The sequence below is a fragment of the Nocardia paucivorans NBRC 100373 genome (assembly GCF_000308675.1).
Lineage (GTDB): Bacteria > Actinomycetota > Actinomycetes > Mycobacteriales > Mycobacteriaceae > Nocardia > Nocardia paucivorans.
The window spans coordinates 1-115343 of sequence record NZ_BAGE01000018.1 but is presented as its reverse complement, the minus strand read 5'-3'; the positions used below and the strand labels follow the sequence as shown (position 1 = coordinate 115343).

The window sequence follows — 115343 nt, the reverse complement described above, 5'->3', positions numbered from 1 at the left end:
CCTCGATCGCCCGGTACGCCAACTCGAGCGCGATCCGCTGTTGCGGATCCATCAGGGACGCCTCCCGTTTGGACAACTCGAAGAAGGCGTAGTCGAAGGTGTGGATATCGGCCAGGTGCCCCATGGGCAGATAGTCGACGCTCCGGTCCAGCGAGGTCGCCTCCGCGCGATCGGCGGGCATCGGCCCGATCGAATCCAGCCCGGCGGCGAGGTTGGCGCGGAATTCGTCGAGGTCGGACGCATCGGGGAATCGGGCACCGATGCCGATGATCGCAATATCTTCTGTCGTATTCACGGTCACGATTCCCTTCACACCTCGAAAGCCAACGGCGCGTCATCTGCCGACGCGGATTCGGATCCGGCCGATGGCTCGGACAAGAGTGCGGCGGCCTGCGCGGATACGGTGTCGAGGTCGAACAAGGCCCCTACCGATATCGCCCCCGGCCATTTCTCTTGCAGACGCATATGCAGTGCCACCACCCGATGCGAGTTGCCGCCGACGTCCAGGAATCGATCCGTACGGTCGAATTCGTCGTGCATGAGCACCTGCGACCAGATTTCGCCGACCGCCCGCTCGGTCTCGGTCCACCGGTCCCGCGACGGGGCCGTGTGCCCTTCCGGATATGAGCTCAGTAGTTCGCGCAGCGCCGCCTCGTCGAGTTTGCTGCTGCCCATCGCAATGGGCAGGGTGTCGATGGCCACGAACCGGCTCGGAACCGATTCGGGCGCGAGTCGTTCGGCGCAGTGGGTGATCAGGGCGCCGGCGGTGGGCTTCGGCGCGGCGGGGTCCGCCGGTATCCAGAACGCCGCCAGGTATGCCGAGCCGTCGGCATCGGTCGCGTTCAGTACCACTGCCTCGCGGATGGCCGGATGCCCTTCCAGCACCATCTCGACCGCCCCGCGTTCGATGCGCACACCACGGATCTTGAGCTGGTTGTCGGTCCGGCCGTGGAATTCGATATCACCGTGCGCGTCGACGCGGGCGAGGTCGCCGGTCAGGTACATGCGGGCACCCGGCTCGGGCGAGAACGGGTCGGCCACGAACCGGGTCGCGGTCAATCCGGGTCGGGCCGCATAGCCATCCGCGACCTGCCCGCCACCGAGGTACAGATCGCCGCGGGTGCCGGGACGGACCGGCCGCAGCCGGGAGTCGAGGACATGGGCCATCGTTCCGTCGGTCGGGGTGCCGATCGGCACGATACTCAGGGGCGTCTCGGGTACGACGTAGTAGATACAGGTGACGGTCGCCTCGGTCGGACCGTACTCGTTGTGCAATCGGGTGGTGGGCAGGATCTCGCGGTGCTCGGCGACGAGACGAGGGGATACCGCTTCCCCGGCGAGCGTCACGAGCTGCAGCGTCGATGTGAGTTCGGCCAGCCGCGGCAACAGCAGTCGGTAGTACGAGGGGGTCGCGACGAGATGTGATGTCTTCCAGCGAACGGCGAGTTCGGCGACCGCCGTGGCATCGGGCAACGAGGCCGCGTCCGGGAGCACGCCGGTGCCGCCGACGGCGAGCGCCCAGGCCAACCCCATCAGCGATCCGTCCCAGATCAGGCGCATGGCCGAGAAGGTCACGAGCTCACCGTCGGTGTACGGGTAGTCGCGTGATCCGATGAGGGTGGCGAGATTCGCTCGCGAGACCACGACGGCCTTCGGTTCTCCGGTGGAGCCGGAGGTGGTGATGACATAGGCGGGGGCCTGCTCGGGCGGTTGCGCCGGCAATGCCACCTCCGGTGGTTCGACATCCTCGCCGATATCGAGTACCACCGGTTCGTGGGCGACTCCCACCGTCGATTCGGCCACATCCTCGGGGAGAGTCAGGGGGTCGCGCCCGTTCACGAGCACCGCGCCGCAGGTCACCGCCTCCGCCACCGACCGCAGGGTGCCCTCGGCACGACCGGGTTCGATAACGCACCAGGCCGCGGCCGCACGCAGTGCGGCGATCATTCCGACCACGGTATCCAGGCTCTGACGCTGGAATATCACTACGGTCTGTCCGGGGCGCACCCCGGCGGAGACCAGGCGGCGGGCCAGACGCGCGGTCGTGATATCGAGTTCACGGTAGGTGAGCGATCGATCGCCCACCACGAGCGCGATACGTTCGGGTACCCGTTCGGCCTGGTGGAGAATGCCTTCCAGAAGGTCGGATTTCATGAGATCACCTCGATATGGCCGGTACCGCCGATACGTTCGGGTGGAACATTGCAGGCCAACAGGATTCGTTCCCCATCGGATTCGATCACCTCGAAACCGGCGAATCTCAGGGTCACGAGCATGACCCGATTGAGCGGTGTGGACACGAATTCCGCGGTCGGCCGTCGACCCGCCGCACGGGCCCGCCGCACGACTTCCCGAATGAGCGATGTCCCGGCACCGCGCGACATCACCCGACAGGACATGAGCAGCAACAACAACACCGAGTCGCCGCCACGGATCTCCGAGACCGCCAACCCGATCGTGCCGTAACCGCCGAATCGATCACTCAGCGAGGCGACAAGCACCTCGTGGTCGGGCGATGCGCATAGTTTCCGCAGTTCATCGGCGTCGAAGGTGATTCCGGTGGTGTTCAGCTGATGGGTGCGCACGGTCAGCTCGTGCGCCCGGGCAAGGTCTTCCTCGGAGGCCTCTCGCACGGTCATGACCAGATTCAGCGAGGCGAGGAACTCCGCATTCGAGCCGGTGAACTCGGCCTCGCACTCCCGACGGGCCTGCTCGGCGCGGTAGTAGGACCGACGATGCCGGGCTTCGGGGGTGGTCGTCTCGGGGGTGAATTCCGGAAGATCGGCCAGGTCGGGTATCCGGTCCACCGAATAGCACCGTATCTCCGGGTAGGCGGCCGTCACCTCGGCCAATTCGACCGGGTCGTTGTCGACGAAGGCCAGGGTGTCGCGACCGATGTTCAGCGATTCGGCGATTCGCCGCAAGGCATCCGATTTGGGACCCCAACCCACCTCGACCGCGGAGAACATGTCCTCGATCCCGTGTCGACGCAGATGTTCGACGGCGGCCGAACGCTCACCACGGCTTGCGACGGCATGCAGGATACCGCGTTCGTCGAGAGCCCGAAGTGTCCGCAGTACTTCTGGTTTCGGAGCGCCGCCGTCGGACTCCAGCACGACGCCGGGCCATACGGTGTCGTCGAGATCCCAGACCAGACACTTCACCGTCGTCGATTGCGCCGTCATACCCGCATATCCGTTCTCCGTAACACCGCCGTGCTCCACGCGGCCACCGGACTGCTGTTGAGCAGCAGGGCTGCGGCGCCGGGCGCGAGGGTCGCTGCGGCATCGTCCAGATTGATCAGTACGTCCACCGGGCCGAGATGCCCATAGCGGGCGAGGTTCTCGGCGCAGGCGGGATGAATTCGCCGTTCGAGGGCTTCGGCCCAGAAGGCCAAGGACCCCACGGACAGGTTTTGCATGAGCACCGCCGAGATGTCCGCGGCGGACAAACCGTTGCGCGCCAGTACTTCAGCGTTGAGCGCGGTGAAACGTTTACTGCTCTCCACCGCGAGCCGGAAGGAGTAGGTCGGCTCGTCGGCGCACTCCTCGATCCAGTGCTCGCTGGGGACATCCCGGTAGTCGATGCGGAACAGGTCGGAGTATCGACCGTCGCTGCGCACGGCGATATCGACGAGTTCGTAACGGCAGTCCGCGCTGTCGGTGGTCAACAGCACGGCCGCGGCGCCGTCGCCGAGGATGGTCATGGGACTGCGGTAGCGGGCGCGGGTCGGGGTGCGCGCCGCGGCGACCACCAGCACGGTCCGACAGTGCGTATCACCACGCAACAGCGCAGCCGCGAGCCGCAATGCCGCCGAGACCGAGACACAACCCAGCTCGCCGATTCCGCTGACGAATGCGCGTTCGGCGCCCAGCACGTGCTGTAGTCGGGTTGCCTCGGAGGCAAGCAGATACTGCGGCGCTCGCCCCTGCACCAGCAGTAGCGCGTCCAGGTCGGCGGCGTCGAGCCCGGATCGGCGCAAGGCCTCGCGAGCGGCGCGCTCGGCGAGGTCGGTCTCCGTCGCTCCCTGGGCGCAGCGCACGGTATCGATCCCGAGAGACAGCGCGTGTTCGCGTCGCGCGGCCGGCAACTCACCGAGTTCCGGCAGATCCGACACCTCGAGCGTGCGCTCCGGAAACCACGTTGCCACAGGCCCGACCCCGATCACGACTCTCCGCCCTTCTCCTGTGTCACCTCGGTGAGCAGCTGATCGCCGAGGTGCAACTCGGCGACATCGCGGGAGCCTTCGATGATCTGCATGATCTTCGCGTCCCGGAAGAAACGTCCCACCCTGCTGTCCGGTGCACAGCCGGCTGCGCCGAGTACTTGCACCGCGTAGGCGCCGAGCTCGGAAGCGGTCTCGGCCGCCGCGTATTTCGCGGCCACGGTGGCCATGATGGCCGCCGGATCCGCGGCCGCCCGATAGCGCGCTGCGCGTTCGCACAGCGCCTGCGCCGCATCCACCGCGACTCGGTGGCGACCCAGGCCCGCGCGGATCTTCTCGTGCTCGGACAACCGGATACCGCCCTGGGTTCGTCGCACCGCGTGCCGGGCCGCGTCGTGTAGGCAGGCCCGCGCCATCCCCACACATCCCCAGGCGATGGTGTACCGACCGTGGTCCAGTGCGGTTCCCACCACGTGACTGAGACCGAAACCGGCCGGGGCGATGAGTTGTTCGCGGGGCACCTGTGCCCCATCGAAGGTGATGTGCGCGATTCGCGCCCCGCGCATGCCCAGTTGATCGGTTACCGGCTCGACGATCACCCCGGGTTGATCGGTGCTCACCAGCGCCGCCTGAAGGCCCCCCTCGGCCCGGCCGAGGACCAGCAGCACATCGGCCACCGCACCGAAACTCACCCAGAGTTTGCGCCCGTTCACCCGAATCGCGGTACCGGTGTCCTCGAAGACCGTCTCGACGCCGGCGAGGTCGGTGCCGGCACCCGCCTCCGTGGCGGCCAGTCCGGCGATCAATTCTCCCGTGGCCAGCCGCGGCACCCAGTGCGCTCGTTGCGCGCGGGTGGCCCACCGGTCCACGGCCGCGCTCACCATGCCACCGACGGTGAGCAGGCTGCGTAAGGAGGTGCACACCGCCCCGAGTCGGGCTGCGCTTTCCCCGAGTTCGTATGGGTCGAGACCGCGACCACCCCGCTCCCGTGGACGATCCAGACCGAGCAGCCCGGCTCGGGCGGCCGCACCGACGATATCGTCGGGCAACCCGATCCGATCCCACTCGGCCGCGGCGATACCCGCCGCCTCGATGAGATCCTCGATATCGGTCAACGATCCGCAGCTTCCCGTTTCTTCGTCACGAATGCGGCGACTCGCGCGGCGGTGCGGAAGTTGTCCAGTTCCAGATCCTCGACATCGACCTCGAGGCCGAACGTCCGCTCGACATGGGCCACGATCTCCAGCGCGCGAAGGGAATTCACCAATCCGAGTTCGAATATGTCGTCGTCCGGACGCAGTGTGGTCGCTGTTATCGAGCTGAAGTAGTCGAGCAACTGTGTCACAAGTTCGGCTGGAGCATCGGTTCGTTTGGGGTCGAGCGGAGATTGCACCGAACGATCGGATCACGACCGAACATCACGGTTCAAGACCACGGTCGTAGGGGCATCGCGATGAACTCGGCCTCGATACCGCCGGGTCGACAGGCTCTCGACCGTGGTTATCGCGGTGGTACGGCACTGGATTTCTCATGTCGGTCCCGTACCCACGGGGCGAGCAGTAAGGCGCAGGCGTGGCGAATATCGGCCGCGGCTTCGGTGGGGTCGAGTTGGCCGGCCGTGGCCCAGGTGAGGATGCCGTAAACGCACTGTTCCACCAGGCGGGCGAGCCGATGGTCCTCAACCGTGGGTTCGGCGATGCCCGCGACGGCGATGATGTGGTCGCGCATCGTGGGGTCCACCGTGACCGTGCCGGACGAACGCACCGCATTGGCCGATACCAGCATGGCCCTGGCCAACCGCGGCCGGCGCAGCAGGCCGGTCATGGCGTCCGCGAGGAAATCGGCGACCGCGGCGACCGGATCGTCGGGTTTCTCGGCCGGCACCGGCAGATCCCGGACCGCGGCTTCCAGTACCCCGGAGAACAAATGGTGCTTGGACGGGTAGTAGCGGTACAGCGTCCCCAATGCCACTTCGGCAGCCGCCGCGACATCGGACATCTGGACCCGCTCCAGGCCGTGCTCTTCGCCGAGTCGGGCGGCCGAGCGCAGGATGGCGCGGCGTCGCGCCTGCTGTCTCGTGGTGGACGCCCTACCCGGTTCCCGTGATTCCGCTATGCGCGGCACCGCATCACCTCCGCGAAAAACTAGAATTCAATCTAGTATTTTGCCGGTTCGGGTTGTACAACTGGACCATGTCGACTCTTCCTCGCCCGGTTGTCCCAGGTCCGCCCGGCACCGCCGGCGCCCGAGGGCGGCGCGACCTCACAGCGAACCGCCGACCTCGAACGGAGTACACGCGATGACCGGGATCGATCCACGCCGCTACGGCCCCTGGGCGGTGATCACCGGCGGCTCCGAAGGTGTGGGGCGCGCATTCGCCTTGCGATTGGCCGCCGCGGGCATCCATCTGCTGCTGGTGGCGCGGCGATCCGCCCCACTCGACAGCACCGCCGAGCAGTGTCGGACCCTCGGCGTCGAGGTGCGCACCCTGGCCACCGACCTGTCCCGGCCGGCGTCGGCAGCGGAGGTTACGGCCGCGGCCGGCGAGGTCGAGGTCGGCCTGCTGATCCACAATGCGGGCGCCAATACCCACAGCGCCCCCTACCTGGATGGCGATCCGGCCGCGTTCCAACAGGTGATCGACCTCAATATCACCACCCCCCTGGCGCTCATCACCCATTTCGGCGCGGCAATGCGGCGCCGACGGCGGGGCGGAATTCTGCTGGTCGGCTCGCTGGCCGGTTATCTGGGTTCCCGGAATCACACGGTCTACGGCGGGGTCAAGGCCTTCGGCCGAATTTTCGCGGAAAGCCTTTGGCTCGAACTGCGCGAATACGGGGTGGACGTGCTCGAACTGGTCCTCGGGGTAACGCGGACACCGGCGATGGAACGGGTCGGTCTCGACTTCGACATTCCCGGTATGCCGGTGTCCGAACCCGACGAGGTCGCCGCGGAAGGACTGGCCATGCTGGGCCACGGCCCGGTGCATATCATCGCGGCACATCGCCATCTGGCCGAACAGCGCAACAACCCCGACCGGGCGGCGACGATACTGCGCGCCGACCGGATGATGAGTCGGCTGATCGGCCTGTCCCCAGGGGAAAACCGGTGAGAATCGGCCTGTCCACACCGATCGTGGTGCAGATTCCCGGCGTCGCCTCCCCCTGGGAATCCACGGCCGGGGTCGCAGAACTCGTGCGGGTGGCCGAGACCGCCGATGCGCTCGGATTCGATCATCTGACCTGCGCCGAGCACATCGGCGTACCGGTCGAGGTGGCCGCGACCCGCGGTGTCACCTACTGGGATCCGCTTGCCACCCTGTCCTTCCTGGCGGCCCACACCTCGCGGATTCGACTGGCGACCACGGTCGTCGTACTCGGCTATCACCACCCTCTCGCTCTGGCCAAGCGCTACGGCACGCTCGACCGACTCAGTGGCGGTCGCCTCGTACTCGGCGTCGGGGTCGGCTCCCTGGCCGAGGAATTCGCCCTGCTCGGGGCGGAATGGGACAAGCGCGGCGCCGTCGCCGACCGGACGCTGGCGGCTCTTCGCGCCGCATGGGGGCGAAGAGAGGTCGACGGATTCGTCGTCGAACCGCATGCCGGTTCCACTACCGCGACCATCTGGGTGGGCGGTCGCAGCCGCCGATCTCTGCATCGTGCGGTGGAATCGGGCAGCGGCTGGGTCCCGTTCGGGCTGTCCACCAGGGCGCTCGCCGAGCACCTGGGCACGGTGGATCTGCCGGATGGCTTCGAGATCGTGTTGAACTCCGGGCACGCCCTCGACCCGATCGGCGATCCCACCGGCGCGCGAGATCGATTGAGCCGGCTGCGCGATATCGGCGCCACCGTCGCCACCTGCACCGTCCGGGCATCCGATATCGAGCACTACTGCGATCAACTCGCCGCACTCCACGCCCTGGCCGAGCCGCTCTGAGACCCACGCCCCGATCACCACGAAGGAAACCACCATGGACGACGACCGACTGACCCGGCTGGAAGAACGGGTGCGCCGACTCGAGGACGAATTGGCGATAACCCGACTGATCGCCTCCTACGGCCCCTTCGCCGATGCCGGGGCCGCCGCGGCGGTGGCGGATCTGTGGGTGGAGGACGGTGAATACGATGTCGAGGGATGGCATATGCGCAGCCGCGCCGATATCCACGCGATGATCGAATCGGATGCCCATCGGTCCCTGATCGCCGCGGGCTGCTCGCATTTCCTCGGCCCGGCGCATGTGGTGGTCGACGGTGACCATGCCGTGGCCGTCTGCGAATCACTGCTGATCCGGCACCGGGACGGCGACTTCCGAATATGGCGCGCCGGGGCGAACCGTTTCGAACTCGATCGAACGCCACGAGGGTGGCGGATCGTCCACCGCACCACCCGTGCCCTCGACGGCAACCCGGAGGGCCGCCGCCTACTGGAGGCGAACGTCGCAGACGTCGACGCCACCTGAGACGGAATATCCGGACCGGCGGTGACACCCCTCGCACGGGTGCGACGAGGTCGATAACAATGCGAATGGCTGTTAACTTATTATCGTACGGTCAGCAACGCGACGCAGCGTCCGAGAGTCAGGAGAGACTATGCCGTCCGCAGTCATCGTCGACGTGGTCCGCACCCCGTCCGGTAAAGGAAAGACAGGCGGCGGGCTGTCCCGGGTCCACCCCGCCACGCTGCTCGCCGGCGTGCTGAGCGAGTTGTGCAAACGCAACGACCTCGACCCGGCCCTGGTCGACGATGTGGTCGGCGGCTGCGTCACCCAGAGCGGCGAACAGGCGATGAACATCACCCGCACCGCGGTGCTGGCGGCCGGGTTCCCGGAATCGGTCCCGGCCACCACCGTGGACCGGCAGTGCGGATCCAGCCAGCAGGCAGCGCATTTCGCGGCGCAGGGCGTGATGGCGGGCGCCTACGATATCGCCATCGCCTGCGGGGTGGAGTCCATGAGCCGGGCGCCCATGTTCTCCAATGCCCAAGGCCAGGATCCCAATCGAGGTCCCCTCGCACATCGTTATCCGGAAGGTCTGGTGCAGCAGGGAATTTCGGCCGAGGTCATCGCGGCTCGCTGGAAATTCGACCGCGTCGCCCTCGACGAATTCTCCGCCCGGTCCCATCGACTGGCCGCGGAAACCGCGGAAAAGGGTGGTTTTTCGAACGAAATCGTCGCCGCGGGTGAATTGACCGCGGACGAGACAATTCGTCCCGGCACTACCGTCGAGAAATTGGCCGGACTGAAACCGGCTTTCGCCGACGAGAAGTACAAGGAGCGTTTTCCGGAAATCGAATGGTCCATCACCCCAGGGAATTCGTCACCGCTCACCGACGGCGCCTCGGCCGCACTCATCATGAGCGAGGAGTCGGCCAACAGGCTCGGTCTGCGGCCGAGGGCCCGGTTCCATTCCTTCGCCGTTGTCGGTGACGATCCACTGCTCATGCTCACCGCGGTGGTACCCGCCACTCGCAAGGTGTTGCAGCGGGCCGGTCTGCGTATCGATGACATCGATACCTTCGAGGTCAACGAGGCGTTCGCCCCGGTGCCGCTGGTGTGGCGAACCGAACTCGACGCCGACCCGGAAAAGCTCAACCCGCGTGGCGGTGCGATCGCCCTCGGCCACCCGCTCGGCGCCTCGGGCACCCGCATTCTGGCCACCATGGTCAACCATCTGGAACAAACCGGCGGCCGCTACGGTCTACAGACCATGTGCGAGGCGGGTGGCCTGGCGAACGCCACCATTATCGAACGGCTCTGAGCCGCGGTGATTTCCGTGGTGTGACGACGGTCAGTAGCGTCGGGCTCCCAGTACCGGCATCGATTCCATCGGCGCCATCTCGACGCCCTGACCGTAGGTCGCGGCATGAATGACCATGCCGTCGCCGGCGTACAGCCCCGAATGGCTGCCGTCGTAGAAGGTGAGCACATCGCCGGGCCGGAGTTGATCCAGTGGCACCGGGGTGCCCGAGGAGAGTTGCTGATAGCTGGTCCGCGGGACCTGCCGTCCCGCTTGACCGTAGGACCACTGCACCAGACCGGAGCAGTCGAAGGTGTCGGGCCCGACACCGCCGTAACGGTATCCGGAACCCAGTTTGGTGCGGGCGGCGGCCACGGCACGCTCACCCAGGGTCTGCTGTGGAGCGACGAACACACCGGGTTGGGGGACGCTCCAGGTGCCGGGAAGTTCGGCCGGCAAAGGGATTTCATCGGGGATTTCGATCGTTCCCACACCGATCACATTGATCGGCCGGGCCTCGGCCGCCGGTGCGGCGGCGAACAATGCGACTCCCACTGTCGCGGCCACGATGGCCAGGGCGGTACGGGGGTGGAGATTTAGCGGTACAGAATCCATATCTTGCGGTCCTCCGTCCTCAGGTCGAGTGCCGGTGAGCCGCAGGGAGTTTCAGTGCGGATTTCACCGACTTCTCGAACAGCGTTGGGGAAACACCACAGCATCTGTCTGTCCTGCAAAATCCGCAGCAATACTTCGCCTTATCGCGATCGTTGCCGGAATACGACACGGCAAATATTGATAACGAAACGATAACTATCGCAAAAGTGCTGGATATACGCGCGGCGCGCGGCCGACGAATCGGGTCACGGACGGTAACTCGCACGAATATGGAAGCGCTCTCCCTGAGGTCCGTAGATGCTCAGATACTCGACGGGATGTTCGTCGGCATTGCCGAACCAGTGCGGAAGGTGCGTGTCGAATTCGGCCACCTCTCCCGGTGTGAGCACCATGTCCCGATCACCGAGGATCAACCGCAGCCTGCCGTTGAGCACGTACAACCAGTGGTAGCCCTCGTGTGTGCGCAGCTCGGGCTCTCGGTCGGCACGCCGCCCGGACAGGATCTGCTTGTACGCCTGGAGGCCGCCCGGCTTACGAGTGAGCGGGATATAGGTCTGCCCGTGCCGAGTGATCGGTCGCGGACGCACCCGGGGATCGCCGGTTTCCGGCGCGTCCACCAACTCGTCCAGCGGCACGTGATGCGCCTTGGCCAGCGGTAGCAACAGTTCGAGCGTGGGTTTGCGCTGCCCGGACTCCAAGCGGGAAAGCGTGCTCACCGGGATGCCGGTGAGTTCGGAGAGCGCGGACAGGGTCATCCCACCACGTCGCCGCAGCTCACGCAGCCGAGGACCAACCGCGTCGATGACCTCGCCGAAATCCTGGATCATACCCATATTGCAGTTTTGGCAAATTTATTTGTCAAGTTCGCGTGCTCGGAATCATCCTGGCCCTGGCCCGAGACAAGGAGCACGCAATGAACCAGGAATTCTGGGACGAGCTGTACGGACGCAGCGAACAGCTGTTCAGCGGACTGCCCAACGACGTACTGATCGCCGAAGTGGCCGATCTACCGGCGGGTCGCGCGCTGGATGTGGGCTGCGGCGAGGGCGCCGACGCCCGCTGGTTGGCCGAGCGCGGTTGGCAGGTGACCGCGGTGGATGTCTCGCGCGTCGCACTGGAACGCGCCCGCGCCACCCACCCGGACGTCCGATGGACCCATACCGACCTCACCGCCACCCCACCCGCGCCCCGATCCTTCGACCTGGTGTCGGCACACTACTTCCCCATCGAACACGAACCGGACCACGCCACCGTGCGCGGACTGCTCGATGCCGTCGCACCGGGCGGCACCCTGCTGTTCGTGGCGCACGATCCCGCCGACTTCCCGCCCGACCATCACCACGAACACCATTTCGACCCCCACGCCTACTACCTACCCGCCGATATCGTCGAACTCTTCGACAACTCGTGGACCGTCCGGGTGCACGAGACCCGCGATCGCACCCGCCCCGGCCCGCCCGGCACCCACCATGTCAGGGACATGGTGCTGCGCGCATACCGCACCGACCGCCCCATCTCCGACCGGTCCCCCGGCGCGTCGATACCGGAGCGATAAAGAGCTGATTGCTATTGTCGACGCCGTCTGTGCCCAGCATGCGGATCCACGACGCGGAGGAAGTCCATGCGGCGGAGTCGGGCGGTTCCCGGGGCGAAGGCCGCGATCGTTCTCACCGTCGCGGCCATGGCCACAGCACTCACCGGAGTGGCCACGATCACCCATCAGCGCGGCGGCGGGGCAACCGAACCCGCGGTATCCGCGGCCGAACTCGCACAGCAGTGGACCCGAACCCATGACGGCCCCCAGCCGTATGCCGGGGAACATGTCGAGTCGAACGTGCAGATCGCCATGAGCGACGGTGTGTTGCTCAAGGCCGATGTGTACCGGCCCGTGACGGCCGATGGACAGGTGGAGACCCGCCCACTGCCCACCATCGTGACCATGACGCCGTACTCGAAAATGCTCGCCGGTCTGATCGAGGCGGCCGTGAACCGGCCCGAACTGCAACCGCCGGCCCTGGATTTGGTGGGCCGAATCAACCTCTCCGGCACCCCGCTCAGCGGATTCGGCGACCTGATCCACGCGCTGGACGGCGGCACCGTTCCCACGGTGCTCGGGCTGGACCGCAAACTGGTGCGCGCCGGCTACACCCTGGTCGCGGTGGACGTCCGGGGCACCGGCTGGTCCCAGGGCACCTGGGACACCCTCGGCGCCCGGGAACAGCAGGACACCCGTGAGGTCATCGAATGGGCGGCCGAACAACCCTGGTCGAACGGCAAGATCGCCATGAGCGGCGGCTCCTACGCCGGAATCAACCAGCTACGCGCCGCGGAGAACGCGCCCGCGCCGCTGAAGGCCATCTTCCCGGTCGTACCGGGCAGCGATCTGATGCGCGATATCGTCGCGCCGGGCGGAGGTGTGGGGATCACTTTCCTCCCGCTGTGGCTGACCTCGGTGAACCGGGCCAAGCTGATTCCCGATATCGCGTCCATGCTCGACGGCACCTTCGACTGGCAATGGCTCGGCGACCGGCTCGCCTCCCCGGCGACGAACTTCGACCTGCTCGCCCAGGCGCTGCTCACCCCCTCGATCGCGGAGATGCCCGACACCCTGCGGGAGGCATTGGACGCGGACAGCGCCTTCCGCCAAGGCATCATGGGCCGACCGGAGCGGGTAACCGTACCGACCTTCGTCTACGGCGGCTGGCACGATATCTTCGCCAACAGCGCGACCACCCTGTACAACGCCATCCCTCTGCCGCCGGGACACAAACAGCTCATGGTCGGCGACACCTACCACGCCAACCCCGGCTCCGGCACCGGCCGACCGGGAGCACCGCCCCGACTGGATGTGCTCCAGCGGGCATGGTTCGACCACTGGCTTTCCGACATCCCCAACGGAATAACCGATTACGGGCCGGTGACCGTCTGGGAGCAGGGCGGCGACTGGGTCACCCTGGACCGGTTCCCGCAGCCCGGCGCGACCCACCGCCGGGTGTACCTGTCCGACGCGCCGAGCGGTACCACCGCCGGCAGTGTGCACGACGGGTCACTGATCGGGGAGAACCCCGCGAGCCACGCCCGACTCACCGTCGCCCCCGGCCTGAGCACCCTGTGCTCCCGCGATGCCGCCCAGGGATCGGCGGGCCTGTCCGCGCTGATCGACGCCTGCGCCAAGGATTCCCGCATCGCCGAGCTCAACGCCCTCACCTTCACCAGTGCACCGGTCGCCGAGCCGACGGTGATCTCCGGCCCGATCAATGTGCACCTGAACACCGTGCACGAGGCCACCGACGGTTATTGGAGTGTCACCGTCAACGATGTCGCCCCCGACGGCACCTCCACCGTGCTGAGCACCGGCCAGCTCGCCGCCTCGCTGCGCGCGATCGATGAAACCCGCAGCGCCCGCTCCGCCAATGGCGATCTCACCGCCCCCCACAACCCGATAACCCTGGACAGCATGCTGCCGGTTCCGCCGGGCGAGCCGATCGTCCTCGATATAGCCGTCATCCCCACCCAGGCCGTCCTCCAACCCGGCCACCGGCTGCGCCTCGACGTCTTCGCCGGTAACCCGCCCAAGGCGTTACCTTTCCGCCCCCTGCTCAACAACACCGAACTCAAACCCCAACAGTTGGTGTTGGACCCCGACACACCGAGTTTCGTCAACCTGCCCACCGATCGTCCGCTTCCTCGGGGACCGGAGACGCCCGCCCCCGATCATCCGCCGGTGGGTCTGCCGGTGGCGACCCCGCACCCCGTCCCGGACACACCGTCCCCCACCGCAGAAGCGCCCGAGTCGACCACGCCGAAACCCGACCCGACCGCACCCATGATTCACGACACCGCACCGCAGACCCTGCGCGCTCCGCTTCCGCCCGCGCCCCGGGTTCCCTCGCCCGCCACCGCCCCGCCGGGGCCCACGGCGGCAAGCCCGAATCCGACACCGCCGGCACCTGCGACACCGGTGCCGCGGGGGACGCAATAGCGAAAACTCTGTCCGTACCCCCGGCTATGGTGCCCCGCATGAGCGCATACCGCGAGTACCGCCCACCGGCCGGACTCGAACCGGTGGTGGCGTGCGTATGGCAGGATGACGCGCTCGTGGCCGGCACGCGGCGCGTCATCCCGGATGGATGCGTCGACCTGCTCTGGCTCGGCGAGCGCCTCCTCGTCGTCGGAGCCGATACCGGGCCGATGGTGTGGGAGACGGTGGGCGCGTCGGCCGCCGGGATCCGGCTCCGCACCGGAGCCGCGGGCGCCGTCCTGGGCATACCCGCCGACGAGGTGCGGGATCGACAAGTGCCGCTGTCCTCGCTCTGGCCGTCGGTGGCGAACTGGTCCGACGACCCTGCGACCGCGGACCCCACCGTGCGACTTCGGCTGTTGACCGAGGCGGTACTACAGCGGAGAGCCGAACCGGACCCGCTCATCGGCGCCGCGATACGCCGACTGGCCCTACCCGACGCCCGGGTGGCCGGTGTCGCACGCGATCTCGGAGTCAGCGAACGACACCTCAACCGGCGAGTCACCGCGGCCGTCGGATACGGCCCCAAGTTCCTGGCCCGGGTCGCCCGTCTGCGCAGGCTCATCGCTTCCCCCGAGGGCACGCTCGCCGAGCGCGCGTATGCGGCGGGCTACGCAGGCCAGGCGCATATGACCGATGAGGTGCGCCGGCTCACCGGACTCACCCCGGTCCGATTTCTGGAAGACGCCAGGCTCACGGCTGCCTAGCCTTCGGACATGAGCATCGACCTGACCGCGGCCCGACAGTTCATCGAATCCACTGCCCGCGTCCTGGAACGACATCGGCTTACCGTCCTCCTCGACGACGGACCCCACGAACCCGTACTGACGGCGCTACGGGCCTATCGCAACGCCGACGGCGGATTCGGTCACGCGCTGGAGCCCGATGTTCGGTGCCCCGGCAGCCAACCGGCGGCGGCACTGGCCGCACTCGAGGTGCTCGCCGAGGTGAATGCCGGTCGAAACCCTATGGTCACCGAGGTGGCCGACTGGATCGCCACCATTGCGCACCCGGATGGTGGAGTGCCGACGGTACTGCCGTCGGCGGACGGCCATCCGCACGCTCCATGGATGAAGCCCGATAGGGAGGCGGGCTTCCTCACCTACGCGCTCGCGGCCGGACTGTGGCGGCTCGGCGTGCGGCACCCGTGGCTCGACAAGGCCACCGCCTGGTGTTGGAACCGGATCGACGATATCGACCGCCCCGCCGGTTACACCGTCAAGTTCGCCCTGCAATTCCTCGACGCCGTACCCGACCCGGCTCGCGCCGCGGCCGCCGTCGAACGCTTCCGCTCCACGATCCGCGCCGACGGCACGGTGGCCGTCGCGGGTGGAATCGAGAACGAACACCTCGACCCGCTCACGCTGTCGCCCCATCCGGGGGCGCCGAGCCGGGCCCTGTTCGACGACGAGACGATCGCCGCCGACCTGGACCGGCTCGAACGCGAGCAATTGGACGACGGCGGCTGGGATTTTCACTTCCTGCACTACTCCCCCGCCCAAACCGTCGAATGGCGTGGTCTGGCCACCCTGGACGCCATCCGGATCCTGCGTGCACACGGCCGGGTGTAATCGCGGCCGGGGCACAACGAACCCGCACCGGTGCCCGGTTGGCTACGCGTTTCCGGCGATACGCGCCTGCTCCGGATCCACCAGCGGTGTTCCGATACGGTGCCGTAGCGCGGGGGTCTCGACAGCGGGTCGGTGTTCCACCCGCATCACCTCGCCCGCGCGCCCGGAGTTGACCAGCGCCATATTGTGCAGGGCTTCGGTCGGTTCCCGGTTCTGTGGGTCGGCGAAGGCATTATAGCCCTGATGAACTCGCATCTTACTGGCGAATTCCTTGGTGACCGGTGGTTCGGCGGCGACCCGGACCGCCTGGAAATGCGCGTTCGCGGGATCGATACCGAGGCCGGTGCCCAGAAAACGGCCCTGTCCGGCCGGTGTTTCCGCGCCGAGCGCGGAGATCGGGTCGCGGCAGGAGGAGAAAACATAGACGTTCTCCCGGCCGATACCGAAATCGGCCGCGTTGTTGAGCGGCCCGGCACCGGGAGAACCGGACAGACTGATCTGATCGATTTCCCCGGCCAGCCGGGCTTCCGCTCCGGCGTAACACACTGCGGTCGAACCGTAGCTGTGCCCCACGAGATTACGCAGCTGCGGCGGCGCCACGCTGTCGTCGAGGTGCGCCCATGCCTCACGAGTCGCGTTGAAGCTCGTGACATCTCGCGATATCACATACCCGCCGACCTCGGCGAATATCGGTTTGGCGGGCTCGAGCGGCACTAGGGCGGTCGGATGGTGATAGCCGATATCGACGATCGAGGCAATGCGGTTGTGTCCCGCATAGCGGGTGGTCATCTCCCATTCGTTGGTGATGAGGTCCGAACGGTATTCCAACGAGCGCAGTGTCGTTCCGAAACCACCGACCTGTCGGGTGACGATCTCGGCGTCGTCGGCATTGCCGATCGAAACCGCCACCCTGCCGTTGCCGGCGTAGGCCCGGGGGTTGTAGGCCATCAATTGCACATTGCTCGCACCGAGCGCGCGGGCCCGATCCTCGATGGTCTCGAGATGATCGCGGGTGCTGACGATATTGCTCAGATGGGCGTTCTCCTCGTCGGAGAGCCTGCTGTCACGCCGGTCACCGGACTGACGCCGATACAGATACCACTCCAGATCCCGAGTGATGGACAGGCGGTTCGCCCGGTCTCGAACAGCGTAGGGAACACCGTCGGTATTACCGATCAGATGTGGGCGCACCCGCACCATCGCCGCCCGCTGGTCATCGGTCAGGGCATGCCACCACCGGGCGTTTCGCGCGGCTCTGGCCCGCGCCGCGGCAACAACCTCATCCGGATCGACCCGGCTTGCCAGCGACCCCGGGTTCGCTCTCGGGCCGAAGAGTTCCTTCAGTTTGTCGATCGACTCGCCCGCGAGCCGACGCTCGTCGGCGGTGATCGGCCGATCCTCCGGAAGTACCGGACCGAGATAGTGTGGCCGTCCACCGTCGCCCGAAAGCGACTGAGTGGCTCGAGTGGCGTCGTCGATACCGGCCCATCTGCCTTCTGTCATCCACAATCCCGCCCCGGCCCGCTCGACCTCAGGACCTGCGCGCCTGATGGCGTGGGTCGTCTCGGTAACGCTGCGCACCACGGGACGGAGCACACCTTGTTCGATATCGCGCTGCCACACCGCGACCGCCTTGGTACTCAACCCTTTCAACGCGTCGGTGGCCTGAGCGAGGACCTTGTTCGCGCCATTGCTCATCGGCGCCCCATCACCGCGGCCGGTGTGAACCGTGGGGCGGCGCCGCTCTCTCGACATATGTGTGAGGGAGAAACGCGGTCCGGGTGGACCCCATATTCCGGGAGCCCATCGATTTCACCGACGCCACCAGCCCGAATCCCACCATACGAACCGCACCATCACCTGTTACCGCCGGATCTGTCCACCTGTCTGTATTGGATTCTCGATGCTTTCCAACACCGGTAAGGGCTCTCACGCTCTGGAAGCGCCGCACGGCGTGGGTAACCGACTCTGCCCATCGCTGCCGAACACGGAAAGTGGTCTCGTCCCCCTCGGTTCCGGCCGTATGGTGGCGAGCATGGCGTCACGTGATATCTCCCGGCAGGTGCAAGCGGTGGTCGAGGCGTGCCTGCTCGCAGGCACCCGTCGATACAGTCGGCTCGAAGTGGCCGAACGCGCCGGTGTCGCACCGGAAGTAACGCGACGGCTATGGGTGGCGCTCGGTTTCCCGGCAAGTTCCGATGAGACCGAGCCGAACTACACCGACGCCGATATCGCCGCTCTCACCCAATTCCGCGATCTCGGTGCCCTCGCCACCTCCGATATTCGGCTACAGGCGGCGACCGCGCGCACCATCGGCCAGGCCATGGCGCGGCTGGCGGAATGGCAGGTGGATCTGGTGCTCGACGAGATCGGCCGCCGCGTCGCCGCGGCCGACCCGGACGAAGATCCGGCCGAGGTTGCCCGCACCGCCACCGAATCGGTGCTGACGATTCTGGACAATCTGCACACCTACGCCTGGCGCCGACACCTGGACGCGGCATTGTCACGAGCGCTCGACGGCGAGGGCACCACCCCCGATTCCACCCGGGTATTGGCCGTCGGTTTCGCCGATATGGTCGGCTACACCCGGCTCACCCGCCATCTACACCCGGACGAGTTGGCGACCCTGTTGGAGGCATTCGAATCGACCACCACGGCGGCTGTCACCGAGAACGGCGGGTGGGTTATCAAGAATGTCGGCGATGAGGTGATGTTCGCCGCCGATTCCGCTGTCGAGGCCGCCCGGATCGCACTGGCCATCCAGGAATCCACCATGACCGTCGGCACCACCCCGGAGCTGCGGGTCGCCCTGGCCTACGGGCCGGTCCTACAACGATTCGGCGACCTGTACGGCTCGGTGGTGAATATCGCCGCCCGACTCACCGGTGTGGCCCGGCCGGGCACCATCCTGGTCGACGACGGCGCCGCAGCCGAGCTGGCGGATGAGCCCGAATTCACCATCCGGCATCTGCGCAGTGTACGGGTGCGCGGATTCAACCGACTGCGCCCACATCTGCTCCGCCGCAACGAGTAGATCCGGGACGCGCCCGAGCACCGGCGTCCCTGGACGGCCGCCCGATGGAGTCACCGCTCTCGGGGCCACCGGCGGAGCCCTACGCTCATGCGGTGGATATCGATTGGCCGGACCTGCGTGCCCGCTGTCTCCTCGACGAGGACGAGGCGGTGTTGGCGTTGAACAAACCCGCCGGGATCTCCGTCATCGGGGAACGGCACGATACCGATATCGTGCGGGCCGCCCAGGAGGCCGGCGAAACCCTCTATCCGGTGCACCGAATAGACAAGGTCACCTCGGGCCTGGTGCTGCTCGCCAAGGATCTGCGCGCGCACGGGCAATTGACCAGACAATTCAACAAACAGACGGCGCGTAAGAGCTATTTGGCCGTGGTCTCCGCGCCCCATCCTCTCCCGGACACCGGGGTAATAGATCTCCCGTTGAGCGTGGGTCGGAAGAACCGGGTCCGTATCGCCGCGCCGCGCGAACATATCCGACGGGACGGCAACCGCTGGTTCGTGGCCGAGACCGATCTGCTACCGAGCAAGAACTATCCGTCCCGTACCGATTTCACCACAATCGCCAGATACGACGAACACGCCGCGCTCGCCCTGTACCCGATCACCGGCCGCCGGCATCAGATCCGCGTCCACCTGGCCTGGATCGGTTACCCGATCCTGGGGGATCCGCTGTTCGACAGGTCCGGCACGCAGTCCCGTACCCGCCTGCACTCGTGGCGACTCGACCTCACCGCCGACTGGCGCCCGAACGACCGACTCGCTCTCGAGGCGCCGCCCGACCCCGAGTTCTGGGACCCGTTCCCACCGGCCCCACTCCCGGAATGAACAATGAACGGTGACGCCCGCGCGGTGCGACCGAGGCTCCGTGGACCCATACCTCGGTCGAGAAACGATGGCGCAACTCCTGCGGACGGCCCGTATATCGGGGAACTAGCCTGGTAAGCGTGCTCCTCGATCGAGCTCCGGTTCGCGGTCCGTCTCGGGTATCCGCGGAATACGCCGAGGGGACGAGGCGCGGGCACCCGATCCGGACGCACCGCGGACATCCCCGCCGCGCGGCACGGTCGCCGAACTCGATACGGCGGCCTCGGCCATCTCCAGAGAAAGCGAGCGAACCATGCTCCTGGTGGCTCAGGTCAGCGATACGCATTTCGACCTCGGCACCCGTAACTACGAACGTGCCGAGCGGGTAATGGCGTATCTGGCGGAACTGCGGCACAAACCCGACGCCATCGTGGTGACCGGCGATATCACCGATTCCGGGCAGCCGGAGCAGTACGCCGAGGCCCGAATGGCGCTTCAGGCGGATATCCCGGTCTTCCCCATTCCGGGCAACCACGACGAGCGCAGCGCATTCCGCGAGATCCTGTTGGGCGTCCACCCCTCCGACGAACCGATAAACCAGGTGCGTCGAGTGGGTGAGCTGACCCTGGTACTGCTGGATTCCACCGTCCCCGGCCGAGCGAGCGGTCATCTGACCGACGAGACCATCCGCTGGCTGGGCAAGGTCCTCGGCGAGGCGCCCGCCGACAAACCGATACTGCTGGTTCTGCACCATCCACCGGTACGACTGCACAGCCCGATCGTCGACGATATCGCGCTGACCGAACCGGAACACCTGGCCGAGATGATCGCCGACGAGGAGCGGATCATCGGTGTGCTCACCGGTCACGCCCACTCGGCGGCGATCAGCGTTTTCGCCGGGCGCCCGCTGCTGGTGGGGCCCAGTACCGCGTCGGTGCTGGGCGGGGTCTGGGAATTGGGGCCGCCCGACCGGGTCATGGACTATGCGCCGGAACCGGCGGTCGCGCTGCACATCATCGATGCCGACCATCGCCTGACCACACATTTCCGCACCGTACCGATGGGTGGTTGGATCAGCACGCCGAACTACTAGCCCCATCCGGGACGCTCTGGCCGCGCCCCGGATATCCCGACTACTGGTACCGCCCGGTGCGGGCCCGACGGTAGGCGGCGGGGGTGCGACCGGTCCACCGTTTGAACGCATAGATGAAGGTCGACGCCTCCGCGTAACCGAGCCGGATCGCGACATCGCTCACCGACAGTGGGGTGGTGGTGAGCATTTCCTCGGCCAAGGCCTGGCGCACCTCGTCCAGCAGGGCCCGATATCCGGTGCCGACGGCCTCGAGATGACGCCGCAAGGTGCGGGTGCTCATATTGAGATCGGCCGCGACGACATCGATCGGCGGTGGGGCGGTGCCGCCGCGTGGCACCAGCCGAGCACGCACCTCGGCCGCGATACCGGTGCGGGCGCGGCGCCGATGCACCAGATCCCGGCATTGGGCCAGGCAGATGGCGAGCGTGTGCTCATTGGCCTGCGGTAACGGCTGATCCAGGATGGCCGGGTCGAGCGCCACCAGATTGCGCGGCTGCCCGAAACGCGGCCGGACCACGGTGACCTCGGCGATCCGGTCCGCATAGGGCGGTTCCGGGAAACGGAATTCGGCCCGGGTCAGGGCGAGATGCCGACCGAGCAGATCGCTCATCACCTGATGCATGGCCGTCACATCGCGTTCGACCAGGAACTGCCGCACATCCACGGGCACCGACTCGTCGTGGATCCAGCCGACGAATTCCCCGTCCCGCAGCTGGGCCACCGGCAGACAGAAGGTGAAACTCAGATCCAGATAGCGCAGCGCGAAGTCGATGGCCTCGGCGAGGGTGGGGCTGCTCACGCAGGCGAACCCGAAGATTCCGAAGGTGGTGATCCGATAGCGGCGCCCCACCTCGATGCCCATGGCGGGCCGGTCGGGTAGCGCCCGAACCAGATTGCGGACCACCGCGAGTTCGGTATGTGCGTCGATCTGCGCGTCCGGACCACGGAGCAGTTCCTCGGTCAGTTCGGTACCTGCGAGCAGGTCGGCGACGGTGGCACCGTGTTCGACTCCGTATCCGACCATGAGTGCGACGCTGGCGATCCCACGCGGGAAATCCCAATCCCGGATCACCGGATTCTCCACCATCACCCCGTCATTATGGCCGAATATGTCGATCCCGCGATCGGGGTCTCACCAGGACAGTTCCGCGCACCGACGCGCGGCGTCGGGGGTCTCCACTTGTAGGGTGGCATGGTGGATGTGAAAACGTTCGGCCAGGATGTGCTGGGCGGCGCGCAGCACATCCGCGCCCGCGCTCTCGGCGGTGATATGCGCGGAGGCCACCTCCATACCGGAGGTCAACGTCCACACGTGCAGATCGTGCACATCGGTGACCCCCGCGATGGCACCCAGTTCGGTGGCCACCCGCTCGACGTCCAGCTCCTCCGGACTGTGCTGGAAGAGAATGCGCAGCGAGCGCTTGGCCAACAGGTAGGTTCGGGGCAGAACCCACAGTCCGATGGCGACGCCGATGACGATATCCGCGTAGTGCAGACCGATGGTCAAGGTGAGCACCGCCGACAGCAACACACCGAACGAGCCGACCGCGTCGGCGAGCACTTCGAGATAGGCACCCCGCACGTTCAGGCTTTCCCGCGCCCCATCGCGCAGCAGGAGCATCGAGACGAGGTTCGCCAGCAATCCCACCACGCCGACCACCAGCACCGGCACCCCCGGCACCACCGGCGGATCACCGAGTCGGGCCACCGCCTCGACGAGCACATAACCGGCCACCCCGAACAGCAGGACGGCATTGGCCAGCGCGGCGATCACCTCGGCCCGGTAATAGCCGAAGGTACGGGTATAGGTGGGTCGGCTCTTGTGGGCCAGCATGATGGCCGACAGCGCCATTGCCACACCGACCACATCGGTCAACATATGGGCGGCGTCCGAGAGCACCGCCAGCGACCCGGTCGCGATCGCCACGACGAGCTCCACCACCAGGAAGCCCACGCCGATGGCCAGTGCCGCCGTGAGCCGAACCAGATGTTTCCCGGACGCGCTCTCCGGCCTGATCCCGTGCGAATGATCGTGTGCCACCCGCCTAAACTATGCGTGAATGCGCATGAATGCAACTCGCTTCACCTCGGGCCGGCAGACTTGAGCCCGTGAGTGATCTGCCCGCATCCACCGGTCCCGGCGATATCGCGACACCCGGCGCCGGCACACCGGAACGCGGCGGTCCGGTCGAACGCGGGCCGCTGCGCCCGATCGAACTGGCCACCGGCGCCGTATTGGGCGGGCTCACCGTCGGACTGGTCACCGTGGGTGCGGTCGTACCGTTCGCGGCGGCGCTACAACTGGTCGCGGCGGTGCCGATGGGCCTGCTCGCCCACCGACACCGCTTCCGCGCGGTACTCACCGCCGCCGTCGCCGCGGCCCTGGTCACCTTCGTGGCGGCCGGACTGCTACCGGCGACCGCCATGGTGGCGACCGCAACGGTCGGCGGCATCGTCGGTGGAGTAAAACGCCGCGGGCGCGGCCTCGCCACGGTCCTCGCGCTGTCTCTACCGGCCGCCGCGGCGTGGGCGGCGTTCGCGGTGGGGTTCCTGCTGGCCTTCTCCGCCACCCGCGACCTCACTTTCGACGCACTGCGCAACACCGCCGCCGGCGCGGCCGAGATCGCCGAGAAGTACCTGCATCTGAAACCGCTCGCCAACGGCATCACAAGCCTGGCCGACACCATCCTGGACGGATGGTGGCTCTACATCGGCGGTTCGGTGGCCTTCGGCACGGTGCTCACCACCCTGTGCTCCTGGTTCGTCCTCGGCTCGGTTCTCGACCGGCTGACGTGGCTACCCGGCAGCGATCGCCTCGACGCCCCGGCCGACCCACGCCCCATCGCGCCGCTGCCGGTCACCCTGCGCGGTGCGGGCTATCGCTATCCGGGCACGGACACCGACGCGCTGTCCGAGATCGACCTGTCCGTCGCGATCGGTGAATTCGTGGCCGTGGTCGGTCACAACGGTTCCGGCAAATCCACCCTCACCCGCCTACTGGCCGGATTGCCCCCGACCACGGGCACGGTCGAACGCCCCGGCTCGGCCGGTCTCGGCCATCTCGGCGGAACCGCGCTGGTGCTACAGCGACCGGAGAGCCAAACCCTCGGCGTCCTGGTCGCCGACGATGTCGTCTGGGGCCTGCCCGCCGACCTCGCCGCCGAGGTCGATATCGACGGCCTGCTCGGTGAGGTCGGCCTGGCGGGAATGGGTGACCGGGAAACCGCCACCCTGTCCGGCGGCCAACAGCAACGACTGGCCGTTGCCGCGGCCCTGGCCCGCCGCCCCGCGCTGCTCATCGCCGACGAGGCGACATCGATGATCGACCCGGACGGACGTCTGGAGCTGGTGCGGTTGCTCGCCGAACTACCGCGCCGTTATCCGATGGCCGTCGTCCTGGTCACCCACCACGAGGCCGATGCCGAGGCCGCCGACCGCGTGGTACACCTGGCCGGCGGCCGCATGGTGGAGCGTCTGCCCACCTGGCCGAAACCCGTTCGCGATACCCGCCGCCGCGCAATGGGCGAACCGATCCTGGAACTGCACGGTATCCGCCACACCTACAACCGCGGCACACCGTGGGAGGCCCCCGCCCTACACGGTGTCGATCTGTCGGTGCGCCGAGGCGAGGCGCTGCTGATCGTCGGCGGCAACGGCTCCGGCAAATCGACCCTGGCCTGGATTATGGCCGGGCTCGTCCGGCCCACCACCGGCCGCTGCGAACTGGCCGGTAAACCGGTCACCGCGCAGATCGGCCACGTCGAACTGGCCTTCCAACATTCACGTCTGCAACTACAGCGCCACACCGTCGGCGAGGAGATCGCCGACTGGGGTGGCCAGAGCACCGGCTCCGGCACGGTCGGCCGAGCCCTGGACGCGGTCGGCCTGGATCGGATGATGGCCGTGCGCTCCATCGAGGAGCTCAGCGGCGGCCAGGCCAAACGCGTGGTGCTCGCCGCCATTGTCGCCAGTCGTCCGCAGGTCGTAGTGCTCGACGAACCCCTGGCGGGCCTGGATCCCGAAGGGCGGGCGGATATCGTCGAGTTGCTCGCGCGGCTCCGGGATTCGGGTCTGACGCTGATCGTCATCTCGCACGATATCGAGGATGTGGCCGCTATCTGCGACCGCACCGTCCATCTGCAGGCCGGCGTCATTCCCGACGCCCATCCGCTACCGCTACCCGAATCGGGTACCGGACCGATACCCGTCCACCCGCCGGACCCGCCACACTTCTCCCGGCCGGGCACGGTGTGGCGTTTCGACGACGGCATCTCCGGCACCGGGGAGCACGGAGGTCGACGATGAGCACGGTTCTGCTGCGCCAGGTGCCGGGCAACAGCCCGGTGCACCGACTGTGGGCCGGCACCAAAATGCTCGGCGCCTTCCTGATCAGCATATTGCTCATGCTGCTGCCGACCTGGCCCGTCCTCGGCATCATGGCGGGTTTCCTGATCCTGATCGGCGCCCTGGCCCGACTTCCGCTGGGCGCGCTACCGCGACTTCCGTGGGGATTCTGGGCGCTCATCGTGCTCGGTGGAGTGCTCAATATCGTGGTGAGCGATGGGGCAATCCTGCGTTATGTGCAGGTGGTGGTCTTCACCCTGATTCTGCTGACGGCATCCATGCTCATCGCCTGGACCACACCGATGGGCGAGATCGCGCCGGCGCTGGCCACTCTCGGCGCCCCCTTGCGCAAACTTCGGGTGCCGGTGGACGAACTGGCGGTGGTCGTCGCGCTGACCCTGCGCGGATTGCCTCTGTTGCTGGAGGAGATCCGCGTCCTACGAGCGGCGCGCCGATTGCGCCCCAAACCTGATCTGCTGCATCGCACCACCGATCCACTGATCGATATCCTGACCGCCGCCATGGCGGTATCCACCCGTCGTGCGGGTGAACTGGGTGAGGCCATCACCGCGCGCGGCGGCACCGGGCAACTGACCGCCAATCCCACCGCGCCCGGTTGGCGCGACGCGGTAGCGCTGGGTGTGGTGGCCCTGGTCTGCCTCGGCGCAGTGGCGGTGGAGGTCGTTCTCTGAAGCCCGATCCCCGAGCGCATTTCGCGCCCTTACGGGTGGTAACCGGGAAATTTTCTGAAGGAGCGGTCTTTTCGGGGAAGTGAAGTGCTCTTCTCGCGAAATTCATTACCGGAAAGAGCGGTAACTCACTAGAGTTGACACATCTCAGGGTTTGAAACTATGAGATCTATCACAATCGTCGACCGTCCGGATCGGCGTGGAGTTTTTCGCTGTTGTACGACACACCCACAGCAACCCTACGAATGTGAGAACAGCACAATGATTCTCCGCAAGCTCGCCGTGCCGGCGCTATCCGTGGCCGCTGCACTCATGGCGACCGCCGGTGTCTCGCACGCGCAATCCGCACCCGAGGTACGGTACGAGACAACCCTGGTCGGTGATCGCATCGTCACCACGCTCACCGACGGCGTCTTCGAGGTGGCCGGTGACACCGTGCGCATCAACGATTCGACCGGGCACACCCTCCTCGGTCTACCGTTGACCTTCCGCGAAAACGGATTGGAATACCCGATCCCCCATATCGTTCGCGACTCCGGGCGGGTCCTGGAACTGACCGCGGTCCGCGATCGGACCAATGCTCGTCCGGCCCCGGCCGCCCCCATCGCCTCCCCCATGGAGAACAAGCTGGCACAAGACGAGTTTCTCTCACAGTTCGGTCTGGCGACAGCGATCGGCGGCTTCCTCGGACTCGTACTGGGCGGCGTGGTCGGTCTGCTGGTCGGCACCCTTCCGGGCGCGGTCCTGGGGGCATCCGTCGGTAGCATCGTCGGCACGATCATCGCCGGTGGCCCGACCCTGGTCGTCGCCGGAATCGAACTGCTCAACACCCTCAACGCCCCGCCGGGCACCACCAAGTGGGCCGGCGCCAACTGATCACCCGGACAACCGAAGCGGCGGCACCCCGGCTCCCGGGGTGCCGCCGCTTTTCGGGCCCGAGCAGGGACGGATGGAGCCGGCCCGGTGCGTACTATCACGCCTGGTCGCGCACCGCCTTCTTGGCCGCTTCCTGCGCCGCGTCCACCTGAGCGGCGTACTTTCCGCCGGTCTTCTGGTCCACGATGTCACCGGCCTTATCGATCAGCGGCTCCACCTTGTCGGCGTTCTTGCGTGCCAGATCGAGCGCTTTATCGGCCAGGCCCTTGAGATCCATTGAAAACTCCTCGCTCGAGCGGTAATCGGGATCACCATACCGGTAGCCATATCCCGGTAACCGCTCGAACTCGGTGCGGACCATCGCGACCATCCACCCGGGCCGGCGTGGGCGAGCCCCTGCCCGGCTCACGGACCGTTCTCGACGGACGACCGCTATCCGCCGGGCCGCTTCCCGCCCGAGGTCTACGCCGACCCCGGACCGGACTGCCCCGGCTGTTCCGGGGGAATGACTTTACGGGCGGCCTCCTTGCCCTTCTCGATCTTGTCGGTGTACTTGCCACCGGTCTTCTGATCGATGAAAGTGCCCGCCTTGTCGACCGCCTGGTTGATCTTGTCCGAGTTCTTGGCCGCCACCTCTTGGCCTTTGTCCACGAGGCCCTTCAGCGTGTCCTTCAGGCTCATCGCACAGATCCTTCCGTATCGGAGTCAACGATCGCGGTGTCGATGGAACGACCGTGCCGGGGCTACGCCGCGCCACCTCCTCCGACGCCGGCACAGAGCCGGACCACCGCCGCGAAGGTGCTATCCCACATCTTCCCACCAGCGCTGCGCCGGCGGGAGGTCTATCGGTGTCACTCTCATTCCCGGTTTCGGAACCGCGATCGTGGTACCGGCCTCCTCGGCCGCCGCCATCAGCCTCCGCACCGGCTCGGACCACCCGTGAAAAGCGAGGTTGAAGGTGGCCCAGTGGATCGGGACCAGCAGCCCGTGGCCGGGGTCGCCCCCGCATAGATCGGCGTGGGCGCGCACCGCTTCCTCGGGGTTCATGTGGATATCGGGCCAATGCTCGTCGTAGGCACCGATCGGCAGCAGGGTCAAGTCGTAAGGGCCCCACTGCGCGGCGGTGGCGAAAGCCTTGGTGTAGCCGGTGTCGCCACCGAAATACACCCGCCTGCTCGGCCCCCGCAGCGCCCACGACGCCCACAGGGTGGCATTGCGGGCCAGACCGCGTCCCGAGAAATGCCGGGCCTCGGCGCAGGTGATCACCAGATCACCCTGATCGGCGGCGGGTGCCGCAATGGTCGTCGAACCGCCCCAATCCAATTCGATGATCCGCTCTTCCGGCACCTGCCATTCGCGGAGATGGGCGCCGATACCCATCGGAACCACGAACGGCGCCCGCTGCGACCGAACCAGGGCCCGAATGGTGTCGGAATCCAGGTGGTCGTAGTGATCATGGGAGATGATCACCGCGTCCAATCGCGGCAACCCCGTCAACGGTATCGGCACCGGATGCATCCGCGCCGGTCCCACCAGCTGCGACGGCGATACCCGCTTGCTCCACACCGGATCGGTGAGCACCCGATAACCGTCCACCTCGACCAGCGCGCTGGCATGGCCGTACCAGGTGACCGCCAGATCACCGGCTACGGCGGGCTGCTGCGGTTTCACCAATGGCACCGGCCGCACCGGACGCCCGACCCTGGTGCGGGTGGCCGCCGAGAACAGCAGCGACAGCATCGAACTCGGCGCGACCGGCGTCTCGGGCTCGGTGTTGTGGAACCGTCTGTTGCGGTAACCGGTGGCGCCCGCCACGGTCGGTGAAATGGCCGAAAGTGGCGCGCCGAGCGCCGACGGCAATCCCCATAACGCCCGCACCACCCAGCCGAGTCCGAGGACTCCGGCCGCGCCGGCGAGTACGGTACGCGCCCGCCCGCTCATCGGCCCTCGAACTTCGCGGGTCGCTTCTCCTGGCGGGCCAGTCGGCCTTCCCGAGCGTCCGCGCTGGCCCAGGCGGCCTCCAGCGCGGCCCGCTGCTGAGCGTTCTCCGGCTCTCGGGTCCCGTCGTCGTTGAGTGCCAACTTCAGGTGACGCAGCGACAGCGGGGCGAGCTGGGCGATCGATTTGGCCCATCCCTGGGCATCGGCCACCGTGCCCAGTTTGTTGGCGAAACCGAAGGTGTAGGCGTCGGTGGCGGCCACGGGTTCCGCGCCGAGCAGGATGGTGCGGGCCGGCCCGCCTCCGATCAGTGAGGCCAGCCGGCGAGTGGTCCACAGATTCACCGAGATACCCAGTTTGGCGGCGGGAATCGCGATATACGAATCCGGGCTCATAACCCGCAGATCCGCCGCCATGGCCAACTGCACTCCTGCGCCGATGGCCGCGCCGTGTACGGCGGCGATCACCGGCACCGGAACCGACTCGACCGTGTGCAACATATCCATCAGCGTGTCGAGGAAGTCGGTGGAGTACACACCGTCCAGGTCGGCACCCGCGCTGAACACCGGCCCCCGCCCCGTGAGCACGATCACCCGAGCGTCTTCGGCGGCCTCGATCACCGCCTCACGCAACTGCCCCACCAGCTCCTGGTTCAAAGCGTTACGTCGCTGTTCGCGCTGTAGTTCGATCGTGACGACGTCGCCGTCCCGGCTGACACCGAGCATTGCCCTCTCCCCAGCTGCACTTTTCTTCAACGGTCACCGTTCACTCTGCCACAGCGTCGGGCCGTCGGCGCCGAAGGCGGCAGCGAGGCGTGGCCACGCAGGCGCAGGCCCGACGCACAACCACACAGCGTCGGGCCGTCAGCGCGTAGGTGTTCAGTTCTCCAGACCGAGTGCGAATGTCGCCGGGTCCGGGCCGAAACGCTCTCCTTTGTCGAGGGAGAGGATCGCCTGCATCTGTTCCGGGGCCAGCTCGAAGCCGAACACATCGAAGTTTTCGGCGATTCGAGAAGGTGTCGCCGATTTGGGGATCACCACATTGCCGAGTTGCAGGTGCCAGCGGATGAGCACCTGCGCCGGGGTGCGTCCCACATCGGCGGCGATCTTGGTGATGATCGGATCGTTGAGCAGGGCGCCCTGCCCGAGTGGGCTCCACGCCTCGGTCGCGATGGCGTGTTCGGTGTGATATTCCCGCAGTTCCCGCTGGACGAGCCGTGGGTGCAGTTCGATCTGATTGACCGCCGGGGCCTCACCGACCTCGCCGATCAATCGCTCCAGATCGGAGATGCGGAAATTCGAGACGCCGATCGAGCGCACGCGCCCTTCTTCGCGCAGCGCCCGCAGGGCCCGGTAGCTGTCCAGGTAGCGATCGGCTGTGGGGACCGGCCAGTGAATGAGGTAGAGGTCCAGGTAGTCCAGCCCCAGCTGCCGCATACTGGCGTCGAAGGCGCGTAGGGCGGAATCGTAGCCCTGGTCGGCATTCCACAGCTTGGTGGTGACGTATATCTCGTCCCGGGGGATTCCCGATTCTCGGATGGCGCGGCCGACCCCTTCCTCGTTGTTGTAGGCGGCCGCGGTGTCGATACTGCGGTACCCCGTACGCAATGCGGTCGCGACCACCTCGAAGGCATCGTCGGGCGGAACCTGGAAGACCCCGAACCCGAGCTGCGGAATGAGATTCCCGTCGTTGAGCACTATCGGAGGAACTGTGCCGGTCTCGCTTCTGAAGGTCATCGTTCCGAAGGTAGAAGCGGCCGTGCGATAGGTCAACGACGGGGGGCACCGTGTCAGAATCGAGTTGACAAATCGTTGTGTTTTTACAACACTTCATTGCGTGAGCCCAGTGCGACGTGGGGAAAATCTCCCGATATACAACCGAATCGCAGTGCTGCGTGCGGAGCACCGAATGTCGCGGGCCGCCTTGGCCGAGGCGGTGAACGTCAATCCGCAGACAATCGGCGCGCTCGAACGCGGCGACCACTACCCCAGCCTGGATCTGGCCTTGCGTATCTGCGAGGTCTTCGAACTACCGGTGGAGGCGGTGTTCTCCCGCACCGAATTCACCCCCCTCTCGACCGAGGTCTACTCCCGCGGGAAAGGAACGATATGACCGCCGACATGACAACCCAGAGCAACGGGACGCTACTCGATCGCTATCGGGCCTACCGGTTACGCCGCTGGCTGGTCCACGAAGAACGGATGTCCGGGATGCTGCCCGGTTGGCGTACCAGGACTCGCCGGCGGGCCCTGGTGGTGGCGGTGGCGGTCTCCCTCGCGGGGCTTTTCGTGGCCGGCGCGCTGTGCGCCTTCGGCCTGAAATGGTCCGCGCTGGCCACCCTGCCCTTGGTGCTGGTCTTTCTGCCCGCGTGGACCATGCTGCGAATCACCTCCCACGGCCAGGACCACGCCCCCGCGGCCGCCCTCGACGAACTGGAGATCGCCCAGCGCGAAACCGCCCGATCGATCGGCCTCACCATTACCCAGACGCTGTGCCTGCCGCCGGTGCTTTATCTGGTGTGGTCGGGTTCGCTCATGCCGGAGGCGGATGCCTTCTCCACCGCCTATGCGGGCGGAACGATGCTCCTGGCGACCCTGTTGGCGGGCGGTTGCGCGCCGGCCATGATCCTCGCCTGGAACAAACCCGACCCGGAACCGGAAAACTGAACATCGCCGCCGGTTCGGTGACACCCGCGTCGGTGTCCGAATCGGACTCCGCGGGATGCGGAATCACGAAGGACAACGATGGGTCTCGAATCAGGAGGACTCCGTCAACCGCGCCGGAAGGCGACGCCACTTGGCCGAGCGCGCCGCGCGAAGCTCGGCGGTCGGCCGACCACGCAGATCGGTAAGTTCCCGGGCAATCGCGGCGACCATACGGCGCACGAACTCCACCGGCTCCATCGCCGCATCCGGATACTCGTCGACGATCCGGTCCACGATTCCGTCGGCGAGCAGATCGATTGCCCGAATACGCTGTGCCCGAGCGAGTTCCGGCGCATGATCGGTATCGCGATACACGATGGCACTGGCTCCCTCCGGCGGTAGCGGAGCCAGCCAACCGTGGGCTGCGGCCAGTACTCGGTCGGCCGGCAGCAGGGCCAAGGCGCCACCCCCGGTTCCCTGACCGAGCAGCACCGAGACGGTCGGCGTATCCAAGGTCACCAGATCCGCGATACAGCGGGCGATTTCCGGAGCCAGACCGCGCTCTTCCGCCTCTTTGGACAGGGCCGCCCCCACGGTATCGATCACCAGTACCAGCGGTAACCGAAGTTCACGGGCGAGCTGCATACTGCGGCGAGCCTCGCGCAGCGCCGCCGGCCCCATGGTGTGTTCACCGTGCTGCCCCGAACGGTCGTGTCCGAAGACCACACAGGGCTGTCCGCGGAACCGGGCCAGCGCCAACACCACCGTGCGATCGGATTCGCCCTGGCCGGTGCCGCTGAGCGGGACCCGAGAGGTCACATGACGAAGCAGATCCCGCAGTCCCGGCCGCTCCCGGCGACGAGAAACCAACACCGAATCCCAGGCCGCGACGTCATCGAGCGCACGGGCGGCCCTCGGGTCGAACCGTTCTCGATCGGGAATCACGACGGGATCCGGGACCCCACCGAACACGCTCAGCGCGCGATGGGCGATCCTTCGGAAGATCTTCACTCCGACGACCCCATCGATCACACCGTTGCGGTACAGGTTCTCCGCGGTCTGCACGCCTTCCGGGAAAGGTCGATCGTAGAGCGCCCGATACACCCGAGGGCCGAGAAAACCGATGAGCGCGCCGGGTTCGGCGAATGTTATGTGCCCCAACGATCCCCAGGAGGCGCACACCCCGCCCATGGTGGGATTGCGCAGATATACCACATAGGGGTGGCCGGCGGCCTTGTGCTCGGCCACCGCCCCGGCGATCTTCACCATCTGCACGAAAGCGAGTGTGCCCTCCTGCATTCGGGTACCGCCCGAGGTCGGCGAGGCGATCACGGGCAACCCCTCGGCGGTCGCGCGTTCGACCGCCTCGGCTATTCGCTCCGCCGCCGCGACCCCGATCGAACCCGCGAGGAAGCCGAACTCGCAGGCGATGACCGCGATCCGCCGACCGCGCAGCAGTCCCTCACCGGTGAGCACCGCTTCGTCGGTGCCCGCGGTCTCGGCCGCCTGCGCCAGTTCGGCTCGATAACGCTCGGTCCCGGCCACCGGTAGCGGGGGGCTGTCCCAGCTCACGAAGGTATCCGGATCCAGCAGCGTGGCCAGGAACTCGTGAGCGGAGATCCGCCGTGGTGCACTGCTCAACGACACTGCCCCCTCACCATCGACGCAGTGTCCGACGCACCGTTACCGGTGGCCGGGTCTCGTCTCAATACCCCTGGGTGACCTTGCGCAGCGCGTACTCGGTGAGCGCAACCAACGCCTGTTTGGCGGGTTCCCGCCGACGCGCGTCGATGGACATGATCGGCACCTCCTCGGGCACCGCCAACGCCTGACGGATGTCCTCGATCGGATAGCGCGGAGCGTCGTCGAATTCGTTGAGCGCCACCAGGAACGGCAGATTACGTGCCTCGAAATAGTCGACCGCGGCAAAGCTGTCCTCCAGCCTGCGGGTATCGATCAGCACCACGGCGCCGATGGCACCGCGGATCAGATCGTCCCACATGAACCAGAAGCGATACTGACCCGGCGTACCGAACAAATACAGCACCAGGTCCTCGGCAAGGCTGATTCGACCGAAGTCCATGGCCACCGTGGTGGTGGACTTGCTCTCGATACCGGCGAGGCTGTCGATACCGGCGCTGGCATTGGTCACCAGAGCCTCGGTGCGCAGCGGAACGATTTCCGAAACCGCACCCACCAATGTGGTCTTACCTACACCGAAACCCCCTGCGACCACGATTTTCGCCGAGGTCGGCTTGCTCGTGCGCGTATCGACATTCGCCGTCGAATCATATACGCCGGAGTCCACTCAGAACCCTTTCGATCAGCTCGCGACGTTCATCGTCGCTGGAATCGTCTTTCAATGTCGCCGAAACGCGGACATGCCCGGCTTCGATCAGGTCCGCTACGAGTACCCGCGCCACCCCGATCGGTAACTCCAGTCGAGCCGCCAGCTCGGCGACCGACGGCGACTCCCTGCACAACTCGACTATGGACGTCTCGATATTGGACAACTCGAACTGGCGCTCGAAGGCCGACGGATGCGAGGCGACGAGCGCTTCCAGCGCCAGTTCGATTTTGGGTCTGGTGCGGCCCGCGGTCAGCGAATAAGGCCGAACGAGACTGGGCTCGGCGCTGCCCATACGGTGATCTTCTATGTCCATCCCACCATCAGGAACCCATCGTGACGCGTGGAGTGGCCTGAACGGTCTGGCCTACGCGCTCGACCAACAACGCCATCTCATAGCCGACCTGACCGATATCGCAGGACGTATTGGTCAGCACGGCGAGATACGACCCGTCACCAACGGCCATCAGCAACAGATAACCGTGCTCCATCTCGACGACGGACTGCAGCACGGTCCCACCTTCGAAAAGGTTCGACACGCCGACGGAGAGACTGGCCAGCCCGGCCGTAACCGCCGATAGCTGTTCGGCCCGGTCCACCGGAAGCTGCGCGCTGGCAGCCATCAGCAGGCCGTCGGCCGAAACCAACACGGCATGGGCTACACCCGGAACCTCATTGGCGAAGTTTGAAACCAGCCAATCCAGCTGACGGTTCGTACCACCTAGATCGGGGCTCATCGGTCTCCTTTGTCTCCGGTTAGGTTCATTGCTCTCATTGCACGGCCATCCCGAACGCCTTGCTGGTGACGACTCAAGCTTGACCGGATGAGTTCAGGATTGCGAGTCGGCGTGCGTTCGGCGGCGCCACTGACACCGCCGGGAATCAGCCGACCACCCGGATTACGCTGCGGCAGACCGGCAGCCGTCCTGGTCTCCGGTTTCTCCTCACTGACCCGGCGGGCCGCTTGCCATCCTTCGTCACCAGGAGATTCAAAGGAGGCAGCCACCTGGGACCGATCCGCGTTCGGATCGGCCAGCCAGGCCGACATCATTTCGGCGAAGATGGGCGTTCCACCCATCACACCATCGTTCTCCTCGGCGGGCTGTAGGCGGGTCTGGAAGAACGAGGCCGTTTTCGCCGGATTGGAGCGGTGGCTGTGTCGACCCTGGTCGCGCGCCGCACCACCTTCGCCCCCGGCTCCGGGCCGATCGCCGGCCGTCGGTTCGGCGCTACGCCGCGGCAGCGCGACCCCCGGCGGGTTCTCGGTACGGTCCGGCATCCGAGTGGCACCCGGTGAACGCTGTGGCAGACCGGTCGGGCCTGCGGGTCGCCCACCGCGGTTGGGCAGTTCCGGTGCCGGTGCGGAGGCCTCCGCACCGGCCGGCTGCGGACGCTGCGGTACCCCGTTCACACCGCGCTGCGGCAGACCACCACCGGGACCACGCTGCGGCAGCCCTTCCGGAGCCGGCTCGCGGCGCGGAATTCCGCCGGTCGTCTCGCGGGGCGGCGGGACCGCGCCCGTATCCCGCCGCGGCAGACCGCTCGCGGCGGCATCGCGTGTTGGGGCGCTGTTCGTGCCCGGCTCCCGACGGGGCAGCCCACTCGCGGCCTGGTCCCGCCGCGGCAAGCCGGTGGAACCGGAATCACCCTGCGGCAACGGACCCGAGAGCGGATCACGCGACGGACCACCCGAATCCCCACCACGCTGCGGCAACGGACCCGACAACGGATCACGCGACGGACCACCCGAATCCCCACCACGCTGCGGCAACGGACCCGCGGCCGATTCCTCCGAAGGGCGGCCGTTGGCACTCGTCCCAGGGGTGGTGGGCCGGCGCTGCGGCAGGCCGCCGGCCCCGCGCGAGACCTGCGGTGTGCTCGTTTCCCGCGCCACCGCGGCATCATCGGCACCACCGTCGCGCGGCGGCACACCATTGGCGCCCGGCCGACGCTGCGGCAGGCCCGTAGGTCCTTCCGCTGACGGCCCGCTCGCTCCGGGGCGGCGTTGCGTCAGGAGATCACGTGCGCTGTCCTGCGGCGGTATTCCACCCGTGGACGATTCGCTCGGGGTGTCTCCGGAGCGCGGGGGCTGCGGGGTCCCGGGACCGAGGTTACGTTTGGGCAGGCTCGCGGCAGCGAGTTTGCCGCGCTGCGGCATGGAACCCGTATTGGCGGATCGCAGGCTGGTCGCGGACTGCTCTCCCTGACCGCGCAGACCGCCGGCCATGGCCGAGCCGGGCTGACGCTGCGGCAATCCGTTGGGTCCGGTCGACGCGGCCGGGCGGGACGGTGTCGGTCCCGGACGGTTCTCGACTGTGCCGGGCCGCTCGGTGACCGGAATCGGACCGCTCATCCCGGGGTCGACCGTCACCATGACATTGCCGCCGGGGGTCCGGCTGATGCCACGCGTTTGCATGGCGGACGCCGCTGTGGGCTGCTTCGGCCCGACCTCGGCCGCCTTCTTCTCGTCCTCGGGCTTCGGCACCGCCGGCTGCGGGCCGGACGCGGAAGCCAGCGGCAGGATCTGGGTCTGCCCTGCGACGATCAGGCCGAGCGGAATGTGCACAGTGACCGTGACACCGGGGTCGCGGGCGGTATCGAAGGTGGGTCGCAGCCGGACCGTGAGCCCGTGACGTTCGGCCAGGCGGCCGACCACGAACAGACCCATGTGTCGGGCGGTGTCCGGGCCGGGCTCGGCGGTGCTCTCCAGCCTGCGGTTGATCTCGGCCATCTCGGCCGGTGGCATACCGATACCGCGGTCGGCCACCTCGATGAGCAGACCCTGGTCATGGGCCTGGGCAAAAGTGAACTTGACGTCCGTCTCCGGCGGCGAGGCGCGCAGCGCGTTGTCCAGTAGTTCGGCGAACAGGTGCGCGATATCGGAGGCGGCGGGTTCGACCAGCGCACCCCGCGGGGTCGCGCCCAGTTTGACGCGTTCGTAGTCCTCGACCTCGGAGATCGCGGCCCGCAGCACGTCGGCGATCTCGACCGGGGCCGACTTGGCCCGGCGCTGTTTGGTACCGGCCAGAATCAGCAGGTTGTCGCCGTTTCGGCGCATACGGGCGGCGAGATGGTCCAGCCGGAACAGGTTCTCCAGCAGACGCGGGTCCTTCTCGTCGTACTCCATCGCCTCGATGAGCGTGAGCTGATGGTCGACGAGCGATTTACTGCGCCGGGCCAGGGTCTCGAACATATCGTTGACCTGGGAACGCATCTGCGCCTGGTCACTGGCCAGACGCAACGCCTGACCGTGGATATCGTCGATGGCTCGGGCCAGCTGACCGATCTCCTCATCACTGCGGATCGGCATGGGCTCGAGCGGCACCTGTTCGGGCGACGCACCGTTACGGAGTTCGGCGACCTCTTCCGGCAGATCGCTCTCGGCGACCCGCAGTGCGGCCAGTCGTAGCCGGTGCAGCGGCACGATCATCGACCGCGCGACGAAAACGGCCAGCAGCAACGCGGCCAGAATGGTCAACAGCACCACGATGCTGTAGACGATCGCATCCCGCAGCGCCCGGTCGGCCATTTCCTGCACGCCGCCGTCGATCGCGGCGGTGGCTTCGGCGACCAGTTTCTCGGTGGTGTCGAGACTGCTCAACAGTGACTGGCGCGCTTCACCGATCGGCAATCGACCCGCTTGTGTCTCAGGACCGGTGACCAATCCGACGCGCGCCTCGATCCCCTGGCGAAGGATGCCGATATCGGGGTCATCGGCGCTGTAGCGGTGGCTCAGGATGTTCACCAGTGTGCGCCCGGTATTCGCCGAGGCCAGATAGCTCTGCACACCGGTGACCGGATCACGCATGATCTCGGCCACGGCGACCACCTCGCCGAGCATGGCGGATCGGGCGTTGAGCGAGTCGACCAGGCGGAGTTTGGACGGGTCGATCGAGGAGGCGCTGACCTCGGATACGATGGCCTCCACAGTTCGCACACCTGCGCTGCGGTAGGAGTCGATCTGGGCTGCCGCCTCGGCGGGCGGCAGCGGCGAGGGCGCCTTGCCATTGGCGCGCACCGCCTTGGCACCGTCGATCATCTCCGTGAACGCCTGTTGCGCTTCGGGGACGTCGCTGAGCTCCCCCACCGCCGCCTCGGCCGCGGCCAACGCCTTGTCCAATGTGGTGATGTTCTCGTCGGTCACCAGGGATCGGCCGGGGGCGAGGGTGATAACCGCCGAACCCGCGACCGTCGAGGTCGCCGCGCTCAGACCGGTCACCGTCGGAATTATGCCGACATTCTCGGCAGCGGCGGCGAGCCGGTTCGCTTCACTCCACTGCGATGAGATCCTGGACACGCCGAGCCCGACCGCGACCGCCAGGGGCACGGCCAATACGGCCGTGACCTTCCAGCGCAGGTCCCAGTTACTGAGCGCCCAACGCTTCCTGCCGGACCTAGCGGCGTCGCGCATCTCCAACTCACTTTCCAACCTGGCCCCAGCCATGCATCATCAGCGACTCCACATTCACGCGCCGGCACGACAGTGGAGCTGACCGAGGATCGCGGCTGGCCGAGAAGTTGCGTCTACGACGGACCGAATTGATGTCATCGGATTCTAACGGATAGATAACTTCTTGGTGTACCCCGGCCGGTTCGATGGTCGATGACCAGGTTGTTCCAGGCGAAATCAATGGTCGCGGCTCCCATCTGGGGCTCGCGTGAAGTCTGCCACAATCATGCTGATCTATCGAGGGCGGGTGCGAGGCGAGGCTAGGGAGTCACGGGTGAACGCGAGGAACGAGTATCGGCCGGTCTATCAGACCAGTCTGGTCGATCCGGCCGAGTTCTGGGCCCGTGCCGCCGATGCCATTGATTGGGATGTGCCACCGACCCAAATTCTCGATTCCGCCGCGCGCCCTACACCCCGGTGGTTTCCGGACGCCCGACTCAATACTTCCTATAACGCCCTGGACCGGCATGTGCACGAATCGGCGGGCCGTGCCGACCAACCGGCACTCATATACGAATCCGCCATGACCGGTGCGACCCGTATCTATACCTATGCCGAACTCCTCGAGGAAGTCGCGATTTTCGCGGGGGTATTGCAGCGGCTCGGTGTGACCACCGGAGATCGGGTCGTCATCTATTTGCCGATGATCCCCGAAGCGGTGATCGCCATGTTGGCCTGCGCGCGAATCGGGGCCGTGCACTCGGTGGTGTTCGGTGGGTTCGCCGCACCCGAACTGGCCGCGCGCATAGACGACGCGGAACCGGTCCTGATCATCACCGCCTCCGGGGGCCTGGAACCAGGGCGACAGATCGACTATCCGCCGATCGTGCTGCGCGCCCTCGAACTGGCCACGACCATCGCTCCCCGGACGGTGCTGGTGAAACATCGGCCCGGTTTTCCGTCGAACCGGTTCCCCGCCCCACAGCCGGCCACCGACACCCTGCCGGGCTCGACGGACAGCGTGGCGGCGCAATGGCTGGACTGGGACGAGGCGCTGGTCGGCGCCGAAGCGGTGGAACCGGTCTCGGTGGCCGCCACCGATCCGCTGTACATCCTCTATACCTCCGGCACCACCGGTAAGCCGAAGGGCGTGGTCCGCGACAACGGGGGGCACGCCGTCGCACTGGCCTGGTCGATGCGCAATATCTATGATGTCGGCCCCGGACAGGTGATGTGGACCGCCTCGGATGTCGGCTGGGTGGTCGGCCATTCCTATATCGTCTACGCGCCGCTGCTGGTCGGCGCGACCACACTGCTGTACGAGGGCAAACCCACCGGGACCCCGGATGCAAGTGCGTATTGGCGCATAGTGGCCGAGTATCGGGTGCACACCCTGTTCACCGCGCCGACCGCGCTGCGGGCCATCCGCCGCGCCGACCCGGACGCCGCACTGGCCCGTGAATACGACCTTTCCTCGCTACGCGCCCTGTTCTGCGCGGGTGAGCGACTCGACCCGGCGACCTATACCTGGGCGGCCGAGACCCTGCTGGCCGGCCGCACCGACTGCCCGGTGGTCGACCACTGGTGGCAGACCGAGACCGGTTGGCCGGTGTGCGCGAATCCGCTCGGGCTGCAACCGCTTCCGATCAAACCCGGATCGTCCTCGGTGCCGGTCCCCGGTTTCCGGCTGCGTGTCCTGGACTCCTCCGGTAATCCGGTGCCGGCCAATACCGAGGGCAGTATCGTGATCGGCCTCCCCCTTCCCCCGGGCACGCTCACCGGACTATGGCACGACGAGAAGGGTTATCAACGCGCCTACCTCGCGGACTTCCCGGGCCACTACATGACCGGCGACTCCGGGTATTTCGACGAGGACGGCTACCTGTTCGTGCTCGGACGAACCGACGATGTGATCAATATGGCGGGTCACCGCCTCTCCGCGGGAAGTATCGAGGCCGCCGTCGCGGGCCACGAAGCCGTCGCCGAATGCGCGGTGATCGGCCTGCCCGACGAGCTCAAGGGCCAACGCCCCATCGCCTATGTGGTGTTGAAGGCCGAGGTCACCATCGATCCCGATACACTGCGCGACGAACTGGCCCAACGGGTCCGCCAACAGATCGGTCCCATCGCCGGGCTGCACGACGCCGTCGTGGTTCCCGCACTACCCAAGACCAGATCCGGCAAGATTCTGCGCAAGACCATTCGGCAGATCACCGCGGGTGAACCGTATGATCCGCCGTCCACCATCGAGGACCCCACCGTCTTGACCACCCTGGAAGAAGTCATCAGGACACCGCACCCCCAGCCGTGACGAGATACGTCACGGCACAACGAAGGAGGCACCGGATGACCCGCTCGAACAGGAAGTTCGGTATCGCGGCGGCCGTAGTGGCGATCGGACTGCTGTGCCCCGCCCTCGCCGCGGCGGGTCCACTGGAAATGGCCGAACCGCTACTCGCCTCGGACTGCTCCTTCGAGCAGGTCGACGCCGCATTGCACGATCACGCGCCCCAACTGGCGATGATCCTGGACTCCAATCCGGAACTGAAGGCCGATCTGCGCGTGAAGTTCGAGCAGCCGGTGGAGGAGCGGCGCGCCGACCTGCAAAACTACCTCGACCAGAATCCCGATACCGCCCGCCGGGCCGACGACGACCCGAGCACCCAGGGGCTGGCTGCCACCCTGCGCACCGTCGCGGATACCTGCCACGGCTACGTCCGAGCCGATGGCCCCGCCTGACGATAGCGCGGAACCGAAGCCGGGCACGGCCCCGAGTCAAGGGTGGGGGTGCCGGTGGCGCACGGGCAGAATTGGAGCGTGACCGACGAGCAGACCGCGGCCCCGACCGTCCTCGTTGTCGACGACGACGATGATGTGCTCGCTTCCGTGGAGCGCGGGCTGCGGCTCTCCGGGTTCCAGGTGCTGGTCGCTCGGGACGGGGCCGCCGCGTTGCGGACGGTTTCCGAGCATTCGCCGGATGCGATCGTGCTGGATATGAATCTACCCGTACTGGATGGTGCGGGGGTGGTGACCGCGCTGCGCGCCCTGGGCAACGAGGTGCCGATCTGCGTGCTCAGCGCCCGCAGTTCGGTCGACGACCGAATCGCGGGTCTGGAGTCGGGGGCCGATGACTACCTGATCAAGCCTTTCGTACTGGCGGAGCTGGTGGCCCGAATCAGGGCGCTGCTACGCCGACGTACCGATACCCCCGCCGCGTCGCCGGACGGTATCGTGGTCGGTCCGCTCGCGGTGGATGTGGCGGGGTATCGGGCCTCGGTGCGGGGGCGGGAGATCGAATTGACCACCCGAGAATTCGAATTGCTGTCCACGCTCGCCCGCAATGCGGGGGTGGTATTGAGTCGGGAGCGACTGTTGGAACTGGTGTGGGGCTACGATTTCGCCGCCGATACGAATGTGGTGGATGTTTTCGTCGGTTATCTTCGGCGCAAAATGGAAGCGGACGGCACGCCCCGGCTACTGCACACCATTCGCGGGGTGGGATTCGTCCTGCGAGCACCGAAGTGAACACGTCCCGCCCGTCGGCGCTTCTCGGCACCCACTCACCGACCGAATCCGACCGGGGGCGACGATCGTATTCGCTGCGTACCCGGGTGGCCGGCGCGGCGGCGGCCGGTGCGGTGCTGATCGTCACCCTGTTGAGCGCGTTCGTGGCGGAGGCCATCGAACGCAACAATCTGCAACAAACCGATCAGCAGCTGCTCACCGCATCCCGGCTGGTATTGATCGACCCGGTTATCGCGGTCGGTGTGGTGAATCTGGTCGGGCCGAACAGGGATATGGCGCTCACGGTTCGGGACAATGGTGCGGCGGTGGCGAGTACTGCGACCCAACTGCCCGCGCTGCCCACCGGCTCGAAGACGGTCACCGTCGACGGTATCCCGTATCGGGTGCTGACCACCTCGGAGAATCAACCGCCGGGCCGGACGGTATCGCTGGGGATACCATCCGCCGAGGCCACCGAGGCAACCCACCGACAGCAGCGATGGGTGCTGGGCGGGGCCGGACTGGCCATCGCGGCCTCGGCGGGACTGGGGTGGTTGTTCGGCGGACGGGCGGTGCGGCCGATCGTCGACCTGACCCGCCAGGTGGGGGCCGGCACCGGCTACGACGACCCGAACAGCCCGCTCGAACCGGTGGACGGCTCAGGGGTACTGGAGGCCGAGCAGTTGGCCCAGGCGGTGAACGACATGCTGCGGCGGGTGGAACAGGCCCGCACCGAAACCGCGGCCGCGTTGGAAACCGCCCGCGATTTCGCCGCCGCCTCGGCGCATGAGCTACGCACTCCGCTCACCGCCATGCGCACCGACCTGGAGGTGCTGCGCACCCTGGATCTGAACGAGCAACAGCGAGCCGAGATTCTCGACGATCTACAGCGTAGTCAGGAACGTCTGGAGACCACCCTGACCGCGCTGGAGCGACTGGCCGCGGGCAATCTCACCCGGGAACGCGATCATGTGGACACCGATGTGGTGGAACTGTGCGATCTGGCCGCCCAGGACGCCATGCGACATTTCCCGGGCCTGACCGTCCGCGTCGATACCGACGCCGAGTTGGTGACCCGCGGCCTACCCGCGGGCCTACGGCTGGCGGTGGACAACGCCCTGGCCAACTCCGTGAAACACGGCGGGGCCACCGAGGCGCTGATCTCCGCGCATCGCACCGACGAGGGCACGATCGTCATCTCCGTGGACGACAACGGACACGGTATTCCGCTCGAAGAACGCCAAGCGGTCTTCGAGCGGTTCTTCCGCGGCAGCCGCGCCGGTAAGAGCGGCTCCGGGCTGGGCCTGGCACTGGTGGCACAACAGGCCCAATTGCACGGAGGCCGCGCCTACTTCGACGACGGCACCCTCGGTGGGGTCCGATTGGTCCTGGTTCTCCCGGACCGCCCCTAGCGGACGCCGAGCAGGTCGATCACGAAGACCAGGGTCTTACCGGAGAGCTGATGCCCTCCGCCCGCCGGACCGTAGGCGAGCTCCGGAGGAATGGTCAGCTGCCGTCGGCCGCCGACCTTCATCCCCGGAATGCCCTCCTGCCAGCCCTGGATCAGCCCACGCAGCGGGAAGGTGATGGACTCCCCACGGTTCCAGGAAGAGTCGAACTCCTTACCGGTATCGAATTCCACACCGACGTAATGCACTTCGACCGTGCCACCGGGCACGGCTTCCGGGCCTTCACCGACGACGAGGTCCTTGATGACCAATTCGGTGGGCGGTGGGCCGGCCTGGAATTCGATTTCCGGTTTGCTCATGGGCAGATTTCCCTTTCGAGGTATCGCTCAGCGGTTGCCGAGTTCGACATAGTCGCGTGCACCATAGCCGGTGTAGACCTGACGCGGGCGACCGATCTTGATGGGTTCGCTGTGCATTTCCCGCCAGTGGGCGATCCAACCGGGCAACCGACCCATGGCGAACAGCACGGTGAACATGCGGGTCGGGAAGCCCATGGCCTTGTAGATCACACCGGTGTAGAAGTCGACGTTCGGGTAGAGCTTGCGCTCGATGAAGTAGTCGTCGGTACGCGCGGCCTCTTCCAGCTCCTGGGCGATATCGAACAGCGGGTCGCTGCCGAGTTTACTCAGGATCGCGTCGGCGTGTTTCTTGGCGATGGCCGCCCGCGGGTCGTAGTTGCGGTAGACGCGGTGTCCGAAGCCCATCAGCTTCACCCCGTCTTCCTTGTTCTTGACCTTGCGGATGAATTCCTTGACATCGCCACCGTTGGCCTTGATGCCGTCGAGCATCTCCAGCACGGCCTGGTTGGCACCGCCGTGCAGCGGACCCCACAGCGCATTGATCCCACCGGAGACCGAGGTGAACAGATTGGCGTCGGAGGAGCCGACCAGCCGCACGGTGGAGGTGGAGCAGTTCTGCTCGTGGTCGGCGTGCAGGATGAGCAACATGTCCAGCGCGGCCGCGATCTCCGGATCCACCTGGTACGGCTCGGCCGGGAAGCCGAACGTCATGCGCAGGAAGTTCTCCACCAGCGACAGCGAGTTGTCCGGGTAGAGGAACGGCTGGCCGACGGACTTCTTGTACGAGTACGCGGCGATGGTGGGTAGCTTGGCCAGTAGTCGGATGGTGGATAGCTCGACCTGCTCGATATCGCGCGGATCCAGCGAGTCCGGGTAGTACGCGGACAGCGCGTTGACCGCGGACGAGAGCACCGGCATGGGGTGCGCATTACGCGGGAAGCCGTCGAAGAACCGCTTCAGATCCTCGTGCAGCAGGGTGTGCCGACGGATCTTGTCGGTGAACTCCTCGAGCTGGCTCTGGGACGGCAGTTCGCCGTAGATGAGCAGATAACTCACCTCGATGAAGGTGGAGCGCTCCGCCAACTGTTCGATGGGGTATCCGCGATAGCGGAGAACGCCGGCCTCACCGTCGATATAGGTGATGGCCGACTTGGTCGACGCGGTGTTGACGAATCCCGGATCGAACATGGTGTAGCCCGTGCTCGCCAGCAGTTTGCCGAGGTTGATACCGTCGTTGCCTTCGGAGGCCTGGGCGATCGTCATGGGGTATTCGCCACCCGGGTAGGTGAGAACCGGCTTGGCGTCATTGATGTGATTCTCGGGCACGGAAGGATCCCTCTCAGGCGTATGACCGTCGGCATCGCGTGCGGTCGGCACACGGTGCGTTATCGGAGACGCTAGTCGCTGCTTCACCGGCCCCGACGAGGAGGGGTACCCATGAGTAGTTTTCACGAGGTCGCGAAAAACGCAGTGAGGACACCCTGCCCGGGAATTCGAAAAGATCACGGTGACCGGCCGACTCGCCGGCACGCGGCGGCCGCACGGACCGTTCCGCGACCCGACGAAGCGTCCCTCGCGCCGTCTCCTTACTCCGCACCGGCGGCGAATACCCCGATTTCACCGGGAATAACCGTGCCGAATATCACCGATATCCCACCTTGCAGCGTCCGACCAGGCCAAATGTGCACAGCAACAGCGCATGCCCCGTATGGGCCGGGGTCTAGGGCTGCAACCGGCGCACCGTCATTCCCGTGTCATCGATGAGCACCTGGATACGGTTGTGCAGCCGGCCCTGCCGTCCTTGCCAGAACTCCACCTCGTCGGGCCGGATCAGATAACCGCCCCAATGCGGTGGCACCGGGATCTCGTCCACATCACCGAATCGGACGAGCGCCTCGGCCAACGCCCGATCGAGATCGGCCCGGGAGTCGATCGGTCGGGACTGATGAGAGGCCCAGGCACCCAACTGGGACTCGCGTGGTCGGGTCCGCCAGTAACGGGCGGTGGTCTCGGCGGAGACCCGCTCGACCCGACCGCGAACATGTGCCTGCCGGGCCAGTTGCGGCCACAGGAAGGTGGCCGACGCATACGGCACCGCCGCCAGTTGGGCTCCCTTGGCCGAGTCGTAGTTGGTGTAGAAGACGATCCCCTCCGGGGAGAGCCCCTTGCACAGCACGGTGCGCGTCACCGGACGCGGAACCGCATTCGGCTCCCCAGAAGCGGCGACGGTGCCGAGCACCATGGCGTTGGGTTCGACGACACCGGCCGCGGTGGCCTGTTCGATCCAGTGCCGCAGCAGTGGTTCCCATCCCCCGGCCACCCAGCTCTCGTCGAGTTCGGCGTCGTGTATGCCGCAGCCGGCGGATGGATCGCCCATTCCCAGGTGGGTGGCTCCGTACTCGGCCCGCATCACGGCCAGATCCGGGCGGGAATTGTCCAGCTCACGCATGGGCCAGACGTTACTACCCGGTAGCCAAGCGGTAGAGTCACAGGGAAAGGAGAGTCCTGCCATGACCACAAGCTCCGCGGTTTCCGGCTCCACCGCCCTGCCCTCGGACTTCGTCAGCGGCCTCGAGGGCGTGGTGGCGTTCACCACCGATATCGCAGAACCCGACAAGGACGGCGGCGCACTGCGCTATCGCGGCGTCGATATCGAGGACCTGGTCCTCAATCGGGTGACCTTCGGCGACGCCTGGGCTCTGCTGGTCGACGGCGAGTTCGGCCACGGGTTGCCACCGGCGGAACCCTTCCCCCTGCCGGTGCACACCGGTGACGTCCGGGTCGACGTCCAGGCCGGGCTGGCCATGCTCGCTCCCATCTGGGGCTATCGGCCGTTGTTGGATATCGACGACGCGACCGCGCGGGAGAATCTGGCCCGCGCCTCGGTGATGGCGCTGTCCTATGTCGCGCAGTCCGCGCGTGGTATCTACCAACCGGCGGTCCCCCAAAAGAAGATCGACGAGTGCACCACGGTCACCGAACGGTTCATGACCCGTTGGAAAGGTGATCCCGACCCCCGACACACCGAGGCCATCGACGCCTACTGGGTCTCGGCCGCCGAGCACGGGATGAACGCCTCCACCTTCACCGCCCGGGTGATCGCGTCCACCGGGGCCGATGTGGCCGCCGCGCTCTCCGGCGCCATCGGCGCCATGTCCGGCCCGCTGCACGGCGGCGCCCCCGCGCGGGTGCTGCCGATGATCGAAGAGGTCGAACGGACCGGCAAGGCCCGCGCGCTGGTCAAGGGCATTCTGGACCGCAAGGAAAAGCTGATGGGCTTCGGCCACCGGGTGTACCGGGCCGAGGACCCCCGGGCCCGGGTGCTGCGCGAGACCGCGCGCCGTCTGAACGCCCCGCGCTACGAGGTGGCCGCCGAACTGGAACAGGCCGCGCTGGCCGAATTGCGGGAACGCCGCCCCGACCGGGCCATCGAAACCAATGTCGAGTTCTGGGCCGCCGTCATCCTGGACTTCGCCGAGGTCCCCGCTCATATGATGCCCGCCATGTTCACCTGCGGCCGCACCGCCGGCTGGTGCGCGCACATTCTGGAGCAGAAGCGCTTGGGCAAGCTGGTGCGTCCGGCCGCCGTCTACACCGGCCCGGGTCCGCGTCGCCCGGAGGACGTGCCGGGCTGGGAGTCGGTGGTGCGCGCCCGATAGGCCGTGCCCCGGCGACAACCCGGACACGGCCGAGGGGCAGCTTTCTCCAGCGGGCCCGGTGGCCGGGGTGTCACTCGGTCAGCGCTCCCGTAGTGTGGCCGCCCAGTCGACGGCGACCGATTCACCGTGATCGACCGCGAAGAACGCGACCTTCAGGTGGGCGCCCAGATCGACCAGGTCGATCGCGGCCAGCGGCACCGACTGCACCAGCCGTACCCGCCAGGGTTTCGGCTCGTCCCAGGTCCGCAGTTCCAGGTCCAGCCGCAACAGCGGATCGCCACCCCCGGAGTAATCGGCCGCGACGGGTGTGGCCGCCAGCACGGTGGCCTCGGCGCGGCGACCGTCCATCAGGATCTTCGCGATATCCGTTCGGTCGGCGGCCGCGGTACCGGGCGGGTACAGCATCACCCGATCGGGATCATCCGGGTCCACCCGACAGCGGATCACCTCCCCGGGGCGCATCCGCTCCAGATCGGCCGTGCGGACCTGCTGCCGAAGCCGGGCCTCGTACGGCCGCCGCCCCGGAACCCGAACCCGCACCCGGAAAACACAGTCCGGTCCCCGACCGCGCGGCCGCACGTCGAGAACGGTTGCCGAAGCGGTGATGCCACGTACCGACAACTCTCGCTGCTCATCACCGCGAACAGCTTCCACCTGTGGTCGCAGCCACCGCGGCAACAGAGCACGAACCCACCGACCACGGTTTGCCGAGAGAATGCTCATACCGCCGGACGTTAGTCGGAGTGTGGTATGTCGCACAGCGACACCACGACTACGCTGTTCGCCATGACCAGTGCGTTCCCGACAATCCCCGACGACATCAAACCCGCGGACGGTCGTTTCGGCTGCGGCCCGTCCAAGGTGCGCCCGGAGCAGTTGCAGTCCCTGGTAGACGTGGGGGCCTCGGTGTTCGGCACCAGCCACCGGCAGAAGCCGGTCAAGGATGTGGTCGCGCGTGTGCGTTCCGGCCTGCGCGATCTGTTCTCCCTGCCCGACGGTTACGAGGTGGTCCTCGGCAACGGCGGCACCACCGCGTTCTGGGATGCGGCCGCGTTCGGCCTGATCCGCGAGCGTTCGCTACACCTGACCTATGGCGAGTTCAGCTCGAAGTTCGCTTCCGTGGCCAAGAAGAACCCATTCATCGGTGAGCCCGTGGTGGTGTCCGCCGAACCGGGTTCGGCGCCCGAGCCGGTGTCCGATCCGTCCGTCGACCTGATCGGCTGGGCGCACAACGAGACCTCCACCGGTGTCGCGGTTCCGGTGCGGCGGCCCGCGGGCTCGGAGAACGCACTCGTCGCCATCGATGCCACCTCGGCCGCGGGCGGTCTACCGGTGGACATCACCGAGGCCGATGTGTACTACTTCGCGCCCCAGAAGAACTTCGCCGCCGACGGCGGCCTGTGGATCGCACTGATGAGTCCGGCCGCTCTGGAGCGGGTCGAGGAGATCAAGAACTCCGGACGGTGGACACCGGATTTCCTGTCGCTGCCGATCGCCATCGACAACAGCGTCAAGGACCAGACCTACAACACGCCCGCGCTGGCCACGCTGCTGCTGTTCGCCGATCAGATCGAATGGTTGAACGGCCACGGCGGATTGGACTGGGCGGTCAAGCGGACGCTGGATTCCTCGTCGCGGCTGTACAGCTGGGCCGAGGCCAGTGAATACGCCACCCCGTTCGTCGCCGATCCGGCGCACCGCTCCCAGGTGGTCGGCACCATCGATTTCGCCGATTCGGTGGATGCCGCCGCCGTGGCGAAGATTTTGCGCGCCAACGGCATCGTGGACACCGAGCCGTATCGCAAGCTGGGCCGCAACCAATTGCGGATCGGAATGTTCCCGGCCGTGGAGCCCGACGATGTAACCCGCCTCACACAGTGCGTGGACTGGGTGGTGGAGAAGCTCTCCTGATCGATTCCGCCGACCGCTCGGCGGATCCGCTCCGAACCGAACCGGGACGGACACCCTCCGAGCAGCGGTTTCGACGACAGGCAATGGGCCGCCGCGCTTTCCGGCGCGGCGGCCCATTGCCTGTTCGCAAACAACTTGGTACGCAAAGGGATAGAGCAGGTTAGCGGTGTGGTGCTGCCGCGGGGTAGATTTCGATGCCGCGTGTCTTGCCACACGAATCCCAGAAGTGCACTACTGTTCCAGAACGTGGGCGGTGTCGCGAGAAGCGCGATGAGGAGGTAACGGTGCGTGAACTTCGAGTGATCGGGGTGACGCCCGACTCCGCCCATATCGTGTGCGTCGACACCGAAAACGGCCAGAAATTCCGGCTTCCCGCCGACGACAAACTACGGGCCGCGGCCCGTGGTGACCTTGCCCGATTCGGCCAGATCGAAATCGAAACGGAAGCCACCATGCGTCCTCGCGATATCCAGGCCCGAATTCGTGCCGGCGCCTCCGTGGAGCAGGTCACCGCGGAATCGGGTCTGCCGGCCAATCGGGTCGAACGTTTCGCCTACCCCGTTCTGCTGGAACGGGCCCGCGCCGCCGAACTGGCCCAGAAGGCACATCCGATCCGGTCCGACGGCCCCGCTGCCGAAATCCTTCTCGATGTGGTGACCGCCGCGTTCACCGCCCGCGGCCACACATTGGAAAACGCCGAATGGGACGCCTGGAAAGACGAAAAAGGATTCTGGGTCGCCCAATTGCAATGGCGAAACGGCCATTCCGAAATCGCCGCGCACTGGCGTTATCAGCCGGATGCGCACGGCGGTACGGTCTCCCCGCTCGATGATCCGGCCGCGGATCTGATCGATCCCGATTTCGGTCGCGCCCTGCGCGGACTCGCGACGATACTACCGTCCGAACCCGAGACACCGCCCGAGCCCGCTCCGGCCGTCGAGGTCCGACGCGAGGTCGCGCCGGCGCCGCGCAGCGCCCCGGTGAGCCGGGCCGCCGAGCAGTACCCCGCGGTCGGGGGCTACTACGAGCAGCGCGCCGTGGCCGCGGGCGGGAGCACCGTTCCCGCGACCGGTGGCGGCGCCGCCGTGACATCGAACCCCACCGCGTCGACCGACACCCGCGCGGAGTCGAGCGGCCGCCCGACGGAAAGCGCCGCCGCGTCGGGCGGTAGGTCGGCCAAGTCCGCCGAGTCCGCCGAACCGCAGACCGCCGGGCCCGAGGACGAATCGGCCACGGCTCCCGAACAACCCGCGAAACCGGCGAACAAGACCAAGCCCGCGTCCCGCGGTAAACGCGGCAAGGCGCCGATGCCCTCGTGGGAGGACGTATTGCTGGGAGTACGCGGCCCCGGCCGCTGACCCGACCTACCGATTCCGCACTCGAATCGGTACCACCGTCCACTTTTTCGGCGCGTTGACCGAGGTGATGGTTCCCTCCGCTCGCGCCTGCGGATAAATTCCTTCCTGCGTCACCGGCGCGGTTCGATCCCGCACGATGCGGTGATCGGGCCGAGTCGCTCCGTATTGCCCATTGTTCGCTCCACACCCATTGTTCGCTCCACCTATTTCGCGTGCGGTCGGGAGGTGCCGGAAATGCTGTGCAGAGTTTCGTCGATCTGGTATGTCGATACCCCCGATCCGGCCGCCGTACTGCGCGCCCATCCCGATCCCGACCCGGCCGCGGCATGGGCCCTGGCCCGACAGCTACACCCCGGCCTGGATATCGCACCGACCACGCGGGGCACCCTCGACCATCACGCGGGCCCGGATATCGACGAGGTCTTCCTCGGCTGCTATCCCGGTCTCACCCTGTTGTGCTCCGCGCAGGCCATTCGTGCCCGGCCCACCGGGCTGCCCGAATTGCTGGTGCGCCCGCTCGCCTCCGAGCACATGTACATGGTGGCCTTCGATACGGCACGGGGTTGGGGAGCGTTCGCGCACTGGGAACGTGGGGAGCTGCGCCGCGCCTTCAGTTCGACCCGGTGGAACATCCTGGAGAACAAGGGACTGCCCCTGGTCTGGGAGCGCCCGTACTGGGCAGGGGAACATCCGGTCCGCCCCCGGCCCGGCGAGATAACCGACCCACTGGCCCTCCCGTACGACCCCATCCTCTTCGCCGATGCCGCCCATCGCGAATGGCTCGGTTTCGGCTATCGAACCACGTCCCGAGAGGAGTCCCGGAAGGAATTGTCCCCGGCCGACATCCCGGTCTGTGGTTTCGCCCTGCGGTCCGAGGACACGGTTCTCGACCACAACGGTCCCGACGATCACCCCACCCCGGGCGGCGGCCGTCGAGGATTGCTGTCCTGGCTGCGCGGACACGATACGGTGCCGGCCACCGGCGGTGACGAATAACCGCGGTTCAGCCGAACACCAGCGCCACCCAGCCGAGCAACACCCCCGCGGCCCCGCCGGCCACTATCCAACGAACCACCGGCACGGCGCGCCATCGCCATGCGGTCGGTGCGACACCACCGGCCGCGATCAGATTCACCAGCGGTGACAGTAGCGGATGCACCTGCGCCAGGGCGGCGCCGAACGCGTACACCGCCACCGCGGTCAAGGCCCCCACCAGTACCGTCACGGTTATCCCCGCGGCCCACGGTGTCGGATCCGGCGGGGGCGGATATCCGGGACGACCCGTGGGCGGCAATACGTTCATCGGGAAAACGTAACTCGGATGGCCGCCGCGCACCGGAGTACGTGTCCTCATGCCGTCCGGGTTCGCTCGTAGAAGGCCAGGGCGGCGGCGGTGGCCACATTGAGCGAATCGGTGCCCCGCGACATGGGAATCCGCGCGCGCACATCGGCCGCCACCATGGTTTCCTCGGTCAGGCCGGGGCCCTCGGCGCCGAGCAACAGCGCCACCCGATCACCGGTCATGGCGGTGGCCAAGGTGTGCGCACCCGGGTCGGGGGTGAGCGCGACGAGTTGGAAACCCCGGCGACGCAGCAACTCCAGTCCGTGCGGCCAGTCCGGTATCCGAACGAACGGAACCCGCAGCACATGCCCCATCGACACCCGTACCGCGCGCCGATACAGCGGATCGGCGCACCGGTCGCCGAAGAGCACGGCGTCGACCCCGAGTCCGGCCGCGTTACGGAAGATGGATCCCAGGTTCTCGTGGTCGTTGACACCTTCCAGCACGGCCACCGTCCGCGCCGTGTCGAGCAACCGCTCGAGGTCGGGTTGCGGGGGGCGCCGCGCCACCGCGAGCACACCCCGATTCAGATGGAACCCGACCACCTCCGCCATCATCTCGGCCGAGGCCCGGTAGTAGGGCACATCGAGCCCGGCGAGGTCGTCGGCCAGTTCTCGCCACCGCTTCTCCACACCGAGCAGGGCATGCGGGGTGAACGGCGAATCCACCATCCGCTGCACCACCACGACCCCCTCCGCGATCACCAACCCCTTACCGCCGGGACGGTCCGGTCGCCGATCCGCCGCTTTCAGATCACGAAAGTCGTCCAGGCGCGGATCGGCGATATCGGCCACATCAACAACCACCGCCACGGCCGCTATCCTGCCAACCCGCTCCCTCGAGTCGGGGCCCGCCCCGGGTTCGGACCGAACGGAGCGAATCGACACCGAAGGGTTCGGGAAAGGTGAGGCTCGGGTCACTCGGCTCGGCCACCCCATCACCGAGTGGCCCCGGCGGAAACTGGCGTAACCTACGCCGTCCCGGCATGCTGGAGAGGTGAAGCCGATCCAATTCGTCCTCAATGTCCTCTGGCTGGTCTTCGCGGGATTCTGGATGTCGCTGGGCTATCTGTTGGCAGCGCTGATCTGCTTCGTTCTGATCATCACCATCCCCTTCGGCGTGGCCGCATTGCGCAATGCGGCCTATGTGTTGTGGCCGTTCGGCCGCACCACGGTGGAGAAGCCGGGCGCGGGCGCGGGTTCGCTGATCGGCAACATCATCTGGTTCGTGGTGGCGGGCTGGTGGCTGGCGCTCGGTCATCTGAGTACCAGCATCGCGCTGGCCTGCACGATCATCGGACTGCCGTTCGCCTGGGCGAATCTCAAGTTGATTCCGCTGGCCCTGTTCCCCCTCGGCCGGGAAATCGTGGACAGCGACGAGGCTTTCGGATACCGGCACGCGCGATAGGACGCGAGCACCTATTCGGATTCGGCGACGATCCCGTTCATGATCTCCACCGCGCGGGCGAGCACATCGAGCTGTTCCTGATCCAGGTGGGACAGCTGCTCGGTCATCCAGGCCTCCCGCGCGCTGGCCTCGTCGAGGAGCAGTTTCTCTCCGGCAGGCGACAGCGAGACGATGATCTGTCGCCCATCGGTCGGATGCGGTGTGCGCGCCACCAATCCCATATCGGTGAGCGAGGCGATCACCCGGGTCATCGAGGGCGGCTGTACCCGTTCTTTCGTGGCCAGCGCGCCGGGGGTCATGGCACCTTCGCGGTGCAGGGTCGCCAGCACCGACAGCTGGGTCAGCGAGATCAGCGAATCCGTACGCCGCCCGCGTAGATGTCGTGTCAAGCGCACCACCGCCAGTGATACCTCACTCGCGAGTGCTCGAACATCCGATGGGGTCGTCACAGTGGTGAACGATACGGGACACCGCTCGTCGAGGGGGCGTTACGACAATCGGACATATCGGGGCCATGTGGCCTGCTTGTGCCACGGGATCTAGGCTGGATTGATGCCCGCACAGGTTCCGCAAATCCCCCCGCGGCTGACCGATCCCCGCCCGGTTCTCGCGATCGGGAGTGCGCTGTGGGCCGTGGCCACCATCGTGGTGTGGCTCGGCGGCGATCGTTGGGAATCCGCGCGACCATTGTGTCTGATGGGTCTGGCCGTGGGGTTGCTCGGCTACACGATATTCCTCGTCCAGCGCCGAGGGGCCCGACGCGGTGACAAGGGCGCGCAGACCGGGTTGTGATACCGGCGGATATCGGGATGGTCCGGCGGTGACGCATCTCGGACCACCTCCGCCGGCCCCTGCCCGGGTCAGGCGATATCGAATTCCGCGCTGGTACCCGTGAACGGCACCAATCCTCCCTCCGGCGCCAACCGGTCGGCGAAGTGTTGGAAGCGATAGCGACCCGGCTCGGCATTGTGCGGGATATCCCAGGTGAACCGGGCGAACGATCCGGCGATCCCTTCTTTGCGCCAGTGGTAGCGCACCGCCCATTCCCCTTCGTTGGCGACACGCACCCATTCGCCGGAGGCGGTGCGCCGCTGTACCTCGAGGAAGGTCCCGCCCCGCCGCGGATTGTGCTTGGGGTGGGCCGAAACGAATTCGACCTCGGCCCGGGCGCCCCGGGGATAGGCAGGCGCCGGCTGGACCGAGACAGCGCCGAACGCGAGCCCGGCAGGGGCGGTGTCGGGTCCGGGAGCAGGGACGAAATTCGGCTGCAGCGCGGAGACATCTCGCGGGGCCGGGCCACGCTCGATCCGTTGCCGGGCGGCGAACGCGGTGGCCAGCCTGGTGAATTCCTGCTGGTAGGCGCAGAGCGTGTACCGCCCGAACAGGGTCGAGGCCCCCTCGTACTGTTGGGCGTCGTATTCCTCCGGTGTGGTCACGTACTCGTGGTAGGCGTTCGCATAGCCCTGCATGAGCACCTGTTCCAAGGAAACACCCAGTGCCTGCGCGACGGCGCGCCGAATCCGCAGTCCGGACACTATGGTGAATTCTCCGCCCGCCGCCGCCAGATACAGTTCACCGATCCGAACCAATTGGATCGGCAGCACATTTGGCACCCAGGGCACCGGCGGCAGCAATCCGAGCGGCGCGGCGATCGCCTTCGGCGCCTGGGCATCGGCCAACCAGGTGGGTGCGGGTCTGCGAGGATCACCCAGCTCTTCCAGGAAGGGGTTGCGCACTCCCTCCGGAATCGGGCCGCCCGGCAGGCCGGGGCCGTCCTCGACACTCCCGGCGACCAGCGAGACCCCGGCGGCGGCGGGCGCGGTGCGCTTGGGTTGGCCGTCGGGGGTGAAGCGGCCGTCGACCGCGATATCGGCGAGATCGATGTAGCAGAGCATGGCGTCGACGGGGCCGGAGATGGACCGGGCCGCGGCCACCGCGTTCTTCGCCGCTCGATACTGCCGTTCGCCGATGATGCGGGTGTTCTCGAATTCGTCCTCGGTGGGGCCGGATCCGGGCCGCAGATTCAGATTCGGCGACATGTCCCCGGCATTGGTCTGCGCAAAGGCCGCGACGAAATCCGGCGCGCCGTCCAGGTATCGCACGCCGTATTCGGTGTGTTCGAAACTGAACGATGCGAAACCCTTGTTGTCCGAACTGATCAGCCGGTTCTGGTTGGTCATGGACGTGTTGTGCGTGGCGAACCAGGTGATCACGCCGACCGGTTTGCCGCCCCTGCTCAGCGACAGGGCGGTGACGGCCGGGTCGATGGCGTCGGGGAAATGGCGTTTGTCCTCGTCCGGATTGCGGTCGAAGGCGACCCGCGAGCGGTTGACGCTGGCGTCGTGTAGTTCGGCGCGGCCCAGGGCGAGTTCGCCCGGCGCGAGGTCGGCGTGGGCCGCTGCGATCGCCTCCACTATGCCGTTCACCTCGGCGTCGTACACCTGCTGCTGGAAGCCGAGAATGGACAGGTTGTAGGCGTAGTCGTGACTGGACCCGCCACAGGTGGCGTGGGAATGCGTGGAGGTGAGCACAACATTCTGCTCGGTGTAGAGATCACCGAACCGGCGCGCCAGTTCCAGCAACACCCCGCGATGCACCGACTGGAAGATCATGCCGTTCTCCGCGACGACGAAGACGATCCGGGACTCGCCCGCGACGATGATGTACGCGCGTGCCCGCGGACGCAGATGTATTCCCGCCGTGGTCTGCTCGAGTTGGGAGTAACCCATCATTCCGCATTCGGCCGCCGGACCGGTGATATCCGAGATGCCGACGCCGATGAGATATCCATCAGACGCCGCGTTCGCTCTCGCTCCGAACGCGGCCGGAGCGAGAGCCGGGCCGGCCACGGGCACCGCTGCCAGCGCGGCGGAACCCGCGACCGTCCGGGTGAGCATTGTCCTACGCGTCACAGCCACGACGGCCTCCTCTCGGTTTGCAGGGCAGCGAACCACACATTTGGACAATCGTCCAGTCCGGTGATTTCGGTCCGGGAATTGACTGTTCGCGCCGCGGGCGCTTAACTCGCTCAGGTGTCCACCCGATTGAGCGTCGAAGAACGACGGGCCCACCTTATCGAGGCCGCGATCGGCCTAGCCGAAAAAAAGGGAGTCGCGGGCGTGACCACGCGAGACGTCGCCCAGGCGGCCGGCGTCTCGCTCGGAGTGGTGCACTACTGCTTCGAGAACAAGGACGCCCTGATGACCGAATTGGTCAAGGCGTTATCGATGGAGCTGCGCGATTCCGTCGATGCCAACGACACCGTGTGGCAGAGCACCGGCACCGGCCTCGACGCCCTGCGCGAACTGGTGCGCGCGGGACTGGAACTGATGTGGCTCAATGTGGAGGCCACCCCGGAGCGACAGCTGCTCACCTACGAGACCACCACCTACGCCCTGCGCGAAGGGGAACAGACACCCGCGAAACTCGCCATCGCGCGAGAACAGTACACATTCAACGATTCCACGGTCGCCGACATCCTCGAGCATGCTCGCGTCGCCACCGACTGTCGTTGGACGGTACCGGTGCGCACCCTGTCGCGCTTCACCCTCAATGTGATCGATGGGCTGGTGCTGCGCTGGCTGGTGGACAACGACAGCGAAAGTGTGCGTGGCCAATTGGACCTGCTCGGCGAGACACTGATGCAGCACGCGGAGGCCAATACCTAGCGGTATCCGCGCCGCTCAACCCTCCGGACGCGGACGCCGCAGATGTGTGGTCGCGCTGTCCTGCCACCACGGCACCGATACCGTGCGCTGCACCGCACCGTGTAGCCGCACCCGCAGGTCGTCGTGCACCACCAGAGGCCCGTCCGGTGCCGGTAGGGCGAACATTCGGCGCAGCACGACACCCAATGGCTCATCCGACCAGGTGGTTTCGTAACCGGCGTCGAGAATTTCCACGGTTACGCTCTCCGAGACCAGCGGCAGATCCAATAGGGTGGCCAATTCGGCGGCGGAATCCGGATCGCCCACCACCAACCGATCGGGCGGCACCGCGAGACCGAAACACGGCCGGTCCAGTACCAGCGCATCCGCCGCGTCGATCACCGCACCCGATAGTGCCCGCACCCGATCGGGCGGGTCGACAGCGGTGAGATCCAGCTGCGACACCACCGCGGCCAGCCGGGCGTGCACCAGCGAAACGGTCTCGGGGGACGGCGTTCTCGCGGGGTCGGCGAGCGCGGTGAGCAGGGCGGTGGCCAACTCGGTATCAATATCCCGTGGATCGGCCAGACTCGCCCGCAGCACATCGAGGTCCGCGCGCGACAGCCCGGTGATCGGCAGTTCCGGGAGCAGTCCGGCGAACTCGACGTCTCCGGGATGGCGATACCGGCCCAGCGGGATACCATCGATGCGGGCATATCGGCGCAACCACCAGGCCGTATAACCATCCCGGTCCGCGAGCAAGGCCCGGGTGCGCTCCTCGGACAGCAACCGCCACAACGCCTCCGGCCACGCGGCGTCGTCCACCAGATCCAGATCCCGAACCGCGACCAGTTCCGGCGGGTCCTCGGTCAGACCGGCCCACCACGTTTCCTCGTCGTCGAGATGATGGTCGGGACCGGTCGGATCCGTTTCGGAGACGATCCCGAAATCCCAGCCGACCCCGATCGCACGCAGTGCGTCCGCACCGTACCGGTCGACGATATCGGCCGCCACCATACCCAAGGGCGAATCCGATACGAGCAGTTCGGCCAACGGAGCGCCCGGCAACAACAGCTCATCGGCCGGTCGGAGTTCACCGGTGTCGTCGGGTATTTCGAGCAGGCCCAGCCAGTCGGGCAGCGCGTCGGTCTCGACCGAGGCCGCCAGGCGCAAAACCGCGTCCATCGTCTCGGGGTCCCCCGGTCGATCGGTCAGTTCGACCCGCAGACCGGGATCGGACAGCAGTTCCGCGGCCGTAGCCTGCCGGGCACCCAACCGGGCCAGGAGCGGATGCGCCGCCTCGGGGTGCACCAACCGCGCCCAGCGCACCGGAACCGGCTCGCGCAGTCGATCGTCGAGCACCACCGTGCGCGGACCGGTGACCACCCGGCCGTCGGCCAACGGAACCGCGAGGGCGCCCAGTTCCTCGACCGCGAGCCGGTCGACGGCGAAGGGCTCCAACGCGGCATACAGCGCATACCACCAGCGCGGCGGCCGATCGAGCCCGCCGGACAATTCGGCGATCCGAGCCGGCCCGAGACGATGCACGTCGAGCACCGACAACGCCTCGGCGTACCGACGCCCGGACAGACTCGGCGGCACCAGGGGACCGACCACACCGACGAGCAGTTCGGCCAGTTCCTCGGTGAGATCGGGAAATACACTCGCCCGGGTCGGAACGGACGTCCCGTACCGCACGGTACCGCGCCTGCCCGCTGCCGACTCCACCGTTGGCTCGGCACGGTCGATACCGGTCGCCGCGTCGTCGGATTCGTCCACCATAACCGGCAGCCACGACTTTTCCCGCAACTCCCGAACGATGGCCTCCCGCAACAGTCCATCGACCTCGCCGCGCGCGAAACCGGGCGTCGGGACCAGCACAAGCCGATCCTCCGGTGGTAACGCCCGCGCGAAATCGGCGTATCCCGCAACGATCTCGTCGATCCGGGCACCGGGCAACAGGCGACGACGATCCGGCTGCATCGAAATATCGGCGACCAGTAGCGCGGGTAGGGACAGCTCCTCGTCGGAACGGGTCGGGGCCCGCAACACATCCGGGGCCGCCGACACCGGCGCACCGTCACGTACGGGGAGCAGCCATCGCGCACGCGCCGTGCGGAACTGCCACCATATGCGCTCGGACCCGAAGCCGCTGATCCGTAGTTCGCTCACGCCGGAGGTACCCAGGCCCCGCGTATGGGCGACCAGTTCCTCCGCACCGATCCGAATACTGTGCAGCGCGGGCAGTTCCAGCAGTAGGTCGACCGCCTCCCGACGCATGGCCGCCGACAGTTGTTCGACATCCACCTCGTCCCGTAGGCGCAACACCACCTCGGTATCGGCGCCGGGGGCCGGTTCCGTCGAAACCGGCCAGGCCAGCCGCAATACGGGTGGCGCGAAATTCGCGGCGGCCGAACCCTCCGGAACCGATATCCCCGCTCGACGCAGTGTCTGCCGAGTGCGGTTGCGCGAGAAACACAGCGACCCGCTGGTGGAACGTAATTCGATCTCGTCGCTCACGGTGAGCACCGCGGTGAACCCCACCCCGAATCGACCGACAGCGCCGGACGTATCGCTTTTCCCGGAAGCGCGTAGTGCGGTCAGCGCATGCACCCCGGAGCGGCTCAGGGGCGCGCCGGTGTTCGACACCGACAGCATCCGTCCGTCGAACCGGATCGCCAACCGTCCGGGCACCCCGGCCGCGGTGGCCGCATCGGCGGCGTTCTGCGCCAACTCGGTGAGCAACCGATCCCGATATCCGGCCCGCACCAGATCCGCCTCGGCGGCCGCGTCCTCCCGCAACCGGGTCGGCGAGTCCCGCCATGCCGTGAGCACCGCGGCCCGCAGCCGCGCCGTATCGAAGGGATCGGGTATTCCCGTCCCGTCGGAGGCATCGAAGGCATCCGGCCCGGCCGATATGTCCGAGTCGGATCGCTCGCTCAGGCCGTCTCCGATGATTCGGGCGTAACCGGGCTCCGATCCGAATCCTCACCGGCGGACGCGGTGTCGTCCCGCTCCGCCCCGGTGGGCCCCCCGGCACTCGCCTCCCCGGCGGTCCCGGTCGCTTCCTCCGGCGCGGCGATGGTCGGTTCGACATCCGACCTCGACTCGGTCTCGGGTGTGGCCTCCGCCGACTCGGCTCCGGACACGGCCTCGCCCTGCTCGGCGGCCGACTCGCTCGCCTCGTCGTCCTGCGCCCGCCGCTCGGCCCGCAACGTATCGGTGGGGATCACCTCGATTGCCGCATCGTCGTATGCCTCGTACAACGGCGACCCCGAACCGGCGGGCGGAGGAGTATCCGAATGCGCGCCACACCCGTACTCGGCATGAACCACGTGCCCATCGGCGCCCATGGCATTGGCGCAAACCCCGAACGCGGCCCGCAACGCACCGGCCAACGGTAGGTAGAAACCACAGGTGCCGCAGGTGCCGGATGCCGCCCGGGCCATCTCGGTATCCGGACCGTACTCGGCGTACCAGCGTTCGGCGGCTTCCGCGCGACCCTCCGGACTCAGCACCTGCCTGCGGCCGAGACCGACCTCGTAGGCGACCTCGTCCACCTCCGGATCACCGGTCGCGGTGTAACCGGGCACCAACCGCGGATCGTTCGGCGGCGGGGCCAGCAGATCACCGGGAGCGAGGTCCCCGGGCCGGATTCGCTGCTCCCACGGCACGAACTCCGGTGCGATCAACGCGTCGGGGCCGGGAAGCAGGGCGGATTCGCTGACCGTGGCATGGTCGGCATCCGTCGGCGCCGCGACCACCACCGCCCACTGCCATCCGCGATAACCGGGCAATGTGGCCGCGAACCGATGGGTGGCCGAGTACTCGTCCTCACCCGTGACACCGAGATACTCCCCGACCCCGGCCGGCTCCAGCTCCAGGAGCGCACGGCGGGCCAGGTCCACGGCCTCAACCAATATCGGCCGCACACCGGAGTCCGAAACAGGTACTGCGCTCACAGGCTATATTTTGCCGCATGAGGCGCAATCGCCGTGCGTGGGCCGTCGCGGGATTGATTTTTTTGCTCGGAACGGCCGCATGCGGCGATGTCGAAAGCCGGTCACCACGGCTGACCGTGCAGGTACTGCACACTTATCCACACGACCGGACGGCATTCACACAGGGCCTGGAAATCGCCGGCGATGTGCTGTACGAGAGCACCGGTATGACGGGTCACTCCGGTGTGCGCGCCATCGATCGCCCCACCGGCGCCGAACTGGCTCGCGTCGAGCTGACCGATCCGTATTTCGGTGAGGGCGTGACCCGGGCGGGCGATACGCTCTGGCAACTCACCTGGACCGAGGGCGTGGCCTACGCCCGCGATCCGAAGACGCTGGTCGAACGCGCCCGTGTCCGTTACGAGGGCGAGGGCTGGGGGCTGTGCACCCGGGCGGGGCGACTGGTCATGAGCGATGGTTCGGCCACCCTCACCTTCCGCGATCCGGACAGTTTCGCGGTAACCGGCTCGGTCACCCTGACCGACCACGACTCTGCACGGTTGAACGAGTTGGAGTGCGCGGACGACGGCTCGGTCTACGCCAATGTCTGGCCGACCGACCGGATCCTGCGCATCGATCCCGATACCGGCCGTGTACTGGCCGATATCGATGCGAGTGGTCTGCTCCCCGCCACGGAACGGGCGCGCACCGATGTCCTCAACGGAATCGCCCAGATCCCCGGTACCGACCGTTTCCTGCTCACCGGAAAGTATTGGCCGACGATTTTCGAGGTCCGTTTCGTACCGGCGTGAACCGCCGCGCGCGATGCCGGGCACGAGATGCGTCATCGCGGCCGGCGGCTCGGGCAGGGTGTAATCCCGCGTTACCGCGCGTAGGACAGAATTGAGGGTGTGACCACTCCCCGCGAGCCCTCCGGTTCCGATCGCGGTCGGTGGGACGCCGCCGAGTATCCGCCATCGCAGCGGCATCCGGGATACGACCGCTACCCGCCGCCGAACGTGCCCCGGCGCAACCGGGACGCCGACCCCGATCGCCCGGGACCGCCGCGCACCCGTCGTCTACCCATCGCCGAGTACGAACAGGGCCGAGCCGAGTACGAACAGGGCCGATACGCTCACGACCGGAACTCGCAACCGGACCCCGCAGCCGAGCAGCGCAATATCGCGCGGCGACCCGGCAGATTCGCCCGACTCTTCGGCGCCTCCGCCGCGGACGATCCGCCGGCGGCGCGCACCGGACGATCAACCGATCTCCCCCCTCGAGACTCCCGCACCGATTCCGCCGGCCGTGGCCACTACAACGATCCGCCCGCCGACGACCCGACCGGCGCCCCGCCGACCCGACCGTACGAGACGGTCGGGTCGCCCACCCGTGTCGATTCCCCCGGTGCGCGCCGCATCCCGCGCAAACTCACCGTCACCCGGGTCGCCGCCATGCGGGGCCGGGAACTCACCGAGAAGGGCATTGCCACCTTCCAACGAGCGGCCAAGGCCGACGGCGCCGACAAATCCGGACTCACCGCGCTGACCTACGCCACCATGGCGAATTTCGCCCTCGATGCGGCGATCGCGGTGGCCCTGGCCAATACCCTGTTCTTCGCCAGTGCCACCGCCGAGAGCAAAACCAAGGTCGCGCTGTATCTGCTGATCACCATTGCCCCGTTCGCGGTGATCGCCCCGCTCATCGGCCCGATGCTGGACCGCCTGCAGCGGGGCCGCCGACTCGCCCTGGCGTCCTCCTTCGCACTGCGGGCGGTGGTGGCGGTGGTATTGCTCATCGATTTCGACAGCTGGGCGTTGTACCCACTGGCCCTGTGCATGATGGTGCTCAGCAAATCGTTCGCCGTGCTCAAGAGCGCGGTGACCCCCCGGGTGCTGCCGCCGGGTATCGATCTGGTTCGCACCAACTCCCGCCTGACGGTATTCGGTCTGGTCGGCGGCACTCTCGGCGCCGGGGGTGTGGCCGGTGCGGCGGCCGCGCTGTTCGGTTCGGGGGGCGCATTGTGTCTGGCGGTGGTGATCGCCGTCGGCGGGACCTATCTGAGCCTGCGCATCCCCCGCTGGGTGGAGGTCACCGAGGGCGAGGTTCCTGCCACCCTCGGCTACCACGCGCACGATCCACATACCGAGGTGTTGAGCCGGGAACGGGAAACCACCGTACCGCCGCGCAAACGCCGACAACCGTTGGGCCGGGAGGTGGTCACCGGTCTGTGGGGTAACAGCGCCATCCGGGTACTGACCGGGTTTTTGACCTTCTATGTGGCGTTTGTCGCCAAGGCCACCGAACATCGCCCGGTCCAACAGGCCGCCATGCTCGGATTGGTCGGCGCGGCGGCCGCCATCGGCAACTTCGCCGGAAACGCCACCGGCGCCCGCCTGAAACTGGGCCGGCCCGCCCTGATCGTGCTCAACTGCACGGCCGGATGCACGGTCGTGACGCTGTTCGCGATATTCGCAGACAGTTTGTTCGGCGCGGCAGTGGCCGCCCTGGTCGCCGCGGGAGCGAGCGCATTGGCAAAGGTCTCCCTGGACGCGGCCATTCAGGATGATCTGCCACCGGAGTCGATTGCGTCCGGTTTCGGCCGGTCGGAGACGGTGCTGCAACTCAGTTGGGTGATCGGTGGTGCGGCCGGGGTGCTGTTGCCCACCGACTACTGGAAAGGTTTCGCGGTGGTCGGCGCGGTACTCGTACTCGGCCTGGTCCAGAGTGTGCTGAGCTATCGCGGCCACTCCCTGCTGCCCGGGCTGGGTGGCAACCGTCCCCAGCACGCGGAACAGGAAATAACCGTGCCGCTATCCGACATTCCCCGAGGAGATTCCATCCGGTGAGCACATACAACGTCCGCACGACCGTCGCGCTGATCACGGCCGGGTTCCTGGTTCTCGTGGCCGCCACCGTGGGTGTGGTGTGGGCGCAGGTACGCAATGCCGAGCCGCATGATCCCGAGATCACCGCATATGCCCACGGCACCACGGTGACGGTGCCGCCGTTCATGTACTGCACGGTGCAGATGCAGGACTGCCGCTACGGTGAGACGGTATCGCTCGAGGTCCCCGCCGAGTATCCGCTGCAACTGTCGCTACCGGATCAGGTGGTGGACGCGCCGTGGCAGATGCAACAGATCTACGTGTTGCCGTCCGGTGACGAGATCGGCCGTGCGATCGATCACACCGCATTTCCGGAGGGCACCCGCGCCATCACCGTGCAATCCCGACCCGAGCCGGACCTGCGGTTGATCGGAGTGGAGCTGCAGTTGCCCATCCTCGCAATCGATGAGACCGGTCGGGAGTTCACCGTCCCGCATGCGGTGTGGTCGATCAAGACCGCTTGATGAATCCCGGGTCACGAGGGCTCGACCCGCACCGCCGAAAGCGGTGCGGGTGGGAGCGGACTCAGCGATCGAGTTCGCGCGCCACGGCGCGGACCACCTCGGAGATGCGCTGCGCGGTCTTGCGATCGGGGTAACGGCCCTTACGTAGATCGGGCTGAACCTTCGCCTCCAGCAGGGTGATCATGTCCTCCACCATGCCGTGCAGCTCGTCCGGTGTGTGTTTGCGGACGGGCTCCTTACGCGCATGGCGTTCCTGATTCTGCCGCAACGACGGCGGCGTCTCCAGGAGTTTCAGGCTCAGCGCCTGTGGCCCGCGACGCCCCGCGGCCATCCCGAACTCCACGCGCTGGCCGGGCTTCAGGGAATCGATACCCTGCGGCAACGCGGACGAGCGGACATACACGTCCTCACCCTCGTCCTGGGAAAGGAAGCCGAAGCCCTTTTCCACGTCGTACCACTTCACCCTGCCGGTTGGCACTGTGCTCACCCGTTCGTTTATCCGGAACCCGAAGCGTGGCGCCGCGGGCACACCAGTCCGTGGGGCACCACCCGGCCGGAGCCTACGGTAGAGCCCGCAACTACTCGTAAAGAACGCGCCCCACAGGTATGCAGGACGCGTGTTGCACAAGAGTCTACCCCGGTGCGCTCGGCGCCAGCACATCAGTTTTACCGTCGAGCGATGAGCAATCCCGCCGAACCGCCGCATTCCGGATCATCGTCTCCCCGACCCCGATCCTCGGGCAATTGGCTGCTGTATCTCGCTCTCGGACTGTTCACGCTGGGGTTACTGGCGATCGTCGCGATCTTTCTCACCCCGGTCATCACGGACACGGAGCCGGGTCTGTGGCTGTACCTGGGCGCAATGTTGGCACCGGTGGGCTTCGTCATGGCGTTGATCTTCACGCTGCGTTCCGGCCGTCGGGTCCGGTGACCGAGCGAAGCGGCCATATCGCGCGAAGCGGTCGATAGGGCAGGGTTACCCACGCTCCGACACCCGAAATACGACTGTGATCCTTATCACATAACAACCCGATAACGAAGCGACCTGTGAGCCCCGTCATGCCGGCTATATCGCCACTAGCTGCACAGAAGCAAATGCGGCTCCTCGAGATCGGCCCGCAACCCATCCGCACACACCGGTTACCAAATAGTGATTTTTCGCGACGTTCGTCGTACCGTCTTAGCCAGCCGGGACACCCGGCCCACCGGCCCGCCGCACCGAGCCTCGCCCCGCGGGTACCGGATCCCAAACGGAACGAGGGGCGAGGGCGGGACGGGCACCCTCTCAGTCCGAACCCGAACGAACTACCTCGCAGGTGCGTACGAGAGGAAGACGAACCCGACATGAGTGGACGCCATCGCAAGCCAACCACCACCGGTCGCACCGTGGCCAAGGTCGCCGTCACCGGCGCCATGATCGGCACCGCCGGTGTGACCCTCGCTGGTAACGCCAGCGCGGCACCCGACTCCGACTGGGATCGACTCGCGCAGTGTGAAGCCGGGGGCAACTGGGCCATCAACACCGGCAACGGCTACCAGGGCGGCCTGCAGTTCTCGCCGAGCACCTGGCGAGCCCACGGTGGCGGCGAATTCGCCCCGACCGCCAACCAGGCCACCCGCGAACAGCAGATCGCAGTGGCCGAACGAGTTCTCGCCTCGCAGGGTTGGGGTGCCTGGCCGGGCTGCTCCTCCAAGCTGGGCCTGACCAGCAGCGCCACCCCCCGGGAAGCCCCCGAGACCAAACTCGTGGAGCGGAACACCCCGCGGCCGCAGGCCGCCGCTCCCCAGCAGCAGACCCAGGCCGCCCCGCAGCAACAGCAGCAGCAGGCCCCGGCCACCGAAAGCCAGGAAGTCTATGCCGCTGTCGACCGCGCTGTCGCCGCGGTCCAGGCCCAGGGCATCCAGATCCCGCAGCCGGCCCTCGACCTCTTCAACGCCGTCAAGGCGAACAACACCCAGCTCGATCCGGCGGTCGTCGACTTCTTCCAGGCCAACAAGGGCCTGCTTCCTTCCTGAACCGCCCGCTCTCGAAATCACGACAAGAGCCCCGCATCATCGATGCGGGGCTCTTTCGCCATATGGACGGATTCGGACACACCTCCACAGATATCCCACCCGGTGGTCGAGGCCCGAGGGGCCCCGACTCACACCGCCGCCGAGCGGCGTCATCGCACGCTTCTCAGCGGTTGACGACCGTACGCGGGTGCAGGTACGGCAACTGCTCGGCATCGAGCGGGAATTCGGTCTCCTCGCCGAAGGGAGAGAGGTTGCCGGATCGGGTCGACGACAACTCGGTGACCGCGTGCTCACCATCGGCCACCTCGGGCCAGCCATTGTCGACATAGCGTTTCTTCGATTTGTTCACCACGGGGTCATTCTGGCATGTCAACGACCGCCGCCCATGCGGTGGCGGCCACGTAGTCTGGATCGGATGACCGGGACCGACTCTCTGGCCGCCTGGCTCGGCGGCCGAACCGACGCACAGCTGGTGACCTTGCTCGAGCGCCGGCCCGATCTGGCGGTGCCCCTGCCGTCCTCGATGGCGGTGCTCGCCGCTCGGGCCGAACAACGGGCCTCCGTCCTACGCGCCGCCGAGGACCTCGACACCCTCGAATTCGCCATTATCGAGATCCTGGCCGTTCGGACCTCCGCCGGAGCCGCGGCCCCGACCCGTCAGGAATTGAAGAAGGAGCTGCGCGATCGGGCCCGGGCCGCGGCCGTGGATGCCGCCCTGGACCGATTGACCGACCGAGCTCTGCTCTGGTGCGACGGTGACAGCGGATTGCGTCCGGTGTCCACGGTCGCCGAGGCGCTGCCGTGGCCGATGGGCAGCGCCACCGAACTTCCCGACGAACTCACCGAGCCGGAGGTGACGGCCGCTCTCACCGAACTGGCCCCGGCCGAACGCGCGCTATTGGACAAGTTGGCGACCAACGGTCCACGTGGTCGCACCCGCGACGCCGCGCCGGAGACCCCACCGGAGCGTCCGGTCCAGCGGCTGCTGGCCCGACGGCTGCTGCATCGGATCGACGACGAAACCGTGGAGCTGCCCCGCACAGTCGGTCAGGTGCTGCGTCACGAACCGGTCATCGACCCCCATGTCCTCACCCCGCCCGAACCCGTACCGGTCGGCCACACCGAGGCCGAGGTGAACGGCACCGCGGCCGGTGAGGTCGGGGAACTGCTGCGACACTGCGCCGCGATCATCGATGTGCTGGGCCAGGCTCCCGCGCCGGCCCTACGGGCCGGTGGGCTCGGTGTCCGAGAATTACGTCGGGTGGCCAAGGCGGCGGGGATCGACGAGTCACGCGCCGCCCTGTTGGTGGAACTGCTCGCCGCGGCGAAACTGATCGGCAGAGGTCTGCCGGACCCGGCGCCCGCCCTCGACAGCACCGACGATTTCTGGGCGCCGACCCCCACGGCGGATGCCTGGCAGGCGGCGTCGACCGCGCACCGCTGGACTCAGCTCGCGACGGCCTGGCTCGACCTGGACCGGTGTCCGTGGATGATCGGTATGCGCGACGCCAACGACAAACCGCTGGCGGCGCTGGCCGCCGAACTTCGGGTGCCGCATGCCGTCCGCGACCGACACGCGATCCTCGATGTCCTGGCCGAATACCCCGCCGGCACCGAACTCGACCCCGCCGATATCTCCCGGGTGCTGGCCTGGCGCGCCCCGCGGCGACGCAGGCACTACCGCCGTGAGGTGGTGGAGCACACCCTGAACGAAGCAGCCGCCCTGGGTCTCGTCGGCCGGGGCGCCCTCAGCGCACCGGGGCGGGCGCTACTGCACGATGCGCCGGACAATGTCGCCGCGGCCGAGGCCGCCATGGAAACCGCGCTCCCCGACCCCGTCGACCATGTGTTGGTGCAGGCGGATCTGACGGTGATCGCCCCCGGACCGCTCACCGCCGAACTCCAGCAGCGGATCGAACTGGTGGCCGATGTGGAATCGGCCGGCGCCGCGACGGTCTACCGGATCGGCGAGAACTCGGTGCGCCGGGCCCTCGACACCGGTCTGACCGCGGCCGAACTGCACGCCCTGTTCGATAGGCATTCCCGCACCCCCGTACCGCAGACCTTGTCCTATCTGATCGACGATGTGGCCCGCCGCCACGGCCGGCTGCGGGCCGGTATGGCGCAGTCATTCGTGCGCAGTGACGATGCGACCCTCCTGGCCCAGGTCCTGGCCTCACCCGTGGCCGAGGATCTCGCCCTGCGCGGTATCGCGCCGACCGTCGCCATATCGCAGGCCCCGCTGGGCGAATTGCTGGAGCGGCTCCGGACGGCCGGTTTCACACCGGCCGGGGAGGACGCGGCCGGAATGATCGTGGATCTGCGCGGGCGCGGCGCCCGGATCACCGTGCGCCAACCGACGCGGCAGCCCTACCGTCCGGCTCCCCCGAGCACCGAACAACTACAACTCCTGGTCGCCGAACTACGGGCGGGGGAACGCGCCGCGAGCGCGACGGGTGGACGGACGGTGCGCACCGATGGCACCCGGACCGGGGCGGCCGCGACCCTGGCGCTGCTGCAATTGGCGGTCCGGGGCCGCCGATCGGTGAACATCGGCTATGTGGACGCTCGCGGGGTGGCCATTCAGCGAGTGGTCGAACCGGTCCGGGTGGGCCACGGCCAACTCGACGCCATGGACCCGGTGACCGGTACGGTGCGGCAGTTCACCCTGCACCGCATCTCCTCGGTCGCTCTCCTCGACTGACCGGCCGTCGTTCAGTCCGAACCGATGGTCGGTCCCAGAAGGTCGTCCGCATCGGTGATGCGATACGCGTAGCCCTGCTCGGCGAGAAACCGCTGCCGATGGGCGGCGTACTCGGTGTCGAGGGTGTCGCGGGCGACAACGGAATAGAAATGTGCCTGTCCGCCGTCGTATTTGGGTCGCAGCAACCGGCCGAGCCGCTGGGCCTCCTCCTGCCGGGAACCGAAGGTGCCCGATACCTGTACCGCCACCGACGCCTCCGGCAGATCGATGGAGAAGTTGGCCACCTTGCTCACCACCAGCACCGGAATCTCACCTCGACGGAAGGCGTCGAAAAGCGCTTCGCGTTCCTTGTTCCTGGTGGAGCCCTGAATCACCGGGGCGTCGAGGGCCACGCCCAACTCCTCCAACTGTTCCAGATACGCGCCGATCACCAGGGTCGGCGCGTCCGGGTGCCGGGCCAGGATGGATTCCACCACGGCGATCTTGGTGCGCGCGGTGGAGCACAGCTTGTACCGCTCCTCCGGTTCCGCGGTCGCATATGCCATCCGCTCGGCATCGGTGAGCGTGACCCGCACCTCGATACATTCCGCGGGTGCTATCCACCCTTGTGCCTCGATGTCCTTCCACGGCGCGTCGTAGCGTTTGGGGCCGATCAGCGAGAACACATCGCCCTCGCGGCCGTCCTCGCGAACCAGGGTCGCGGTGAGTCCGAGCCGGCGCCGGGACTGTAGATCGGCCGTCATCCGGAATACCGGCGCGGGCAGCAGATGCACCTCGTCGTAGATCACCAGACCCCAGTCCCGGCTGTCGAAGAGCTCCAGATGCCGGTACTCACCCTTGGTGCGTCGGGTGATCACCTGGTAGGTGGCGATGGTGACCGGGCGGATCTCCTTGCGATCGCCGGAGTACTCCCCGATCTCGTCCTCGGTCAGCGAGGTGCGGGCCAGCAGTTCCCGGCGCCACTGCCGCCCGGCGACGGTATTGGTGACCAGGATCAACGTGGTGGCCTTCGCCTTGGCCATGGCCGCCGCCCCGACCATCGTCTTTCCCGCGCCACACGGCAGCACCACCACCCCGGATCCACCGGCCCAGAACGAGTCGGCGGCCATCTCCTGGTAATCGCGCAACCGCCAGTGGCCACCCGCGTAGTCGAGCTCGATGGGATGCGCCTCACCGTCCACATAACCGGCCAGGTCCTCGACGGGCCAGCCGATCTTGAGCAATAGCTGTTTGATATGACCCCGTTCGGACGGGTGCACCACGACGGTGTCGTCATCGATCCGGGCGCCGAGCATGGGCGCGACCTTCTTGTGCCGCAGTACCTCCTCCAGAACCGCCCGATCCAAACCGACCAGGGTGAGACCGTGCGCGGGATGTTTCACCAACTGCAGCCGGCCGTAGCGGGCCATGGTGTCGACGATGTCCACCAGCAACGGCTGCGGCACCGCGTACCGCGAATAGCTGACCAGTGCGTCCACCACCTGCTCGGCGTCGTGCCCCGCCGCCCGGGCGTTCCACAACGCCAGCGGCGTGATCCGGTAGGTGTGCACATGCTCGGGCGCCCGTTCCAGTTCCGCGAACGGGGCGATGGCCTGCCGGGCGACATCGGCCAGTTCATGGTCGACCTCGAGCAACAGCGTCTTATCGCTTTGTACGATCAGCGGGCCATCTACCACGAGAACTCCTCCTCTGCCGTTCCCCATTGTTGCCGAACCCTCCGACACACCGATGCATTCCGCGCCCCGGGAGCCTCTGGGGCCGGGCCGGCACTCGCGAAGTGGACCGAGACGAACACAAGGCGGCCGGGCGAGTATCGAAACCGTGATCGAGACGACGGCGGTGGTGGGAGTGGCGGCGGCAGCACTGGGGATGGTGCTGACGCCGGGACCGAACATGATGTACCTGGTGTCGCGGACAGTGACCCAGGGACGCCGTGCCGGACTGATCTCGTTGAGCGGTGTCGCGGCCGGGTTCGCGGTGTATTCGACCGCGGCCGCGACCGGTATCACCGCGATCTTCGCACTGGTTCCCCAGCTTTATCTGGCGTTGAAACTGGCCGGCGCGTGCTATCTCGGCTACCTGGCGTGGCAGGCGATCCGGCCCGGTGGAACCTCGGTGTTCGCCCCGACCACGCTACCCGCCGACCCCGCCCGTCGGCTTTTCACCATGGGACTGCTCACAAATCTGCTCAACCCGAAGATCGCCGTCATGTATCTGGCGTTGATCCCCCAGTTCGTCGCACCCGACGGTGGGCCGATCTGGGCTCAGAGCCTGTGCCTGGGCGCGGTGCAGATATCGGTTGCGCTGCTGGTGAACGGACTGATCGTGCTCGGCGCGGGGCGCATCGCCGGTTTCCTCACCGGCCGGCCGCTGTGGTTGCGGATCCAGCGGTACCTCATGGGCACCGTACTGGGCGCCATCGCCGGACTACTCCTCACCGACCGCGCTCGTCCGGTCGCCGCCTGATCCGCCCTACCCGCGCCGCAACCGGCGCACGGCCTCGTCGAGGGTTTCCGGACGCTTGCAGAACGTGAACCGGATCAGATGTCGCCAGGGGCCCGGATCGTCGGCGAAAACACCGACCGGAACGGCCGCCACCCCGAGCCGCTTCGGCAGCTCTCGACAGAACTCCACCCCGTCGTCGGCGCCGAGCGGACGGATATCGGCACAGATGAAATAGCTGCCCGAGCTGTGATAGGTCCGGAAACCGGCATCGGTCAGCGCGGCCGACAACCGCAGCCGCTCCTGCGACAGCGTGGCCCGCAGTTGCTGCACCCAGGCCGATTCATGGGTCAGGGCATGGGCGACGGCCGGCTGGAACGGTCCGCCCCCGACGAAGGTCAGGAACTGTTTCGCAGCCAACACCGCGTCGATCAGCGTGGATGGACCACAGACCCAGCCGATCTTCCATCCGGTGACACTGAACGTCTTGGCCGCGCTGGACACCACCAGGGTGCGCTCGGCCATTCCGGGCAGGGTGGCGATACCGATGTGCTCGGCATCGTCGTAGACCAGATGCTCGTAGACCTCGTCGGTGAGAACCAACAGATCGTGTTCGCATGCCAACTCGGCAATGGCGGTGAGATCGACGCGATCGAGCACGGTGCCGGTGGGATTGTGCGGTGAGTTCAGCACGATCATCCGCGTCTGCGGGGTGATCGCCGCGCGCAGGCTGTCGTGGTCGAGCACGAAGCGGTCGCCGTCGGCCACCAGCCGCGCCGTGCGCCGCCGCGCGCCGGCCAAGGCCACCGCGGCCGGATAGGAGTCGTAATAGGGCTCGACGAGCACCACTTCCCGACCCGGTTCCACCAGCCCGAGCACCGCGGCGCTCACCGCCTCGGTGGCGCCCACGGTCACCAGGACCTCGGTATCCGGGTCGTAGTCGGTGCCGTAGCGGCGGGCCCGATCCGCGGCGATCGCCTGCCGCAGTTCCGGCATCCCCCGCCCGGGTGGGTACTGGTTGAGTCCGTCGGCGATCGCCCGGCGGGCGATCTCGAGCATCCGGGCCGGTCCGTCGCTGTCCGGGAAACCCTGGCCCAGATTGACCGCGTCGTACCGCAACGCGAGTTCGGTCATCTCGGCGAAGATGGTGGATGCGAAAGGACGCAACCGGGTGACGGTCGGCGTATCGACGGGCATGAACCCACCCTATGGGGCCCCCGTGGGAGGAGCCGGCCGGATACCGCTCAATTTCTCCGGGTTGGCGATATCGTAGGTGCCCGCGATCAGCCCGTCGACCACGCTGAACCCGATAACCCGTCTCGGATACCCCGGATGGACACCGTCGGGACGACGTTCGTGTATCAGCGCGCCGAGTCGACCGTTCACCAGCACGAACTCGAACCCGGAGCTCTCCCCCACCTCGGTGAACCCGTACCGGCGCATCAGACCCAGGAAGAAGCGCGCGACCTTGTCCGGGCCGGTGATCACATTGAGCGCGGTGGATGTGGTGCCATTCGCGTCGCCGATCATCACCGTCTCCGGGTGCAGCGCCGCGGCCACCGCGTGCACATCACCGGAGTTCAACGCAACCAGCAACCGCTGCACCGCGGTCTCGTGTTCGGCATCGGTCACCGGTTCGGGAGCCGACCGCACCGATCGACGCGCCCGCGCCGCCAGTTGTCGCGCCGCGTCCACGGTGACCCCGAGAATCCCCGCGATCTCCTCGTAGGGCACCGACAGTCCCTCGTGGAGCACAAACGCCACCCGCTGGGGCGGTGTGAGGGAATCGAGCACCATCATCGCCGCGAACCGGAACTCTTGCCCCCGCACCACGACCGCCAATGGATCGGCCGGACGCGCCCCGCTCAGCGGGGTGACCACCGGCTCCGGCAGCCACTGCCCCACATAGCTTTCCCGGCGCACCGCCGCGCTACGCAGACGGTCCAGACACAATCGACTCACCACGGTTGTCAGCCAGGCCCGCAGATCCTCGATCTCCGACTGGCGGGCATTCGCCAACCGCAGCCAACTCTCCTGCACCGCGTCCTCGGCGTCGGCGACACTGCCGGTCAGCCGATAGGCCACCGCCAGTAGATGTGCGCGATGGGATTCGAATAGATCGGCGAGGAGCGCGGCCACCACCGAACCGATTCTACGGTCCGGGCACCGGCCCACCGCCATCCGGCACGAACAGCGAAAACCGCTCGGCGGAACCGGTACCCACGTGCCACCATGACGAGATGGAGGAGCGCATCCTGACCGATGGCACCGTCTGGTTGACCCGACCGACGGATGCCGATATCGACGTGATCACCGAGCATTGTCAGGATCCGGCGATCGGTGAATGGGTCACCATTCCGGTGCCGTATCGCCGCCGCGACGCCGAGGGGTTCGTGCGCGAGACGGTCGCGAACGGCTGGGCCGCCCGCAGTCCGGTCTGGGGGGTGCGTTTGGCCGAGCACGGCCCGCTGATCGGCACAATCGGCCTCGGCGCCCTCGACGAGTCCGCCGCCGAGATCGGCTACTGGCTCGCCCCCGAACATCGCGGCCGCGGGCTGACCGGCCGTGCGGTGGGCCTGGTGTGCGATTTCGGTTTCCGCGCCGACGGTATGACGTTGGCCCGGATATCGTGGCGCGCCTTCGTCGGCAACCACGCCTCCGCGGCCGTGGCCCGCAACAACGGTTTCCGCTACGAGGGTCTGTGTCGGCTCGGCAGCCTCCAGCGCGGCTCTCGCCGGGACCACTGGATGGCCGCCCGCCTGTCCACCGATCCACCGGGCCCGGCGCCGGGCTGGCCGGCGCATATCTGACCATCCGTCGGCAACCGGTACACCCGCGCCCGGCACTCCGCTCGGCATCGGGGTCGAACGGTCCGAACTCCGCTCAGCCCCGACGGCGGGCCACCGCGTCGGCGAGTGTCTCCAACTGCACGGCCGTGGTGTCCCAATCGATGCAGGCATCGGTGATGGACTGCCCGTAGGTGAGGTCCTCGGCCCGGCCCAGGGTCAGGTCCTGACGACCCGCCACCAGGAAGCTCTCCAACATCACCCCGACCACGCCCGGCTCCCCGGCGGCGAGCCGGGCGGCGATATCGGTGACCACATCGACCTGCCTGGTGTGATCCTTGTTGCTGTTGCCGTGGCTGGCGTCGACGACGAGTCGCTGCGGCAGCGACGCTTTCGCCAGCCGGGCGCATGCCTCCGCCACCGAGGCGGCGTCGTAGTTCGGACCGGAGCTGCCGCCGCGCAGGATCACATGGCAGTCCGGGTTACCGGTGGTGCGGATCAGCGCCGACCGCCCGGACAGATCCGTGCCGGGGAACACATGGCTGGCGGCGGCGGCCCGCACCCCGTCCACCGCCACCTGGACATCGCCGTCGGTGCCGTTCTTGATCCCGACCGGCATGGACAGCGCGCTGCTGAGCTGACGGTGCACCTGGCTGGCGGCGGTACGCGCGCCGATCGCACCATAGGAGACCAGGTCGGAGATGTACTGCGGAGTGATCGGGTCGAGGAATTCGCAGGCCACCGGTAGGCCCAGGGCAGTGATATCGGTGAGCAGTTTGCGACCGATGCCCAGGCCGGTGTTCACATCGAAACTACCGTCCAGATGCGGATCGTTGATCAGACCCTTCCAGCCCAGTGTGGTGCGCGGCTTCTCGAAGTACACCCTCATCACCACATGCAGCCGATCGGCCACTGCGGCGGACGCGACGGCCAGTCGACGCGCGTAGTCGAGCGCGGCGACCGGATCGTGCACCGAACACGGTCCGACAATCACCATGAGGCGGTCGTCGACTCCGTTGAGGACGTCCACCGTCGCTTTACGGCCGGCGCGCACGGTCGCGGCCAGCTCGTCGGTGATCGGATGCACCATCCGCACCTCCGCCGGGGAGCGCAGCGGGCTCACGCTCAGCGTGCGCTGATGGTCGAGGTCGGTATGGAGAGCGTCGATATCGGCTGCGATCGTCATCGTGGGTGGATTCCTAACTGTTCTGGCCGACCCACGGACATCAACCCGTCGAGCCGGTCCTTGCTTCCGGCTCGGGGTGAAACTGGTCAGCGCACGCGGTTGCCGCAGACCGACCCACCCAGGGCCGGCTTGCTAAACCAGAAATACGCGCGCTGCACGTCGAGCACACTACCAGTCGCCGGACCCCGGGTGCGTACCCGGGGTCCGGCCGGCCGGTAGCACGGTTCAGCCGAGCGCCCCGGGGACGTAGTCGCCCGCGGGGGTGTGGGCGATGGTGTTCATCCGGTTCCAGGCGTTTATGGCGGCGATCTCGGCGATGAGTCCGGCGATCTGGTCGTCGTCGTAGTGCTTGCGGACCTGCTGCCAGACCTCCTCGCTCACCCCACCACCATCGGCGATCCTGGTGGCCTCCTCGGTCAAGGCCAGCGCCGCGCGTTCTGGCTCGGTGAACACGGTCGCCTCCCGCCAGGCGGCGACCAAATTGATGCGGGTGGCCGACTCACCGGCGTGCGCGGCATCCTTGGTGTGCATATCGACACAGAAACTGCAGCCGTTGATCTGGCTGGCCCGGATCCTGATCAGTTCGCAGGTGGCCGCGGGCAGACCGGAGTCCTCGACCACCCTACTGGCGGTGACCAGCCGCTTGGAGAAGCTCGTGACGATAGAGTTGCTGCGGAGGTCGAAACGGGGTTCCATGCCCTGATTCCTTTCCGTTGTCATCGTTTTCATCAGGACGACGACATGGCCACCGCGGGTGTGACAGAACCACGTGAATTCCCGAGGTGTCAATCGCCGAAGCGATAGGTCACTCCGGTCAGTTTCTCCGACAGCTCCCACAGCGCCCGGGCCGTCGCCTCGTCCTTCGCCCGGGCCGAGGACCCGGACCGTCCGGGGCTACCGCGCATCCCACCCAGTCCGACGGGACCGTAGTAGCCGCCCGGTTCCACTTCGGCGGCAGTGGCGGCGTAGAGCTCGGGCAGCGCTCCCATCTCGGCGCTCTGCGCGAGCAGCCGATTACCCAGCGCCATCACCGCGTCCAGGAAGGTTTCGGTATGCGACTGCAGTTCGGTGGCGGCATAGCCCGGGTGCGCGGCCACCGAGATGGTGGTGGAGCCGGCGGCGGTGAGTCGGCGCTGTAGTTCGTAGGCGAACATCAGGTTCGCCAGTTTGGCCTGACCGTAGGCTGCCCAGCGCCGGTAGGTGCGCCGTTCCCAGTTCAGGTCATCCAGGTCGATGGCGCCTATGACATGTGCGCCGCTGGCCACCGTCACGATCCGGTCCGCGATCTTGTCCAGCAGCAATCCGGTGAGGGCGAAATGGCCGAGATGGTTGGTGCCGATCTGCATCTCGAACCCGTCGACCGTCCGGCGCAACGGTATCGCCATCACCCCGGCGTTGTTGATCAATACATCCGCCCGATCCACCCCGGCGGCGAATTCCCGCACCGAGGCCAGGTCGGCCAGGTCGAGTCGACGTACTTCGGCCCGCGGGCCGATCTCGTCGGCGACCGCTCGTCCCTTGTCCACGTTCCGGCAGGCCAGCACCACTTGCGCCCCGGCCCCGGCCAGTGCCCGCGCGGCGACCGCGCCGAGCCCGCTGTTGGCCCCGGTGACAATGAACGTCCGACCCTGCTGATCGGGGATATCCCTCACACCCCATCCACTCATGGGGCGAGTCTAGTTCCGTCCCAGGGCTGTGCGGGGCGCGAAATCCGCCTGTTTCCCCACGTCTACCGAAATTGGATAGGCTTGCCTAACATATCCGAATCGGACGTGACCTATCCGAATCGGACGTGACCTATCCGAATCGGACGTGACCTATCCGAATCGGACGTGACCTATCCGAATCGGACGTGCGCACATCCGTCCATCGACCCCGTCCAGCGAGGCCATCGTGAGTTCGACTTCCACCACCGCCGGTACCCACCGCGACGGTTATGTCCCGTTCCCCACCGACAGCGCCGAGGCCTACCGCGCGGCCGGATACTGGACCGGACGCACCCTGGGCGATCTGCTCCGCACGACCGTCCACCGGCAACCCGACCGCCCCGCCGTGCTGGGAGAGCGTCCCCTGTCCTACGCGGAACTGGACGCCGAGGCCGACCGGATGGCCTACGGTCTGCTCGCCCTGGGTATAGCCCCCGGGGACCGCGTGGTGGTCCAACTGCCGAACGTGCCCGAATTCGCGACCGTCCTGTTCGGACTGCTCCGCGCCGGCATCATCCCGGTGCTCACCCTGCCCGCGCACCGCCGCGCCGAGATCGAGCACCTGGCGACGCTGTCGGGCGCGGTCGGCTATTTGATCGTCGACCGGTTGGTCGGTTTCGACTACCGGGAACTCGCCACCACGCTCGTCGATACGGTGCCGACCCTGCGTCATGTCCTGGTCCTCGGCGACGCCGGCTCGTTCACCGACCTGAACACCGTGGCCCGCGACACCGGTTCGCTGCCGGATATCGACCCGAGTGATATCGCGCTGATGCTGGTCTCCGGCGGTACGACCGGGCTGCCCAAGCTGATCGCCCGCACCCACGACGATTACGTCTACAACGCGACCGCAAGCGCCGAGGTCTGCGAACTGACCGAAACCGACGTCTACCTGGCCACTCTCCCGGCCGCCCACAATTTCCCCCTGGCCTGCCCCGGCATTCTGGGCACCATCGCGACCGGCGGCGCACTCGCGTTCGTCACCGACCCCAGCCCCGAGAACGTTTTCGCCACCATCGAAAAGCACCGGGTGACCGTCACCGCCGTGGTCCCCCCATTGGCCCAACTATGGTGCGCGGCCGTGGAATGGGAGGAGGCCGACATCTCATCGCTGCGCCTGTTGCAGGTGGGCGGAGCCAAATTGGCCGAGGTGAACGCCCGCGAGGTGGCGCCCGCGCTGAACACGACCCTGCAGCAGGTTTTCGGTATGGCCGAGGGGCTGATCAACTACACCCGCCTCGACGATCCTGTCGACACGGTGTGCGCGACCCAGGGCCGGCCGCTTTCCCCGGCCGACGAGGTGCGGGTGGTCGACGAGGACGGTAACGATGTCGCCCCCGGTGAGGAGGGCGAACTGCTCGTCCGAGGGCCCTACACCATCCGTGGCTACTACCGCGCCCCCGAACACAATGCCCGCGCCTTCACTCCGGACGGGTTCTATCGCAGCGGGGATCTGGTGCGCCGGCTGCCCAGCGGCCATCTGGTGGTCTCCGGACGGATCAAGGATGTGATCAACCGCGGCGGGGAGAACATCTCCTGCGACGAACTGGAAGAGCATCTGCTCGCCCACCCGGCCGTCCGCCATGCGGCGGCGGTCGGACTGCCCGACGCCGCGCTCGGCGAAAAGGTCTGCGCGGTTCTGGTGGTCACCGGGCAGATGCCAACCCTCACCGAGATCAAGAAGTTCCTCACCGAGCGCGGCCTGGCCACCTACAAACTGCCCGATATCCTGCGCCGAGCGGACAGCCTGCCGATCACCGCGGTCGGCAAGATCGACAAGAAGGCATTGCGCGCCCAAGGGTGAACGAGCCGGGTTCGATCGAGGTCAGGCCCGCACGACATACGGCGCGACACTGCCCAATTTCTCGCAGGTCTCCTCGAATTCCCGCTCCGGCCGGGACTGTCCCACCACCCCGGCGCCGGCGCGCAGCCACGCACCGTCGGCGTCCTGGTACACCGCGCGCAGGACCAGCGTGGCCTCCATGGCTCCGGTCGGAGAAACCGTCAGCACCGCACCGGAATACAGACCGCGCGGATCGTGGTCGAGCCGGAATACCGAGTCCACGCCCGCACGCTTCGGAATACCCGAGGCGGTCACCGAGGGAAACAGCACCTCCAGCGCATCCCAGCAGGATCGATCGGCGGCCAGTCGACCGCGCACGGTGGAGGCCAGATGCTGCACACTTCCCCGTTCCCGCACCGCCATGAAATCCGAAACCGCCGGGGTGCCCGGATCGGCGACGGCGGCGATCTCGGCGAACGAGGTCTGCACCGATATCGCGTGTTCCACTATCTCCTTCGGATCGGAGACCAGGTCGGCGCGGGCCGCCATATCGATGGCGGCACCCAGTCCGAACGCCCGGGTACCGGCCAGCGGTTCGGTGGTGACCACCCGCTCGTCGTCCACCGACACCACCAGTTCCGGACTGAAACCGGCGGCCTCCAACCCACCGAGCCGCAGTAGGAACGACCGCGCCGGTGTGTTGTTGGCCCGGCCGAGTCGGTAGGTGGCCGGAATGTCCACCGCGAAAGGAAGATCGACCTTCCGGGACAGGATGACCTTCTGGTATCGACCGGCCCGGATCTCCTCGATGGCCTTGGCCACCCGTTCCCGATACCCGGTGGGATCGACGCGGGTGTCCACCGGACACGGCCGCGGTAACGGTAGCTCCTGCGACCGGGCGATCAGATCGTGGATCTCGGCGACCTCCTCCGGTGTGGCACCGTCGATCCGGACACCGTCGACCCCTATGCGCACCTCTATGCGCGGAACCATCACATGCGCCAATACGGTCCGCGGCCCGAGATATGCGGTGGCATCAAGCGCCCAGGCGCAGAACTCGAATCCCACCCAGCCGTAGACATTACGGCCGCGCAACGGCAATGAGGCCAAGGTCCGGTCCATCACCTGGGCGGGGCTGCCGTCCCACGGGACACCGGTGGTCTTCCCCTCCCAGGTCACTCGCAGTTCGTCGACGTCGAGTTCGATACCGCCGATGGGGTCCGCGGCGAAAACCCATTCCCCCGGCCGTTCGTATACGACGTATTCGCCGAACCGCTCATCCCCCGCGAGCCGAGACATCGCTGCCGCCGGGTCGGTCACATACTCAACACGCAAGTACTCATCCGTGCTCGACAACGATCCTCCAAGTTACCCTGACCTAAATATGAAAAGTAAGGTTAGCATTACCTTCAAGAAGTGGGGGATTCTCGCCATACGGCACGAATTCGACTCACGTCGTCCGGTTCGGTGCCCCCATCCCGTTCGGCGCGTTTGAATAGAAGGGTCGTCTACACGCGGGAGGCCGAACGCCATGATCGATCATCGCGGTGGGGCACCCGCCCACACGCCGGGAGAAACGCAGCCCGAGTCGGTCGTTGCCCTGGTCGATGCGACATCGAGCGCGGAACGCGAACTGATCGGCCGATGGCTCGCCGACGGCGGACTCACGGCGGAACTCGGTATCACCGCCCCGGTCACCCAACTCGACCTGGACGCGAATGCGATCGCCACCCGTCTCACCGCACGCACCGACGATCCGCTCGTACTACCGGTTCGGGTGCTGTGGCTGCCTCCGGAACGCGACGGGGTCCGGCGGGTCACCTTCACCGATCTCGCCCTGCTCACCAATCCCCGCAAGCCGAACCGGCTGGCCCAGCGCAGACTGATCGGCCGGGCGCCGAGCCGACACCGGATACTCATCGGCAGCCCCGCCCGCCTGAGCGAATTACGCGCCAACAACCCGGAAGCGGCCGCCCTACACACGGCGGGCACCACCGAACCGTTCGCCCGGGCCATCGTGCGCGCCGCAGTGGTGGCGCTGGAGCGTGCGGAGCGCACCGTGATCGGCGACCGATACAAGGTGCCGCGGCTGGTCGTCGAGGAAATACTCGACTCCACGGAGTTCTTGCGCCGCCTCGACATGATCGCCGACGAAACCGGAATGGAACCGCAGGAGGTGTTCCGCCGGGCGGAGAAGGCGCTGCGGGAACTCGTCGCCGCGCAGAGCCGACTGATCTCGGATCTGTTCACCCAGGCCATGCGACCGGTGCATGCGTCGACCTGGAAGGTGGACAGCGATGATTCCGGCCTGGCCGCCCTACGCGAGCTCAACCGACGCCACCCACTGGTCTTCCTGCCCTCGCATCGGTCCTATGTGGATCCGTTCGTGCTCGGGGATGTGCTGGCCCGTAACGATTTCCCACCCAATCATGTGGTGGGCGGAGCAAATCTGCGGTTCTGGCCGATAGGCCCGATCGCCCGACGCACCGGCACCATCTTCATTCGCCGCAGCTTCGGCGACGACGAGGTGTACAAGGCCGTGGTCGAGGAGTACTTCTGCTACCTGCTGGCCAAACGATTCAATCTGGAATGGTATTTCGAGGGCGGGCGCACCCGAACCGGCAAGCTGCGCCCGCCGCGCTACGGACTCCTGAACTATCTGGCCGCCGCGGTACGCCGAAATCGGGTCGACGATGTGCTGTTGGTGCCCGTCTCGATCACCTACGAGCGGCTCAACGAATTGGGCGCCATCGCCCACGAACAGGTCGGCGGCCGGAAGAAACCGGAAGGCCTGACCTGGCTGGCCCGATACATACGCAGCCAACAACACTCGGCCGGTAGCGTCTACGTCCGGTTCGGGACCCCGCTGTCGGCCCGGGAACGGCTCGCCGCCTACGGCGACCCACTCACCCCGTCCCCGGTCACCATCCCGCTGCACCACACCGACTCCACCGGGCACGTCGGCGCGGTGGCGCACGAACCGGACGACGGCAATGCGGAACTGGAACGCCGGGCGGTGCAGCGACTCGCCTTCGATGTGGCCGTGGGCATCAACGAGGTCACCCCCGTCACGGTCAATGCCCTGGTCACTTTGGTCCTGCTCGGCGTGAACGACCGAGCGCTCACCCTACGCGAGGTGAGCGCCCTGCTCGACCCGGTGCTGTCCTATATCGAACGCCGCGATCTGCCGCGCGGCGCGGTGGAGGCCCTGCGCGACGAGCAGAACCTCGCCGTGGTGTTGGAACAGCTGGCGCTGGCCAGGGTGGTGACCGTCTATCGCGGCGGTCTCGAACCGGTGTACTCGATCGAACCGGGCGCCCATCTCGAGGCCGCCTTCTACCGCAACAGCGCTGTGCACTGGTTCATCAACCGGGCGATTCTGGAACTGGCCATTCTCGGCGTGGTAGAGACCACAGAGGAATCCCGCATCGACCGAACGGCGTCCGGCCCGGACACCGATGCCCTCAAACGCGGCTGGGAGGAAGTGTTCCACCTCCGTGACCTGCTGAAATTCGAGTTCTTCTTTCCCGAACGCACGGAATTCGCCCGGCAGATCAATGCCGAGATGCTGCTGGTGGACCCCGGCTGGCTCTCCCGTAGCCGCGACACACTGAGCACGGAGGTTCTGGAAGCTCTGACCGGCAGCGGTTTCCTGATGGCGCACCGGGTGCTGCGCGCCTTCTTCGACGCGCAACTGGTGGTGGCCGAGCGTCTGGCGGCCCGAGATCCGAGCGAGGAGATCGAGCACCGGAAATTCGTGGACGAATGCGTCTCCGTCGGCAAACAGATGCTGCTGCAACAGCGGCTGCACAGCCCCGAATCGGTATCGACCGAGCTGTTCACCAGCGCACTCAAACTCGCCGACAACTATGAACTGCTCGAACCCGCCGACCCCGAATCCGCCGCGGCGCGGGCCGAACTCGCCGCACGACGGATCGAATTCGCCGAACGGCTCCGGGACATCGGCAAACGCATATCCCGGGTCGCGACGCTCGACCCGTCCAACCGCGTCCCGACGGAGGAACCGTGACCGCACCCGAGCGGGAAACCCGCACCCCGGCCTGCGAGGTCGGCTCCCCGAACACCGCAAACTCACACCCGGGAGCTTCGCCGGGCGAGGCGACCGATATCGAAACGCTGGTCGCCACCATTCGAGCGGCACCGAGCGGACCCCGGATCGCGGCCGTATTCGATTTCTCGGCGGTCGCCGACAACCGGGCCGTCCCCCGGATACGACGCTCCCGCAAGCAGGTCCTGACCGGCCTGTTGCTCGACGGTATCCGCCGGGACGGCGACTACGCACACTTCCTGCGCGGCGCCGAAACCCTGCTGGCCGGCCGTACCGAGGAGGAACTGGACGCGGCGGGCCGGCAGCTGTTCCGCCGCACCTATGAACTGCTGTATCCGGAGATCTGGCGGCTGATCCGGGAACACGAGGCGGCCGGACACACGGTGGTGCTGGTCGGATCGCCGACGAACTTCCAGTTGGCTCCCGTGGCCGAGGCGCTCGGTATCCCCCGAACGCTGGGTACCCGGATGGAAGTCGTCGACGGTCGGCTCACCGGCCGCCCCGCCGGTCGGGTACTGCTGCATCGGAACAAGGCCGACGCCGTCGCCGAATTCGCCGCCGAACACGGTATCGAGCCGGACCGCAGCTTCGCCTACACCGGCAGCGCCGATGATCTCGCGCTGTTGTCGGTGGTCGGACGGCCGGTCGTCGTGGCACCCGACCCCGAACTCGCCGCAGCCGCGATCGAACACGGCTGGCCACGACCCGAGGTGCGCCCCCGAACCGCGCCCTCGCCGGTCGCCTATATCCGAACCCTGTTGGGATTCGCCGGACTGCTCCTCGGCGCGCTGTTCGGGATCGTGGTGAAGTCCTACACCCGCAAACGCAGGCCGATGGCCGACGCCCTGATGAAATACGGCACCGCGGCGACACTGCGGCTGTGTGGGGTGCGGATACGGGTGGTCGGCGAACGATACGCCCGATCGCCTCGCCCGGCGGTATTCATCTTCAATCATCAGAGCCAGTTCGATGTGATCGTCGTGCCCGCGGTGCTCGGCGGCGGTGTGAGTGCCGTCGCCAAGAAGGAGCTGGTCAAGAACCCGATCTTCGGCCCGCTCATGCGGTTCGTCGAGGTCACTTTCATCGACCGGGCCGATACCGCCAAGGCCAAGGAGGCATTGGCCCCCGTGGTGGACACCCTGCGCGCGGGCCTCTCGATAGCGATCGCCCCCGAAGGCACCCGCTCCTACAGCCCACAGCCGGGCCCGTTCAAGAAGGGCGCCTTCCATATCGCCCGCCGGGCCGGGGTGCCCGTCATCCCGGTGGTGATCCGGAACGCGGGTGAGGTTGTGCGGCGCAATTCCATGATCGTTCGCCCCGGCACGGTCGAGGTGGCGATTCTGCCGCCGATCGATGTCGCCGACTGGGACCCGAACGATATGCACGAGCAGGTCGACGCGGTGCGCCGGCAATTCCTGGATACGCTGCGCGACTGGCCGTGCTGAGCACCGGCCGGTTCAGACGGAACGGCCGAAGAGCAGCTTCCACGGCATGAGCGCCGACTCCAACTGCACCTGCAGGCTCATCTTGGACGCGCCAAGGGTACGTTCCTCGAAACGGATGGGCACCTCGGCAATGGCGATGCCCTGTTTCTTCGTCCGGTAGTTCATCTCCACCTGGAACGAATAACCGTTGCTGCGGATGGAGGCCACATCGATGGCGCGCAGCGTTTCGGCCTTCCACGCCTTGAACCCCGCCGTCGCGTCCTTGACGCCCAGTCGCAGGATCAGGTTGACGTAGAAGTTGGCCCACGCCGACAGCACCTTGCGATACCACTTCCATTCCTCGGCCGTGGAACCGCCCGGCACGTAGCGGGAACCGAGGACGACACCCGCGTCGGTGCGTTCCAGTTCCTCCAACATGGCGGGAATGACCTCCGCGGGATGGGACAGATCGGCATCCATCTGCACCACCACGTCGGCACCCTCGTCCAGGGCACGGGTGATTCCGGCGACATAGGCGCGCCCGAGACCGTCCTTCTCGGTGCGGTGCAGCACCCCGACGATTTCCGGCATATCGGCGGCCAGTTTGTCGGCGACCTCTCCGGTGCCGTCCGGCGAATTATCGTCCACAACGAGTACGTGCAGGTCGGATACGGGAAGCGCCATCAGCCGCTCCACCGCCACCGGCAGATTGTCCCGCTCGTTATAGGTCGGCACAACAACGGTAACCCTCAAGGGTCGCCCTCCCTGCTCACCTGGTCGCGCCCGCCGGCCGGTACGCGGGCCACGAGCATTCGTTCTGATTCTCGTGAACGGTAGCCGAACCGTCTCCCCGCGAATTCAGCGCACCGGGCCGTATCGCGCCGACCCCGTCCGATGCCCACCCTACCCGGCCGTCCGATCAGCTCCCTTCCCGCCAGGCCCGATCCTCGGCATCCTGGCGCGCGGTGCGTTCGTGGGCGATCTCCAGGGCACGCTCCGCGGTCGCTCGATCGGGGTACGGCCCCATCCGGTCCCGGAACCAACACTGCCGCCCCTGTTCGGCCCGATTGTGCTTCAAGCAGTAGTACCAGCGCTCGGCCATACCTCAGCATCCCACTATCTCCGGCGCGTGAGAAACACCACGCTCCCGAGTCGGCCGCTATCGAACCGTCGACCCGCCGCTTACTTTTCGGCCGGCACCGCCCGTGGCCGATCCCACGGACCGACAAACTCCGGCAGAGACCGCGTCAGCGCCGCACATCGGCAACCTCCCCCATACCCACCGACGCGACGGCGGCAAGGCCCAAAGGGGCCGAACCCCGCCCGGCCGCATGCACCGCGATCCCCTGCCGCAGCAGATGGCGGAGGGACTCTGCGTCGGAGGGCCTCGGGTCATGGGTGAGCAGCCCGATTACGACCGCCCGGCGGTCGTAGTTCGCGTCATCGGGGCCCGTCCTCGTCACGAGCGGGGATTTGGTCGAGCGAGGCCTGGTGCACGAGAACCATGCCAATGACTCCGCCGACACGGCAATTCCCCTTTTCAGGGCTCGGGGATTCGAGAAGATGAGTACTGCGTATGCCGAACGGGCACAGACCCGGATTTCCGTCCCGACCTACACCGGAACGGCTCTTCGTGAGGTGGCCAGGGCCGGGATCGAACCGGCGACCTTCCGCTTTTCAGGCGGACGCTCGTACCAACTGAGCTACCTGGCCGCAGGCACCCGGTGTGGAATGCCATACGGGAAACGCCGGATTTCTCCGGCGTTTGTTGGCGACCCTGACGGGACTCGAACCCGCGACCTCCGCCGTGACAGGGCGGCGCGCTAACCAACTGCGCCACAGGGCCATGCTCTGTGTACCTACTTTCGTAGGCAGTACCCCCTACGGGATTCGAACCCGCGCTACCGCCTTGAAAGGGCGGCGTCCTAGGCCGCTAGACGAAGGGGGCTCGTCCCGCATTCCTCCGGACCGGCTTTCAACGGCTGTCCGTTGGGAGCTCGCATAGCTTATGCCAGACCGGACCGGTTTCCCAAACCGGCTGGTCAGGGGGCTAAACCCAGGTCTTCCAACCGGGCGGCGGCGCGCCAACCGCGTAACCGGAACTTCTCCACCCACTCGGAGGTCGCCATGGCCTGAACCACCACTTCCAATGCCTCGGTGAATCTGGCCCGCAGTTCCGCTCTGCTGCCCATCAGGTCGATGATGTAGCGCTGACCCACCAACGCGCCGGTGAGGGTACGGGTGAAGGAGTCCGGATCGGCGTCGGCGCGCAGCTGCCCATGCTCGACGGCACGAACCGCGAGCATTCGGATGACCCCGGCGAGTATCCGGCCGCCGTGCTGCGCCTCTCGCTGAAATCCGGGTTCGATGATCAACCGGAATTCGGCCTGTACGACGATGTCGTGCTCCAACCGCAGCGCTATCTCGTCGAGCAACCCGTGCAGGATGTCCAGCGGACCGAGGTCGACCCGGGCCAGCCAGCGTTCCACGGAGTGCCGGTAGCGCTCGATCGCCGAATCGAGTACGGCCCGTGCCAGATCTTCCTTGGAATCGAAATGGAAGTACATCGCACCCTTGGTGGCTCGCGACCCTTCCAAGATTCGGTTGAGCGAAGCCGCGGCGTAGCCGCTCTTCCCGAACTCAACGGCGGCCGACTTGATAATCGCCGCCCGGGTCCGGCGGGCCCGCTCCTGTTGCCGTGCCATGCTCGAAACGCCTCCGAAACCTTGTGCGACCGATGAATTCCTCTCATCGGTCGCCCGCCACCGACCCAAACCACATGAGAGAACGGATCGATGGCGCGAATTTTGCGGTTTTATCTGTATGCCCAGTCTGGTTTTCGCAGCTTTCTGCGCCTTTGGATACGGAAACGTGCCGAATTCCGATACCACACCAGCTGGTACGATTTCCCTGCTCGGATGCGCCGCAAGGGGTGCGCATCCGGGCAAACACCTATCGCGCTTCCGTCGCTCCCGATGTGCCTCCCGCGGCGTAGACCCGTGCGAAACCCCGAATTCACCGACTAGTCACCGTACCTGGAATCCCCGACCGACACGCGGCAAACCGGTGGAGTCGATTAGCCGACCACCACCGAACCGTATATGGCAAATCTGCGGCAATTACACTGATCACCGCACTACATCAGCTGAAATCCCTGGTAGGTGAAGTCTTTCACCCGCGATACCGCGCCATGTGACGAATATGCCGCGGCGCGCACCCGACAGGACCCATGGCACGGACCGCGCCAACCGACGAAACCGACCTCACCCCGGTCCGCGGCCGACCACCCACAGCCCTCACCTCCACTAGGTCAAAAGCATTGGTATGCAACATATTTGGATAGTATCCTGCTCATGGGATGTTCCCCAAAGGCGCCCGACACCGACATCCCGCCCACAGCAAACCTTTCCGCATCGCCCCATCGGCGAGCCCACCGGGCCGAGCCCGGACGAGCGATCGTCTCCACCTCCCCCGATTACGCGGAAACCGCCATCGCCCACTACACTGTGCTCCCACGCCCCTATAGCTCAGTTGGTAGAGCTACGGACTTTTAATCCGCAGGTCCCAGGTTCGAGCCCTGGTGGGGGCACCGACGGGCGTCCGGTACCCACCGGACGCCCGTTGTCGTTTCACCCGGCCTCTGCCAGAATCTCGACTGTTCACTGTGATCCGGTTCGACTTCCTGCGACCCCCGGAGCCGATGACCTCCCTCGACGACCTGTTCGCGCAGATCCCCGTACCTCAGATCGCCGGCCGCCTCGGCGTGGACCCGGCCACCACGGCCACCGCCGTACGCACTGCCGTACCCACCCTGCTCGGCGGCCTACAGTCGAACGCACTACGACCGGACGGCGCGGCCGCCCTGACAGGCGCGCTGGCCCGACACGGTGAACTGGTCGACGGCTCCGGGGCGGTAGATTTGAATCGGGTCGATGTCACCGACGGTGGGAAGATCCTGGACAAGGTGTTCGGCCCCGAGAAACCTCTCGTGATCACCGCGCTGGGCGAAACGGAGGGCACCGGCGGCCGCGAGACGATCGCCGGACTCATGCCGCTCCTCGCTCCCATCGTATTGGCCTACCTGGCCGGACAGGTGGGACCCGACAGACACGCGGGAGGGGTGCTCACGAGATTGTTACGTGGTTACCACTGCCCCGGCCACCGCTCGAGAAACTGAAGGCGCACGCCACCCGAGGGGAATGTGGCACGAACCACCCTCGATAACGAGCCGTAATGCAACTTCGATAGATCCGTGACGGGTCCGAGGCCATACACTCGCATGTAGGCACCGGATATCGACGACAGTTATGTGATGTGCACCAAACCGCTTCCGTATCGGCGGGATGCGTTTCGCATCACACCTACGGTGCCGTAAGGTATGGCCGCATCGCAACGGTCTACCCGAGGGGGACGACCCGCAGGACCGCAACAGATGAAGGGCTTGATTACATGGCAAGGGATCTGACTCAACTCGAACTGCTTACGGAGTTGGAGCCGGTTGCCGAAGAAAACGTCAACCGACACCTGTCCCTGGCAAAGGAATGGCATCCGCACGATTACGTCCCCTGGGACGAAGGTCGCAACTTCGCGGCACTCGGTGGCATCGATTGGGACCCCGAGCAGTCGAAGCTGAGCGATGTCGCCAAGGCGGCGATGGTCACCAACCTCCTCACCGAGGACAATCTGCCCTCCTACCACCGCGAGATCGCCGAGAACTTCTCTCAGGACGGCGCCTGGGGCACCTGGGTCGGTCGTTGGACCGCCGAGGAGAACCGGCACGGCATCGTTATCCGTGACTATCTCGTGGTGACCCGTGGTGTCGACCCTGTAGCGCTGGAACAGGCCCGCATGGTCCACATGACCAACGGCTTCGCCTCACCCGCCGATGCCGATGCCGGGTTCCTCCACTCGGTCGCCTACGTGACCTTCCAGGAACTGGCCACACGGGTCTCGCACCGCAACACCGGCAAGGCCTGCAACGATCCCATCGCCGACCGGATGCTGCAGCGCATCGCGGCCGACGAGAACCTGCACATGATCTTCTACCGCAATATGTGCGGTGCTGCCCTGGACCTGTGCCCCGACCAGGCCCTGGAGGCCATCACCCTGATTCTGGAGAACTTCCAGATGCCCGGCGCCGGGATGCCCAACTTCCGCCGCAACGGTGTGCTGATGGCCAAGCACGGTATCTACGACCTGCGTCAGCATCTGGAGGAAGTCGTACAGCCGGTGCTGAAGAAGTGGAACGTCTTCGGTCGTACCGACTTCACCGCCCGCGGTGAGCAGACTCGCGAACGGCTCGGCAACTTCCTGGAGAAACTGTCCAAGGATGTCGTCAAGTTCGAAGAGCAGCGCGACCGCATGCTCGCCCGCGAGGCCGCCAAGCGCGAGCGCGAGCTGGCCTCGGCCGCAAGCTGATCATCGACCGGGCATATCGTTCGGCCCGGCCACCACAATCCGAACCGCTGATATCCCGGGTTACCGACACACCCGGGGTATGGGCGTTGTTTTTCACGGCGACACCACGGTGCTCCCTTGTCACGCCGGCCCCGGCCTGTTCGTCCCCTACGTGTGGGTAGCGCATCGCGTGGCACCGCGGTGTTGCGTGGAAACCGGACCCACCGGCACCGAATGTGCGGCTCATCCATGCCCGAGCGGCGACCCGTCGGCCGAGGGCACCCGGCCGACGGATGAGACACTGGTGGGCGTGACGATGACTAGTGAGGTGGGGGCAGCCCTGCGGATCGGACCGTATCCGGTCGACCCGCCGGTGGTGCTTGCCCCGATGGCCGGCATCACGAATCTGGCATTCCGCAAGCTGTGCCGCGAGTTCGGTAGTTCCACCTCCATCTATGTCTGCGAGATGATCACCGCCCGGGCGGTGGTGGAACGCAATGAGAAAACGCTGCACATGATGTCGTTCGACGCCGACGAACATCCGCGCTCCATGCAGCTGTACGGGGTCGATCCGGCCACCCTGGGCGAGGCGGTGCGCATAATCGTCGGCGAAGGCCGGGCCGATCACATCGATCTCAACCTCGGCTGCCCGGTGCCCAAGGTCACCCGCCTCGGTGGCGGAGCGGCGCTGCCCTACAAACGGGCGCTGTTCGCCCGAATAGTCCGGGCGATGGTGGCCGCCGCGGAGCCCGCCGGTGTTCCGGTGACCGTCAAATTCCGTATCGGCATCGACGACGACCACCTCACCTACCTCGACGCCGGCCGAATAGCCGAATCCGAAGGCGCGGCGGCCGTGGCTCTGCACGCCCGCACCGCCGCCCAGCGTTACTCGGGCAAGGCCGACTGGAGCGCCATCGCCCGACTCAAGGAAGCGGTCACCACCATTCCGGTGCTCGGCAACGGCGATATCTTCTCCGCGGACGATGCGGTGCGAATGATGGACCGCACCGGCTGCGATGGCGTGGTGGTCGGTCGTGGCTGCCTCGGCCGGCCCTGGCTGTTCGCCGAACTCGAGGCCGCGTTACGCGGCCGCCCCCTGCCGGCACCCCCGAACCTGGGGCGGGTGGGGGAGATCCTGCTCCGCCACGGCGCGCTGCTGACCGACCACTACGGTGAGGACAAGGCCATGCGCGATCTGCGTAAACACATGGCCTGGTATCTGATGGGGTTCCCGGTCGGGGCCGAGTTGCGCCGTGCCTTCGCCACCGTTTCTCGACTGAACGAGCTCGCGGATCTGGTCGGTCGACTCGATCCCACCGCACCGTTCCCTCGGGATGCACAGGGCCCGCGTGGGCGTCAGGGGTCCCCTGGAAAAGTCTCGCTGCCCCACGGATGGTTGGACGATCCGGAGGATCCCGCCGTTCCGACGGCGGCCGATGTCATGCACAGCGGGGGCTGAGCCGGATTTCGTAATACCTCGGCCGGATGGGCCGCAGCATTTACCCCATTTCGAGACCGGCCCCGCGCGGCGAATCCGCCCCGGGTGGGGCCGGCAGTATGGTCTGCTTCGAATGGCAGATGAGCAGTTTCTCCCGAGCCCGGCAATTTTTCAGCATCTGCGCGTGCGGACTACCCGAGTGGCCAATAGTGGCGTAATCGTTATCATTGCGGAATCCGTCCAGCCGATATAACCCGATAGACCCCCGGCTGAGATGGCAGCGAGGAATGGAAACGAGGTTCGTTGGTGGGTGACGATCGGCACGGGCGTGCGCCACGGCCCGGAGGTCGAGCCTCGTGGGAGCGGCATCCCACGACGGAATCCCCCGAACGAGACGGCGCCCGTACCTCCCGGCGGCCACGGCGGAACAACTCTTCTTCCGCCGATCGACCCACCCGCCAGGTCCGGGTCCAGGATCTGGTCGACCGGGTGGACAGTGAACGCATCTCCCGCCGGCGCGACGAACCCGGCGCAGCCCGGCGCGGCGCGGCCGAGAACGGAGCCGATCCGGCACCCCGGCGCGGCGCCTCGGCATCCCGGCACTCCGCCCCCGAAGACCGCCCATCCGGCTCCGGGGAACGGCAATCGCGTTCCACCGACCGGCAATCCGCCGCCACCGGCAGGCCCGCCACCGGTCCGGTAGCGCGGCCGGACGGACGGGAACGGCGACGCCCCGACTCCGCCGCACGCCCCGCGGAAGGCCGACCCTCGCGGCAGCCCGGCCCGAACGGCGAACCCCAGGGGCCGGCCCGGCGAGCGGATACCACCGCGACACCGACCGTCGGTATGCCCACCCGCCGCGGACGTGGTTCCGGCGGCCCTTCGCCCGAACGGGGTGAGCGTTCCAAGACCGCGCGTCGATCCGAGCCGGTCCGACGGGACGCCGGAGCCGACGATCGACCGGTCGGCATGGGTGCCGCCCCGACCCCGCCCGATCGGCCGCCACTGTCCACGGAGCGACCCGAGCCCCCCGACAGCCCTCCGACGACCGCGGTTCGCCGCCCCGCACCGGGGGCAGCCGGCTCCGGTCCGGCAACGCGGCGGCCCGCCCCGGAGCCCCCTCGAACCGAGGCGCCACCCCATCCCGATACCGAATCGCAATCGTCCCCCCAGCCCGTCCGGCAACCGAACAGCACACCTCGCGGTGGCCCGGCCGGGCGTAAACCCGCCGCCACCGCGGCAACGGAGATCGCACCGATGGTCGACAACAGCGTCGCCCCACCCCCGGCGGGTGCCGCCGCGGCGGCGCAACCGGAAGAGGTCACCGACGTCCTCCCGCCCATCGATGATGACGCCACCCGCGATGACGCCACCCGCGTGGTCGGCCGAACCAATACCAGCGGATGGCCGACCGTCGAACACTTCGCCGCCCCCGAGCCCGTCGGTAGGAGACGGCAATCCCACTCCGGGGACGAGCCGGTCCGATACCGCCGTCTGCGGATGGTCGGGCGCGGGGTGGTGGCGTTCCTGGCAACCGTGACACTTCTGGTCACCGGCGGTGCCTGGAGTTATCTACAGGCCACCAACAACAGCTTCACTCAGGTCTCGGCACTGGACGAGAACACCGAGAACGTAATCGACGCGGCGGCCCAGCTCGGCGACGAGAACTACCTCATCGTGGGAACCGACACCCGTGCCGGCGCCAATGGCGAACTCGGCGCGGGCACCGTCGAGGACGCGGAAGGCTCCCGTGCCGACACCACCATGCTGGTGCACATTCCCGCCAACCGGCAGCGCGTGGTCGTGGTGTCGTTTCCCCGCGACCTGGATGTCAGCCGGCCGGAGTGCCAGGCCTGGGACAACGAGAGCTCCGACTATCTCGACGAGACCTATCCCGCGGCCGTGGGCGACAAGCTCAATGCCGTGTACGCCGTGGGCGGACCGAAATGCCTGGTCACCACCATCCAGAAAATGACCGGCAGCACGATCAACCACTTCATCGGTATCGACTTCGCCGGTTTCGAATCCATGGTGGACAAGATCGGCGGCGTCGAGGTGTGTGTTTCGCGGCCGCTCATCGACGGAGTCCTGGGGTCCATCCTGGAGGAACCGGGACGGCACCGGATCACCGGTCCGACCGCGCTGAACTATGTGCGGGCCCGGCATGTCTATGGTGAGGAACGCAGCGACTACGATCGGATCGCCCGACAGCAACGTTTCCTGGCCTCTCTGCTGCGCGGCGCGCTGTCCAGCAGAGTGATGTTCGACCCGGTCAAACTGAACGGCTTCGTCTCGGCCTTCCGCGACGCGACCTTCGTCGACAAGGTCACCACCGACGATCTGCTCACCCTGGGCCGCTCGCTGAAGGGGCTGGACGCCGGCGCCGTGACCTTCCTCACCATCCCCACGGCGGGCACCAACTCGTACGGCAACGAGATCCCGCGCGAATCCGATATCAAGGCGATCTTCCGCGCGATCCGCGACGACCAACCGCTGCCCGGTGAAAAACCACCCGCGGCGGCAGCCAATACCGCCCCTGCCACGCCGACACCGGCGCCGCAATACACCGCCGTCGATCCCAGCACCGTCTCCCTGCTGGTCTCCAATGGATCCGGGGTCACCGGTGCGGCGCGGACCGCCGCCGCCGAACTCAGCAATGTCGGCTTCTCGATCTACAACACCGACAACTACTCCGAAGGCAACTCGACCGAAACCAAGATCCGGTATTCGAGCGGTCACGAGGCGGAGGCGGCGACCGTGGCCAGCGCCATTCCCGGTGTGACGGTGGAGGTCGACGACACGCTCGGCGGTATCGTCGAGGTGGTTCTCGGGGAGAACTATCAGGGCATCGTGAACGAACCGACCCCCGTCGGCGATACGATCACCGAGATGCCGCCGACCAGCAGCGCGCTGGTGGAACTGCCCGAGGACTTGGAGCACGTCAACGCCGCCGACGACCCCTGTGCCTGACCTCGACCGACCGGCCGTGTTCACCAAGGGGTTGTTCACTCGTTGTTGGTGACTTGGTCAGCGGAGCGAACTAGGGTTCTGGTTCATGCGTGTCATCTACAACGAGCAAATGGCCGAACTCGCCCACCTGCTGGGTGAGATGGCCGGTCTCGCGGGCTCGGCCATGGAACGGGCGACCCAATCCCTGCTCCAGGCCGACCTGGCCCTGGCCGAGCAGGTCATCAGCGAGTACGACCGGATTGCCGAGATGATCGCCGATGCCGAGGAGAAGGCCTTCGCCCTGCTGGCGTTGCAGGCGCCGGTGGCGGGTGATCTCCGGCAGGTGGTGAGCGCGATCCAGATCGTCAATGACGTGAACCGAATGGGCGCGCTCGCCCTGCATGTCGCCAAAGTGGCCCGCAGGCGGCATCCCAACCCGGCGCTGCCGGAGGCCGTGAACGGCTATTTCGCGGAGATGGGCCGAATCGCGGTAGGTATGGGCTCCGCCGCCCAGGAAGTGCTGGAAACCCGGGATCCGGAACGCGCGGCGCAGCTGAACCAGGACGACGAGGCGATGGACGATCTGCACCGGCACCTGTTCACCCTGCTGATGGACCGCGAGTGGCAGTACGGTGTGGCCGCGGCCGTCGATATCACCTTGCTCGGCCGCTACTACGAACGGTTCGCCGACCACGCCGTCTCCATCGGCCGGCGTGTGATCTTCCTCGTCACCGGAGTACTGCCGCCGGAAAAGGACAGCGACGAATAATCGTCGGGCCGCACGGCCCGGAAACGAGAAAAGCCCGCGGATCGCGCGGGCCCTTCTCTTCCGGCGTCAGCCGAAGCGACCAGAGATGTAGTCCTCGGTCGCCTTCTGTGACGGATTGGAGAAAACCTTCTCGGTATCGTCGATCTCGACCAACCTGCCGGGCTTGCCCTGGGCTTCCAGATTGAAGAATCCGGTCTGATCGCTCACCCGGGCGGCCTGCTGCATATTGTGGGTGACGATGACGATGGTGTATTCCTGCTTCAGCTCGGTGATCAGATCCTCGATCGCCAGGGTGGAGATCGGGTCCAGCGCCGAACAGGGCTCGTCCATCAACAACACATCGGGTGATACCGCGATGGCGCGGGCGATACACAGTCGCTGCTGCTGACCGCCGGACAGCCCACCTCCCGGTTTGTCGAGCCGGTCCTTGACCTCGTTCCACAGATTGGCGCCGCGCAACGAGCGCTCGGCAACCTCGTCGAGTTCGGCCCGGTTGCGCACGCCCTGCAATTTCAGCCCGGCCACCACATTGTCTCGAATGGACATGGTCGGGAACGGATTCGGCCGCTGGAACACCATGCCGATGGTGCGCCGCACACCGACGGGGTCGACCCGGTCGCCGTAGATGTCCTCACCGTCGAGCAGAACCGAACCCTCCACGCGGGCTCCGGGGGTCACCTCGTGCATCCGGTTCAGCGACCGCAGCACGGTGGACTTACCGCAACCGGACGGACCGATGAACGCGGTCACGCTACGCGGAAGAACCGTCAACGATACATCCGAGATCGCCTGGAACTTGCCGTAGTAGATATTGAGATCTTTGACGTCGATCCGCTTGGCCATGTGTCAGTTTCCGTTCGGTTTATCGGTTCCGCATGAGCACCCGGTTGACCACCGCGGCGGCCGCGTACAGCAGGGCGATGATGAGAATCAGCGTCAGGGCCGCACCCCACACCCGCATTTCACCGGCGGCTTCGGGGTTGCTCAGCTCCTGATAGATCAGCAAGGGGAGCGAGGCCATATTGCCGTCGAACACATCGAAGTTGATCGAACGGCTGTAGCCGACCAGTACCAGTACGGGTGCCGTCTCACCCATCACTCGGGCGACCGCGAGCAGAATTCCGCTGATCATGCCCGGCAGTGCCGTCGGCACCACGATCCGAAGGATGGTTTTCCACTTGGGGATACCCAGCGCGTACGACGCCTCGCGCAGTTCGTCCGGCACCAGTTTGAGCATCTCCTCACTGCTGCGCACCACCACCGGCAACATCAGCAGGACCAAAGCGAACGAGACCGCGATACCGCTCTGTGGCATGCCCAATGTGGCGATCCACAGCGCGAAGACGAACAGGGCGGCCACGATCGAGGGCACACCGGCCAGGATGTCCACCATGAATGTGGTGAGACGGGCCAACCGGTTGCCGGCCCCGTATTCCACGAGGAAGACGGCTGCCATCACCCCGAGCGGCACCGCGATCAACGCCGCGATACCGGCCTGGATCAGTGTGCCGTAGATCGCGTGGTAGACACCGCCGACGAACTGTTCGGGCAATACACCGTTGAGCGATTTGTACCACCAGTCGGTGGAGGTGATCGCCTTGAATCCGCGGCCGACCACCACCCACAGCACCCAGATCAGCGGTACCAGGGCGACCGCGAAACTGGCCCAGATGATGCCCGTAGCCAGGTAGTTCTTCACCTTCCGGGCGGTGCTCACCTCGCGGAAGGTCGGCGCCTTGATGGGGCGATCGAATTTCGATGTCGCGGTTGTCGTAGTGGTCATCCTGCGCTGACCTTTCCTCCGGATGCGGCGCGCGCCAGTGCATTGACCACGAAGGTCAGGATGAAAAGCACGAAGCCGGCGGCGATATATGCGCCGGTCGGCAGCGGCTGGTTGAATTCCGCCGCGGCCGAGGCGATTTTGGAGGCGAAGGTGTATCCGCCGTCGAACAGTGACCAGTTACCCGCCTTGGCCGCGGTACGCAGCACGATGAGCACCGCGATGGTCTCGCCGAGCGCCCGACCGAGACCGAGCATGGAGCCGGCGATCATACCGCTGCGGCCGTAGGGCAACACCGTCATACGAATGACTTCCCATTTGGTGGCGCCGAGGGCCTGGGCGGCCTCGATATGCATCCGCGGGGTCAGGGCGAACACCTCGCGGGTAACCGAGGTGATGATCGGCAGAATCATCACCGCCAGCACAATGCCCGCGGTGAAAATGGTGCCGCCGCCGGACATCGAGACATTGCCATCGGCGAACAGGAAGAACCAGCCGAGATTCTCGTTGAGAAACCGAGCGACCGGTTCCAGCTTCGGCGCCAGGACGAAGATGCCCCAGAGACCGAAGACGATCGACGGAACCGCCGCCAACAGGTCGACGACCGCGGCGAACGGGCGCGCCAGCGCCTTCGGCGCGTAATGCGTGAGGAACAGCGCAATTCCGATACCGATGGGGACGGCGAGCAGCAATGCCAGCAGTGAGCTGAGCACCGTCACCGTGAACAGGTCCCGGATACCGAACCGCAGATGGTCGGCGTCGGTGGTCGAGAACTCGGTGGTGGTGAGGAAGTTGGCTTCGTTCGCCGCCAGCGAGGGCACCGCCCGAATCAGGAGAAAGAGCGCGATCAGGCCGATCGCGGCGACAATAATTCCGCCGGAGGCGACGGCCAGTGAACGAAAGATCGTCTCGGCCCGATTGTGGTGTGCGCCATATCTGTCCGAACCGGCTTTCCGAACACCGGCTTCGGCCTTGACCGTGCTGGGCATGCGCGCAGTATCTCCGGCCACCTGCCGGGTAGTCGAATCCGACTGCCCATAGGTGGTCACATCGTCGTGCAGAGTCATGGGACCGCTTCTAGGAGATGGCATCGATCGCGGCGCTCAGCTTGGCCTTGAATTTCTCGGGGATCGGGATGTACCCGGCCACCTCGAGACCTTCCTGACCGTTGCTGATGGCCGAGTGCAGGAACGCCTTGACCGCGGTGGCGGTCGCGCCGTCCCCATACTTGGAGCACACGATCTCGTATGTGGGCAGGATGATCGGGTAGGCACCCGCGGCGGTGGGGTTGTAGAACGAGGTGGTGTCGAGAACCATGTCGTGACCCTTGCCCTTGATCTTCGCCCCGTCGATCGCCTTACCGGCGGTTTCGACCGATAGTTCGACCGGCTCCGGGCCCGCGGAGGTGATGATGCGGGCGACGGAGAGGCCGTTCTTCTTCGCGTACGACCACTCGTTGTAGGTGATCGAGTTCTCGGTGTTCTTCACGGCGGCCGAGGTGCCCTCGTTGCCTTTGGCGCCTTCGCCGACCCCGCCCTTGAACGTCTTACCGACGCCGCGATCTCCCCAGGCGCCCTCGGACGCGGTGTTCAGGTACAGCTGGAAATTGTCGGTGGTACCGGATTCGTCGCTGCGGAAGATCACATTGATCTGCTCGGCCGGCAGCTGTGCGGTGGGGTTGAGCGCCTTGATCTCCGGTGCGTCCCAGGTCTTGACGGCGCCGCTGAAGATCTTGGCCACGGTGGGGCCGTCCAGCGCGAGGTCGGTGACGCCGTCGATGTTGTAGGTGATCGCGATCGGACCGAATACGGTCGGAAGGTTCCAGGCAGGCGCGCCGGCACAGCGATCGGCGGCCTGGGCGACCTCGGCGGGCTTCAGCGGAGAGTCGGAGCCGCCGAAATCGGTCTGGCCACCGATGAATTCCTTCACACCGGCACCGGAGCCGCTGGAAGTGTAGTCGAGCTTGAATTCATCGCAGTTGACCTGGTAGGCGAGGATGAACCGGGTCATCGCATTGGCCTGCGCCGACGAACCACTGGCCTTCAACGCCTCTTTCCCACCGCACTGGATCTCGGGGTTGACGGCGATGCCGGCCGCGGCTGTGTTGTCATCGCTACCGCATGCGGCCAATGTCATGGCGGTCATGGCGCCGGCGGCCAGCGCACCGACGAGTGCGCTGCTGCGCTTGAACTTCACTGAGTCCTCCGGGTACGTCCTCCCCGTCCGGTCCCTCACCGGCCCGAACGAGCTCTGCGGTGGCCGTGTTCGTAGAACCCGCACACCGGGCGGTTCGGAACCGCCCGGAACCAACCTAGGTTCCCTCGGTAGCCGGCTGGACCAGGGAAAGTGAACGTGAGGTGAACAGGATCGCGCTATTGCGTCCGATATGTGTGATATTTGCCGCCCTGTTAATCTGCGGCCGCCCATCGGGCACCGAGTTCCATTCCGACGACCCGTCCCTCGCCCGGTCGCGCTCTCCCGAAACCGTAAGCGCCGATCTCCTCCACGCGCGGTCGACCCCGCAGGTCACCGGCGCGCGGCGTACGCCGTATCGATATGCGCCGGAGCGAATCCCAATCCCTGATAGGTGCGTACCGCGGCGGTGTTGTCGGCCTCGGTGTACAACAACACCTCGGTGAGGCCGCGAGCGTGCAGGTACCGCAGACCGATCAGGGTGAGCAATTTGCCCAACCCCCGCCCTTGGGCGCCGGGGTCGACCCCGACCACGTAAACCTCACCCACCGGCGGGTTTTCCGTCTCGTGCACCTTCGTCCAGTGAAAACCGAGCAACCGCTCCGGGTTCGCGCTGTCGAAGGCCAAGAACAGCCCGTCGGGATCGAACCACGGTTCGGCGCGACGCAGCTCGAGATCGTGTTCGGTCCACCCCCCCTGCTCGGGATGCCAGTCGAAAGCGGCGTTGTTGACCCGCAGCAGCTCCGCGTCGTCGGCCGGCCCACGGTAGGTGCGCACCACGATATCCGCCGGCGCCTGCACCGACGGTAGCTCGGTATTCGCTATATCGCGTCGCATCTGCCAGAGCTCACGTACCGCGCTCAACCCGAGCCTGGCGGCCACCGCCTCGGCCGCCGGCAATCTACCGTGTGCCCAGATCCGCGCCTCGGCCCCGCCGGCGGTGAGCACCGCACCCACCAGTTCGGTGCCGATACCCCGTCCGCGCGCGTCCGGGTCCACCGCCGCCTCGGCCATCGCCGGGTGCCCATCGCGCGCCGCCATGAGATTGGCATAGCCCACGACCTCCTCACCGCGCACGGCCACCACGTGACGGGCCGCACCGGGATGACGCAACGACAGCATGGTCTGTTCCGAGACCGCCGCCACCCCGTCCGCGTCGGCAGCTCGCGCGAGGAGGGTCCGCACCCGCGCGGCGGTATCGGGGTCGAGAGCATCCGACCAGAGCAGTTGAGTCATCGGTCTACTGCGCCGTGCCGTTGACGGGGGCCAGTGACTCGCCGGTGCCGTCACCCGCACCGTCCGACGACTCGGAAGCCGGTTGCTCCCCCTTGTTCGGTGGCCGAGCCGGACGGACGGCCTTGTAACCGACATTGCGCACGGTGCCGATCAGCGATTCGTATTCGCTGCCCAACTTGGCGCGCAACCGCCGCACGTGGACGTCGACCGTCCGGGTACCGCCGAAGAAGTCGTAGCCCCAGACCTCCTGCAACAACTGAGCCCGGGTGAAGACCCGCCCCGCATGCTGGGCGAGATACTTCAGGAGTTCGAATTCCTTGTAGGTGAGGTCGAGCGGACGGCCGCGCAGCCGGGCGGTATAGGTTCCCTCGTCGATCACCAATTCCCCCAGGGTGATCTTGCCGGTGTTCTCGGGACCGGTCGCCCCGCCGCTGCGACCCACCAACAGGCGTAACCGCGCATCCAATTCGGCCGGGCCGGTGCTGGGCAGCAGGATATCGTCCAGACCCCAGTCCGCGTTCACGGCCACCAGACCACCCTCGGTGAGTACCGCCACCACCGGCACCGACGATCCGGTACTGCCGAGCAGCCGGCACAGCCCCCGGGCAGCGGCCAGATCGGTACGTGCGTCGACCAGCGCTATATCGGCGGTCCCCGCTTCCAGCAGCGAGGACACCTCTGTAGGGGCGGGCCGCACGGTGTGCGCGAGTAGCGCCAACGAGGGCAGAACCGACTCCGGGTCGGGGTCGGAGGTCAGCAGGAGTAGCTCCACAAGCACTCCTCCCATCTCGTAGCTACGCGAAACCCCAGCATCATCGCCGTGAGCCACGTCGCCGATCACATGTAATCCGGTTGTCAGATTAGCGCGTGAAGGAGGATGACCTCGCATTCCGGCCCGGTATACCGCGGCCGCGAAGGAATGGCCGCCCTGGCGTGTCGATTAGGGTGCAGACCATGCGCAAGCTGATCGTCGGGCTCCTGTGCCTCGCCGGACTCGCCGTGGTCATCGATTTCGGGGCCGCCGCGTATTCGGAGTATCGGGTGTCCCGGACGCTTCGCGTCGGCGCGGAGCTCAGCGCCGATCCGGAGGTCACCTTCCACGGTTTCCCGTTCCTTCGACAGGCGATGAACGGTCGCTACAACCGGATCGAGATCACCGCGCGCGGTATGCGGCCCGATATCCCCGGTGAGATCGCGCTGGAGGCCACATTGGCCGGGATGCGACTGCCGGTGGGCAGGCTGTGGGACGGCAGTGTGCGGGGAGTGGAGGTGGAACAGGTCGATGTGCGGATGCGGGTGGAGCCGACCGAACTCGGCCGTCTGTTCGATATTCCGGACCTGCAGGTCCATTCGGCGCCGGCCGACAAATCCGACGGCACCGGCGGCTCGGGCGGCTCGGGGATGACCACGGGGGGCGCGCTCATCCTGACCGGTACGCTGCCCGCGGCGCCCCGCGGACAACTGGGTACGAGCGGATTCGCCGGGGAACGGGTGAGCGTGGAGGCCGACCTGCTGCTCGTCGGGGATCAGGTGCAGATCGTGGCGACCGATATCTACCACGGTCCCGACTCCACCGGCGCTCCCGTTCCGGCCATGGAGGACCCGAGCCCGGCGATCTCGGACGAGGAACGGCCGGCGGTGCTGGCCCGGTTCACCCGTACCATCGATACCAAGGAGCTCCCGTTCGGCATCCTGCCCACCGAGGTCTCCGCCCTGGGCGGACAGATCGTGGTCGAGGGACGAGGCGAGCACGTGACGATCGATTTGGACAGATTGCGGCGGCAATGACCGAAATCATAATTTTGCTGGTGGTGCTGGTGGCCGGCCTCGCCGTGGGACTGTATCTGCGGCGGCGGGAGGGTGCGGTGCGCCCCGGGCCCGCCACGCTGGACCACGATGCCCGTCAGGCCGCCGAACGCGCCGACCTGCTCGCCGCCGCCGGGGTGACCGGCGCGGGTCCGGCAGTCCTGCACTTCTCCGCGAACTGGTGCGGCCCTTGTGACGCGGTCCGCCGCGTGGTGGCCGATGTCACCCGAGATCTGGCGGATACCCCGCGACCCCCGGCCGATATCGAGGTCGATATCGACGCCGACCCCGCACTGGCAAGAGCCCTTAACGTGATGTCGCTGCCCACCACCTTCGTCTTCGACGCCGACGGGCGGGAACGGTTTCGCATCTCGGGGGTCCCCAAGGCCGGTGACCTGCGCAGTGCGCTCGCCACCCTCGACGCCTGAGCGATTCCGCGCACCACCGACGGACACCGCCCGAAATCGGTGCCCCGAAGTGCTTCCGACCTCGATCCCCCCACCCCCGGTCCATAACGCGACCGGATTGGGTAAACTGCCCGATGTGCAATCCCACCGCGAGCTGATGCTCACCCGACGCCGCACAGTCGATCTGTGTCGTCTCGGTGGTTGTTGCTGCCTGTGCCTCTGACGGTCGGCCTCTTTCTCGACGCCGACCCCCGGTTCGTCCACGAGTGATTTCTCGTGTTCTCGACGAGCCGGCCGAGATTCCGCCCCACAGCACCTCGAGCACAGGAGTTTCGTCCATGTCCATCGACACCACGCCCACCGACACCACGCCCACCGGCACCACGCAGACCACCTCCGGCGTCGACGTCCGTGGCCCGCGCTTCGTCGCCTGGGTCACCACCGGGGTCCTGATCCTGGTCTTGCTCACTGCCGCCGCATCCGTCGGCGCCGCCGCCGTGATACTCGCCATCCAGGCGTTGGTCTTCGCGCTCGGCGCGATACTCGGCCCCCGGCGACACCCGTACGGTCGGATCTACGCCGCTCTGGTCGCGCCCCGACTCGGCCCGGTCACCGAGACCGAACCCGAGGCTCCGTTGCGATTCGCCCAACTGGTGGGTGCGATCTTCGCGGTCGCGGGTCTGGCGGGATTCGTCCTCGGTGCGCCCACGGTGGGCGCCGTGTTCACCGGTTTCGCACTGTTCGCGGCGTTGCTCAATGCCGCGTTCGGCATCTGCCTGGGATGCAGGATGTATCCGCTGGTCGCCCGTTTCCGCCGGAATCCCGCTTCGGCAACGAACTGAATCGCAAGTCACACCGAAAGGAACACTATGGCCCGCTCCGATGTCCTGGTCTCCGTTGACTGGGCCGAAGAAAACCTCCACACTCCCGGTGTGGTCTTCGTCGAGGTCGATGAGGACACCACCGCCTACGACAACGGACACATCGAGGGCGCCGTCCGGCTCGACTGGAAGAACGATCTGCAGGATCCGGTGCGTCGCGATTTCGTGAACCAGGAGCAGTTCTCCAACCTGCTCTCGGCGCGCGGTATCTCCAACGACGACGAGGTCATCCTCTACGGCGGCAACAACAACTGGTTCGCCGCCTACGCGTACTGGTACTTCAAGCTGTACGGCCACAACAACGTCAAGCTGCTCGACGGCGGACGCAAGAAGTGGGAGCTGGACGGACGCCCGCTGTCCACCGAGACGGTCGAGCGGCCGGCCACCCAGTACAAGGCCTCGGCTCCGGATGTGTCCATCCGCGCCTTCCGCGACGAGGTCATCGCGGCCATCGGCAACAAGAACCTGGTCGACGTTCGCTCGCCCGACGAGTTCTCGGGTAAGATCCTGGCGCCGGCGCATCTGCCGCAGGAGCAGAGCCAGCGGCCCGGCCATATCCCCGGCGCGATCAACGTACCGTGGAGCAAGGCCGCCAATGAGGATGGCACTTTCAAGTCCGACGAGGAGTTGGCCAAGCTGTACGCCGAGGCGGGCCTGGACACCTCCAAGGAGACCATCGCCTACTGCCGGATCGGTGAGCGTTCGTCGCACACCTGGTTCGTGCTGAAGGAACTGCTCGGACACCAGAACGTGAAGAACTACGACGGCAGCTGGACCGAATACGGTTCGCTGGTCGGCGCACCGATCGAGTTGGGAGCGTAATTACTCATGTGCTCAGCACCTACCCAGGGTCAGGCCATCCCCGCCGGAGTGGACGTGGAGAAGGAGACGGTCATCACGGGCCGTGTCCTGGGCGCGGACGGGCAGCCCGTGGGCGGCGCGTTCGTTCGTCTGCTCGACGGCAACGGTGACTTCACCGCCGAGGTTGTTTCCTCGGGGACCGGGGATTTCCGGTTCTTCGCGGCACCGGGCACGTGGACGCTGCGGGCGCTGTCCACGGCGGGTAACGGCACTGCCGAGATCCGTCCGGAGGGCACCGGCATCCACAACGTGGACGTCGCCGTCGCCAAGTAGGCGATAGGTAGCCACAGTCACAGAGATACCACCGGGCCCCGGCCACCCACCGAAGGTGGCCGGGGCCCGGTGCATTCCGGCCCGACCACCTGACTACACTCGGACAGGTGGTCCTCTTCTACGAGATTCTGCTGGTAGCCGTGTCCATCCTGATCGGCTGGTTCGGCCTGTACGTCCTCTACCGGTTGTTCACCGAGTCATGAGCGGACTCGCGAGCGAAGGACCCGATCCGGCCGAGCGAGCGAGTAACAACACGAACGGTCACACGCCGGTCGACAGACCCGCCCATCGCAGTGGCAACGAGGCAGTGGCCGAGGCGGCCGAACGCGCCAAATCGACCGGTGTGCGCAATATCCCGACGCTACCGGATCTCCCCTTGCCCGACGATACGGCGAATCTGCGGCTCGGCCCCGATCTCAGCGCCGCCATGTTGGCGCTGCTGCCGATGGTCGGGGTGTGGCGTGGCGAAGGGGAGGGCAACGATCCCGATCGCGGCGACTACCACTTCGGGCAGCAGATCGTGGTATCGCACGACGGGGGGGACTATCTGTCCTGGGAGTCCCGATCCTGGGTTATCGAGGCCGATGGCAGTTACGGCGGCCCGGATCTACGGGAAACCGGTTTCTGGCGGGTCGCCACCGACGGCGACGAGGAAGTCCTCGAACTGCTGCTGACCCACAGCTCCGGCATTGTCGAACTCTTCTACGGGCAGGCACTCACCCAATCGTCCTGGGAACTGGCCACCGATGTGGTGATCCGCAGCCAGTCCGGCGCGGTGGTGGGTGGCGCCAAACGGCTCTACGGGATCGTCGAGGGTGGCGATCTGGCGTATGTGGAGGAGCGAGTGGTCGCCGATGGGGCGCTACAACCGCGCCTGTCCGCTCGGCTTCAGCGATACATCGGCTGATACCGACCACCTCACCGACCTGTTTCACAGCATCCGTCCCGGGATATGTACGTCCGGGGATATGGGCCCGGAATATGGAACAGCCCCCGAGCCATATCGGTGCCGGCTACTGCCTGCACCGATCCCGGTCGGACAAGACCGGTGACTCGGGGGCCGGGTGACTGCCTGGGATTCGCTCAGCGCTCTGCGAACGGATCTCCCCGCAGCCGGCGGTCGACTCGCCTCGGTGTGGTGACACAGAACCACGCGGAGACGGCGAGGCCGCCGATTCGACACAGCGCTTAGCGGACAGCCACCTCACGCGTCCTATGAATTTCCATTCTTCGGATCACCTCCTTCCCTGTGTACCGGCGAACTTACCGTCGGCGCACCGGGCCGGCAACGGAATTTCCGCAGCGCGCGACAACTCCCCCGCCGCTCGCGGAGAACACATCTTGACCTGCCCGGACATCTCGACGGTGACCACCACATCGGCCCGGTGATCGGCCGGCAACTGATGCGTGACAACCACTACATCGCGATCGGCGGCCACCAGTCCGCTCTCGATATCCAGCAGGTCGCGCAGCAGCGCCGCGCCTGCCTCCGCCTCCAGATGTTCGGTGGGTTCGTCCAGTAGCAGCACCCGGGCAGGTGACACCAAAGCCCGGGCGAGCAGTATGCGCCGTCGCTGACCGCCGGAGACCGCCGCCGCCCCACCGACCAATGGGGTGTGCACCCCTTGCGGGAGAGCGTCCAGCCAGGCACCCAGCCCAACAGTGCGCAGCACCCGTTCGGCCTCGGCCGGGCCCAGATCACCGCGGGCGACCCGTAGATTCTCCAGCACACTGGTACCGAACAGGTGCGCGTCCTCGGCGAAGAACATCACCTCCCGGTTCGGGGCCTCCGGAAGCCCGGCCCAAGCCATCAACAGGGTGGTCTTACCCGCACCGCTGGGACCGACCACTGCCACGCGCTTCGCATCCGGCCGCGGTATCCACCCGGGCCCGCCCCGGGCGATCATCGGGCCGCCGCGAGGCACGACCGCGCCGCACTGATCGGACGAGCCCGACTCCCGCACCGGCTCATCGGTCGATACGGCGCGCAAGCGGTGCAGGGCGGCGCGGGCGGTGGTGAGCGTCTGCGCGGCCGCGGGCAACGGTCCGACGGCCTCGAAAGCCGACAACGGAAGCAGCACCAGCACCGCCAAGGCCATCGGGGTCATCCCCGTGGGAGTGCCCCCGGTGGGCCCGTACAGGGTTATGCCGACCAGCAGGGCGCCGAACACGCTGACACCCATGGCGAGCGGACCGGCGGCGGCCGATCGGGCACTGCGGGCCGCGGCGGTGTCCTCGGCGGCGACCGATCGCCGGTTGGCCGCGGATGCCGCGGCCAACGCTGCATCCAGTTTCCCGGCAACCCGCAGTTCGGCGGCATGGTCGAGCACGGTCACCGCCCGCGCGGTGAACTCCGCCCGGTCGGCGCGAGCCGCTCGTTCGGCCTCGGCCGCCGAACGGGCCGACAACCACGGCGCGACCAGACCCGATACCAGCAGCGCCACCGCCAGGATCGCGGCGGCGACGAGCGAGATACCCGCCAGCAGCCCCACCGCGGCCACCGACAGCACCAGCGCCACCGCCACGGGAACGAAGGTGCGCACCACGACGGCCCCGAGGTCATCGATATCGGTGCCGATTCGCACCAGGACATCGCCGCGGCGCAGCGGCGCGCCCGTCGCGTTCGCCGCCCACCCCCGGTCCGTCTCGGGCCGGACGGACGGATCACCGTATCGGCCGAACAAACCCAACGGAGCACGAACCAACGCCCCATAGGTGGCCGTACGGGCCTCGGTCATCGACCGCAGCGCCACATCGTGGGTGGCCAACCGTTCCAGATACCGGCACAGGCCGCGAGAGATTCCCAGCGCCCGCACCGCGACCACCGCGACGGTGAGATCCAGCACCGGCGGCATCTGCCAGGCGCGGGCGATGAGCCACGCCGCCAGTGCCGCCAACCCGAGCCCGCTCCCCAGGGAGAGAACTCCCCAGCCCACCGCCACGGCCAGCCGCCATCCCGGTATGCGCAGCATGCGCCACATCTGTCGGATATCACCGACCAGGGCGCGCGCCTCTCGCGATGGTCCCTCGTTCGACGCCGGATCATGGTGCTCGACCAGGCCGTATTCCGCGTTTGGACAGGCGGGAGGATTCGGGGTCATCGGTGCACCCGGTTCCGGCCGGAGGGGACGGGCACGACGAGGTCGGCCGTGGTCAGCAGAGACGGGCGATGCGCGACGACGACCACGATGGCCCCCGCGCGGGCGAGGTCCCGCAACGCGGCGGCGACGGTGATCTCGCTGTCGGAGTCCAGGTGCGCGGTCGGTTCGTCCAACAGCAGCACCGGACGCTCCGCCGCCAGCACTCGAGTCAGCGCCAGTCGCTGCCGCTGCCCCAGGGACAACCCGGCACCACCCATACCGACCACGGTGTCCCACCCATCCGACAGCTCCGCCAATACGGTATCGAAACCGGTTGCTACGCAGGCACGTTCGAGACTTTTCGCCGAACTCCACGAGGCCTGATCGGGCGCGGCGGTGCCGAGCAGTTCCAGATTCTCCCGCAGGGTGCCCGGCACCAGGACCGGGCGCTGCGGTAGCCAGGCGACCTGCGACCACCACCGCTCGGCGGGAAGGTCGCGAATATTGATGCCGTCCACGTGAACCGAGCCCCGGTCGGGTTGGATCAAACCCAGAATCGCCTGCAATACGGTGGATTTCCCACTGCCATTGGGACCGGTCAACATGGTGACCGCACCCGGGCGCAGAATCGCGGTGAGACCGTCCGGCGCGGCCCCGTCCCGACCCGACACGGTCAGATCCCGCAGTTCGATCTCCCCGACGAAACCCGTTGCCGACCCGAGGACAGCGCGAGCGCATTCCCGGCTCGGCACGACCTCGGACGCCGACTCCGCTCCGGTATCCACACCGCCCCCCGACGGGACGACCACCGGCGCGCTCTTTTCCGACTCCCCGGCACCGGATTCCCCAGAAGCAGGTTCGAGCACCGCGAATGCCCTCTCCGCCGCGGCCATTCCGTCCTGCGCGGCGTGAAACCGTTCGCCCACGGTACGCAGCGGCAGATACACCTCGGGCGCCAATACCAGTGCGACGAGCCCGGCATACAGATCCATCTCCCCGGACACCAGTCGCAACCCGATCGAAACGGCCACCAGCGCCACCGACAGGGTCGCCAACAGTTCCAACACCATCGAGGACAGGAACGCCGTCCGCAGGGCGCTCATGGTGCGTCGGTGCAGCTCCTCCCCCAGTCGGCGCACCCGCGGGCGCATGGTCGCCAACGGTGATTCCGAGTTCTCCACCGGCGTTTCCCGCCCCAGCGCCCGCAGGGTGGGCATACCGGCGAACAGGTCGAGCAGCTGGTCCGAGAGCCGAGTGGTGGCGTCCAGGGTGGCACGGGCCCGACCCTCGGTGAGCAGACCGATCAGAATCATGAAGATCGGGATCAACGGCACCGTGATCACCACGATGATCGCGGCCGTCGGGTCGTGTGCCGCAATAACGACCCACACCACCGGCGGCACCAGAATCGCCAACAACAGCGCCGGCAGATATCCGGTGAGATACCCGCGCAACCCGCGCAACCCACTGCTCACCACCACGGAAAGTTCGGTGCGCCGACTTTCCGATTCGCGCGGCGGCAACCCGGCACCGGCGGTGAGCACCGACTGTTCCAGTTCGGCGACCACGGCCGCACCGGCCCGATGCGCGATCCGGGCCTGTAACCAGGCGGCCGACGCGCGACCGCCGACCGCGAGCGCGAGCACCACCAACTCCACCGCCCACGAACCGATATCGCGCCGCGCGGGATCGGTGATCACACCCGCGAGCACACGCCCCAGGGTCACCGCCGCGACAACGATCGCCCCGGTGGTGACCAGGGACAACCCGACACTGAGCAGCAAATACCGACGCGCCGAACGCGCGTACCGCCACAACCGGGGGTCCACAGGCGGTCGGGCCATGGGATCACTCCTCGTTCGACAAGCGGTTCGATGAACAGCCGGACTACGCCTACCGGATCACACTCCGCTACCCCCTCCGGCGCCGACGTTCGGACGCGGTGCCGTCGTGCGAGGGGAGAGTCCGATACCGGGCGGAATATGTTCGACGGTAATGCGTTTGCGGAACACCCAGTACGTCCAGCCCTGGTAGGCGAGGACCACGGGGGTGATCAACGCCGCCGCCCAACTCATCACCTTCAGGGTGTAGGGCGTGGACGAGGCATTGTCCACGGTGAGACCGAATGCGGGATCGATCGTCGAGGGCAGCACGTGTGGGAACAGCGAACCGAACAACAGCACCGATACGGCGATCACGGCCAGCGCGGTTCCGGTGAATGCGAAACCGTCCCGGTCCATTCGCACCGCTACCGTCGTGCCGAGCAAACCGAACACGGCAACCCCCAGGGGAATCCATGTCCAGTCGGTTCCGTGGGCGAGCTGGGTCCACACACCGAAGCCACCCACCACCAGTGCGGTCGGCACCAGTAGCAGCGAAGCGGTTCGGACGGCGTCGGCGCGCACTTCCCCACCGGTCTTCAGGCCGAGGAAGACCGCGCCGTGCAGCGCGAACAGCAGACCGGTGGCGAGCGCGCCGAGCAACGCGTAGGGGGTGAACAGATCCCCGACCGAACCCGCGAACTGTTTGTCCGCATCCAACGGCACACCGCGCACGATATTGGCGAAGATCCACCCCCAGGCCAGTGCGGGCACCCAGGAGCCGATACCGATCCCCAGATCGCACCGGGCCCGCCAGACCGGATCGTCGATCTTGCCCCGGTACTCGATGGCGCATACGCGCAGGATCAGCGCCACCAGCAGGAGCAGCAGAACGAGGTAGAACCCGGAGAACATACTAGCGTACCACTCCGGAAAGGCGGCGAACAGCGCGCCGCCCGCGGTGATCAGCCAGACCTCGTTGCCGTCCCACACCGGCCCGATGGTGTTGAGCACCACCCGGCGGCGGGTGTCGGAGCCCTTGCCCAGGACGGGCATGAGCATGCCGACCCCGAAATCGAAACCCTCCAGGAGGAAGTAGCCGGTGAACAGTACGCCGATGACGACGAACCAGAATTCCTGCAAATCCATCGTCGACTCCTAGTAGGCGAACGAAAGCTGTTCGACGAGCGGTTTCTCCGCCGGTGGACCGCCGGGCCCGCCCGACTCCGATGTGGTCTCGGATGTGGCCGGCCGTTCCGGGCCCGCGATCACATACCGGCGCATCAGGTAGAACCACACCACCGCCAGCAGGCCGTACACCACGGTGAAGGTGAGCAGCGACACCCAGACGGTGGCCGTCGCGTGATCGGAGACACCCTGTTGCACGGTCAGCCGAAGATTCGGGTCACCGGTCGGGTTCGGCACCACCACCCACGGTTGCCGCCCCATCTCGGTGAAGACCCAGCCGGCGCTGTTGGCCAGGAACGGGGTCGGGATGGCAAGCAGGCTCAGCCGGGAGAACCAGCGTCGATCCGGTATTCGTCCGCCGCGGGTGAGCCACAGACCGACGAACACCAGGAGCGCCGAGCCGGCGGCCAGACCGATCATGGCCCGGAACGACCAGTAGGTGACGAACAGGTTGGGACGATAGTCGCCCGCCCCGAAGTGCTCGATATAGGCCCGTTGCAGGTCGACCACACCCTCGAGTTCCACTCCCGTGAACTTTCCCTCGGCGAGCCACGACAGCACCCAGGGCACCTCGATGACGTGGGTGACGCTGTCACAGTTGTTGTGGGTGCCCACGGTGAGCACCGAGAACTCGGGGTCGGTGCGGGTGTGACACAGCGATTCCGCCGAGGCCATCTTCATCGGCTGTTGTTCGAACATGAGCTTGCCCTGGACGTCGCCGGTGTAGACCAGGGCCAGTCCGGCGAGTATCACCACCAGTAGCGACACCCGGGCCGCCGGCCGCCACACGGTGCGTGCCTCGGTGAGTTCCGCCGGGTCCCCGCTGCGCGCCTGCCGTACCATCCACCAGCCGGAGATTCCGGCGACGAAGGTGCCCGCGGTGAGGAACGATCCGGCCACCACATGGGGAAAGGCCGCCAGGGCGGTGTTGTTGGTGAGCAGTTCGACAATGCTGGTGAGTTCGGCGCGGCCGGTTTCCGGGTTGTATCGGGCTCCCACCGGATGCTGCATGAACGAATTGGCCGCGATGATGAAGTAGGCGGAGGCGTTCACCCCGATGGCAACCATCCAGATGGTGGCCAGATGTATGAGCTTGGGTAGTCGTCCCCAGCCGAATATCCACAGGCCGATGAAGGTGGATTCCATGAAGAAGGCCACCAGGCCTTCCAGGGCCAGTGGGGCGCCGAAGACGTCGCCGACGAATCGGGAATATTCACTCCAGTTCATTCCGAACTGGAATTCCTGGACGATACCGGTGGCAACCCCGAGGGCGAAGTTGATCAGGAACAGTTTTCCGAAGAACTTGGTGAGCCGATACCAGTGCTCTTTGCCGGTGATGACCCATGCGGTCTGCATACCGGCGATGAACGGCGCCAGGCCGATGGTCAGCGGCACGAACAGGAAGTGATAGACGGTCGTGATGCCGAACTGCCATCGCGAGACATCCAGGGCGCTCACGCCGGGCTCCTTCTCTTACTACAGGCTGTCGTAGTTATGAGAGTACGCGGCCGCGCGCCCCGATCAATGTGTTACCCGACACCACAGGCGAACTCGCGTCCGCGGGAGCGAAAGCAGTGGGGGTCATCACCCTGCCGCCCCGAACGAAAAACGTTCGTTCACCAGTCCGCGATGGAGCCCGCCCGCTCGATCCCGCGATCGACCAGCTCGATGATCTCCTCGGCATTGTCCGGCGCCGACATCCGCAACCCGTCCAGCGAGTTGACCCGAGCGGCCAACGTGACACTGCTCAACAACCAGATGCTGTCGCAGTCGAACAGATCCGCCGTGAACAAGGATTCGTACCGGCAATCGTAGCCGGCCTTCTCCGCCTCGGCGAACAACGCCCGTTGGGTCACACCGGGCAGCACCCCGTTCTTGGCAGGCGGGGTGAGCAGCTGTTTGTCCCGGCAGATCACCACCGTGGAGCGCGGCCCCTCCAACACCCGATTCTCGGTGCTGGTGAAGATCACGTCCTGCGCACCCATTCGGGCGGCGAAACGCAGAGCCGCCATATTGGTCGCATACGACAGCGTTTTCGCCCCCAACAGCTGCCATGGCGCCTCCTGCGCGAGATCGATGGAGATCCCTCGCGCCAAGGTCACCACCGACACCCCCTCGGTCCGGGCCGCGAGCACCCGCTCCGGAACCGGCGACACCATGGCATAGGAGGTGGGAACCGGTACCGCGTCGGACAACTCTCCCGAGACGAATGCCGAGCGCGGTGTATCGACCTCGCTGTCGCGGCCCCTGGTCATCACCAACCGCATCATGCCCTCGCGGTCGGTGCCCCATTCCTCGACGGCCCGCTCGACCATCGCGCGCCAGCGGGCGATCTCGGGCTCGGGCAGATCGAGGGCTTGAGCCGAACGGCGTAAGCGGGCCAAATGGAATTCGAGCGCACACGCCGTGCCATCGCGCACCAACAGCGTCTCGAAAACTCCGTCCCCACGCAGCACGCCGATATCATCGGCAAACAACAACGGCCGGCCGGCATCCTGGACAGTGCCGTCGAGCGTTACAAGAACTCGATCCACCATGCGAACGAGCGTAGGCCAATATGTCCTGTGGTGAGCGGTTATGAATGGCGACGGCACTCCTGCGCCATCGGCGTTTCCAGCGGTCGCCGTCGGCATATCGCAAAATGCGAACCGCTCGACCGAATTCGCATTTCGGACTTCGCACCCGAATTCCGCTTCCGAACGCCCGCCCCGGTCCGAATCCAACGGATCACCGAGACGAAACCCGCCTCCCCTGACACCACCGCCCGAACTTCGGTCGAGTATGCGCACAACGATGCAACAGGACCACCGGGGAATGGAGTCGCAGCCGAATAGAGTCGAAGCGTGGCAAGACGGACGACCATCGACCCGGCTCGGGTACGCGACGAGGTGATCGGAATACGGGACTGGCTGCTCGACGACACCGCGCCGCCGCCCCCGCGAAACCAACTGGCGACGGCGGTTCGCATCACCGCTCGTGCCCTGGCCGCCGCGGCACCGGGGCATTCGGTGGAGGTTCGGATTCCGCCCTTCGTCGCGGTGCAGTGCGTCGAAGGCCCTCGGCATACCCGCGGCACACCCCCGAACGTGGTGGAAACCGATCCACGCACCTGGCTGCTGCTGGTCACCGGCCTCCAGGATTTCGCCGCAGCCCGCGAATCCGGCGTGCTGCACGCTTCGGGACAGCGCGCCTCGGATATCGCCCGTTGGCTACCACTGGTACGGGTGCGCCCCGAACGAAACACCTGATCGGCCCGATCCGCACCCCGATATTCGGGCCGAACCCAGGAATTCGAGGGGGTCGGATTCACCCGCACAGGCGTGTCGGGAGGTGAGCACGCACCTCCTGTGATATCGGCGGTCGACGGCGCCCCCGTAGAATATCGGTAGCCCCTAGCCCGCCCGATCAGGGAGCATACGGTGACCCGTGCCGACCAGCAGTTTGTCAGCAATTCCCCTGCTACCGATGCCGAGGAGAATCCGCCCCGCGAAGAATGCGGAGTCTTCGGAGTATGGGCCCCGGGGGAAGACGTGGCCAAACTCACGTATTACGGCCTGTATGCCCTCCAGCACCGAGGCCAGGAAGCCGCGGGAATAGCCGTGGCCGATGGCTCACAGGTACTGGTCTTCAAGGATCTTGGGCTGGTCAGCCAGGTGTTCGACGAGCAGACGCTGGGCGCCATGCCCGGCCATGTCGCCGTAGGCCACTGTCGCTACTCGACCACCGGCGCCACCACATGGGAGAACGCCCAACCCATCTTCCGCACCACGGCGGTAGGTTCCGGACTCGCCCTGGGACACAACGGCAATCTGGTCAACACCGCCGAATTGGCCGACCGGGCAAGGGAACTGGGGCTGACCCCCGGATTCGGGAAGACGGGTCGCCCGGGCGCCATCGCCGCGACCTCGGACTCGGATGTCATGACGGCCCTATTGGCGCACGCCGCCGCCGATTCGAGTATCGAGCAGGCGGCCATGGAGCTGCTGCCGACCCTGCGGGGCGCGTTCTGCCTCACCTTCATGGACGAGCACACCCTCTACGCGGCCCGCGATCCGCACGGTGTGCGTCCCCTGTGCCTGGGCCGTCTGGACCGCGGCTGGGTGGTCGCCAGCGAAACCGCCGCACTGGATATCGTCGGCGCCTCGTTCGTGCGGGAGATCGAGCCGGGTGAGCTGCTGGCCATCGATGCCGACGGCGTGCGCTCGATGCGCTTCGCCAACCCGGAACCGAAGGGCTGCGTTTTCGAATACGTCTATCTGGCCCGCCCGGACAGCACCATCGCCGGCCGATCGGTACACGCCACCAGGGTGGAGATCGGCCGCCGGCTGGCCCGGGAGCATCCGGTCGAGGCCGATCTGGTGATCCCGGTCCCCGAATCCGGCACTCCCGCCGCCGTCGGCTACGCCCAGGGTTCGGGCATACCGTACGGACAGGGGCTGATGAAAAACGCCTATGTGGGCCGCACCTTCATCCAACCCAGCCAGACCATCCGACAGCTCGGTATCCGCCTCAAACTCAATCCGCTGCGCGAAGTGATCCGAGGTAAACGCCTCATCGTGGTGGACGACTCCATCGTGCGTGGCAACACCCAGCGGGCGTTGATCCGGATGCTGCGCGAGGCCGGCGCGGTGGAGATCCACGTGCGGATCGCCTCGCCGCCGGTGAAGTGGCCGTGCTTCTACGGTATAGATTTCGCCACACCCGCCGAGCTGATCGCCAATGGATCGGGTATCGACTCCGCCGAGGAGTTCGCCGAACTCGCCCCCGACTCGGCCGCCATGCGCGAGATGGTGGAGGGGGTGCGCCGCTCCATCGGCGCCGACACCCTCGGCTACATCTCCATCGATGGGATGATCGCCGCCACCGAACAGCCACGGTCCCGCCTGTGCTGCGCCTGCTTCGACGGCAACTATCCGATTCCGCTGCCCACCGAGTCGGCGGTCGGTAAGAACGTATTGGAACCGATGCTGAGCGGGCGTTCGGAAACCGAGTTG

The 115343-nt window shown here is 66.8% G+C and carries 107 protein-coding genes and 4 tRNA genes (1 of these 111 running past the window's edge); 52 read left to right on the top strand and 59 right to left on the bottom strand.

Annotated features, from left to right (window positions below; all coding sequences use genetic code 11):
- The 7 genes from ON32_RS03165 to ON32_RS03135 all read right to left on the bottom strand — a co-directional run.
- Positions 1–295, bottom strand: partial view of a condensation domain-containing protein gene (locus ON32_RS03165; RefSeq protein WP_245550776.1) — the 5' portion only. It extends 4031 nt beyond the left edge of the window; only the first 295 of its 4326 coding nucleotides appear in the window; its start codon is at positions 293–295; its stop codon lies off the left edge, out of view.
- A 14-nt stretch (positions 296–309) separates the two neighbouring features.
- On the bottom strand, positions 310–2154 hold the full coding sequence (locus ON32_RS03160; protein ID WP_040788568.1) for a non-ribosomal peptide synthetase: 1845 nt from the start codon (positions 2152–2154) through the stop codon (positions 310–312).
- Complete coding sequence (locus tag ON32_RS03155) at positions 2151–3185, bottom strand: HAD-IIIC family phosphatase (RefSeq protein ID WP_040788566.1); 1035 nt, start codon at positions 3183–3185, stop codon at positions 2151–2153. The genes ON32_RS03160 and ON32_RS03155 overlap by 4 nt, the downstream gene beginning before the upstream one ends.
- Positions 3182–4150 (bottom strand): 3-oxoacyl-[acyl-carrier-protein] synthase III C-terminal domain-containing protein, encoded by a 969-nt coding sequence (locus tag ON32_RS03150; protein WP_083874003.1) that lies wholly within the window; start codon positions 4148–4150, stop codon positions 3182–3184. The genes ON32_RS03155 and ON32_RS03150 overlap by 4 nt, the downstream gene beginning before the upstream one ends.
- 14 nt (positions 4151–4164) lie before the next feature.
- A complete protein-coding gene (locus tag ON32_RS03145) occupies positions 4165–5280 on the bottom strand; it encodes an acyl-CoA dehydrogenase family protein (RefSeq protein WP_051132799.1) in 1116 nt (371 codons plus the stop codon).
- A complete protein-coding gene (locus ON32_RS03140) occupies positions 5277–5510 on the bottom strand; it encodes an acyl carrier protein (protein ID WP_245550775.1) in 234 nt (77 codons plus the stop codon). The genes ON32_RS03145 and ON32_RS03140 overlap by 4 nt, the downstream gene beginning before the upstream one ends.
- Positions 5511–5665: 155 nt before the next feature.
- On the bottom strand, positions 5666–6289 hold the full coding sequence (locus ON32_RS03135; RefSeq protein WP_040788563.1) for a TetR/AcrR family transcriptional regulator: 624 nt from the start codon (positions 6287–6289) through the stop codon (positions 5666–5668).
- Between the two features lie 175 nt (positions 6290–6464).
- Here ON32_RS03135 and ON32_RS03130 point away from each other — a divergent pair, with 175 nt between their 5' ends.
- From ON32_RS03130 to ON32_RS03115, 4 genes are all read left to right on the top strand, one after another.
- Positions 6465–7277, top strand: coding sequence for an SDR family NAD(P)-dependent oxidoreductase (locus tag ON32_RS03130; RefSeq protein WP_040788562.1), 813 nt, complete (start codon positions 6465–6467; stop codon positions 7275–7277).
- Positions 7274–8101 carry a TIGR03619 family F420-dependent LLM class oxidoreductase gene (locus ON32_RS03125; protein ID WP_040788561.1) on the top strand — a complete coding sequence of 276 codons (828 nt, stop codon included), beginning with the start codon at positions 7274–7276 and terminating at the stop codon, positions 8099–8101. Before ON32_RS03130 ends, ON32_RS03125 begins: the two co-directional genes overlap by 4 nt.
- Positions 8102–8135: 34 nt before the next feature.
- Positions 8136–8624 carry a nuclear transport factor 2 family protein gene (locus ON32_RS03120; RefSeq protein ID WP_040788560.1) on the top strand — a complete coding sequence of 163 codons (489 nt, stop codon included), beginning with the start codon at positions 8136–8138 and terminating at the stop codon, positions 8622–8624.
- Between the two features lie 130 nt (positions 8625–8754).
- On the top strand, positions 8755–9921 hold the full coding sequence (locus ON32_RS03115; protein WP_040788559.1) for a thiolase family protein: 1167 nt from the start codon (positions 8755–8757) through the stop codon (positions 9919–9921).
- Positions 9922–9951: 30 nt separating this feature from the next.
- Here the strand turns inward: ON32_RS03115 and ON32_RS03110 are convergent, their stop codons facing one another.
- Both ON32_RS03110 and ON32_RS03105 read right to left on the bottom strand, forming a co-directional pair.
- Positions 9952–10515 carry a C40 family peptidase gene (locus tag ON32_RS03110; RefSeq protein ID WP_051132798.1) on the bottom strand — a complete coding sequence of 188 codons (564 nt, stop codon included), beginning with the start codon at positions 10513–10515 and terminating at the stop codon, positions 9952–9954.
- A 245-nt stretch (positions 10516–10760) separates the two neighbouring features.
- Positions 10761–11342 (bottom strand): helix-turn-helix domain-containing protein, encoded by a 582-nt coding sequence (locus ON32_RS03105; protein ID WP_040788817.1) that lies wholly within the window; start codon positions 11340–11342, stop codon positions 10761–10763.
- A gap of 86 nt (positions 11343–11428) precedes the next feature.
- Between ON32_RS03105 and ON32_RS03100 the strand changes: the two genes are divergently transcribed.
- From ON32_RS03100 to ON32_RS03085, 4 genes are all read left to right on the top strand, one after another.
- A complete protein-coding gene (locus ON32_RS03100) occupies positions 11429–12070 on the top strand; it encodes a class I SAM-dependent methyltransferase (protein ID WP_051132841.1) in 642 nt (213 codons plus the stop codon).
- 66 nt (positions 12071–12136) lie between these two features.
- Positions 12137–14497, top strand: coding sequence for a CocE/NonD family hydrolase (locus tag ON32_RS03095; RefSeq protein WP_083873943.1), 2361 nt, complete (start codon positions 12137–12139; stop codon positions 14495–14497).
- 38 nt (positions 14498–14535) lie between these two features.
- A complete protein-coding gene (locus ON32_RS03090) occupies positions 14536–15243 on the top strand; it encodes a DUF6597 domain-containing transcriptional factor (protein ID WP_040788558.1) in 708 nt (235 codons plus the stop codon).
- A 9-nt stretch (positions 15244–15252) separates the two neighbouring features.
- On the top strand, positions 15253–16107 hold the full coding sequence (locus tag ON32_RS03085) for a hypothetical protein (protein ID WP_040788557.1): 855 nt from the start codon (positions 15253–15255) through the stop codon (positions 16105–16107).
- A 42-nt stretch (positions 16108–16149) separates the two neighbouring features.
- Here ON32_RS03085 and ON32_RS03080 read toward each other — a convergent pair whose 3' ends face one another.
- Positions 16150–17805: an alpha/beta hydrolase gene (locus tag ON32_RS03080; RefSeq protein WP_040788555.1), complete on the bottom strand. Its 1656-nt coding sequence runs from the start codon at positions 17803–17805 to the stop codon at positions 16150–16152.
- 337 nt (positions 17806–18142) lie between these two features.
- Between ON32_RS03080 and ON32_RS03075 the strand changes: the two genes are divergently transcribed.
- From ON32_RS03075 to ON32_RS03065, 3 genes are all read left to right on the top strand, one after another.
- The gene (locus ON32_RS03075) at positions 18143–19141 is read left to right on the top strand and encodes an adenylate/guanylate cyclase domain-containing protein (protein WP_040788814.1); all 999 of its coding nucleotides are present in this window, start codon (positions 18143–18145) and stop codon (positions 19139–19141) included.
- 92 nt (positions 19142–19233) lie between these two features.
- Positions 19234–19965 carry an RluA family pseudouridine synthase gene (locus ON32_RS03070; RefSeq protein ID WP_040788553.1) on the top strand — a complete coding sequence of 244 codons (732 nt, stop codon included), beginning with the start codon at positions 19234–19236 and terminating at the stop codon, positions 19963–19965.
- Between the two features lie 292 nt (positions 19966–20257).
- The gene (locus tag ON32_RS03065; RefSeq protein WP_040788552.1) at positions 20258–21037 is read left to right on the top strand and encodes a metallophosphoesterase; all 780 of its coding nucleotides are present in this window, start codon (positions 20258–20260) and stop codon (positions 21035–21037) included.
- A gap of 40 nt (positions 21038–21077) precedes the next feature.
- Here ON32_RS03065 and ON32_RS03060 read toward each other — a convergent pair whose 3' ends face one another.
- Together ON32_RS03060 and ON32_RS03055 are read right to left on the bottom strand one after the other, a co-directional pair.
- A complete protein-coding gene (locus ON32_RS03060) occupies positions 21078–22124 on the bottom strand; it encodes an AraC family transcriptional regulator (RefSeq protein ID WP_040788550.1) in 1047 nt (348 codons plus the stop codon).
- Between the two features lie 45 nt (positions 22125–22169).
- The gene (locus ON32_RS03055) at positions 22170–23078 is read right to left on the bottom strand and encodes a cation diffusion facilitator family transporter (protein ID WP_040788548.1); all 909 of its coding nucleotides are present in this window, start codon (positions 23076–23078) and stop codon (positions 22170–22172) included.
- A gap of 104 nt (positions 23079–23182) precedes the next feature.
- Between ON32_RS03055 and ON32_RS03050 the strand changes: the two genes are divergently transcribed.
- From ON32_RS03050 to ON32_RS03040, 3 genes are all read left to right on the top strand, one after another.
- Positions 23183–25342: an ABC transporter ATP-binding protein gene (locus tag ON32_RS03050; RefSeq protein ID WP_245550789.1), complete on the top strand. Its 2160-nt coding sequence runs from the start codon at positions 23183–23185 to the stop codon at positions 25340–25342.
- The gene (locus tag ON32_RS03045) at positions 25339–26073 is read left to right on the top strand and encodes an energy-coupling factor transporter transmembrane component T family protein (protein ID WP_040788547.1); all 735 of its coding nucleotides are present in this window, start codon (positions 25339–25341) and stop codon (positions 26071–26073) included. Before ON32_RS03050 ends, ON32_RS03045 begins: the two co-directional genes overlap by 4 nt.
- Before the next feature lie 258 nt (positions 26074–26331).
- Positions 26332–26946 (top strand): DUF8020 domain-containing protein, encoded by a 615-nt coding sequence (locus ON32_RS03040; protein WP_040788546.1) that lies wholly within the window; start codon positions 26332–26334, stop codon positions 26944–26946.
- A gap of 97 nt (positions 26947–27043) precedes the next feature.
- Here ON32_RS03040 and ON32_RS03035 read toward each other — a convergent pair whose 3' ends face one another.
- From ON32_RS03035 to ON32_RS03015, 5 genes are all read right to left on the bottom strand, one after another.
- A complete protein-coding gene (locus tag ON32_RS03035) occupies positions 27044–27307 on the bottom strand; it encodes an antitoxin (RefSeq protein WP_306307644.1) in 264 nt (87 codons plus the stop codon).
- Positions 27308–27408: 101 nt separating this feature from the next.
- A complete protein-coding gene (locus ON32_RS03030; protein WP_040788544.1) occupies positions 27409–27627 on the bottom strand; it encodes an antitoxin in 219 nt (72 codons plus the stop codon).
- A gap of 120 nt (positions 27628–27747) precedes the next feature.
- Positions 27748–28887: an MBL fold metallo-hydrolase gene (locus tag ON32_RS03025; RefSeq protein ID WP_040788542.1), complete on the bottom strand. Its 1140-nt coding sequence runs from the start codon at positions 28885–28887 to the stop codon at positions 27748–27750.
- The gene (locus tag ON32_RS03020; protein ID WP_040788541.1) at positions 28884–29609 is read right to left on the bottom strand and encodes an enoyl-CoA hydratase; all 726 of its coding nucleotides are present in this window, start codon (positions 29607–29609) and stop codon (positions 28884–28886) included. Before ON32_RS03020 ends, ON32_RS03025 begins: the two co-directional genes overlap by 4 nt.
- A 153-nt stretch (positions 29610–29762) precedes the next feature.
- Positions 29763–30620, bottom strand: a complete 858-nt coding sequence (locus ON32_RS03015; RefSeq protein WP_040788540.1) for an aldo/keto reductase — start codon at positions 30618–30620, stop codon at positions 29763–29765.
- A gap of 109 nt (positions 30621–30729) precedes the next feature.
- Between ON32_RS03015 and ON32_RS03010 the strand changes: the two genes are divergently transcribed.
- Positions 30730–30996 (top strand): helix-turn-helix transcriptional regulator, encoded by a 267-nt coding sequence (locus ON32_RS03010; RefSeq protein ID WP_083873935.1) that lies wholly within the window; start codon positions 30730–30732, stop codon positions 30994–30996.
- Positions 30993–31550, top strand: coding sequence for a hypothetical protein (locus ON32_RS03005; protein ID WP_245550774.1), 558 nt, complete (start codon positions 30993–30995; stop codon positions 31548–31550). The genes ON32_RS03010 and ON32_RS03005 overlap by 4 nt, the downstream gene beginning before the upstream one ends.
- Before the next feature lie 90 nt (positions 31551–31640).
- Here the strand turns inward: ON32_RS03005 and ON32_RS03000 are convergent, their stop codons facing one another.
- From ON32_RS03000 to ON32_RS02980, 5 genes are all read right to left on the bottom strand, one after another.
- Entirely contained in the window at positions 31641–33170 is a 1530-nt protein-coding gene (locus ON32_RS03000; RefSeq protein ID WP_040788810.1) for a carboxyl transferase domain-containing protein, read from the bottom strand.
- A gap of 64 nt (positions 33171–33234) precedes the next feature.
- Positions 33235–33837, bottom strand: a complete 603-nt coding sequence (locus tag ON32_RS02995) for a GTP-binding protein (RefSeq protein ID WP_174361595.1) — start codon at positions 33835–33837, stop codon at positions 33235–33237.
- Positions 33818–34192, bottom strand: coding sequence for a DUF742 domain-containing protein (locus tag ON32_RS02990; protein WP_040788537.1), 375 nt, complete (start codon positions 34190–34192; stop codon positions 33818–33820). Before ON32_RS02990 ends, ON32_RS02995 begins: the two co-directional genes overlap by 20 nt.
- Before the next feature lie 7 nt (positions 34193–34199).
- Entirely contained in the window at positions 34200–34613 is a 414-nt protein-coding gene (locus tag ON32_RS02985) for a roadblock/LC7 domain-containing protein (protein ID WP_040788536.1), read from the bottom strand.
- Positions 34610–38320, bottom strand: a complete 3711-nt coding sequence (locus tag ON32_RS02980) for a sensor histidine kinase (protein WP_245550773.1) — start codon at positions 38318–38320, stop codon at positions 34610–34612. The genes ON32_RS02985 and ON32_RS02980 overlap by 4 nt, the downstream gene beginning before the upstream one ends.
- Before the next feature lie 280 nt (positions 38321–38600).
- Between ON32_RS02980 and ON32_RS02975 the strand changes: the two genes are divergently transcribed.
- The 4 genes from ON32_RS02975 to ON32_RS02960 all read left to right on the top strand — a co-directional run bounded on the left by ON32_RS02975 (position 38601) and on the right by ON32_RS02960 (position 43182).
- Positions 38601–40577, top strand: coding sequence for an AMP-binding protein (locus ON32_RS02975; protein ID WP_040788535.1), 1977 nt, complete (start codon positions 38601–38603; stop codon positions 40575–40577).
- Positions 40578–40612: 35 nt separating this feature from the next.
- Positions 40613–41005, top strand: a complete 393-nt coding sequence (locus tag ON32_RS02970) for a hemophore-related protein (protein WP_040788534.1) — start codon at positions 40613–40615, stop codon at positions 41003–41005.
- 78 nt (positions 41006–41083) lie between these two features.
- Positions 41084–41791, top strand: a complete 708-nt coding sequence (locus ON32_RS02965; RefSeq protein WP_040788807.1) for a response regulator transcription factor — start codon at positions 41084–41086, stop codon at positions 41789–41791.
- Positions 41788–43182: a sensor histidine kinase gene (locus ON32_RS02960; protein WP_306307643.1), complete on the top strand. Its 1395-nt coding sequence runs from the start codon at positions 41788–41790 to the stop codon at positions 43180–43182. Before ON32_RS02965 ends, ON32_RS02960 begins: the two co-directional genes overlap by 4 nt.
- On the opposite strand, the gene ON32_RS02955 is transcribed toward ON32_RS02960, so the two are convergent.
- From ON32_RS02955 to pdxH, 3 genes are all read right to left on the bottom strand, one after another.
- A complete protein-coding gene (locus tag ON32_RS02955; RefSeq protein ID WP_040788532.1) occupies positions 43179–43538 on the bottom strand; it encodes an FKBP-type peptidyl-prolyl cis-trans isomerase in 360 nt (119 codons plus the stop codon). The two genes, ON32_RS02960 and ON32_RS02955, sit on opposite strands and share 4 nt — an antisense overlap.
- Positions 43539–43565: 27 nt before the next feature.
- Positions 43566–44864: a citrate synthase gene (locus tag ON32_RS02950; protein WP_083873929.1), complete on the bottom strand. Its 1299-nt coding sequence runs from the start codon at positions 44862–44864 to the stop codon at positions 43566–43568.
- A 394-nt stretch (positions 44865–45258) separates the two neighbouring features.
- Positions 45259–45987 (bottom strand): pyridoxamine 5'-phosphate oxidase, encoded by a 729-nt coding sequence (gene pdxH / locus ON32_RS02945; RefSeq protein WP_040788531.1) that lies wholly within the window; start codon positions 45985–45987, stop codon positions 45259–45261.
- 61 nt (positions 45988–46048) lie between these two features.
- Here pdxH and ON32_RS02940 point away from each other — a divergent pair, with 61 nt between their 5' ends.
- A complete protein-coding gene (locus ON32_RS02940; RefSeq protein ID WP_040788530.1) occupies positions 46049–47197 on the top strand; it encodes a citrate synthase 2 in 1149 nt (382 codons plus the stop codon).
- A gap of 78 nt (positions 47198–47275) precedes the next feature.
- Here the strand turns inward: ON32_RS02940 and ON32_RS02935 are convergent, their stop codons facing one another.
- Positions 47276–47920: a DUF3592 domain-containing protein gene (locus ON32_RS02935; RefSeq protein ID WP_040788529.1), complete on the bottom strand. Its 645-nt coding sequence runs from the start codon at positions 47918–47920 to the stop codon at positions 47276–47278.
- Positions 47921–47983: 63 nt separating this feature from the next.
- Between ON32_RS02935 and serC the strand changes: the two genes are divergently transcribed.
- The 3 genes from serC to ON32_RS02920 all read left to right on the top strand — a co-directional run bounded on the left by serC (position 47984) and on the right by ON32_RS02920 (position 51462).
- The gene (gene serC / locus ON32_RS02930; protein ID WP_040788804.1) at positions 47984–49108 is read left to right on the top strand and encodes a phosphoserine transaminase; all 1125 of its coding nucleotides are present in this window, start codon (positions 47984–47986) and stop codon (positions 49106–49108) included.
- Positions 49109–49392: 284 nt separating this feature from the next.
- The gene (gene sepH, locus ON32_RS02925; protein WP_040788527.1) at positions 49393–50466 is read left to right on the top strand and encodes a septation protein SepH; all 1074 of its coding nucleotides are present in this window, start codon (positions 49393–49395) and stop codon (positions 50464–50466) included.
- A gap of 234 nt (positions 50467–50700) precedes the next feature.
- Positions 50701–51462, top strand: coding sequence for a DUF6928 family protein (locus ON32_RS02920; protein ID WP_040788803.1), 762 nt, complete (start codon positions 50701–50703; stop codon positions 51460–51462).
- A gap of 7 nt (positions 51463–51469) precedes the next feature.
- Here the strand turns inward: ON32_RS02920 and ON32_RS02915 are convergent, their stop codons facing one another.
- Together ON32_RS02915 and ON32_RS02910 are read right to left on the bottom strand one after the other, a co-directional pair.
- The gene (locus tag ON32_RS02915) at positions 51470–51769 is read right to left on the bottom strand and encodes a DUF2537 domain-containing protein (RefSeq protein ID WP_051132796.1); all 300 of its coding nucleotides are present in this window, start codon (positions 51767–51769) and stop codon (positions 51470–51472) included.
- A 47-nt stretch (positions 51770–51816) separates the two neighbouring features.
- A complete protein-coding gene (locus tag ON32_RS02910; protein WP_040788526.1) occupies positions 51817–52620 on the bottom strand; it encodes a TrmH family RNA methyltransferase in 804 nt (267 codons plus the stop codon).
- A 193-nt stretch (positions 52621–52813) separates the two neighbouring features.
- Here ON32_RS02910 and ON32_RS02905 point away from each other — a divergent pair, with 193 nt between their 5' ends.
- Positions 52814–53215, top strand: coding sequence for a YccF domain-containing protein (locus tag ON32_RS02905; protein ID WP_217998021.1), 402 nt, complete (start codon positions 52814–52816; stop codon positions 53213–53215).
- A gap of 11 nt (positions 53216–53226) precedes the next feature.
- Here the strand turns inward: ON32_RS02905 and ON32_RS02900 are convergent, their stop codons facing one another.
- On the bottom strand, positions 53227–53664 hold the full coding sequence (locus ON32_RS02900) for a MarR family winged helix-turn-helix transcriptional regulator (RefSeq protein WP_040788523.1): 438 nt from the start codon (positions 53662–53664) through the stop codon (positions 53227–53229).
- A gap of 103 nt (positions 53665–53767) precedes the next feature.
- Here ON32_RS02900 and ON32_RS02895 point away from each other — a divergent pair, with 103 nt between their 5' ends.
- On the top strand, positions 53768–54007 hold the full coding sequence (locus ON32_RS02895) for a DUF2530 domain-containing protein (RefSeq protein ID WP_040788522.1): 240 nt from the start codon (positions 53768–53770) through the stop codon (positions 54005–54007).
- A 68-nt stretch (positions 54008–54075) separates the two neighbouring features.
- Here the strand turns inward: ON32_RS02895 and ON32_RS02890 are convergent, their stop codons facing one another.
- Positions 54076–56133: a neutral/alkaline ceramidase gene (locus tag ON32_RS02890; RefSeq protein WP_040788521.1), complete on the bottom strand. Its 2058-nt coding sequence runs from the start codon at positions 56131–56133 to the stop codon at positions 54076–54078.
- Between the two features lie 114 nt (positions 56134–56247).
- Here ON32_RS02890 and ON32_RS02885 point away from each other — a divergent pair, with 114 nt between their 5' ends.
- Entirely contained in the window at positions 56248–56883 is a 636-nt protein-coding gene (locus ON32_RS02885; protein WP_040788519.1) for a TetR/AcrR family transcriptional regulator, read from the top strand.
- Between the two features lie 15 nt (positions 56884–56898).
- Here the strand turns inward: ON32_RS02885 and ON32_RS02880 are convergent, their stop codons facing one another.
- Positions 56899–59697, bottom strand: coding sequence for a sacsin N-terminal ATP-binding-like domain-containing protein (locus tag ON32_RS02880; protein ID WP_085995109.1), 2799 nt, complete (start codon positions 59695–59697; stop codon positions 56899–56901).
- Positions 59698–59801: 104 nt separating this feature from the next.
- Entirely contained in the window at positions 59802–60824 is a 1023-nt protein-coding gene (locus tag ON32_RS02875; RefSeq protein ID WP_085995108.1) for a DUF3027 domain-containing protein, read from the bottom strand.
- A gap of 17 nt (positions 60825–60841) precedes the next feature.
- On the opposite strand from ON32_RS02875, the gene ON32_RS02870 reads away from it, so the two are divergent.
- From ON32_RS02870 to ON32_RS02860, 3 genes are all read left to right on the top strand, one after another.
- Positions 60842–61615, top strand: a complete 774-nt coding sequence (locus tag ON32_RS02870; RefSeq protein WP_040788516.1) for a glutaminyl-peptide cyclotransferase — start codon at positions 60842–60844, stop codon at positions 61613–61615.
- 99 nt (positions 61616–61714) lie between these two features.
- Positions 61715–63652, top strand: coding sequence for an MFS transporter (locus ON32_RS02865; protein ID WP_040788514.1), 1938 nt, complete (start codon positions 61715–61717; stop codon positions 63650–63652).
- Positions 63649–64155: a DUF2771 domain-containing protein gene (locus tag ON32_RS02860; protein ID WP_040788513.1), complete on the top strand. Its 507-nt coding sequence runs from the start codon at positions 63649–63651 to the stop codon at positions 64153–64155. Before ON32_RS02865 ends, ON32_RS02860 begins: the two co-directional genes overlap by 4 nt.
- 61 nt (positions 64156–64216) lie before the next feature.
- On the opposite strand, the gene ON32_RS02855 is transcribed toward ON32_RS02860, so the two are convergent.
- Positions 64217–64633, bottom strand: coding sequence for a cold-shock protein (locus ON32_RS02855; protein ID WP_040788512.1), 417 nt, complete (start codon positions 64631–64633; stop codon positions 64217–64219).
- A 201-nt stretch (positions 64634–64834) separates the two neighbouring features.
- On the opposite strand from ON32_RS02855, the gene ON32_RS02850 reads away from it, so the two are divergent.
- Positions 64835–65086 (top strand): hypothetical protein, encoded by a 252-nt coding sequence (locus ON32_RS02850; RefSeq protein ID WP_040788511.1) that lies wholly within the window; start codon positions 64835–64837, stop codon positions 65084–65086.
- A gap of 413 nt (positions 65087–65499) precedes the next feature.
- Positions 65500–66171 carry a transglycosylase family protein gene (locus ON32_RS02845; protein ID WP_040788510.1) on the top strand — a complete coding sequence of 224 codons (672 nt, stop codon included), beginning with the start codon at positions 65500–65502 and terminating at the stop codon, positions 66169–66171.
- 163 nt (positions 66172–66334) lie between these two features.
- Here ON32_RS02845 and ON32_RS02840 read toward each other — a convergent pair whose 3' ends face one another.
- Complete coding sequence (locus tag ON32_RS02840; RefSeq protein ID WP_040788509.1) at positions 66335–66523, bottom strand: hypothetical protein; 189 nt, start codon at positions 66521–66523, stop codon at positions 66335–66337.
- Between the two features lie 63 nt (positions 66524–66586).
- On the opposite strand from ON32_RS02840, the gene ON32_RS02835 reads away from it, so the two are divergent.
- Positions 66587–68875 (top strand): helicase-associated domain-containing protein, encoded by a 2289-nt coding sequence (locus ON32_RS02835; protein WP_040788800.1) that lies wholly within the window; start codon positions 66587–66589, stop codon positions 68873–68875.
- Between the two features lie 11 nt (positions 68876–68886).
- On the opposite strand, the gene ON32_RS02830 is transcribed toward ON32_RS02835, so the two are convergent.
- Positions 68887–70551 (bottom strand): DNA repair helicase XPB, encoded by a 1665-nt coding sequence (locus tag ON32_RS02830; RefSeq protein WP_040788507.1) that lies wholly within the window; start codon positions 70549–70551, stop codon positions 68887–68889.
- A gap of 145 nt (positions 70552–70696) precedes the next feature.
- Here ON32_RS02830 and ON32_RS02825 point away from each other — a divergent pair, with 145 nt between their 5' ends.
- Positions 70697–71341 carry a LysE family translocator gene (locus ON32_RS02825; protein ID WP_040788506.1) on the top strand — a complete coding sequence of 215 codons (645 nt, stop codon included), beginning with the start codon at positions 70697–70699 and terminating at the stop codon, positions 71339–71341.
- Between the two features lie 6 nt (positions 71342–71347).
- On the opposite strand, the gene ON32_RS02820 is transcribed toward ON32_RS02825, so the two are convergent.
- Positions 71348–72514: a pyridoxal phosphate-dependent aminotransferase gene (locus tag ON32_RS02820; RefSeq protein WP_040788505.1), complete on the bottom strand. Its 1167-nt coding sequence runs from the start codon at positions 72512–72514 to the stop codon at positions 71348–71350.
- Between the two features lie 9 nt (positions 72515–72523).
- Positions 72524–73459 (bottom strand): RNA polymerase sigma factor SigJ, encoded by a 936-nt coding sequence (gene sigJ, locus ON32_RS02815; RefSeq protein WP_040788799.1) that lies wholly within the window; start codon positions 73457–73459, stop codon positions 72524–72526.
- Between the two features lie 98 nt (positions 73460–73557).
- Between sigJ and ON32_RS02810 the strand changes: the two genes are divergently transcribed.
- The gene (locus ON32_RS02810; RefSeq protein WP_040788503.1) at positions 73558–74127 is read left to right on the top strand and encodes a GNAT family N-acetyltransferase; all 570 of its coding nucleotides are present in this window, start codon (positions 73558–73560) and stop codon (positions 74125–74127) included.
- A 73-nt stretch (positions 74128–74200) separates the two neighbouring features.
- On the opposite strand, the gene ON32_RS02805 is transcribed toward ON32_RS02810, so the two are convergent.
- From ON32_RS02805 to ON32_RS02795, 3 genes are all read right to left on the bottom strand, one after another.
- Positions 74201–75289, bottom strand: coding sequence for a 3-deoxy-7-phosphoheptulonate synthase (locus ON32_RS02805; RefSeq protein ID WP_040788501.1), 1089 nt, complete (start codon positions 75287–75289; stop codon positions 74201–74203).
- Positions 75290–75514: 225 nt separating this feature from the next.
- Positions 75515–75985, bottom strand: coding sequence for a carboxymuconolactone decarboxylase family protein (locus ON32_RS02800; RefSeq protein ID WP_040788499.1), 471 nt, complete (start codon positions 75983–75985; stop codon positions 75515–75517).
- An 89-nt stretch (positions 75986–76074) separates the two neighbouring features.
- On the bottom strand, positions 76075–76956 hold the full coding sequence (locus tag ON32_RS02795) for an oxidoreductase (RefSeq protein ID WP_040788497.1): 882 nt from the start codon (positions 76954–76956) through the stop codon (positions 76075–76077).
- A gap of 226 nt (positions 76957–77182) precedes the next feature.
- On the opposite strand from ON32_RS02795, the gene ON32_RS02790 reads away from it, so the two are divergent.
- Positions 77183–78799, top strand: coding sequence for a (2,3-dihydroxybenzoyl)adenylate synthase (locus ON32_RS02790; RefSeq protein WP_040788496.1), 1617 nt, complete (start codon positions 77183–77185; stop codon positions 78797–78799).
- Between the two features lie 21 nt (positions 78800–78820).
- Here the strand turns inward: ON32_RS02790 and ON32_RS02785 are convergent, their stop codons facing one another.
- Positions 78821–80134, bottom strand: coding sequence for a salicylate synthase (locus ON32_RS02785; protein WP_040788495.1), 1314 nt, complete (start codon positions 80132–80134; stop codon positions 78821–78823).
- 175 nt (positions 80135–80309) lie between these two features.
- Here ON32_RS02785 and ON32_RS02780 point away from each other — a divergent pair, with 175 nt between their 5' ends.
- Both ON32_RS02780 and ON32_RS02775 read left to right on the top strand, forming a co-directional pair.
- A complete protein-coding gene (locus ON32_RS02780; protein WP_040788493.1) occupies positions 80310–82808 on the top strand; it encodes a glycerol-3-phosphate 1-O-acyltransferase in 2499 nt (832 codons plus the stop codon).
- Positions 82805–84292, top strand: a complete 1488-nt coding sequence (locus tag ON32_RS02775) for a 1-acylglycerol-3-phosphate O-acyltransferase (protein WP_245550772.1) — start codon at positions 82805–82807, stop codon at positions 84290–84292. The genes ON32_RS02780 and ON32_RS02775 overlap by 4 nt, the downstream gene beginning before the upstream one ends.
- A 12-nt stretch (positions 84293–84304) precedes the next feature.
- On the opposite strand, the gene ON32_RS02770 is transcribed toward ON32_RS02775, so the two are convergent.
- The 7 genes from ON32_RS02770 to ON32_RS02740 form a co-directional block, all read right to left on the bottom strand.
- Positions 84305–85024 carry a polyprenol monophosphomannose synthase gene (locus ON32_RS02770; protein WP_281032210.1) on the bottom strand — a complete coding sequence of 240 codons (720 nt, stop codon included), beginning with the start codon at positions 85022–85024 and terminating at the stop codon, positions 84305–84307.
- Positions 85025–85190: 166 nt separating this feature from the next.
- The gene (locus ON32_RS02765; protein WP_040788491.1) at positions 85191–85373 is read right to left on the bottom strand and encodes a hypothetical protein; all 183 of its coding nucleotides are present in this window, start codon (positions 85371–85373) and stop codon (positions 85191–85193) included.
- Between the two features lie 145 nt (positions 85374–85518).
- Positions 85519–85734, bottom strand: a complete 216-nt coding sequence (locus tag ON32_RS29505; protein ID WP_040788490.1) for a hypothetical protein — start codon at positions 85732–85734, stop codon at positions 85519–85521.
- A gap of 176 nt (positions 85735–85910) precedes the next feature.
- Positions 85911–85984, bottom strand: a tRNA-Phe gene (locus ON32_RS02755).
- A gap of 56 nt (positions 85985–86040) precedes the next feature.
- Positions 86041–86117, bottom strand: a tRNA-Asp gene (locus ON32_RS02750).
- 29 nt (positions 86118–86146) lie between these two features.
- Positions 86147–86219 (bottom strand) — tRNA-Glu (locus tag ON32_RS02745).
- A gap of 94 nt (positions 86220–86313) precedes the next feature.
- Positions 86314–86976, bottom strand: coding sequence for a TetR family transcriptional regulator (locus ON32_RS02740; protein WP_040788488.1), 663 nt, complete (start codon positions 86974–86976; stop codon positions 86314–86316).
- Between the two features lie 811 nt (positions 86977–87787).
- On the opposite strand from ON32_RS02740, the gene ON32_RS02735 reads away from it, so the two are divergent.
- The 6 genes from ON32_RS02735 to phoU all read left to right on the top strand — a co-directional run bounded on the left by ON32_RS02735 (position 87788) and on the right by phoU (position 94824).
- Positions 87788–87860 (top strand) — tRNA-Lys (locus ON32_RS02735).
- Between the two features lie 75 nt (positions 87861–87935).
- Entirely contained in the window at positions 87936–88448 is a 513-nt protein-coding gene (locus ON32_RS02730) for a DUF937 domain-containing protein (protein WP_051132794.1), read from the top strand.
- 272 nt (positions 88449–88720) lie between these two features.
- Entirely contained in the window at positions 88721–89689 is a 969-nt protein-coding gene (locus ON32_RS02725) for an acyl-ACP desaturase (RefSeq protein ID WP_040788487.1), read from the top strand.
- Positions 89690–89984: 295 nt separating this feature from the next.
- A complete protein-coding gene (dusB, locus tag ON32_RS02720) occupies positions 89985–91127 on the top strand; it encodes a tRNA dihydrouridine synthase DusB (RefSeq protein ID WP_040788796.1) in 1143 nt (380 codons plus the stop codon).
- A 1236-nt stretch (positions 91128–92363) separates the two neighbouring features.
- Positions 92364–94076 (top strand): LCP family protein, encoded by a 1713-nt coding sequence (locus tag ON32_RS26805; RefSeq protein ID WP_245550771.1) that lies wholly within the window; start codon positions 92364–92366, stop codon positions 94074–94076.
- Between the two features lie 85 nt (positions 94077–94161).
- A complete protein-coding gene (phoU, locus tag ON32_RS02710; RefSeq protein ID WP_040788486.1) occupies positions 94162–94824 on the top strand; it encodes a phosphate signaling complex protein PhoU in 663 nt (220 codons plus the stop codon).
- A gap of 66 nt (positions 94825–94890) precedes the next feature.
- Here the strand turns inward: phoU and pstB are convergent, their stop codons facing one another.
- The 6 genes from pstB to ON32_RS02680 all read right to left on the bottom strand — a co-directional run bounded on the left by pstB (position 94891) and on the right by ON32_RS02680 (position 100805).
- Positions 94891–95667, bottom strand: a complete 777-nt coding sequence (gene pstB, locus ON32_RS02705; RefSeq protein WP_040788484.1) for a phosphate ABC transporter ATP-binding protein PstB — start codon at positions 95665–95667, stop codon at positions 94891–94893.
- 19 nt (positions 95668–95686) lie between these two features.
- The gene (pstA, locus tag ON32_RS02700; protein ID WP_040788482.1) at positions 95687–96607 is read right to left on the bottom strand and encodes a phosphate ABC transporter permease PstA; all 921 of its coding nucleotides are present in this window, start codon (positions 96605–96607) and stop codon (positions 95687–95689) included.
- Positions 96604–97593 (bottom strand): phosphate ABC transporter permease subunit PstC, encoded by a 990-nt coding sequence (gene pstC, locus ON32_RS02695; protein ID WP_040788794.1) that lies wholly within the window; start codon positions 97591–97593, stop codon positions 96604–96606. Before pstC ends, pstA begins: the two co-directional genes overlap by 4 nt.
- Before the next feature lie 88 nt (positions 97594–97681).
- Positions 97682–98800 (bottom strand): phosphate ABC transporter substrate-binding protein PstS, encoded by a 1119-nt coding sequence (gene pstS, locus ON32_RS02690; RefSeq protein WP_040788479.1) that lies wholly within the window; start codon positions 98798–98800, stop codon positions 97682–97684.
- Between the two features lie 330 nt (positions 98801–99130).
- Complete coding sequence (gene mshD, locus ON32_RS02685; protein ID WP_051132792.1) at positions 99131–100033, bottom strand: mycothiol synthase; 903 nt, start codon at positions 100031–100033, stop codon at positions 99131–99133.
- Between the two features lie 4 nt (positions 100034–100037).
- Positions 100038–100805: a winged helix-turn-helix transcriptional regulator gene (locus ON32_RS02680; protein ID WP_040788477.1), complete on the bottom strand. Its 768-nt coding sequence runs from the start codon at positions 100803–100805 to the stop codon at positions 100038–100040.
- A gap of 182 nt (positions 100806–100987) precedes the next feature.
- On the opposite strand from ON32_RS02680, the gene ON32_RS02675 reads away from it, so the two are divergent.
- From ON32_RS02675 to ON32_RS02645, 6 genes are all read left to right on the top strand, one after another.
- Positions 100988–101821, top strand: a complete 834-nt coding sequence (locus tag ON32_RS02675) for an LmeA family phospholipid-binding protein (protein WP_040788475.1) — start codon at positions 100988–100990, stop codon at positions 101819–101821.
- Complete coding sequence (locus tag ON32_RS02670; protein ID WP_040788474.1) at positions 101818–102267, top strand: thioredoxin family protein; 450 nt, start codon at positions 101818–101820, stop codon at positions 102265–102267. The genes ON32_RS02675 and ON32_RS02670 overlap by 4 nt, the downstream gene beginning before the upstream one ends.
- Positions 102268–102584: 317 nt before the next feature.
- Complete coding sequence (locus tag ON32_RS02665) at positions 102585–103088, top strand: DUF4395 domain-containing protein (protein ID WP_040788472.1); 504 nt, start codon at positions 102585–102587, stop codon at positions 103086–103088.
- 27 nt (positions 103089–103115) lie between these two features.
- On the top strand, positions 103116–103949 hold the full coding sequence (locus tag ON32_RS02660; protein WP_040788470.1) for a sulfurtransferase: 834 nt from the start codon (positions 103116–103118) through the stop codon (positions 103947–103949).
- A 6-nt stretch (positions 103950–103955) separates the two neighbouring features.
- Positions 103956–104261 (top strand): DUF1416 domain-containing protein, encoded by a 306-nt coding sequence (locus ON32_RS02655; RefSeq protein ID WP_040788469.1) that lies wholly within the window; start codon positions 103956–103958, stop codon positions 104259–104261.
- Between the two features lie 199 nt (positions 104262–104460).
- Complete coding sequence (locus ON32_RS02645; protein ID WP_040788466.1) at positions 104461–105168, top strand: heme-binding beta-barrel domain-containing protein; 708 nt, start codon at positions 104461–104463, stop codon at positions 105166–105168.
- 328 nt (positions 105169–105496) lie between these two features.
- On the opposite strand, the gene cydC is transcribed toward ON32_RS02645, so the two are convergent.
- The 5 genes from cydC to ON32_RS02620 all read right to left on the bottom strand — a co-directional run bounded on the left by cydC (position 105497) and on the right by ON32_RS02620 (position 112886).
- Positions 105497–107242 carry a thiol reductant ABC exporter subunit CydC gene (gene cydC, locus ON32_RS02640; protein WP_051132835.1) on the bottom strand — a complete coding sequence of 582 codons (1746 nt, stop codon included), beginning with the start codon at positions 107240–107242 and terminating at the stop codon, positions 105497–105499.
- A 116-nt stretch (positions 107243–107358) separates the two neighbouring features.
- The gene (gene cydD / locus ON32_RS02635; RefSeq protein ID WP_040788464.1) at positions 107359–109185 is read right to left on the bottom strand and encodes a thiol reductant ABC exporter subunit CydD; all 1827 of its coding nucleotides are present in this window, start codon (positions 109183–109185) and stop codon (positions 107359–107361) included.
- Positions 109186–109242: 57 nt separating this feature from the next.
- The gene (gene cydB, locus ON32_RS02630) at positions 109243–110310 is read right to left on the bottom strand and encodes a cytochrome d ubiquinol oxidase subunit II (RefSeq protein WP_051132791.1); all 1068 of its coding nucleotides are present in this window, start codon (positions 110308–110310) and stop codon (positions 109243–109245) included.
- Positions 110311–110319: 9 nt separating this feature from the next.
- On the bottom strand, positions 110320–111807 hold the full coding sequence (locus ON32_RS02625; RefSeq protein ID WP_040788463.1) for a cytochrome ubiquinol oxidase subunit I: 1488 nt from the start codon (positions 111805–111807) through the stop codon (positions 110320–110322).
- A 158-nt stretch (positions 111808–111965) separates the two neighbouring features.
- Positions 111966–112886: an aminodeoxychorismate lyase gene (locus ON32_RS02620; protein WP_040788462.1), complete on the bottom strand. Its 921-nt coding sequence runs from the start codon at positions 112884–112886 to the stop codon at positions 111966–111968.
- Between the two features lie 306 nt (positions 112887–113192).
- Between ON32_RS02620 and ON32_RS02610 the strand changes: the two genes are divergently transcribed.
- Together ON32_RS02610 and purF are read left to right on the top strand one after the other, a co-directional pair.
- Positions 113193–113597 (top strand): sterol carrier family protein, encoded by a 405-nt coding sequence (locus ON32_RS02610; protein WP_040788459.1) that lies wholly within the window; start codon positions 113193–113195, stop codon positions 113595–113597.
- Between the two features lie 171 nt (positions 113598–113768).
- Positions 113769–115343: amidophosphoribosyltransferase (purF, locus tag ON32_RS02605; RefSeq protein ID WP_040788790.1), on the top strand; the 1575-nt coding region annotated here is incomplete at its 3' end.

What these genes read in the sequence shown, in the direction of transcription:
- ON32_RS03160 (WP_040788568.1), bottom strand. Translation starts at nt 2,154, where the DNA reads ATGAAATCCGACCTTCTGGAAGGCATTCTCCACCAGGCCGAACGGGTA.
- ON32_RS03155 (WP_040788566.1), bottom strand. Translation starts at nt 3,185, where the DNA reads ATGACGGCGCAATCGACGACGGTGAAGTGTCTGGTCTGGGATCTCGAC.
- ON32_RS03130 (WP_040788562.1), top strand. Translation starts at nt 6,465, where the DNA reads ATGACCGGGATCGATCCACGCCGCTACGGCCCCTGGGCGGTGATCACC.
- ON32_RS03120 (WP_040788560.1), top strand. Translation starts at nt 8,136, where the DNA reads ATGGACGACGACCGACTGACCCGGCTGGAAGAACGGGTGCGCCGACTC.
- ON32_RS03115 (WP_040788559.1), top strand. Translation starts at nt 8,755, where the DNA reads ATGCCGTCCGCAGTCATCGTCGACGTGGTCCGCACCCCGTCCGGTAAA.
- ON32_RS03110 (WP_051132798.1), bottom strand. Translation starts at nt 10,515, where the DNA reads ATGGATTCTGTACCGCTAAATCTCCACCCCCGTACCGCCCTGGCCATC.
- ON32_RS03105 (WP_040788817.1), bottom strand. Translation starts at nt 11,342, where the DNA reads ATGATCCAGGATTTCGGCGAGGTCATCGACGCGGTTGGTCCTCGGCTG.
- ON32_RS03100 (WP_051132841.1), top strand. Translation starts at nt 11,429, where the DNA reads ATGAACCAGGAATTCTGGGACGAGCTGTACGGACGCAGCGAACAGCTG.
- ON32_RS03095 (WP_083873943.1), top strand. Translation starts at nt 12,137, where the DNA reads ATGCGGCGGAGTCGGGCGGTTCCCGGGGCGAAGGCCGCGATCGTTCTC.
- ON32_RS03090 (WP_040788558.1), top strand. Translation starts at nt 14,536, where the DNA reads ATGAGCGCATACCGCGAGTACCGCCCACCGGCCGGACTCGAACCGGTG.
- ON32_RS03085 (WP_040788557.1), top strand. Translation starts at nt 15,253, where the DNA reads ATGAGCATCGACCTGACCGCGGCCCGACAGTTCATCGAATCCACTGCC.
- ON32_RS03080 (WP_040788555.1), bottom strand. Translation starts at nt 17,805, where the DNA reads ATGAGCAATGGCGCGAACAAGGTCCTCGCTCAGGCCACCGACGCGTTG.
- ON32_RS03075 (WP_040788814.1), top strand. Translation starts at nt 18,143, where the DNA reads ATGGCGTCACGTGATATCTCCCGGCAGGTGCAAGCGGTGGTCGAGGCG.
- ON32_RS03065 (WP_040788552.1), top strand. Translation starts at nt 20,258, where the DNA reads ATGCTCCTGGTGGCTCAGGTCAGCGATACGCATTTCGACCTCGGCACC.
- ON32_RS03060 (WP_040788550.1), bottom strand. Translation starts at nt 22,124, where the DNA reads ATGGTGGAGAATCCGGTGATCCGGGATTGGGATTTCCCGCGTGGGATC.
- ON32_RS03045 (WP_040788547.1), top strand. Translation starts at nt 25,339, where the DNA reads ATGAGCACGGTTCTGCTGCGCCAGGTGCCGGGCAACAGCCCGGTGCAC.
- ON32_RS03040 (WP_040788546.1), top strand. Translation starts at nt 26,332, where the DNA reads ATGATTCTCCGCAAGCTCGCCGTGCCGGCGCTATCCGTGGCCGCTGCA.
- ON32_RS03035 (WP_306307644.1), bottom strand. Translation starts at nt 27,307, where the DNA reads ATGGTCCGCACCGAGTTCGAGCGGTTACCGGGATATGGCTACCGGTAT.
- ON32_RS03030 (WP_040788544.1), bottom strand. Translation starts at nt 27,627, where the DNA reads ATGAGCCTGAAGGACACGCTGAAGGGCCTCGTGGACAAAGGCCAAGAG.
- ON32_RS03025 (WP_040788542.1), bottom strand. Translation starts at nt 28,887, where the DNA reads ATGAGCGGGCGGGCGCGTACCGTACTCGCCGGCGCGGCCGGAGTCCTC.
- ON32_RS03020 (WP_040788541.1), bottom strand. Translation starts at nt 29,609, where the DNA reads ATGCTCGGTGTCAGCCGGGACGGCGACGTCGTCACGATCGAACTACAG.
- ON32_RS03015 (WP_040788540.1), bottom strand. Translation starts at nt 30,620, where the DNA reads ATGACCTTCAGAAGCGAGACCGGCACAGTTCCTCCGATAGTGCTCAAC.
- ON32_RS03005 (WP_245550774.1), top strand. Translation starts at nt 30,993, where the DNA reads ATGACCGCCGACATGACAACCCAGAGCAACGGGACGCTACTCGATCGC.
- ON32_RS02990 (WP_040788537.1), bottom strand. Translation starts at nt 34,192, where the DNA reads ATGGACATAGAAGATCACCGTATGGGCAGCGCCGAGCCCAGTCTCGTT.
- ON32_RS02985 (WP_040788536.1), bottom strand. Translation starts at nt 34,613, where the DNA reads ATGAGCCCCGATCTAGGTGGTACGAACCGTCAGCTGGATTGGCTGGTT.
- ON32_RS02980 (WP_245550773.1), bottom strand. Translation starts at nt 38,320, where the DNA reads ATGGCTGGGGCCAGGTTGGAAAGTGAGTTGGAGATGCGCGACGCCGCT.
- ON32_RS02970 (WP_040788534.1), top strand. Translation starts at nt 40,613, where the DNA reads ATGACCCGCTCGAACAGGAAGTTCGGTATCGCGGCGGCCGTAGTGGCG.
- ON32_RS02955 (WP_040788532.1), bottom strand. Translation starts at nt 43,538, where the DNA reads ATGAGCAAACCGGAAATCGAATTCCAGGCCGGCCCACCGCCCACCGAA.
- pdxH (WP_040788531.1), bottom strand. Translation starts at nt 45,987, where the DNA reads ATGCGTGAGCTGGACAATTCCCGCCCGGATCTGGCCGTGATGCGGGCC.
- ON32_RS02940 (WP_040788530.1), top strand. Translation starts at nt 46,049, where the DNA reads ATGACCACAAGCTCCGCGGTTTCCGGCTCCACCGCCCTGCCCTCGGAC.
- ON32_RS02935 (WP_040788529.1), bottom strand. Translation starts at nt 47,920, where the DNA reads ATGAGCATTCTCTCGGCAAACCGTGGTCGGTGGGTTCGTGCTCTGTTG.
- serC (WP_040788804.1), top strand. Translation starts at nt 47,984, where the DNA reads ATGACCAGTGCGTTCCCGACAATCCCCGACGACATCAAACCCGCGGAC.
- ON32_RS02920 (WP_040788803.1), top strand. Translation starts at nt 50,701, where the DNA reads ATGCTGTGCAGAGTTTCGTCGATCTGGTATGTCGATACCCCCGATCCG.
- ON32_RS02915 (WP_051132796.1), bottom strand. Translation starts at nt 51,769, where the DNA reads ATGAACGTATTGCCGCCCACGGGTCGTCCCGGATATCCGCCCCCGCCG.
- ON32_RS02895 (WP_040788522.1), top strand. Translation starts at nt 53,768, where the DNA reads ATGCCCGCACAGGTTCCGCAAATCCCCCCGCGGCTGACCGATCCCCGC.
- ON32_RS02870 (WP_040788516.1), top strand. Translation starts at nt 60,842, where the DNA reads ATGAGGCGCAATCGCCGTGCGTGGGCCGTCGCGGGATTGATTTTTTTG.
- ON32_RS02850 (WP_040788511.1), top strand. Translation starts at nt 64,835, where the DNA reads ATGAGCAATCCCGCCGAACCGCCGCATTCCGGATCATCGTCTCCCCGA.
- ON32_RS02845 (WP_040788510.1), top strand. Translation starts at nt 65,500, where the DNA reads ATGAGTGGACGCCATCGCAAGCCAACCACCACCGGTCGCACCGTGGCC.
- ON32_RS02835 (WP_040788800.1), top strand. Translation starts at nt 66,587, where the DNA reads ATGACCGGGACCGACTCTCTGGCCGCCTGGCTCGGCGGCCGAACCGAC.
- ON32_RS02820 (WP_040788505.1), bottom strand. Translation starts at nt 72,514, where the DNA reads ATGCCCGTCGATACGCCGACCGTCACCCGGTTGCGTCCTTTCGCATCC.
- ON32_RS02810 (WP_040788503.1), top strand. Translation starts at nt 73,558, where the DNA reads ATGGAGGAGCGCATCCTGACCGATGGCACCGTCTGGTTGACCCGACCG.
- ON32_RS02805 (WP_040788501.1), bottom strand. Translation starts at nt 75,289, where the DNA reads ATGACGATCGCAGCCGATATCGACGCTCTCCATACCGACCTCGACCAT.
- ON32_RS02800 (WP_040788499.1), bottom strand. Translation starts at nt 75,985, where the DNA reads ATGGAACCCCGTTTCGACCTCCGCAGCAACTCTATCGTCACGAGCTTC.
- ON32_RS02795 (WP_040788497.1), bottom strand. Translation starts at nt 76,956, where the DNA reads ATGAGTGGATGGGGTGTGAGGGATATCCCCGATCAGCAGGGTCGGACG.
- ON32_RS02780 (WP_040788493.1), top strand. Translation starts at nt 80,310, where the DNA reads ATGATCGATCATCGCGGTGGGGCACCCGCCCACACGCCGGGAGAAACG.
- ON32_RS02765 (WP_040788491.1), bottom strand. Translation starts at nt 85,373, where the DNA reads ATGGCCGAGCGCTGGTACTACTGCTTGAAGCACAATCGGGCCGAACAG.
- ON32_RS02740 (WP_040788488.1), bottom strand. Translation starts at nt 86,976, where the DNA reads ATGGCACGGCAACAGGAGCGGGCCCGCCGGACCCGGGCGGCGATTATC.
- ON32_RS02725 (WP_040788487.1), top strand. Translation starts at nt 88,721, where the DNA reads ATGGCAAGGGATCTGACTCAACTCGAACTGCTTACGGAGTTGGAGCCG.
- dusB (WP_040788796.1), top strand. Translation starts at nt 89,985, where the DNA reads ATGACTAGTGAGGTGGGGGCAGCCCTGCGGATCGGACCGTATCCGGTC.
- ON32_RS26805 (WP_245550771.1), top strand. Translation starts at nt 92,364, where the DNA reads ATGGTCGACAACAGCGTCGCCCCACCCCCGGCGGGTGCCGCCGCGGCG.
- phoU (WP_040788486.1), top strand. Translation starts at nt 94,162, where the DNA reads ATGCGTGTCATCTACAACGAGCAAATGGCCGAACTCGCCCACCTGCTG.
- pstB (WP_040788484.1), bottom strand. Translation starts at nt 95,667, where the DNA reads ATGGCCAAGCGGATCGACGTCAAAGATCTCAATATCTACTACGGCAAG.
- pstA (WP_040788482.1), bottom strand. Translation starts at nt 96,607, where the DNA reads ATGACCACTACGACAACCGCGACATCGAAATTCGATCGCCCCATCAAG.
- pstC (WP_040788794.1), bottom strand. Translation starts at nt 97,593, where the DNA reads ATGCCCAGCACGGTCAAGGCCGAAGCCGGTGTTCGGAAAGCCGGTTCG.
- mshD (WP_051132792.1), bottom strand. Translation starts at nt 100,033, where the DNA reads ATGACTCAACTGCTCTGGTCGGATGCTCTCGACCCCGATACCGCCGCG.
- ON32_RS02675 (WP_040788475.1), top strand. Translation starts at nt 100,988, where the DNA reads ATGCGCAAGCTGATCGTCGGGCTCCTGTGCCTCGCCGGACTCGCCGTG.
- ON32_RS02670 (WP_040788474.1), top strand. Translation starts at nt 101,818, where the DNA reads ATGACCGAAATCATAATTTTGCTGGTGGTGCTGGTGGCCGGCCTCGCC.
- ON32_RS02665 (WP_040788472.1), top strand. Translation starts at nt 102,585, where the DNA reads ATGTCCATCGACACCACGCCCACCGACACCACGCCCACCGGCACCACG.
- ON32_RS02660 (WP_040788470.1), top strand. Translation starts at nt 103,116, where the DNA reads ATGGCCCGCTCCGATGTCCTGGTCTCCGTTGACTGGGCCGAAGAAAAC.
- ON32_RS02655 (WP_040788469.1), top strand. Translation starts at nt 103,956, where the DNA reads ATGTGCTCAGCACCTACCCAGGGTCAGGCCATCCCCGCCGGAGTGGAC.
- ON32_RS02645 (WP_040788466.1), top strand. Translation starts at nt 104,461, where the DNA reads ATGAGCGGACTCGCGAGCGAAGGACCCGATCCGGCCGAGCGAGCGAGT.
- cydC (WP_051132835.1), bottom strand. Translation starts at nt 107,242, where the DNA reads ATGTGGCGCATGCTGCGCATACCGGGATGGCGGCTGGCCGTGGCGGTG.
- cydD (WP_040788464.1), bottom strand. Translation starts at nt 109,185, where the DNA reads ATGGCCCGACCGCCTGTGGACCCCCGGTTGTGGCGGTACGCGCGTTCG.
- cydB (WP_051132791.1), bottom strand. Translation starts at nt 110,310, where the DNA reads ATGGATTTGCAGGAATTCTGGTTCGTCGTCATCGGCGTACTGTTCACC.
- ON32_RS02620 (WP_040788462.1), bottom strand. Translation starts at nt 112,886, where the DNA reads ATGGTGGATCGAGTTCTTGTAACGCTCGACGGCACTGTCCAGGATGCC.